General features: G+C 63.5%; 99 protein-coding genes, 1 pseudogene and 1 riboswitch (2 of these 101 only partly in view). Of the genes and pseudogenes, 59 read left to right on the forward strand and 41 right to left on the reverse strand.

Annotated elements, in window-relative coordinates; all coding sequences use genetic code 11:
* Together B5525_RS20980 and B5525_RS20985 are read right to left on the reverse strand one after the other, a co-directional pair.
* On the reverse strand, window positions 1-221 hold the 5' portion of the coding sequence (locus tag B5525_RS20980; RefSeq protein ID WP_079567695.1) for a (2Fe-2S)-binding protein. The gene continues 229 nt to the left of window position 1, outside the view; 221 of the gene's 450 nt are visible here — the first part of the coding sequence; it begins with the start codon at window positions 219-221; its stop codon lies off the left edge, out of view.
* Window positions 222-297: 76 nt separating this feature from the next.
* Window positions 298-624, reverse strand: a complete 327-nt coding sequence (locus B5525_RS20985) for an IS110 family transposase (protein ID WP_244567982.1) — start codon at window positions 622-624, stop codon at window positions 298-300.
* Between the two features lie 756 nt (window positions 625-1,380).
* A riboswitch (ZMP/ZTP riboswitch) is annotated at window positions 1,381-1,462 on the forward strand.
* A 36-nt stretch (window positions 1,463-1,498) separates the two neighbouring features.
* Between B5525_RS20985 and folB the strand changes: the two genes are divergently transcribed.
* The 3 genes from folB to B5525_RS21000 all read left to right on the forward strand — a co-directional run bounded on the left by folB (window position 1,499) and on the right by B5525_RS21000 (window position 3,766).
* Window positions 1,499-2,002 carry a dihydroneopterin aldolase gene (gene folB, locus B5525_RS20990; RefSeq protein WP_079573625.1) on the forward strand — a complete coding sequence of 168 codons (504 nt, stop codon included), beginning with the start codon at window positions 1,499-1,501 and terminating at the stop codon, window positions 2,000-2,002.
* Window positions 1,993-2,520, forward strand: a complete 528-nt coding sequence (locus B5525_RS20995; RefSeq protein ID WP_079567696.1) for a GNAT family N-acetyltransferase — start codon at window positions 1,993-1,995, stop codon at window positions 2,518-2,520. The genes folB and B5525_RS20995 overlap by 10 nt, the downstream gene beginning before the upstream one ends.
* A gap of 214 nt (window positions 2,521-2,734) precedes the next feature.
* Window positions 2,735-3,766 carry an adenylate/guanylate cyclase domain-containing protein gene (locus B5525_RS21000; protein ID WP_079567697.1) on the forward strand — a complete coding sequence of 344 codons (1,032 nt, stop codon included), beginning with the start codon at window positions 2,735-2,737 and terminating at the stop codon, window positions 3,764-3,766.
* A 231-nt stretch (window positions 3,767-3,997) separates the two neighbouring features.
* On the opposite strand, the gene B5525_RS21005 is transcribed toward B5525_RS21000, so the two are convergent.
* Window positions 3,998-5,650, reverse strand: a complete 1,653-nt coding sequence (locus B5525_RS21005; protein WP_079567698.1) for an amidohydrolase family protein — start codon at window positions 5,648-5,650, stop codon at window positions 3,998-4,000.
* A 332-nt stretch (window positions 5,651-5,982) separates the two neighbouring features.
* Between B5525_RS21005 and B5525_RS21010 the strand changes: the two genes are divergently transcribed.
* Window positions 5,983-7,071 carry an isocitrate/isopropylmalate dehydrogenase family protein gene (locus B5525_RS21010; protein ID WP_079567699.1) on the forward strand — a complete coding sequence of 363 codons (1,089 nt, stop codon included), beginning with the start codon at window positions 5,983-5,985 and terminating at the stop codon, window positions 7,069-7,071.
* A 193-nt stretch (window positions 7,072-7,264) separates the two neighbouring features.
* Here the strand turns inward: B5525_RS21010 and B5525_RS21015 are convergent, their stop codons facing one another.
* Window positions 7,265-8,014: an SDR family NAD(P)-dependent oxidoreductase gene (locus B5525_RS21015; RefSeq protein ID WP_079567700.1), complete on the reverse strand. Its 750-nt coding sequence runs from the start codon at window positions 8,012-8,014 to the stop codon at window positions 7,265-7,267.
* 100 nt (window positions 8,015-8,114) lie between these two features.
* On the opposite strand from B5525_RS21015, the gene B5525_RS21020 reads away from it, so the two are divergent.
* From B5525_RS21020 to B5525_RS47220, 3 genes are all read left to right on the forward strand, one after another.
* Complete coding sequence (locus B5525_RS21020) at window positions 8,115-8,885, forward strand: methyltransferase domain-containing protein (RefSeq protein ID WP_079567701.1); 771 nt, start codon at window positions 8,115-8,117, stop codon at window positions 8,883-8,885.
* Between the two features lie 228 nt (window positions 8,886-9,113).
* Window positions 9,114-10,127, forward strand: coding sequence for a DctP family TRAP transporter solute-binding subunit (locus B5525_RS21025; RefSeq protein ID WP_079567702.1), 1,014 nt, complete (start codon window positions 9,114-9,116; stop codon window positions 10,125-10,127).
* Between the two features lie 85 nt (window positions 10,128-10,212).
* Window positions 10,213-12,252 carry a TRAP transporter large permease subunit gene (locus B5525_RS47220; RefSeq protein ID WP_079567703.1) on the forward strand — a complete coding sequence of 680 codons (2,040 nt, stop codon included), beginning with the start codon at window positions 10,213-10,215 and terminating at the stop codon, window positions 12,250-12,252.
* A gap of 152 nt (window positions 12,253-12,404) precedes the next feature.
* Here the strand turns inward: B5525_RS47220 and B5525_RS21035 are convergent, their stop codons facing one another.
* Window positions 12,405-13,373 carry a Bug family tripartite tricarboxylate transporter substrate binding protein gene (locus B5525_RS21035; protein ID WP_079567704.1) on the reverse strand — a complete coding sequence of 323 codons (969 nt, stop codon included), beginning with the start codon at window positions 13,371-13,373 and terminating at the stop codon, window positions 12,405-12,407.
* A 28-nt stretch (window positions 13,374-13,401) separates the two neighbouring features.
* Window positions 13,402-14,772, reverse strand: a complete 1,371-nt coding sequence (locus tag B5525_RS21040) for a PLP-dependent aminotransferase family protein (protein ID WP_079567705.1) — start codon at window positions 14,770-14,772, stop codon at window positions 13,402-13,404.
* Window positions 14,773-15,101: 329 nt separating this feature from the next.
* On the opposite strand from B5525_RS21040, the gene B5525_RS21045 reads away from it, so the two are divergent.
* From B5525_RS21045 to B5525_RS21080, 8 genes are read left to right on the forward strand one after another with little or no spacing between them, the layout of a single operon-like run.
* Window positions 15,102-15,428: an NIPSNAP family protein gene (locus tag B5525_RS21045; protein WP_154073348.1), complete on the forward strand. Its 327-nt coding sequence runs from the start codon at window positions 15,102-15,104 to the stop codon at window positions 15,426-15,428.
* Window positions 15,429-15,437: 9 nt separating this feature from the next.
* Window positions 15,438-16,322, forward strand: a complete 885-nt coding sequence (locus tag B5525_RS21050) for an FAD binding domain-containing protein (protein ID WP_079567707.1) — start codon at window positions 15,438-15,440, stop codon at window positions 16,320-16,322.
* Window positions 16,319-16,840 carry a (2Fe-2S)-binding protein gene (locus B5525_RS21055; RefSeq protein WP_079567708.1) on the forward strand — a complete coding sequence of 174 codons (522 nt, stop codon included), beginning with the start codon at window positions 16,319-16,321 and terminating at the stop codon, window positions 16,838-16,840. The genes B5525_RS21050 and B5525_RS21055 overlap by 4 nt, the downstream gene beginning before the upstream one ends.
* Window positions 16,837-19,248, forward strand: coding sequence for a xanthine dehydrogenase family protein molybdopterin-binding subunit (locus B5525_RS21060; RefSeq protein ID WP_079567709.1), 2,412 nt, complete (start codon window positions 16,837-16,839; stop codon window positions 19,246-19,248). Before B5525_RS21055 ends, B5525_RS21060 begins: the two co-directional genes overlap by 4 nt.
* Window positions 19,245-20,222, forward strand: a complete 978-nt coding sequence (locus B5525_RS21065; protein ID WP_079567710.1) for an amidohydrolase family protein — start codon at window positions 19,245-19,247, stop codon at window positions 20,220-20,222. The genes B5525_RS21060 and B5525_RS21065 overlap by 4 nt, the downstream gene beginning before the upstream one ends.
* A 43-nt stretch (window positions 20,223-20,265) precedes the next feature.
* Complete coding sequence (locus B5525_RS21070; protein ID WP_079567711.1) at window positions 20,266-21,237, forward strand: ABC transporter substrate-binding protein; 972 nt, start codon at window positions 20,266-20,268, stop codon at window positions 21,235-21,237.
* Window positions 21,234-22,049, forward strand: a complete 816-nt coding sequence (locus B5525_RS21075; RefSeq protein ID WP_079567712.1) for an ABC transporter permease — start codon at window positions 21,234-21,236, stop codon at window positions 22,047-22,049. The genes B5525_RS21070 and B5525_RS21075 overlap by 4 nt, the downstream gene beginning before the upstream one ends.
* Window positions 22,046-22,810 (forward strand): ABC transporter ATP-binding protein, encoded by a 765-nt coding sequence (locus B5525_RS21080; protein WP_079567713.1) that lies wholly within the window; start codon window positions 22,046-22,048, stop codon window positions 22,808-22,810. Before B5525_RS21075 ends, B5525_RS21080 begins: the two co-directional genes overlap by 4 nt.
* A 106-nt stretch (window positions 22,811-22,916) precedes the next feature.
* Here B5525_RS21080 and B5525_RS21085 read toward each other — a convergent pair whose 3' ends face one another.
* From B5525_RS21085 to B5525_RS21110, 6 genes are all read right to left on the reverse strand, one after another.
* Window positions 22,917-23,876 carry a sugar ABC transporter substrate-binding protein gene (locus B5525_RS21085; protein WP_079567714.1) on the reverse strand — a complete coding sequence of 320 codons (960 nt, stop codon included), beginning with the start codon at window positions 23,874-23,876 and terminating at the stop codon, window positions 22,917-22,919.
* A 212-nt stretch (window positions 23,877-24,088) separates the two neighbouring features.
* Complete coding sequence (locus tag B5525_RS21090; RefSeq protein WP_079567715.1) at window positions 24,089-26,629, reverse strand: branched-chain amino acid ABC transporter ATP-binding protein/permease; 2,541 nt, start codon at window positions 26,627-26,629, stop codon at window positions 24,089-24,091.
* On the reverse strand, window positions 26,626-27,501 hold the full coding sequence (locus tag B5525_RS21095) for a branched-chain amino acid ABC transporter permease (protein ID WP_079567716.1): 876 nt from the start codon (window positions 27,499-27,501) through the stop codon (window positions 26,626-26,628). Before B5525_RS21095 ends, B5525_RS21090 begins: the two co-directional genes overlap by 4 nt.
* 106 nt (window positions 27,502-27,607) lie before the next feature.
* Complete coding sequence (locus B5525_RS21100) at window positions 27,608-28,846, reverse strand: ABC transporter substrate-binding protein (RefSeq protein WP_079567717.1); 1,239 nt, start codon at window positions 28,844-28,846, stop codon at window positions 27,608-27,610.
* Window positions 28,847-28,995: 149 nt separating this feature from the next.
* Entirely contained in the window at window positions 28,996-29,889 is an 894-nt protein-coding gene (locus tag B5525_RS21105) for an IclR family transcriptional regulator (protein WP_079567718.1), read from the reverse strand.
* 84 nt (window positions 29,890-29,973) lie between these two features.
* Window positions 29,974-31,431 carry an aldehyde dehydrogenase family protein gene (locus B5525_RS21110; protein WP_079567719.1) on the reverse strand — a complete coding sequence of 486 codons (1,458 nt, stop codon included), beginning with the start codon at window positions 31,429-31,431 and terminating at the stop codon, window positions 29,974-29,976.
* 206 nt (window positions 31,432-31,637) lie between these two features.
* On the opposite strand from B5525_RS21110, the gene B5525_RS21115 reads away from it, so the two are divergent.
* The 11 genes from B5525_RS21115 (at window position 31,638) to B5525_RS21165 (ending at window position 46,936) form a co-directional block, all read left to right on the forward strand.
* Complete coding sequence (locus tag B5525_RS21115; RefSeq protein WP_079567720.1) at window positions 31,638-33,440, forward strand: thiamine pyrophosphate-binding protein; 1,803 nt, start codon at window positions 31,638-31,640, stop codon at window positions 33,438-33,440.
* 50 nt (window positions 33,441-33,490) lie between these two features.
* Window positions 33,491-34,195: an SDR family oxidoreductase gene (locus B5525_RS21120; protein ID WP_079567721.1), complete on the forward strand. Its 705-nt coding sequence runs from the start codon at window positions 33,491-33,493 to the stop codon at window positions 34,193-34,195.
* 29 nt (window positions 34,196-34,224) lie between these two features.
* A complete protein-coding gene (locus tag B5525_RS21125; protein WP_079567722.1) occupies window positions 34,225-35,631 on the forward strand; it encodes an FAD-binding protein in 1,407 nt (468 codons plus the stop codon).
* Between the two features lie 39 nt (window positions 35,632-35,670).
* A complete protein-coding gene (locus B5525_RS21130) occupies window positions 35,671-36,054 on the forward strand; it encodes a cupin domain-containing protein (protein ID WP_079567723.1) in 384 nt (127 codons plus the stop codon).
* Window positions 36,055-36,077: 23 nt separating this feature from the next.
* A complete protein-coding gene (locus B5525_RS21135; protein WP_079567724.1) occupies window positions 36,078-37,775 on the forward strand; it encodes an FAD-dependent oxidoreductase in 1,698 nt (565 codons plus the stop codon).
* On the forward strand, window positions 37,772-38,590 hold the full coding sequence (locus B5525_RS21140; protein WP_079567725.1) for a sugar phosphate isomerase/epimerase family protein: 819 nt from the start codon (window positions 37,772-37,774) through the stop codon (window positions 38,588-38,590). Before B5525_RS21135 ends, B5525_RS21140 begins: the two co-directional genes overlap by 4 nt.
* A 129-nt stretch (window positions 38,591-38,719) precedes the next feature.
* On the forward strand, window positions 38,720-40,885 hold the full coding sequence (locus tag B5525_RS21145) for a carboxypeptidase-like regulatory domain-containing protein (RefSeq protein ID WP_079567726.1): 2,166 nt from the start codon (window positions 38,720-38,722) through the stop codon (window positions 40,883-40,885).
* A 102-nt stretch (window positions 40,886-40,987) separates the two neighbouring features.
* Window positions 40,988-42,628, forward strand: a complete 1,641-nt coding sequence (locus tag B5525_RS21150) for a long-chain fatty acid--CoA ligase (protein ID WP_079567727.1) — start codon at window positions 40,988-40,990, stop codon at window positions 42,626-42,628.
* Between the two features lie 153 nt (window positions 42,629-42,781).
* Window positions 42,782-43,945, forward strand: a complete 1,164-nt coding sequence (locus B5525_RS21155) for a GGDEF domain-containing protein (RefSeq protein WP_244567983.1) — start codon at window positions 42,782-42,784, stop codon at window positions 43,943-43,945.
* 200 nt (window positions 43,946-44,145) lie between these two features.
* Window positions 44,146-45,720 carry a DUF1800 domain-containing protein gene (locus B5525_RS21160; protein ID WP_425305282.1) on the forward strand — a complete coding sequence of 525 codons (1,575 nt, stop codon included), beginning with the start codon at window positions 44,146-44,148 and terminating at the stop codon, window positions 45,718-45,720.
* 22 nt (window positions 45,721-45,742) lie between these two features.
* Window positions 45,743-46,936 (forward strand): DUF1501 domain-containing protein, encoded by a 1,194-nt coding sequence (locus B5525_RS21165; protein WP_079573627.1) that lies wholly within the window; start codon window positions 45,743-45,745, stop codon window positions 46,934-46,936.
* A 34-nt stretch (window positions 46,937-46,970) separates the two neighbouring features.
* Here B5525_RS21165 and B5525_RS21170 read toward each other — a convergent pair whose 3' ends face one another.
* The 6 genes from B5525_RS21170 to B5525_RS21195 form a co-directional block, all read right to left on the reverse strand.
* Window positions 46,971-47,762, reverse strand: a complete 792-nt coding sequence (locus B5525_RS21170; protein WP_079567730.1) for an ABC transporter ATP-binding protein — start codon at window positions 47,760-47,762, stop codon at window positions 46,971-46,973.
* Window positions 47,750-48,805 (reverse strand): dihydrodipicolinate synthase family protein, encoded by a 1,056-nt coding sequence (locus B5525_RS21175; protein WP_079573629.1) that lies wholly within the window; start codon window positions 48,803-48,805, stop codon window positions 47,750-47,752. Before B5525_RS21175 ends, B5525_RS21170 begins: the two co-directional genes overlap by 13 nt.
* Before the next feature lie 11 nt (window positions 48,806-48,816).
* Window positions 48,817-49,644 carry a GNAT family N-acetyltransferase gene (locus B5525_RS21180; RefSeq protein WP_079567731.1) on the reverse strand — a complete coding sequence of 276 codons (828 nt, stop codon included), beginning with the start codon at window positions 49,642-49,644 and terminating at the stop codon, window positions 48,817-48,819.
* On the reverse strand, window positions 49,631-50,668 hold the full coding sequence (locus B5525_RS21185) for an NAD-dependent epimerase/dehydratase family protein (RefSeq protein WP_079567732.1): 1,038 nt from the start codon (window positions 50,666-50,668) through the stop codon (window positions 49,631-49,633). Before B5525_RS21185 ends, B5525_RS21180 begins: the two co-directional genes overlap by 14 nt.
* 12 nt (window positions 50,669-50,680) lie before the next feature.
* Window positions 50,681-51,436 carry an ABC transporter permease gene (locus tag B5525_RS21190; protein WP_079567733.1) on the reverse strand — a complete coding sequence of 252 codons (756 nt, stop codon included), beginning with the start codon at window positions 51,434-51,436 and terminating at the stop codon, window positions 50,681-50,683.
* 226 nt (window positions 51,437-51,662) lie between these two features.
* A complete protein-coding gene (locus B5525_RS21195; RefSeq protein ID WP_079567734.1) occupies window positions 51,663-52,310 on the reverse strand; it encodes a TetR/AcrR family transcriptional regulator in 648 nt (215 codons plus the stop codon).
* Between the two features lie 122 nt (window positions 52,311-52,432).
* Here B5525_RS21195 and B5525_RS21200 point away from each other — a divergent pair, with 122 nt between their 5' ends.
* The 3 genes and pseudogenes from B5525_RS21200 (at window position 52,433) to B5525_RS21210 (ending at window position 56,192) form a co-directional block, all read left to right on the forward strand.
* Window positions 52,433-53,437, forward strand: coding sequence for an ABC transporter substrate-binding protein (locus B5525_RS21200; RefSeq protein WP_079567735.1), 1,005 nt, complete (start codon window positions 52,433-52,435; stop codon window positions 53,435-53,437).
* Window positions 53,438-53,663: 226 nt separating this feature from the next.
* Window positions 53,664-55,598 (forward strand): alkyl/aryl-sulfatase, encoded by a 1,935-nt coding sequence (locus tag B5525_RS21205; protein ID WP_079567736.1) that lies wholly within the window; start codon window positions 53,664-53,666, stop codon window positions 55,596-55,598.
* 215 nt (window positions 55,599-55,813) lie between these two features.
* Window positions 55,814-56,192, forward strand: a pseudogene (locus B5525_RS21210) (VOC family protein).
* Between the two features lie 35 nt (window positions 56,193-56,227).
* Here B5525_RS21210 and B5525_RS44170 read toward each other — a convergent pair.
* The 7 genes from B5525_RS44170 to B5525_RS21240 all read right to left on the reverse strand — a co-directional run bounded on the left by B5525_RS44170 (window position 56,228) and on the right by B5525_RS21240 (window position 62,471).
* The gene (locus tag B5525_RS44170; RefSeq protein WP_154073349.1) at window positions 56,228-56,494 is read right to left on the reverse strand and encodes a hypothetical protein; all 267 of its coding nucleotides are present in this window, start codon (window positions 56,492-56,494) and stop codon (window positions 56,228-56,230) included.
* 41 nt (window positions 56,495-56,535) lie between these two features.
* Window positions 56,536-57,240, reverse strand: a complete 705-nt coding sequence (locus B5525_RS21215; protein ID WP_079567737.1) for an ABC transporter ATP-binding protein — start codon at window positions 57,238-57,240, stop codon at window positions 56,536-56,538.
* Window positions 57,240-57,983 (reverse strand): ABC transporter ATP-binding protein, encoded by a 744-nt coding sequence (locus B5525_RS21220; RefSeq protein WP_079567738.1) that lies wholly within the window; start codon window positions 57,981-57,983, stop codon window positions 57,240-57,242. Before B5525_RS21220 ends, B5525_RS21215 begins: the two co-directional genes overlap by 1 nt.
* 10 nt (window positions 57,984-57,993) lie before the next feature.
* On the reverse strand, window positions 57,994-58,980 hold the full coding sequence (locus tag B5525_RS21225) for a branched-chain amino acid ABC transporter permease (RefSeq protein WP_079567739.1): 987 nt from the start codon (window positions 58,978-58,980) through the stop codon (window positions 57,994-57,996).
* Window positions 58,977-59,846 (reverse strand): branched-chain amino acid ABC transporter permease, encoded by an 870-nt coding sequence (locus B5525_RS21230; RefSeq protein ID WP_079567740.1) that lies wholly within the window; start codon window positions 59,844-59,846, stop codon window positions 58,977-58,979. The genes B5525_RS21225 and B5525_RS21230 overlap by 4 nt, the downstream gene beginning before the upstream one ends.
* A gap of 15 nt (window positions 59,847-59,861) precedes the next feature.
* Window positions 59,862-61,115 (reverse strand): ABC transporter substrate-binding protein, encoded by a 1,254-nt coding sequence (locus tag B5525_RS21235; protein ID WP_079567741.1) that lies wholly within the window; start codon window positions 61,113-61,115, stop codon window positions 59,862-59,864.
* Between the two features lie 288 nt (window positions 61,116-61,403).
* Window positions 61,404-62,471, reverse strand: a complete 1,068-nt coding sequence (locus B5525_RS21240) for a glycosyltransferase family 4 protein (protein ID WP_079567742.1) — start codon at window positions 62,469-62,471, stop codon at window positions 61,404-61,406.
* A 292-nt stretch (window positions 62,472-62,763) separates the two neighbouring features.
* Between B5525_RS21240 and B5525_RS21245 the strand changes: the two genes are divergently transcribed.
* The 4 genes from B5525_RS21245 (at window position 62,764) to B5525_RS21260 (ending at window position 68,688) form a co-directional block, all read left to right on the forward strand.
* The gene (locus B5525_RS21245) at window positions 62,764-64,539 is read left to right on the forward strand and encodes an ABC transporter ATP-binding protein (RefSeq protein ID WP_079567743.1); all 1,776 of its coding nucleotides are present in this window, start codon (window positions 62,764-62,766) and stop codon (window positions 64,537-64,539) included.
* Window positions 64,540-64,605: 66 nt separating this feature from the next.
* Complete coding sequence (locus B5525_RS21250) at window positions 64,606-66,807, forward strand: amylo-alpha-1,6-glucosidase (protein WP_079567744.1); 2,202 nt, start codon at window positions 64,606-64,608, stop codon at window positions 66,805-66,807.
* A gap of 27 nt (window positions 66,808-66,834) precedes the next feature.
* Entirely contained in the window at window positions 66,835-67,341 is a 507-nt protein-coding gene (locus B5525_RS21255) for a PRC-barrel domain-containing protein (RefSeq protein ID WP_079567745.1), read from the forward strand.
* 12 nt (window positions 67,342-67,353) lie between these two features.
* On the forward strand, window positions 67,354-68,688 hold the full coding sequence (locus B5525_RS21260; RefSeq protein ID WP_079567746.1) for an MFS transporter: 1,335 nt from the start codon (window positions 67,354-67,356) through the stop codon (window positions 68,686-68,688).
* 65 nt (window positions 68,689-68,753) lie between these two features.
* Here the strand turns inward: B5525_RS21260 and B5525_RS21265 are convergent, their stop codons facing one another.
* The 4 genes from B5525_RS21265 to fixL form a co-directional block, all read right to left on the reverse strand.
* Window positions 68,754-69,449: a helix-turn-helix domain-containing protein gene (locus B5525_RS21265; protein ID WP_079567747.1), complete on the reverse strand. Its 696-nt coding sequence runs from the start codon at window positions 69,447-69,449 to the stop codon at window positions 68,754-68,756.
* Window positions 69,450-69,571: 122 nt separating this feature from the next.
* The gene (locus tag B5525_RS21270) at window positions 69,572-69,964 is read right to left on the reverse strand and encodes a response regulator (RefSeq protein ID WP_244567985.1); all 393 of its coding nucleotides are present in this window, start codon (window positions 69,962-69,964) and stop codon (window positions 69,572-69,574) included.
* Window positions 69,965-70,050: 86 nt separating this feature from the next.
* Window positions 70,051-70,668 (reverse strand): response regulator FixJ, encoded by a 618-nt coding sequence (gene fixJ / locus B5525_RS21275; RefSeq protein ID WP_079567749.1) that lies wholly within the window; start codon window positions 70,666-70,668, stop codon window positions 70,051-70,053.
* A gap of 3 nt (window positions 70,669-70,671) precedes the next feature.
* A complete protein-coding gene (gene fixL, locus B5525_RS21280) occupies window positions 70,672-72,129 on the reverse strand; it encodes a sensor protein FixL (RefSeq protein ID WP_154073859.1) in 1,458 nt (485 codons plus the stop codon).
* Between the two features lie 381 nt (window positions 72,130-72,510).
* Between fixL and B5525_RS21285 the strand changes: the two genes are divergently transcribed.
* The 3 genes from B5525_RS21285 (at window position 72,511) to ccoS (ending at window position 74,066) form a co-directional block, all read left to right on the forward strand.
* Entirely contained in the window at window positions 72,511-73,344 is an 834-nt protein-coding gene (locus tag B5525_RS21285; RefSeq protein WP_079567751.1) for a universal stress protein, read from the forward strand.
* Between the two features lie 46 nt (window positions 73,345-73,390).
* Entirely contained in the window at window positions 73,391-73,816 is a 426-nt protein-coding gene (locus B5525_RS21290) for a CBS domain-containing protein (protein WP_079573631.1), read from the forward strand.
* Between the two features lie 91 nt (window positions 73,817-73,907).
* A complete protein-coding gene (ccoS, locus tag B5525_RS21295; protein ID WP_079567752.1) occupies window positions 73,908-74,066 on the forward strand; it encodes a cbb3-type cytochrome oxidase assembly protein CcoS in 159 nt (52 codons plus the stop codon).
* 16 nt (window positions 74,067-74,082) lie between these two features.
* On the opposite strand, the gene glgA is transcribed toward ccoS, so the two are convergent.
* A complete protein-coding gene (gene glgA, locus B5525_RS21300) occupies window positions 74,083-75,471 on the reverse strand; it encodes a glycogen synthase GlgA (protein ID WP_425305318.1) in 1,389 nt (462 codons plus the stop codon).
* A gap of 225 nt (window positions 75,472-75,696) precedes the next feature.
* On the opposite strand from glgA, the gene B5525_RS21305 reads away from it, so the two are divergent.
* The 8 genes from B5525_RS21305 to B5525_RS21340 all read left to right on the forward strand — a co-directional run bounded on the left by B5525_RS21305 (window position 75,697) and on the right by B5525_RS21340 (window position 84,782).
* Window positions 75,697-76,902: a CaiB/BaiF CoA transferase family protein gene (locus B5525_RS21305; RefSeq protein WP_079567754.1), complete on the forward strand. Its 1,206-nt coding sequence runs from the start codon at window positions 75,697-75,699 to the stop codon at window positions 76,900-76,902.
* A 141-nt stretch (window positions 76,903-77,043) separates the two neighbouring features.
* Window positions 77,044-78,585 carry an ABC transporter substrate-binding protein gene (locus B5525_RS21310; protein ID WP_079567755.1) on the forward strand — a complete coding sequence of 514 codons (1,542 nt, stop codon included), beginning with the start codon at window positions 77,044-77,046 and terminating at the stop codon, window positions 78,583-78,585.
* A 6-nt stretch (window positions 78,586-78,591) separates the two neighbouring features.
* Window positions 78,592-79,542 (forward strand): ABC transporter permease, encoded by a 951-nt coding sequence (locus B5525_RS21315; protein WP_079567756.1) that lies wholly within the window; start codon window positions 78,592-78,594, stop codon window positions 79,540-79,542.
* A complete protein-coding gene (locus B5525_RS21320) occupies window positions 79,529-80,401 on the forward strand; it encodes an ABC transporter permease (RefSeq protein WP_079567757.1) in 873 nt (290 codons plus the stop codon). The genes B5525_RS21315 and B5525_RS21320 overlap by 14 nt, the downstream gene beginning before the upstream one ends.
* Complete coding sequence (locus tag B5525_RS21325) at window positions 80,398-81,393, forward strand: ABC transporter ATP-binding protein (RefSeq protein ID WP_079567758.1); 996 nt, start codon at window positions 80,398-80,400, stop codon at window positions 81,391-81,393. Before B5525_RS21320 ends, B5525_RS21325 begins: the two co-directional genes overlap by 4 nt.
* On the forward strand, window positions 81,390-82,379 hold the full coding sequence (locus tag B5525_RS21330; protein ID WP_079567759.1) for an ABC transporter ATP-binding protein: 990 nt from the start codon (window positions 81,390-81,392) through the stop codon (window positions 82,377-82,379). Before B5525_RS21325 ends, B5525_RS21330 begins: the two co-directional genes overlap by 4 nt.
* Before the next feature lie 69 nt (window positions 82,380-82,448).
* Window positions 82,449-83,516, forward strand: coding sequence for an alcohol dehydrogenase (locus tag B5525_RS21335; protein ID WP_079567760.1), 1,068 nt, complete (start codon window positions 82,449-82,451; stop codon window positions 83,514-83,516).
* Window positions 83,517-83,699: 183 nt separating this feature from the next.
* Window positions 83,700-84,782 (forward strand): isocitrate/isopropylmalate dehydrogenase family protein, encoded by a 1,083-nt coding sequence (locus B5525_RS21340; protein WP_079567761.1) that lies wholly within the window; start codon window positions 83,700-83,702, stop codon window positions 84,780-84,782.
* A 93-nt stretch (window positions 84,783-84,875) separates the two neighbouring features.
* On the opposite strand, the gene B5525_RS21345 is transcribed toward B5525_RS21340, so the two are convergent.
* Entirely contained in the window at window positions 84,876-86,348 is a 1,473-nt protein-coding gene (locus B5525_RS21345) for a winged helix-turn-helix domain-containing tetratricopeptide repeat protein (protein ID WP_079567762.1), read from the reverse strand.
* A 150-nt stretch (window positions 86,349-86,498) separates the two neighbouring features.
* Between B5525_RS21345 and B5525_RS21350 the strand changes: the two genes are divergently transcribed.
* Complete coding sequence (locus B5525_RS21350) at window positions 86,499-86,735, forward strand: DUF1127 domain-containing protein (RefSeq protein WP_079567763.1); 237 nt, start codon at window positions 86,499-86,501, stop codon at window positions 86,733-86,735.
* A gap of 389 nt (window positions 86,736-87,124) precedes the next feature.
* Here the strand turns inward: B5525_RS21350 and B5525_RS21355 are convergent, their stop codons facing one another.
* The 4 genes from B5525_RS21355 to B5525_RS21375 form a co-directional block, all read right to left on the reverse strand.
* On the reverse strand, window positions 87,125-87,412 hold the full coding sequence (locus B5525_RS21355; RefSeq protein WP_079567764.1) for a hypothetical protein: 288 nt from the start codon (window positions 87,410-87,412) through the stop codon (window positions 87,125-87,127).
* 1,288 nt (window positions 87,413-88,700) lie between these two features.
* Window positions 88,701-90,056, reverse strand: a complete 1,356-nt coding sequence (locus B5525_RS21360) for a L,D-transpeptidase family protein (RefSeq protein ID WP_244567532.1) — start codon at window positions 90,054-90,056, stop codon at window positions 88,701-88,703.
* Window positions 90,057-90,767: 711 nt separating this feature from the next.
* Window positions 90,768-91,163 (reverse strand): helix-turn-helix domain-containing protein, encoded by a 396-nt coding sequence (locus tag B5525_RS21370; RefSeq protein ID WP_154073350.1) that lies wholly within the window; start codon window positions 91,161-91,163, stop codon window positions 90,768-90,770.
* A 7-nt stretch (window positions 91,164-91,170) separates the two neighbouring features.
* Window positions 91,171-92,217 carry a LysR family transcriptional regulator gene (locus tag B5525_RS21375; protein WP_079567767.1) on the reverse strand — a complete coding sequence of 349 codons (1,047 nt, stop codon included), beginning with the start codon at window positions 92,215-92,217 and terminating at the stop codon, window positions 91,171-91,173.
* A gap of 168 nt (window positions 92,218-92,385) precedes the next feature.
* On the opposite strand from B5525_RS21375, the gene B5525_RS44180 reads away from it, so the two are divergent.
* From B5525_RS44180 to B5525_RS21385, 3 genes are all read left to right on the forward strand, one after another.
* Window positions 92,386-92,856, forward strand: a complete 471-nt coding sequence (locus tag B5525_RS44180; protein ID WP_154073351.1) for a hypothetical protein — start codon at window positions 92,386-92,388, stop codon at window positions 92,854-92,856.
* Entirely contained in the window at window positions 92,834-93,112 is a 279-nt protein-coding gene (locus B5525_RS21380; RefSeq protein ID WP_079567768.1) for a hypothetical protein, read from the forward strand. The genes B5525_RS44180 and B5525_RS21380 overlap by 23 nt, the downstream gene beginning before the upstream one ends.
* A gap of 260 nt (window positions 93,113-93,372) precedes the next feature.
* Window positions 93,373-94,107, forward strand: a complete 735-nt coding sequence (locus B5525_RS21385) for a cytochrome c biogenesis CcdA family protein (protein ID WP_079567769.1) — start codon at window positions 93,373-93,375, stop codon at window positions 94,105-94,107.
* A 2-nt stretch (window positions 94,108-94,109) separates the two neighbouring features.
* On the opposite strand, the gene B5525_RS21390 is transcribed toward B5525_RS21385, so the two are convergent.
* Together B5525_RS21390 and B5525_RS21395 are read right to left on the reverse strand one after the other, a co-directional pair.
* Window positions 94,110-95,618, reverse strand: a complete 1,509-nt coding sequence (locus B5525_RS21390; protein WP_079567770.1) for a sensor histidine kinase — start codon at window positions 95,616-95,618, stop codon at window positions 94,110-94,112.
* Window positions 95,619-95,747: 129 nt separating this feature from the next.
* Complete coding sequence (locus tag B5525_RS21395; RefSeq protein ID WP_079567771.1) at window positions 95,748-97,022, reverse strand: serine hydrolase domain-containing protein; 1,275 nt, start codon at window positions 97,020-97,022, stop codon at window positions 95,748-95,750.
* 139 nt (window positions 97,023-97,161) lie between these two features.
* On the opposite strand from B5525_RS21395, the gene B5525_RS21400 reads away from it, so the two are divergent.
* The 6 genes from B5525_RS21400 (at window position 97,162) to B5525_RS21425 (ending at window position 105,141) form a co-directional block, all read left to right on the forward strand.
* Window positions 97,162-98,073, forward strand: coding sequence for a dioxygenase (locus B5525_RS21400; protein WP_079567772.1), 912 nt, complete (start codon window positions 97,162-97,164; stop codon window positions 98,071-98,073).
* 305 nt (window positions 98,074-98,378) lie between these two features.
* Window positions 98,379-99,761 (forward strand): MFS transporter, encoded by a 1,383-nt coding sequence (locus B5525_RS21405; protein ID WP_079567773.1) that lies wholly within the window; start codon window positions 98,379-98,381, stop codon window positions 99,759-99,761.
* Between the two features lie 74 nt (window positions 99,762-99,835).
* Complete coding sequence (locus B5525_RS21410) at window positions 99,836-100,261, forward strand: globin family protein (protein WP_079567774.1); 426 nt, start codon at window positions 99,836-99,838, stop codon at window positions 100,259-100,261.
* A 9-nt stretch (window positions 100,262-100,270) separates the two neighbouring features.
* Entirely contained in the window at window positions 100,271-101,488 is a 1,218-nt protein-coding gene (locus B5525_RS21415) for an NAD(P)/FAD-dependent oxidoreductase (RefSeq protein WP_079567775.1), read from the forward strand.
* A gap of 21 nt (window positions 101,489-101,509) precedes the next feature.
* Window positions 101,510-104,218 (forward strand): nitrate reductase, encoded by a 2,709-nt coding sequence (locus B5525_RS21420; RefSeq protein ID WP_079567776.1) that lies wholly within the window; start codon window positions 101,510-101,512, stop codon window positions 104,216-104,218.
* Window positions 104,219-104,460: 242 nt separating this feature from the next.
* Window positions 104,461-105,141: an HAD hydrolase-like protein gene (locus B5525_RS21425; protein WP_079567777.1), complete on the forward strand. Its 681-nt coding sequence runs from the start codon at window positions 104,461-104,463 to the stop codon at window positions 105,139-105,141.
* 148 nt (window positions 105,142-105,289) lie between these two features.
* Here the strand turns inward: B5525_RS21425 and B5525_RS21430 are convergent, their stop codons facing one another.
* The 3 genes from B5525_RS21430 to B5525_RS21440 are packed head-to-tail and all read right to left on the reverse strand — an operon-like array spanning window position 105,290 to window position 108,380.
* Window positions 105,290-106,117, reverse strand: coding sequence for a carbohydrate ABC transporter permease (locus tag B5525_RS21430; RefSeq protein ID WP_079567778.1), 828 nt, complete (start codon window positions 106,115-106,117; stop codon window positions 105,290-105,292).
* Complete coding sequence (locus B5525_RS21435; RefSeq protein ID WP_172900109.1) at window positions 106,114-106,998, reverse strand: carbohydrate ABC transporter permease; 885 nt, start codon at window positions 106,996-106,998, stop codon at window positions 106,114-106,116. The genes B5525_RS21430 and B5525_RS21435 overlap by 4 nt, the downstream gene beginning before the upstream one ends.
* Before the next feature lie 56 nt (window positions 106,999-107,054).
* Window positions 107,055-108,380, reverse strand: coding sequence for an ABC transporter substrate-binding protein (locus tag B5525_RS21440; protein WP_079567780.1), 1,326 nt, complete (start codon window positions 108,378-108,380; stop codon window positions 107,055-107,057).
* Window positions 108,381-108,619: 239 nt separating this feature from the next.
* Here B5525_RS21440 and B5525_RS21445 point away from each other — a divergent pair, with 239 nt between their 5' ends.
* The 3 genes from B5525_RS21445 (at window position 108,620) to B5525_RS21455 (ending at window position 111,598) form a co-directional block, all read left to right on the forward strand.
* Window positions 108,620-109,516, forward strand: coding sequence for an SMP-30/gluconolactonase/LRE family protein (locus B5525_RS21445; RefSeq protein WP_079573635.1), 897 nt, complete (start codon window positions 108,620-108,622; stop codon window positions 109,514-109,516).
* 78 nt (window positions 109,517-109,594) lie between these two features.
* Window positions 109,595-110,434 carry an aldo/keto reductase gene (locus tag B5525_RS21450; RefSeq protein ID WP_079573637.1) on the forward strand — a complete coding sequence of 280 codons (840 nt, stop codon included), beginning with the start codon at window positions 109,595-109,597 and terminating at the stop codon, window positions 110,432-110,434.
* 225 nt (window positions 110,435-110,659) lie between these two features.
* Window positions 110,660-111,598 carry a DMT family transporter gene (locus B5525_RS21455; protein ID WP_425305319.1) on the forward strand — a complete coding sequence of 313 codons (939 nt, stop codon included), beginning with the start codon at window positions 110,660-110,662 and terminating at the stop codon, window positions 111,596-111,598.
* Window positions 111,599-111,747: 149 nt separating this feature from the next.
* Here B5525_RS21455 and B5525_RS21460 read toward each other — a convergent pair whose 3' ends face one another.
* Window positions 111,748-112,209 (reverse strand): Lrp/AsnC family transcriptional regulator, encoded by a 462-nt coding sequence (locus B5525_RS21460; protein ID WP_079567782.1) that lies wholly within the window; start codon window positions 112,207-112,209, stop codon window positions 111,748-111,750.
* A gap of 142 nt (window positions 112,210-112,351) precedes the next feature.
* Between B5525_RS21460 and B5525_RS21465 the strand changes: the two genes are divergently transcribed.
* Complete coding sequence (locus B5525_RS21465) at window positions 112,352-114,718, forward strand: transketolase (RefSeq protein ID WP_079567783.1); 2,367 nt, start codon at window positions 112,352-112,354, stop codon at window positions 114,716-114,718.
* Between the two features lie 291 nt (window positions 114,719-115,009).
* Window positions 115,010-115,343 carry the 5' end (the start) of an aldehyde dehydrogenase family protein gene (locus B5525_RS21470; protein WP_079567784.1) on the forward strand. The gene runs 1,097 nt beyond the window's last position, so only the first 334 of its 1,431 coding nucleotides appear in the window; its start codon is at window positions 115,010-115,012; the stop codon falls past the right edge of the window.

Here is a 115,343-nt window from a genome sequence, read left to right on the forward strand (position 1 = left end):
TCGATGGTGGTGATCTGTTTGCCGATGGCTTCGCTGACCGATACGCCGCAGGAGCGCATCGCGACGCCGTCGACATGGACGGTGCAGGCGCCGCATAGTGCAATGCCGCAACCGTATTTGGTGCCGGTGAGCCCGATATTTTCCCGGATTGCCCACAGCAGAGGCGTATCCGGCTCGACATCCACGTCGAAAGTTTTGCCGTTGATAGTGAGGTTTGCCATCGCGATCCCCTTTTTTGGTCCAACCCATCGATTGGACTTTGGCTGGATGCTGGACTGGAAACTGGAATCGTTCAAATCAAGAATCTGCGTTTGTAATGCGGAACAATTGATTTGCTCCGGCGTTACGCGCTGACAGCGCGAAGCTGCGGACCCGCTTGGGGTCGACGATCCGAACCTCAATACCGGCCTCGCGCAGCACCTTGGCCCAGACCCGCTCGTAACCGCCACTTGCCTCCATCACCGCCTTGTTCACCTTGTGCTTGCGAAGCCAGCCAACCAGCTTGCGGTGGCCCTGTGCGGTGTTCGGAAACGTCTGCCGCAATGCAAGCGCGCGAATGCACGCATCCACCTTGTCCTTTGCTACATCGATGCCGACGACAACCAGATCATTTTGTGCCATCATCCACTCCCTTCCTTGCTCGGTTCGGGCTCGAAGCCCTTGCAACTGTTCGGGTTGAGGAAGACACCGGAGCTGTCCCTCGCTCTGATACAGGCTCTGTCGCCTTTGGGCGCAACGGGCTCAGTTCCAGCAACGGGCGGTTGGTCGGCAACCGGCCGTTCGCACATTCTGACAGATTTTCTGGACACAAGGGCGCAGGGAATGCCGGGCGTCCGATGCGCCCGATAGCCGCGTGTGCAATGGTAGTGATAGAACGCACACGCGTTAGTCAGGTCACACCGGCAAACACCCGGCATTCCCCGCGCAATGGTTTTACGGCTTATGTCGTACTCTCCCCGGTGATCGGGCTTTTTTGTCACCGTCGCTTGCGGAAATTGCTCCCCGCAAACTTGACGCCAGCGTCGAGGCGTCAGGACCACACGATTTTGCCGTCCGCGAGTTAAGCGCCCTCGTCTTTGGCGCCGCTCGCGTCCATCGCATCCTGTCCCGCGTCCGTGACGATCTCGAGCCGCCCCTCTGTGGGACAGGACGGGCAAGGTTATACAGGTGATTTGCTTCTTCGGAAAATCAGAATATTTTTGCAAAGGGGGCTGGACAGGTTTTTGCTGATTTGCCCGTCGGGTCAGGCGAACATGTCGCAGGGATGCAGTTGAGTGCTTCGCGAACCCATGGCGGAAAAAACTGTCAAGCGCATGTGGCCAGCCTGGACGGCGAGGCGTATCTCCTGATTGTCGGCGTCGCCGAAAGCTGCTAACCGTTTATCACTCGCGTGACTGGCGACCTCGGATGGAGCACCATCGGGAAGCGCGAGAAGAACCCGCCGTTCGCCTGGGCAATCGGGAATGACCCCGATCAAACGCTTCTTTGGGAGCTGCCCATGCGTACATCCATCAACATTGCCGGGCTTCAAACGTACGGTTATCACGGGCTGTTCGAGGAAGAGCGGACGCTCGGTCAAAAATTCATTTTTGATATTTCGGCAACATTTCGGGATGTCCGGACCCACCGTGGCGACAATCTCGACTCCTCCGTCAGATACGACGCCGTCGTCGATGAAGCCGTACGGATCGCCGCGTCGGGCAAATTCTGGACTCTCGAGGCGCTGGCTGAGACGATCGCCGTGGGCCTGCTTCGGCGCTTCGCCCTCATGGACGACGTGACAGTCGCTGTCGCGAAATCCAGCCCGCCGATCGCCCACTCGATAGAACAGGTCAGCGTTCAGGTCGGACTGCGGCGCGCGGACCTTGCGCTGGACCAAGGTGAGTGCTCCGATGCATCCGGCTTCTCCCAAACATTTTCGGCGTCGACTTCGGTCGCCGCAGATGCAAAGGCCGTCCGGCTTCACGATAGCCGCACCTTGCAAGGTTCTGGATGCCGATGAGGGACCGGTCGCGCCTCGAACCGGATTGGAAGATCCGGCCGTTCCTTCCCGGTGACGCGCCGGCGGCCCGACGGCTCGTCGAATCCGTTTGGCATGAGCATTTTGATCAACACCCGGATCCGTTCGTACGGGAATTCATCTATACGCGTCTGTCGGATGTCGACAGCGCACAAATCGCATACGGCGATCGGGCTCTCTTTCTGTGCGCGGTGAGCGAAGGCGAGATCGTCGGCACCGGCGCCATAAAGAGCCTCGACCATCGAGAATGTGAAATGGCCCGCATGTTTGTCGCTTCAGGCTACCGTAATCGCGGCATCGGCCGGGCAATTGCAGATGAGTTGATCAGGTTTGCCCGCACGGCGGGATACGATCGCATCCGCTTGTCCAGCAATAACTCCTTGGCAGCCTCGCACCGTCTCTACGAAAGATTGGGCTTCCAATCCGTGCCGGCCTGGGACCCGGGCGGCGAGACGTACTCGCGTTACTATGCCCTTCGGATATCAAACCCGCGGCGTTGACGGGTCTGCATCCTCCGTCACCACGCATCCCGGGGCACGCCGCACGGCGGGCAAATTTCTTGTGGCGCTTGCGCCATAAGACCGCGCCCGACGACTTTTTACTCACAGATCGTCGCAGCACAGCGTCAGCACGAACCCGCCACCGAGCGCACGCCCGTCTGCTCGCGCGCTTTGAAGCATTGGCCATTCAAAGTGGTTTCTGTACATATACCTCATGGTTGTCGACGAGCGGATACGCCTCCTGTTCCCAAGAATCCTGGGCTTCGTCGTGATCGGCGCGGCGATCGGGGCCGGCTACGGATATGAAACGTCAATTGCCGCTGCCGCCGGGCTGCGCGGCCTGACCCGCGGCGCCCTGACGGGCGTGCTGATCGGCGCCGCCGTGAGTTCTCTCGGCGCCTTTGTCCTGCAAGCGCCCGGTACACGACTTGCCCGGGCATCGTTTATGGTGACCGTCGCCGTGCGCTCTCTCGTCTATCTCGTCGTCTTCCTGGCGGCCATCGCCGTCGGGCAGCTGCTCGTGCCCAACCATCCGCCGGCCCGGCCCGTGAGCATCTCGCGCGACGATGTGCTGTTCTGCTTCGGCGCCACCTTCGTGGTTAGCTTTCTGTTCGAGGTGAACAGTCTTCTGGGCCAGAACGTGCTGCTGTCCTTCATGACCGGACGCTATCACCGGCCCCAGGTCGAACAGCGCGTATTCCTGATCATGGACATGAAGAATTCGACCGAGGCTGCCGAGCGACTGGGCGAAGTTGATTTTCATCGGCTGCTCAACCGCCTGGTGACCGATCTCACCGGGCCGATCGTGCTGCGCGACGGGCAAATCCACAAGTTTGTCGGCGACGAGTTGATCGCCACCTGGCCGCTTGCCCGGGGGCTGAAGGATGCGACCTGCGTGCGCGCCTGCTTCGCCGCGCTCGCTCGGCTGGCCGCGCACGGTGCGGACTACGAGCGCGAGTTCGGCACGACGGCGCAAGTTCGCGCCAGCCTGCATTGCGGACCGGTGGTGGTGGGCGAAATGGGATCCGTCAAGAAGGAGATCGCGCTGTTGGGGGATACGCTCAACACCGCGGCGCGCCTGGTCGATGTCTGCCGCGAGAGGGGCGAATCGGTCATCGCGTCGGCCGACCTTCTCGACCGGCTCGTGCTTCCTCCAGGCGTTGCAGCGCGATCACTGGGCCTGATCCGGCTGCGCGGCAAGGGACAGGCCATCGGGCTTTGCGCGCTGGCCCAGGGCGACGCCTGATACACGCCTCGCGGCGTTATCAGAGATGTTTGCTGCAACGGATAGGGCAAGGATGTTCAGAGCGCAAAACGGACCAGCCGCGCCGCGCCCGCCATCAGGCCGGGGTCGAGACCCCGGTCGCCCTTCCGCGCGAAGGCTTGTGGGCGGATCGTGACACCGGACCATCGTCTTACGATTGGAAGCCGGAAAGGGCGGCCGGAGCCGCCCCGTATCCCGTTGATGCACGCTTAGTTACTGACTGCTGAACAGGTTTTGCGGAATACCCGCGGCAGAGAAGATGTAGTCGCGCGAGGCCTCGAGCTGCTGACGCAGCCGGTTCAGATCGACGTCGAGCAGCTGCCCCTTCCATTTGCGAACCTTGCCGGCGACGATCACGGTCTCGACGTTGGTGCGATCCATCAGGGACACGACCGCGCCGGGCACCTGATTCAGCGGCGCCACGTTGAGCCTGGTGGCGTCGAGGATGATGATGTCGGCCTCTTTGCCGGGCGTAAGCGAGCCGGTCTTGCCATCGAGCCGCAGGGCCTTCGCGCCGTTCATGGTGGCATAGCGCAGCACATCGCGCGTCGTGAGCGGGGCCGGTATACCGGCGGGCGGCGTCGGCCACGCATTGCCCGCCGCGCCTGGCGGAAGTCCCCAATCGACGGGGTTTGGCGGAAGCCCCTGATCGAGGATCATCTGGTTCACGAGCGCGCGCTGCAGATTCATGCAGACACGCATCTGGGTGAAGAAGTCCGCCGTCATCGTGCACTCGACATCGACACTCAGGGATGGCTGCATACCCAGGCTCTGCAGCTTCAGGATGGGCGGCATGCCGTGGCGCATGTTCATCTCGATCGGGAAGGCAATCGAGACCTGCGCGCCGGCGTCATGGACCGCCTGCCAGCCCTGGTCGGACATCCCGGTCATGTGGATGAACAGGTTGTCGGGTCCGACCTTGAGGCTGCCGGGCGGTTGGCCGGTCGGGCCGACGCCCCCCTGGCCCTGGGCAAGTTGGTCCAGGATCGGGCGGATCCCGAACGGAGACAGGATGTGCGCCGCGATCTGCAGCCCGAGCGTGCGCCCGATTGTCCAGGACTGTTGGTAGATCTGCGCCCCAAGGTAGACCTCGCCGCCCATGATCATGGAGACGAGCTGGTCGCTCGAGGAGAACCATTTCTTGTTGATGCGGAACGCGTCCTGCGGATAGGCATAGTTCGAGGGGTTGCTTCCCGCGCCCTCGAAATAGCCGAAGGCGGAGCGGCGTCCCGAATCGAACAGGGCCTGGATGGCGGCGTCCGAATGCTGCGGCGTGTGATGAATCTGCGACACGTCGTGCACGGTCGTGACGCCGTCATCGAGCTGGCTGAGGGCACCGAACAGCTCGTTGATGTATACGTCCTGCGGACGGTACACGGGGGCGAATTTGTTGAGAATAAACTCGAAGTAAGTCGTGCTCCCGCTCGGCGTGCCGGAGCCATCGTTGATCAGAACCCCGTCGGCGAGGAAGCTGCGAAGCGCCGTCTCGAACTGGTGGTGGTGCGTATCGATGAAGCCGGGCATGACGATGCGCCCGCGCGCCTCGATCACGTCGGCAGTGCCGGCCGCCAAATTCGGTCCGACGGCGAGGATGGTCTTGCCCTGGACCAGGACGTCGGCCTCGGGAAAGTCGCCCACTTTCGGGTCCATCGACATCACCGAACCGCCGCGAATGACGTAACGCCGGTTCGGTCTGCCGGTGTCCTGGGGCGCGTCCCCCGCATTCGCGAATTGCGCCGCGGCGGGACGCGATGCGAACAGATTGAGACCTGCCGCGGCAACCCCGGCCGCCGCCGCTCCCTTGAGGAAATTGCGTCGCGAGCGGAAATGGTTTTGCAGTATTCCTTGGTTGCAAAGTTTGCACATACTTGCGTCTCCCCTCTCGAGCCATTCGGAATGATGGCTCTGAAGGCATTCTGATCCGCGCAGGTGTCTGCTTCAATCGGCAACTAAAGATATATCCAGCCGGAAATGGCACGCGCCGCGCGGGGCATGTTCCCACCCCGACACCCCACTCTCGGCTTGCCGGAGTTTCGTGGGACCAAGCCAATCATTCCTCAACATGACTGCATTCGCTCGCTCGTCCTCCCGCAGCCGGACGGGGCGAGACCTCGGTTGCCCTTTCGTGCGAGAGCTGCCGGGCGTATCGTCAGGACGTTACGATCAACAACCGGCAATGGCGGCCAGAGGAAATCATCATGCGTATTGTCGTTCTGCCGGGTGACGGCATCGGGCCGGAGATCACAGCGGCGACATCAAACGTGCTGCGCGTCGCTGCGGCGCGTTTCGATCTCAAGCTCCAACTGGAAGAGCACGCGGTCGGACACGCCAGCCTGGAACAGTTCGGGACGACCGTGCGGCCGGGTCTGCTGGAGATCGTGCGATCCGCCGATGGGCTGATCCTCGGCCCCACCGCGACGGCCGACTTCAAAGACGAGCACAGCGGCGAAGTCAATCCATCGAAATATTTTCGTAAGAGTTTTGATCTGTTCGCGAACTTGCGGCCGGCAAAAACCTATCCGGGTCTGCGCAACCGCTTCGGCGCGTTCGATCTGGTCGTGGTGCGCGAGAATACCGAGGGGTTTTATGCCGACCGCAACATGGAGCAGGGCAACAGCGAGCTTCTGGTCACGCCGGATGTCGTGATCTCGCTCCGCCGCATCACGCGGCATTGCTGCGAGCGGATCGCGCACGCCGCATGCAAATTGGCGATGAATCGGCGCCGGCATCTCACCATCGTGCACAAATCCAACGTGCTGAAGCTCGGCGACGGCATGTTTCTCGATATCTGTCGCGAGGTCGCGCGCGGCTATCCCGGCCTTGCCGTCGACGACATCCTGGTCGACGCCATGATGGCGCATGTCGTGCGCCGGCCGGACCGCTTCGATGTCATCGTCGCCACCAACATGTTCGGCGATATTCTCTCCGACCTCACGGCCGAGCTGTCGGGCAGCCTCGGGCTCGGCGGCTCGCTCAATGTCGGCGCCGACTTTGCGATGGCGCAGGCCGCGCATGGATCGGCGCCGGATATTGCCGGACGTGACGTCGCCAACCCGACCTCGCTGATCCTGTCGGCGGCGTTGCTGCTGGCCTGGCATGGCGAGCGCCGGGGCGACGCGCGATACGCTGCCGCGGGCCGCGCGATCGAGGACGCCGTTGCGGCGGTTATGCGAGAGGGCCGCGCGACGCGGGATGTCGGCGGCGATCTCGGCACGGCGGCAATGGGGCAGGCGATTGCGGAGATATTGCAGTCCGATCGGGCGTCCGCCGCGGCGGCGGCGCGTTAAAGCAAGATGTCCGGGATTGACGACACGTCGTTGCACCGATTCGTTTTTCACCTCGCCCGCTTGCGGGGAGCGCCGGGTGAGGGGGACTCTCCGCGAGTCTAGTCTGTCGAGAGAGCCCCTCACCCCAACCCTCCAAGAGCGAGCTTCGGTCGTCTCGACCCCGCGACGAGCGGGGAGAGGGAGAAGAGATTTTCTAAAACTGATAGCGCCGCAGTCCGCCGTCGACGGGGATGACCGTGCCGGTGATGTAGCGCGCCATTGGCGAGGCGAGGAAAACGGCCAGTGCGGCGAGGTCTTCGGGTTCGCCCCAATAGCGCACCGGGATTTCTTCCTCGGCAAAATGCTTGCGGTAATCTTCCGGGTAATTGCGCCGGATCTGCTCGCTCATGATGCGGCCGGGCGGAATGCTGTTGACGGTGATGCCGTGCTGCCCGATCTCGCGCGAAAGACCCTTCGCCCAGGCGTGCACCGCGGCCTTGGCGGCGAACGCGGCATTCAGTCCCTCCGGTTCGGACTTGCCGGTGATGTTGATGATGCGTCCCCATTTCCGTTCGATCATCTGCGGCAGCAGCGTGTGCGTGACCTGACGGTAGCGGGTGAAGTTCAGCGAGAGGGCTTCGTCCCAGGCGCTGTCGGGCGCGTCGATCGGCAGCGGCCGGCTGCCGCCGGCATTGTTGACGAGGATATCGACGTGGCCAAGTTCGGCGATCGCCGCCGAAGCGATTTTCCGGGCGGCGTCTTCCTGCATGATGTCCTGCGTGACGGGAATCATGACGCCGCCCGCCGCCTTGACCTCCTGCGCCAGGGTATCGAGCAGCTCGCGGCGCCGGGCGACGCCGACGACGCGGACGCCTTCCAGCGCGAGCCCTTTTGCAATCGCGCGGCCAATCCCGGTTGATGCGCCGCTCACGACGGCGGTCCTGGACTTGAGATCGAGGTCCATGTCTGCTCTTCTTTCTGTTAACCTGTATCAGGATCGATTTGGCGAGCCGGGCCCGCAACTCTAATACCCATGCCGCCGCTCAAAGGAAGAAGAAAAAACGATGGTATGGAATCCGCAGCAATATCTGAAATTTTCCGGTCACAGGTTGAGGCCGGCCGTCGATCTCCTGATGCGGATTCCGGATTTCGAGGTCAAGACCGTCGCCGATCTCGGCGCCGGCGCCGGCAACGTCACCAAGCTGATCAAGGAGCGATGGCCGGATGCCAGTGTGGTCGGCGTCGAAGGCTCCGCCGAAATGGTCGCCGCCGGCAGGAAGGCCGCGCCCGAGGTCGAATGGCTGCAGCAGGATCTGGGCGCGTGGCGGCCTGCGAATAAGTATAATGTGATCTACTCCAATGCTGCGCTGCACTGGCTGCCCGATCATGAAAGATTGTTTCCCGCACTGATGGAGAAGGTCGCGCCCGGCGGCATCCTCGCGGTGCAGATGCCGCGCAATTTCGAGGCGCCTTCGCACCTGTTGATCGCGGAAACCGCGCTGAATGGTCCGTGGCGCAGCCGGGTGGAGCATCTCGTCACGCCGCCGCCGGTCCGGGAGCCCGGATTTTATCACGGCCTGCTGGCGTCGCAGGCCGCCAATATCGACATCTGGGAGACCGAGTATCTGCAGGTCCTGGAAGGCGAGAACCCGGTCAAGGAATGGACCAAGGGCACCTGGCTAACGCGATATATGGACGTCCTCGACGGTCCGGATCGGGCGGCCTTCGAGGCCGCCTATGGCGAGCGCGTCGCGAAAGCCTATCCGCGCAATGCGCAGGGTCAAACGCTCTTTCCCTTCCGGCGCCTGTTCATCGTGGCGCAGCGCAAGGCCTGACGATAGACCGCGCGACGGGTGCGACATCTCAGCCGGGCGGGCGGGCTGGAGCGGAAGCGAAATCTGCCTATACAATCGCCACTCTGATCGTCGCTTGGCCTGATCTTCGGCCTCGCCAATTCGGCTTAGGTCTAGTTGTTCGAGCTGTCGTTTACTGCCAGTACTGACATGATTGAAAACCGGAAAAACCAAAAATAACCGGTTCCGGCGCCATTGGGAGGAAAGTCTATGCGCAAGCTCATTCAGGCCGTCGCTGCGGCCACCATTTCGGCCGCCATGTTCTTGGCTCCGGCCGCAGCGTTGGCCCAGAGCCCGATCATCATCAAGTTCAGCCATGTTGTCGCCAACGACACGCCGAAGGGCAAGGGCGCCCTGAAGTTCAAGGAACTCGCCGAGAAATACACCGACGGCAAGGTCAAGATCGAAGTCTATCCGAACTCGTCGCTGTACAAGGACAAGGAAGAGATCGAGGCGCTGCAGCTCGGCTCGGTGCAGATGCTGGCGCCGTCGACGGCGAAATTTGCTCCCCTCGGTATCAAGGAGTTCGAGGCGCTCGACCTGCCGTGGCTGTTCAAGGACGAGGAGACCTACGACAAGGCCATGAAGGGGCCGGTCGGCAAATGGCTGTTCCAGAAACTGGAGGCCAAGGGCATCAGCGGCCTTGGCTATTGGACCAATGGTTTTCACATGGCCTCGGCCAACCGTCCGCTAATCACGCCGGCGGATTTCCAGGGCCTCAAGGTCCGCATCTCCGGCTCCAAGATCGCCGACCGCTATTTCCGCGACATCGGCTCGATCCCCCAGATCATGGCGTTCTCCGAAGTCTATCAGGCGCTGCAGACCGGCGTCGTCGACGGCTGCGAGAATACGCCGTCGAACTACCTGACGCAGAAATTCTATGAAGTGCAGAAGGACATCACGGTGTCCTATCACGCCCATCTGCAATACGCCGTCATCGTCGATTCGAAGTTCTGGAGCGGACTGCCGCCGGATATCCGCGCCCAGCTCGAAAAGGCGATGGACGAGGCGACCGAATATACCAACTCGATCGCTGTCAAGGAAAACGAGGACGCGCTGGCCGAGATCAAGAAGTCGGGCAAGACCACGCTGCACTACCTGACGGAGGACCAGAAGAAGGCCTGGCAGGACGCGATGCGCCCGACCTATGCCTGGGCCAAGGGCCGCGTCGGGCAGGAGGTGCTCGACCTCGTGGCCAAGCAACTCGACGTCAAGATGAACTGACGGCCGGCCTTCATCACAACAACAAGAAAACGGTCGGGGGTGATCGCACTCCCGGCCGTTTCGGCGCAAGGCGGGGGGATTTCGCGTGTCCAAGGTGCTCAACCGAGCGCTCGACCATCTGGAAGAGTGGATTATCGCCACGCTGATCGCGGCGGCGACGGCGCTGATCTTCTTCGCCGTGCTGCATCGTTACGGCACCGGCGTCTCGATCGACCTGTCGAAATGGACGGCCGCGCGCGGCATTCCGATCCTGCCCGCGATCTTCAAGGACATTTTCCTGTGGCTGGCCGCGGTCGATGTCTCGTGGGCGCAGGAACTGTGCATCTACATGTTCATCTGGATGGCCAAGTTCGGCGCCGCCTATGGCGTGCGCACCGGCATCCATGTCGGCGTCGACATTCTCGTCAACCGGGTGCCGGCCCGCTCGCGCAAACAGGTCATCCTGTTCAGCCTGCTGTGCGGCGCGTTCTTCACCGGCATGATCGCGAGCTTCGGCGCCTCGTTCGTATGGGAGATGTTCAAAACCGGCCAGCAGTCCAACGATCTGGAAGCGCCGATGTGGATCGTCTATCTCGCGATCCCGCTCGGCTCCGGCCTGATGTGCTTCCGCTTCCTGCAGGTGTCGTGGTTCTACTACTGGACCGGCGAACTGCCGCACCACAACGAGGCGCAGGTCGAGGGCGTCGAGATCACCGCGCCCGGGCTGCACCCCGAGGCCGCCGATCCCGCCAAAGACACACGCAGGACAAGCCCGCTGGGCACGATCCTGATCCTGGCGCCGATCCTGATCCTGATGGTGTGCCTGGCTGAGAAGGCCGGCATCATCGCGATGCCGCAGGCGCTGCGCGCGGGCACCATCTTCGCGCTCTTGATCGCACTGATGCTGACGGGCATCCCGATCTCGATCGCGCTCGGGCTTACCGTGATGACGTTCCTGTTCACGCTGACCCGGGTTCCGATCGAAGCGGTGTCGATGAAGCTGTTTACCGGCATCGAGAATTTCGAGATCATGGCGATCCCGTTCTTCATCCTGGCCGGCAATTTCCTCACCCATGGCGGCGTCGCGCGCCGAATGATCAACTTCGCGATCTCGCTGATCGGGCATCTGCACGGTGGACTGGGACTGGCCGGCATCGTCGCCTGCTCGATGTTCGCGCTGGTGTGCGGATCGAGCGTCGCCACCGTCGCCGCGGTCGGGGCGATCGTGCTGCCGGAAATGGTGCGAAACGGCTATCCGATGCGCTTCGGCGCCGGCATCATCACGGTCGCGGGCTCGCTCGGCATCCTGATGCTGCCGTCGATCCCGAAGATCATCTACGCGATTTCCACGGGAACATCGATCGGCGCGCTGTTCGTTGCGGGTTTGCTGCCCGGCATCCTCTTGACCATCATGCTGTGCATCGTGACCTGGTATCTGGCGAGGCAGCGCAACTATCCGCGCATGACCAAGGCGACCTGGCTCGAGACCGTGCATGCGTTCCGGGAAAGCATCTGGGGCCTGATGCTGGTCGTCATCATCATCGGCGGCATCTATAGCGGTCTGTTCACCGCGACCGAAGCCGCCGCCATGGCCGCGGTCTATTCGTTCTTCATCTCGGTCTTCGTCTACAAGGCGCTCAAGTTCAAGGATGTGCCGCGGGTATTGCTGCGCGCCGCCAACACTAGCGCCATGCTGCTCTACATCGTGACCAACGCGGTGTTGTTTTCGTTCGTGCTCAGCAACGAGAACATTCCGGCCGCGCTGGCCGACTGGATCATCACGCAGGATCTGGGCTGGGTCGGCTTCCTGCTGCTTGTCAACGTCCTGCTGCTGATGGCCGGCAATTTCATGGAGCCGACCTCGATCATCCTGATCATGGCGCCGATCCTGGCGCCGGCCGCGAAACGGCTCGGCATCGATCTGGTGCATTTCGGCATCGTGATCGACGTCAACATGGAGGTCGGCCTGTGCCACCCGCCGGTCGGGCTCAACCTCTACGTCGCATCGATGATCGCCGGCATGCGCATCACCGATCTCGCCATGGCGGTGATGCCGTGGCTGCTCACCATGCTGGTGTTCCTTGTGATCGTGACCTATTGGCCGGCGCTGACGCTGTTTCTCCCGCATCTGCTCGGGATGCATTAGCGATTCCTGAGCGCGCTTGTGTGGCCTCGTGGTTCGAGACGCGCGGCGTCGCCGCGCTCCTCACCATGAGGGTCTAAGACCTCATCCTGAGGAGGCGCGAAAGCGCCGTCTCGAAGGATGAAGCCACCGAACTGGAATGCCTGGCTTCGAGTCTAATCCACGCTGATATTTCCAGCCTTGATCGGCGCCGCCCATTTGACGATCTCGCTTTGCACGAATTCGGCGAGGTATTCCGGCGTGGTGCGGTCGTCGGACACGAAGACGAGGCCGGCGCTTTCGAGTTTCTCGCGCACCGCCGGCGTCTTCATGGCTTCGACGGTGGCGCGGTTGAGCTCTTGCACGATCGGCTCGGGCGTTCCCTTCGGCAGGAAGAACGCGTTCCAGGTATAGGCCTCGACGTCGAATCCCTGCTCGATGGCGGTGGGCACGTCCGGCAGCACCTTTGAGCGCTCCCTGGTCAGGATGGCGATCGGCTTCACCGTGCCGGCGTCGATCTGCGGCTTTGCCGTGGTGATGATGTCGCAGAGGTAATCGACCCGGCCGCCCATCAAGTCCTGCATCGCCGGGTTCGCGCCGCGATAGGGCACATGGACGATGTCGAGCCCGGTGACCATGTTGACCAGCGCGCAGCCGAGATGGATCGCCGATCCGGTGCCGGCGGAGGCGAACTGCATCTTGTCCTTGTTGGCTTTGCCGTAGGCGACGAATTCCTTCATGTCCCTGACCGGCAGGTCCCTGCGCGCCACCAGCACCAGCGGCGCCTCGACCATCAGCGCGACCGGCGCAAAATCCGTCACGGAATTGTAGGCCGGCTTTTTGAACAGGCTCTGGTTCTGCGCCTGGGTGCCGACGGTGCCGAGCAGAAAGGTATAGCCGTCGGGCGCGGCCTTGGCGACGCGGTCGGCGCCGTTCATGCCGCCGGCGCCGCCGACGTTTTCGATGATAACGGATTGCCCGAGGATTTCGCCCATGCGCTGCGCGAACAGCCGCGCGACCACGTCGTTCGGCCCGCCCGCCGCGAACGGATTGATCATGGTGATGGTTCGCGTCGGCCAATCCGCGGCGTGGGCGGCGCTGCTCAACGCCAAGGCGACAACGAGCGCGCTGACGACTTTCCGCATGGTTTCCTCCCGTTTTTTTGTTTGGTCTTCAGACGAAGGAGATCGCTTCGGCCATCTCCAGGATTCTGCGGATTTCGGTCAGCGCGCGCTCGAGATCCGCTTCGGTCGCGGGCGCGCCGAGGCAAAGCCGGACGCCGAGGCTTTCGTTCTCCACGCGCCGCAGCGCGCCGGGAGGGGCGAGCGTGATCCCGGCTTGCGCCGCCTGCGCGATCAGCGCCGCCAGCGTGCGGCCGGCAGGCAACGGAAGCCAGAGATGAAAGCCGGGCGCGCCGGTCGCGGGCGGCAGCCATTCCCCGAGAATCCGGCGCGCGATGCCGTCGCGAATGGCGGCCTTGTCGCGCTTGAGCTTGGCCTGGCGGGCGAGGCCGCCATTGCCGATCAGCCGCGCCACCACTTCGGCCATCACCGGCACGGCCATCCACCCCGTCGCGCGCAGCGCGTTGATCGACCGATCGCGAAACGCCTCCGGCGCGACCATCGCGGCGATGCGCAAGCCCGGCGCCAGGCATTTTGCGAAACTGACGATGTAGAAGCTGCGCTCGGGAATGAGTTTTGCGATCGGCGCCAGCGGCGGCGACAGCAAATAGCCGTAGGCGTCGTCTTCGAGCAGATAGGCGTCGTGCCTGCGCACGATCTCGGCGATCGCCTGCCGACGTTTGGCCGGCATCACCGATCCCATCGGCGTCTGCAGCGTCGGCATGCAATAGAGCACGCGCGCCTTGGTCTCGGCAAAGGCGCGGTCGAGCTGTTCGGGAACGAGACCTTGGGCATCGGTCGCGACGCCGTGCAGCCGGTAGCCCGATTGCGCCGAGAGCGCCAGCATGCCGGAATAAGTGTAGCTTTCGGTCAGCACGGCATCCTCAGGCGAGGCCACCATCGGAAGCGCGATCGATAGCGCGTGCTGTCCGCCATGGGTGATGAAGAGATGATCGGGCTCCGCGGTGACGCCGAGCGCCGAAAGCCAGGTGACCATCGCCTCGCGATGCTGGCGCAGGCCCTGATGCGGCAGATAGCCGAGCAGGTTCGACATCTCGCCGTCGGCGACGATCTCCGCCAGCGCCGCCGCAATGATGTCGTCTTCGCCGGTATAGGGCGGTACGTTCAGCGCGAGGTTGATCGTTGCCTCCGAAGCGCCGAGGCCGCGCGCCTCGCCGCGTCGCCTTTGCACGAAGGTGCCGCGTCCGACTTCGCCCGAGATCAACCCGCGTTGCTCGGCCTCCGCATAGGCTTTCGAGATCGTGCCGACGCTGAGATCGAGCCGCTGCGCCATGTCGCGCTGGGGCAATAGCCGCATCCCCGGCTTGACACGGCCCGCAGCGAGGTCGGCTTCCAGCGCGGATACGAAGGCGAGATAACGCGGCCCGGGAAACGAAGCGAGAGCGGGTACCCAGTCGGTCATTTCCTGCTATCCGCGTGATGCCTTGGCGCTGATGGTCGGCATTTCGCCGAGTAGTACAATTTCGAAATTGTTTCAATAGTTGACACAAGGTCGGACCTCAATATCGCCGAATCCAGCGCTTTGTAAAGTAGCGATCTCAGAAAGTGCCATTTCAAAGGGTTTGTCGCCGGAGACGCATCGTTCCAATTTGACAATTGAACCAATTCAATCCCAGATAATCCATCGGATTGCTTCAGTTTGTGTTTGACAATTTCGGTCGCCGGCTTCTATCGTCGCTTCCAAGGCAGCGGGCTTTCGACAAGCTGACCGCCAAAAACCGGGAGCACGTTTTGATCTACGAAATCCGGATCTACGAAGCCGCCGAAGGCCGCGCCGAGGCGATGCGTCGCCGCTTTAGCGATCACGTCGCGACCAGGTTCTTTCCGCGTCATGGCATCGACCTGCTCGGCGCGTTCACCGCGCCAGTCGAAGACGGCCGCCTCACTTATATGACGCGCTTCGCCGACGAGGAATCGCGCAAGAAGGCCTGGGCCTCGTTCGCCACGGATCCGGAATGGGCGGCGCTGAAAGCCGCGACCGAAACCGGCGGGCCGCTGCTGAAGAACCAGACCGTTTCGGTGCTGTCGCCGGCGGTCGCCGGTCTCTTGCTCGGCTAGCGGCCCCCGATGAAACCCGCACCCTTCGACTATGTCCGGCCGGCGTCGCTCGCAGAGGCCTGCGAAATTCTGGCCGGCGACGATGACGCGCGCGTCATCGCGGGCGGGCAAACGCTGGTGCCGATGCTGGCGATGCGACTGGCGCGCCCCGCAAGGCTGATCGATATCCTGCGCTTGCCGGAGCTTACCGGAATTCGCGAAGAGAAGGATGCGATCGTCGTCGGCGCCACCACGCGGCAGGCGCAGGCCGAGCGCGATCCCGTCATCCGCGCGTCAGTGCCGATGCTGGCGCGCGTGCTGCCATGGGTCGGGCATCCGCCGACCCGCAATCGCGGCACCGTCGGCGGCTCGATCGCCAATGGCGATCCGTCGGCCGAAATCCCGCTGGTCGCGGTGACGCTGGGCGCCGAAATCATGCTTGCGTCGAAGGATGGTTCGACCTCGATGTCGGCGGAGGAGTTCTTCATCGGGCCGATGGTGACGTCGATCGAGCAGGGCCAGTGCGTGCGCGCGATCCGGTTTCCGGTCTGGTCGCACCAGCGCATCGGGACGGGCTTCTTCGAGGTCAGCTCGCGGCGCTCGGACTTTGCATTCGTCTCGGCCGCGGCGCAGATCGGGCTCGACGAGGAGGGGCGCTGTCTCGACATCGCGCTCGGCCTTGGCGGCGTCGCCGACCGACCGTTGCGGCTCGATATGTCCTCACTCGTCGGAACCAGTCTCGATGACGCGCTGGCGACGGACGCGATCGACGCCGCCTGTGCCGATATCGAGGCGATGAGCGACCTGCACGCCAGCGCGACCTATCGCCGCCGCGTCGCCGGCGTGCTGTGCCTGCGCGCGCTGCAACAGGCGCGCGACAACGCCGCCGCCAGGCCAGCGAAAGGCGTGCGATGAAAGTCGACTTGCGTATCAACGGCGTCAGCCGCACCGCCGATATCGAGCCGCGCAAGACGCTGCTCGACGTGCTGCGCGAGAATTTCCTGCTCAACGGCGCCCATGCCGGCTGCGAGCACGGCGTCTGCGGCGCCTGCACGGTGCTGGTCGATGGCGAGCCGGTGCGGTCTTGCCTGATGTTCGCGGTGCAGGCGGACGGCTACGAGATCACCACCATCGAGGGGCTTGCACCGGCGCCGGGCGAACTCAGCGTGATCCAGGACGCGTTCTGCGAAACCCACGGCCTGCAATGCGGCTATTGCACGCCGGGCATGATCCTGTCGGCGCATGCGCTCCTGCAGCGCAACGTGACCCCGACGCGCGAGGAAATCGTCGAGGCGATCTCCGCCAATATTTGCCGCTGCACCGGCTACGGCCAGATCATCGAGGCTGTGCAGTTCGCCGCCGAGCGTTTGCGCCTCGCCAACACGCCGCATCCGGCCGCGCAGGCAGGCAAATCCGTCGCGGAGGCGAAATGAGCGCCGATCCCGCGAGCTTCCGCTTCGTCTCGACCAATCGCCGGGTTCGCGAGGACCGTCGGTTCGTCGCGGGCCGCGGTCATTACGTCGCCGACGTCGCCCTCGAAGGCATGCTGCATGTCGCGGTGCTGCCGTCGCAGCATCCGGCCGCGCGCATCGTCTCGATCGATGCCTCCGAGGCGCTGGCGATGCCGGGCGTGCATTATGTGCTCACCGGCGACGAACTCGCGGCCGCAACCGATCCCTTGATGAACGGCCTCGATACGCCGCTCGTAAAACGTCATCCGCTCGCGGTCGGCCAAACCCGTTATGCCGGCGAATGGGTCGTGGCGGTGGTTGCCGACAGCCGCGCGCTCGCCGAAGACGCCGCCGAAAAAATTGTCGTCGATTACGAGCCGCTGGCTTTCGTGATCAACGCGGAAGAAGCGCTGCAGCCGGGCAGCCCGCCGGTGCATCCGGCGCACGGCTCCAACGTGCTGCTCGACCGCACCTTCGTCTGGGGCGAGGTGGAAAAGCATTTTGCCGAAAGTCCGCGACATTTGTCGTTCCGTGTCACCTGGGGGCGCAGCTCCACGGTTCCGATAGAGACTTTCGGCGTGTTGGCGTCCTGGGATCCCTGGCGCGACATGCTCGACGTCTGGGCTTCGATCCAGATGCCCAAATATCCCGACCAGATCGCGCGGGCGCTGCGGATCCCGGCGAACGGCGTCCGGGTGCATCAGGATGTCGACGTCGGCGGCAGCTACGGCGTCAAGCGCGGCATCAAGCAGACCGTGCTGGTGGCGCATCTGGCGCGGCGGCTCGGCCGGCCGGTGCGTCTGATCGAGGACCGGCTGGACAATATGGGCGGCGGCGACGCGCACGGTCCCGACCGCATTTTCGATGTCGAGGTCGCCTTCAATGATGACGGCATCGTCAAGTCGATGAAGATCCGCGCGCTGGACAATGCCGGCGCCTATGCCGGCCGCGCGCCGTTCCAGCTCGGCAAGCCGATCGGCGCCATCGTCGGTCCCTACCAAATCCAAAGCGTGCAGTACCGCGCGCAATCGGTGACGTCGAACAAGGCGGTGCAGGAAGCCGTGCGCGGCTTCGGGCAGTCGCCGACCAATTATGCGATCGAAACCGCGATCGACAAGGTCGCGGCTGCCACAGGCCTCGATCGCATCGAGGTTCGCCGCCGCAATTTCATCCGCAAGGATCAGTTCCCCTATCTGATCCCGAGCGGCAGCACCTATGACAGCGGCGATTATCACACTGTGGTCGACAAGGTGCTTACCCATATCGATTTTACGGCCATGGAAAAGGAGCGCGATCGTTTGCGCGGCGCCGGACTGCTGGCCGGCATCGGCATTGCCGCCTGCCTGGAGCCGAGCGGCGGCAACTCCTCGTTCGAGCCGCTGCTCAACGAGAAGAACACCACCACGACCTGGATGGATTCCTGCCGCATCAATGTCGACGGTCTCGGCTTCGTCACGGTGACGATCCACAACACCTCGTCGGGGCAGGGCCACGAAACCCTTGTTTCGACCGTGGTCGGCGAAGTCCTGCAGGTCGATCCGGACCTGATCCGCGTGGTGCGGCCGGATTCGCTGGCCTGCCTTCCGTCCAACTCGCCGGTCGGCAGCCGGATGGCGATCATGCTCGGAGGTGCTGCGTTTCATGCCGCGCAGAAACTGAAGACAAAGATAACGCGGATCGGCGCGCATCAATTCGGCCTCGACGAGGACAAGGTGGTCTACGCTTCGGGCGGCGTCAGCGATCCCACAGGCGGCAAGCAGCTCGGCTGGCTCGAACTCGTCACTATCGCCCATCGCAACTATCATCTGTTGCCGGAGGGCATGGAGCCCGGCCTAGAGGCCACGCATGTGATGCAGGTTCCGACCGGCACCCAGCTGCCGAAGGACGGCCGGGTCCAGATGTACCCGTGTCACTCCTTCGAGTTTCACGTGGTGCTGATCGCGATCGATCCGGCAATCGGCAAGCCGGAGATCAAGCGCTACGTCATCGGCCATGACTGCGGCACGGTCATCAACCCGCATATCGTCAAGGGCATGACGCTGGGCGGCATCGCGCACGGCCTCGGCGCGGCGCTCTTGGAGGAGTTCGTCTATAATGACGAGGGCCAGCTGATCACCCAGGGTTTCATGGATTACCTGCTGCCATCCGCCCACGAGGTGCCGGAAGTCGAGATCGTGCATCACTGCACGCCGTCGCCTTTCACCGTATTCGGCCAGAAGGGGTCCGGCGAAAGCGGCTATCTCGGCGCGCCGGCCGCGATTTCGTCCGCCATCAACGACTGCGTCGCGGCGCTGGGCATTTCCTTCAACAAGCTTCCGATCCGCATTTCCGCCGTCGGCGATGCGATCGCGGAAGCCCAACACGCCAAATCAAGCGAGCAAACCAAATGATCATCGACTGCCACGCCCATCTGGTGCCGCCGAGTCTGCTGGAGGCCATCCGCGCGCAGGCCATGAGCTTTCCCTCGATCCGCCTGATCGAGGACGGCGGCAGCCTCGGCTTCTCCTTTGCCGGGGGCAAGCCGACCCGGCCGGTCTCAAAACCGCTGAGCGATCTGCCCGGCCGGTTGAAATGGATGGACGAGCAGAAGATCGAGCGGCAGGTGGTCGGTGGCTGGCTCGATATGTTCGCCTATGAAGTGCCGGCGGAGGAGGGTGCTGCCTGGTCGCGCCTGATCAACACCCATCTGGCGCAGACCGCGATGCGCGAGCCGCGCTTCGTGCCGCTCGCCACCGTTCCCCTGCAGGACGGCGCGCGCGCCGCCGAAGTGCTGCGCGAGGCGCACGCGGCCGGCTTCAAGGGCGCGATGATCGGCACCCAGCCAAAGGGCAAGGGCGGCGTGCTCGACGATCCCGCGCTGAAGCCGTTCTGGGAAGCCGCCAACGAACTCGGCTCCGTGGTGTTCATCCATCCGGTGTTCGAAAGCGGTGACGACCGCGTGCACGATTACGGCATGGCGAACGCGGTCGGGCGCATCACCGATACGCTGATCGCGATGTCGCGGCTGATCTATGCCGGCCACGTCACCCGCTACGCCAATGCCAGGATCGTCGCCGGCATCGGCGGCGCCGCCCTGCCTTATGTGATCGGCCGGCTGCGCCGCAATTACTCGCTCGACAAGGACAAGCTCGGCGATCCCGACGCGGCGCTGGCGGCGATGTATTACGACACCATTGTCCAGGATCCGCGCGCGCTACGCTACCTCGCCGACATCGTCGGCCCGGGGCGGATCATGATGGGCTCGGACATGCCGTTCCCGATCGGCGATCTCGCACCCACCAGGATCGTCGCCGAGACCAAATTCTCCGATACCGAGCGCGCCGCCATCAACGGCGGTTTGGCGGCCAAGCTTTTCGGCCTGTGAGGAAATTGCGGACGGTAGCGAATAGAATGCGGGAAACGAGGTCATGAACAGGGTTTTGACTTGTCTTGCATGCGCGGGCTTTCTGCTCTGGTCGGGCCTGGCGCGGGCGCAGGCGCCCGAGCCGATCACCATCGTCGTGTTCGGGACTCCCTCGCTCGGCGCGTTCCTGCCGCCGGTGATCAAGGCGCAGAAGCTCGATGAAAGGAACGGGCTTGCGATCAAGTTCGAGGAACGCACGCCCGACGCCTATACCGCGCAATTCAACTCCGGCGAATTCCAGCTCGGCGGCAGCGCGTCGCTGTTGACGGTGGGGCTGGCCGACATCCGCGGCGTCAAGGTGACGTATCTCTTCAACCTGTTCGACTACTGGGGCGCGGTCGTCACCTCGCGGCCTGAGGTCAAGACCTTGAAAGATCTCGAAGGCAAGGAGCTCGCCGCGGCCAAGGGCACCACCAATTATGTGATGTTCGACTGGTTCGCCCGGCAGCTCGGCGCCGATACCGCGAAGTTCTCCGTGATCAACACCGCGACCCCCGGGCTGATCGGCTACGCGCTCGCCGATCGCGCCGCCGCGGTGCAGCTCTGGGAGCCGGCCTATACGACGCTATTGTCGAAGAAGCCCGGCATGCGGACCATCGATCTTGCAATTGCCGAGAGCTGGAAGAAATTCACCGGCAGCCGCAACATTCCCTATCTCGGCGTCGCCGCGCACCTCGATTGGGTTGAAAAGAATCCGAAGCTGGTTCCGAAACTCTATGCGACCTACCAGGAAGCCGCCGACTGGGTGATGGCGCATCCGGACGAGGCCTCGAAGCTGATCGCGGCCAAGGGAACGGCAGACGACCAGAAGGCGATCGCCGACCTCATTCGCGCCAATGACCGGCTCGGCATGAACGTGAAGTGGGCTTCCGACGTCGCCAGGGAAATCAACTCGGTCTATGCCGCCGGCAAGTCGATCGCCTTCCTGCCCTCGGACCCGGCGGCCTCGACCATCTACCAGGCGCCGGGCAAATGAGCGATGCCGCGCCACACATCGTGACCTCGCCGCCTGAAAACAGGCTGCGCGCGGCGGCGAAACGGCTGGGGACGTCGGTGCTGCCGTTCGTCGTGGTGATCCTGGTCTGGCAATTCGCCTCGCTGTTCTTTCCGCGCTTCCTGTTTCCCTCGCTGATCGACGTGTTCTGGCGCTGCATCGATATCTTCTCCAGCGGCGCGATGTTCGGCGATGTGCTGGCGACCATCCTGCGCATCCTGGCGGGGCTTGCCGGCGCCTTCATCGTCGGCGGGGGGCTTGCGTTGTTGATGGTGCGATCGCGCGCGGTCGATAATTTCCTGTCGCCGATCCTGACCCTGTTCCAGGGCATTCCGGCGCTGTCCTGGGTGGTATTCGCCATCATCTGGTTTCACGGCGTCGAGTTCCGCATCTTTTTCATCATGGTGATGACGACGCTGCCGGCCTTCACCTTTCAGGTCTTGGGCGCATTGCGGGCGATGTCCAGGGATTTGATGGAGATGGTGTTCAGCTTCCGTCCCACCCGCGCCAAACTGTTCCGGGTGATGATCGCGCCTGCGATACTGCCTGACATTCTCACCGCCTGGAAAGTCAATCTCGGCAATGCCTCGCGCGTGGTCGTGGTCGCCGAACTGGTCGGCGCGACCGGCGGCGTCGGCTATCAATTGCTGCAGCAACAGCAGCTGTTCGACATGGCCGGCGCGCTGGCCTGGACGCTGCAACTGGTGTTTTTCGTGCTGATCGTGCAGGGGGCGCTGACGCTGATCGAGAACGTGGCGTTCCGTTATCGCGCGGTGTCGGAGCGGGCGATATGAGGGATACCGTCACGCCCGCTGAGTCTGCCATCCATCTCGGCCATGTCTCGAAAGTGTTCGGCAAGGCCGATACCACTTACCGGGCGGTGGACGGTCTCGATCTCGATGTTCGCGCCGGCCAGATGCTGGCGCTGCTCGGCAAGACCGGCTGCGGCAAGTCGACCATCTTCAACATGATCGCGGGGCTGACCGAGCCGACCAGCGGCACCGTGCGCGTCAGCGGCCGCGATCCGTTCCGGGATTTCGACTCCTTCCGCGGCAAGATGGCGATCGTGTTCCAGAGCGACCGGCTATTGCCCTGGCGCACGGCGATCCAGAACGTCGAACTGGGGTTGGAGATGCTGGAGGTGCCGGCGGCAAAGCGGCGGGCCGCGGCGCAAACCTGGCTGACCAAACTCGGCCTCGGCGGGCACGAGAACGACTATCCGCATGCTCTGTCCGGCGGCATGCGCCAGCGCGTCTCGATCGCGCGCGCCTTTGCCACCAACGCCAACATCCTGTTGTGCGACGAGCCGTTCTCGGCGCTGGACGAATCCACCGCCGGACGGCTGCGCGCGGAGTTCGTTCGCCTGGTGAAGGAAAACGGCAAGACCGCCGTCTTCATCACCCACTCGATCAGCGAGGCGCTGGAAATCGGCGACCGCATCGTGGTGCTCAAGCGCCCGGCGAAGATAGCCTACGACGTCAGCTTCGATGCCGACACCGGGCGGGAGGAGCGCGAGCTGATCCGAAGCCGGATCGGCGAGGTGTTGGCGGTGTGACAACCTCAGTCGCTGCAGGGTAGGCAAGGCGCAGCGTGCCCACCATGTCCAGCATCTTTGGAAATGGTGGGCACGGCGCAAGCGCGCCTTTGCCCACCCTACAACCTCACTTCACCACATCCCTCCATTGCGGGCAGCTCTGCTGCTCGACCGGCACCAGCCATGCCCTGTAATTGCTCTTGTCGATGATCTCGGCCGGCAGCATCACTTTTTCCGGCAGCGGTTCGTGCCTGACATAGCGCACTGCCGCGCGGGTCGCGGTGCAGCCGATCTTGAACATGTTGAAATCGACGGACGCCAGGATCGCACCCGATTCGATCTGCCTGACCGCCGGCAGGATGCCGTTGATGCCGATCACGATCGCTGTGCGGCCCGCTTCCTTCAGCGCTTCCAGCGCGCCGAGCGCCATGCCGTCATTGGCCGACAGCACGGCGTCGATCTGCGGATAGTCGGACAGGAATTTTGTCATTACCCGCCTGGCGCCGGGCTGCTGGTAGTTGCCGATGCCGGAGCCCAGCACCTCGATGCCGGGAAATTCGCCAAGTGCGCGCGTGTAGCCGCGAACGCGCTCGCGGTTGGTGGGCGCGGCCGGCGTGCCCTCGATGATCACGATCCTACCCTTGCCGCCGAGGTGTTCGAACAGATAGCGCGCCTCGCGGTAGCCGATCTCGTTGTCGTCGGCGCCGACATAGGTGACAAAACTTCCCGGTAGCGGATTGGAGACGAGCACGACCGGGATTTTCGCCTCGTTGAGCTTCTTCACCGAATCGATCATCGCGACGTCGTCGACGGGGATGAAGATGACGGCGTCCGGCCGGTCCTTCAGCACCTGCTCAACCATCTCCTTCTGCTCGTCGACATTGTCGGGCTTTTTGGGAACGTAATGCACGATCCGCGCCTCCGCCGCGCGTCCGATCTGGTCGGCGGCGATGCGGAACGCCTGATAGGCGGGATTGGTCGAGTTCTTGGTGAAGACGGCGATGGTCATTTTTTCGTCGGCGGCGTTGGCGCAAGGCGCGAACAGGAGCAATGAGCCGGCCAGCAACGCCATCGCTATATTTCGCATCGTCGCCTCCCAGCCTTTGGCTCGAAACTCAAACGCGTCATTGCGAGGAGCCAGCGGGTCGCGCGAACGCGCACCCGATGACAGGCTCCGCGACGAAGCAATCCATTTTTTCTTTGCGCGGCACGATGGATTGCTTCGCTTCGCTCGCAATGATGGGTTTGATAGCGGTGCTCGCAATGACGCTCCCTGGCATCGCCGCTTTGCAGCAACCGTCACAGCCACAAAATCTTCTTGCGGTACTCCAGATCGGTCAGCAGCGGCGCGGCGGGTCCCTGGTGAAACACCGCGCCGCGTTCCAGTGCGAAGACACGGTCGGCGAGCGCCAGCACCAGATCGAGATTGTGCTCGACGATCACGATCGAGGTGTGGCGGCGCAACAGGTCGAACACCTTGAACAGTTCGAGGATCACGGTCGGCGCCAGGCCCTCGAACGGCTCATCCAGCAGCAGCAGCCGAACGTTGCCCGACATCGCGCGGGCGACCGCCACCATCTGCTGTTCGCCGCCGGAGAGATAATCGGCCGCGACATTGATGCGCTCCTTCAGGCGCGGGAAATAGTCGAGGATCTGCTCCTCGCTCCACACCACGCCATGGCTGCCGTCGGTCTTGCGCGCCAGCCGTCCGAGCGAGAGATTTTCCCGCACCGTCATGCCCGCGAACAGGCCGCGACCCTGCGGCACGTAGCCGATGCCGGCGCGCGCGATATCCGGGGCGGGGAGGCCGGCGATATCGCGGCCTTCATATGCGATGGTGCCGGAGGCCAGCGGCACCAGCCCCGCCAGCGTCTTCAGCAGTGTGGACTTGCCGGCGCCGTTGCGGCCCAACAGCGCCACGATCTCGCCTTCGCGCACGTCGAGCGTCGCGTCGTGGAGGATGTGGCTCTTGCCGTAGAAGGTATTGACGCCCTCGAACCGCAGGATTTGCGCGGCTTGCCGCTGCACTTCGTCGCTGCGGCTGTGTTCGACTTCGGGAATGCCGGTGCCGGTATAGATCTCCTGCACCCGCCGGTCGGCGCGCACCGCCTTGGGCGGACCCGTCATCAGCACCTCGCCCTGGTTCATGACGGTGACTTGTTGCGAGAAGCCGAGCACGCGATCGATGTCGTGCTCGACGATCAGCACGGGAATGTTGGCGGCGACATTCTTGACCAGGTTGGAAACGCGCTCGCGCTCGGCGGCGGCGAGGCCCGCCAGCGGCTCGTCGAGCAGCAGCACCTGCGGCTTGGAGCCGAGCGCGATGCCGAGATCCACCAGCCGCTGGCCGCCATAGGACAGTTCGCCGCCCTCGATCTCCTCGATGCCTTCGAGGCCGAGGAATTTTATCAGTTCGGCGGTCTCGCGGTGGATTTCGGGATAGCCGTCGATATCGCGCCAGAGGTTGAAGCGCATCGAGCTTCGCGCCTGCAGCGACAGCCGCAGGTTTTCGTAGATCGATAGGCCGCGGAACAGGTTGGTGATCTGAAACGAACGCGCCAATCCGCGATGGCAGATCTGGTCGGACGGCACGCCCTGAATCTCGCGGCCGCCGAGCCTGATGGTCCCGGCATCGGTCGGGTAGAGCCCCGAGATCAGGTTGAACAGCGTGGTTTTTCCGGCGCCGTTCGGGCCGATCAGCGCATGGATCTCGCCGGCGCCGATCTTGAGGCTGGCATTGTTGACCGCGCGGATGCCGCCGAAATGCTTGGCGATGGCACTGACCTCCAGCACCGTGCCCGTGAGGCCTTCCGGCCTCAGGAAGGCGGGCAGCGGCAGGCCTTCATAGATCCTGCGTTTGCTCATGGCCGCACCTTCTTCCGGCGCGGGGCGGAAGCGGCGCATCAGCGTGCTCCAGATGCCGATCAATCCGTCGGGCGAGTACATCACGAAAGCGACGAAGATCAGCCCGAACCAGAGCAGCCAGTTCGCGGTCCAGATCGAAAACAATTCGCGGAACAGGATGAAGAACAGTGCGCCGAGCGCCGGTCCCAGCATACTGCGCATGCCGCCGATCACCACCATCGCCAGGAGCTCGCCGGAAAACGGCACCGAAACCGCTTCGGCGGAAACGAGATAGGTCTGGAACGCGAGCAGCGCGCCGGCAAGCCCGGTCACCACGGCCGAGATCACGAAGACGGCCAGCTTGTAGCGCTCGACCGGATAACCCTGGAAGGTGGCGCGCAGCTGGTTTTCGCGGATCGCCACCAGCACATGGCCGAACGGCGATCGCGACAGGCGCAGCAGCGCATAGAGTACGGCAAGGCCGATCAGCGCGACCGTGATGTAATAGGTCAGCGCGTTGTCGAGGCTGAGCGGGCCGACGGCGCCCCGCTTCAGGCCGGGCAGGCCGTCTTCGCCGCCGGTAACCTCGCTCCAGCGGAACGCGATGGTGTAGGTGAGGGCCGCGAGCGCCAGCGTCAGGAGCGAGAAATAGACGCCGCGGCGCCGCAGCACGATGACGCCCACGGCCGCCGACAGAAGTGCAACCGACACCATCGACAGCAGCAGCGGCAACCAGATTTCGCCGCCGAACCAGTGCAACTGGATCAGCCCCGCGGCATAGGCGCCGATGCCGAACCAGGTGCCGTGGCCGAACGAGACGAGGCCCGTGTAACCGACGCACAGATTGAGACCCATGGCGGCGATCGCGAGGATCACCACCATGGTTCCGGTGTTGAGCGAAAGTCCGAGCGGCGGCAGGATGAATGGCAGCACCACCAGCGCGAGGCTCGCCAGCAGCAACGGCCGGTATTTCTGGGCGGGTGAGGCGGGTGTCATTCGAATTTCTCGATACGCTCGCCGAGCAGCCCGCGCGGCCGCATCAGCAGGACCAGGAACATCAGCACATAGATCGACGCTTCACCGGCGGCGGGCGCGAAATGAATGGTGATGCCGCGCACCACGCCGACCAGCAATGCCGCGATCACGACGCCCCAGAAACTTCCCAGGCCGCCGATGACAACCACGACAAAGGCGACGGTGATGATCTCGGCCCCCATGGCCGGATGCACGATGGTGATTGGCGCGAAGAATGCGCCGCCCATCGCGGCCATGCCGACGCCGAGCATGACGATCGCGGTCATGTAGGGCTGCAAGCGGATGCCGAGTGCCGCCACCATGTCCGGGCGCTGGATCCCGGCGCGCACGACACGGCCGAACGAGGTCTTGTTAAGCAGCAGCCAGACGGCGAGCAGCACGATGGCGACCACCGCCAGCAGCATCACGCGGTAGCGCGAAAACAGGAAGTCGCCGACGATCACCGAGCCGCGAAACGCCGGCGGGATCGAGGCCGACAAGGGTGCCGCGCCCCAGATGATGCGGATCGCCTGCTCGGCGACCATCGCAAGGCCGAAGGTCACGAGCAGGCTCAGGATCGGATCGGCGGTGTAGAAGCGGCGCAGGATGTAGCGCTCGAACAGGATGCCCAGCATCGCGACCGCAAGCGGCGAGATCACGACGGCCGCTCCGAAGCCGAGATATCTGGTGATTTCGACCGAGATATAGGCGCCGAGCGCGTAGAACGCGCCATGCGCCAGATTGACCACGCCGCCGACGCTGAAGATCAGCGACAGCCCGAGTGCGATCAGGAGATAATAGCCCCCGAGCACGAGGCCATTCACCACCTGTTCCAGCAAGAAGCCGAATTGCATTGCAAATACCGGAAGTCACAAGGTGTCGGCGGCGAGCGCGCCGGAAAACGCCTTCACCCGGCGCCCATCCCGAAGCGGGACGGACGCCGGGTGAAAAACGCAGCGGTTACATCGAGCAGGGGTTCTGTTCCTTGGTTAGCGCAATGACCTCGAGCGACTCGTTCGGTCCCGGGATCGCCCCGCCCAATTCGAGCATGTCCCACTTGTCCTTGGCCTGGCCCTTGGCTTTGACGGTGAAGGGATAGGCTTCCTGCATCAGCTGGTGATCCCAACTGCGGAAATATCCCTTGCGGCCCTTGAGGACGTCGAACTGCGTTTCCTTCTCGAAATAGGCGATCAGCTTGTCGGTCTCGGTCGACTTGGTTTCGTTCATGGCCTGCGCCATCATCTTCAGCGAGACATATTCGATCCAGGCATGGTTTTCCGGCGGCTTGCCATTCTTCTTGATGAAGTTGGTCACGAAGCTCTTGGACGCGGGAACGTCGAGGGTGTGATACCAGACCGTCGGCCAGGTGCCACTCAGATTGCCTTCGCCGGCCGCCCAGGCGTCTGCGGTGTTGAGGTTGAAGCCGACGATCGGATAGGGCAGGTCGAATTCGGCGTATTGCTTGATCAGGTTGGTGACCTGGTTGCCGGCGAGGTTGGAGCAGACGATGTCCGGCCTGGCCTGGCGGATCTTCAGGAGATACGGACTGAAGTCGGTGACGTCGGTGGCCACCAGTTCGTCGCCGATCAGCTTGCCGCCGTTGGCGTCGAAGAACGACTTGGCGGCGCGCGCCAAATCGTGGCCGAAGATGTAGTCGGCGGTCAGCGTGTAGAACTTTTTGTCCTTCATCATATTGTCGCGCACCAGCGCCTTGCCGACCGCGTTCACCATCACCGTAGAGGGGATATCGACGTGGAAGGTGTATTTGTTGCAGTTCTTGCCGCGCAGCCCGTCGGAGCGGGCGCCGATCTGCATGAACAGGCGCTTGTTGCGGTCGGCCACCTGCATGATGGTTGCTGCCGAAGCCGAATTGATCTCGCCCATCAGCACGGCGACGCCGTCCTGGTCGAGCATGCGCTGGGCCTTGGTCGCGGCGGTGGCGGGGTTGACGGAATCTTCCGAGGTGATGTCGAGCTGCCGGCCCATGACGCCACCGGCCTGGTTGATTTCCGCCTCCGCCATGCGAATGCCGAGCTGGGCATAGGCGCCGAGCGCGCCGAGAAAGCCGGTCAGCGGCGTGAGGTGGCCGATCTTTATCTTCTCGGTCTGGCCGTGGACGATCGACGGAAATCCGAGCGTCGACGCGCCGGCAAAGGCGGCGCCGGCTTTCAACAGGGCTCGTCGGCTGGTGCGGGTCATCGTTGGTCTCCTCCCAAAGGGCGCGTTCCGCGATGTCCCCCTTCAAACCCGGCTTATGCGAGAATGTGAGAGACGTTTTTCTATTGTTGGATGATATTTCCGGACGCAGCTGTCCCTGTCAACGTCAAAAGCGCCGTGGCGCCTCCTGCTTAAGACGAATCAGCCGTGCTCTTGGCGCCGAATTCCCGCGACAGCCTGTTGGCGGCGGCCTCGACGATCTCGGCGCTGTTATGCAGCGCCTGGTTGGACAGCCGCCAGATCGGACCGGAAATACCGAGCGCGCCGATCACCTGGCCGGTGAAATCCGTCACCGGCACGGCGACGCAGCGCACTTCCGGGTTGAATTCGCCGTCGTCGAAGGCAATGCCGGTGCGCCTGATCTCGGCGATTTCACGCAGCAGCACGGCTGCGTCGGTGATCGACTTGTCGGTCGATGGTTTCATCTCGACGCGTTCGAGAAACCGTTTCAACTGGTCGGCGCGCAGCGAAGCCAGGATGATCTTGCCGAGCGCGGTGCAATGGGCGGGGCGCACCACGCCGACGCGGTCGGTGAGCTGAAACGCGCCGGGGCCGCTAGTGCGCGCGATCACCACGACCGCGTCGCCCATCCGCACCGCATAATGGGCGCTTTCGCCGGTCTCGCGCGACAATTCCTCCAGAATGGGGGTCGCGACATTCACCATCTCGATTTCGTCGAGTGCGCTCGCGGCCAGCGCGAACAGCGGCCGGCCGACGCGGTAGCGTTTTGTCTCTTTCTCCTGACGGAGATAACCCAGCGAGACCATGGTTTTCGCCAGATGGAAGGTGGTGGAATTGTGCAGGCCGACCAGCTTGCTCAGTTCGGCAAGCCCGATGCCGTCGCGGTGACGCGCGACCTCTTCGAGGATCGCGAAGGCGCGGCCGAGCGACTGGACGCCGACCCGCTGCCGGTCGTCGGCATCGTCATCGATATCGTGCTGCGGCGGCGGCACCAGCTTGGCGACGGCAGCCTTGCGCGGACTGGCCGGCTTTTCGGGGGTCTTTTGGCTGGTTCGCGCTCTCACGTTTCTAAGTCTCCATGCGACGGGGCGAAAATGATGCCATCATTGTCCGCTGCGGCGCGTTGATACAAGTCCTCGCGCGGCTGCCTAGTAGTTGAACAGCACCATGCGCTCCTCGGTCATGTCGCGGATCGAATAGCGCGGGCCCTCACGGCCGATGCCGGAATCCTTCACCCCGCCATAGGCGAGCTGGTCGGTGCGCCAGGTCGAGCTGCCGTTGATGATGACGCCGCCGGTGCGCAGGCTGCGTACGGCGCGAATGGCGAGTTCGGTCGACTTGGTAAAAATGCCGGTTTGCAGGCCGAACCGGCTTTCGCTGACGGTGCGGAACACGGCCTCGATATCGTCATAGGGGGCAAGGCTGATGACCGGCCCGAACACTTCGTCGCACACGACCTTCATCTCCGGCTTCGCGCCTGATATCACGGTCGGCTCGATCTGGGCGCCGTGGCGCTTTCCGCCGGCAAGAATTTTGGCGCCGCCGGCAGATGCTTCCTTGATCCAGGATTCCACGCGCAGGGCGGCCGCTTCGTCGATCAGGGTGCCGACATCGGTTGCGGGATCGAGGGGGTCGCCGAGTTTTAATTTCTTCACCTCGGCCACAACGAGTTCGACGAACCTGTCGTAAAGGCTGCGGTGGACATAGACGGTCTGCACCGAGATGCAGCTTTGGCCGGCCAGCCGCATCGAGTTGCGGGCGCAGACGGGGGCCGCCTCGGCGATATCGGCGTCTTCGTGGACGATGGTGACGCCGTTGCCGCCCAGTTCGAGCGCGACCCGGCGCAGCCCCGATGCCGCCTTGATCTGCGCGCCAGCGCGCGGCGAACCGGTGAAGGTGATGAAATCGACTCTGACATCGCTGACCAGCGCCGGGCCGACGACGTCGCCATAGAGCACGTTGAGCACGCCGGCGGGCGTGCCGGCCTCGACAAAGATCTGCGCCAGTTCGTGGATCACGCCAGGCGACTGCGGCGGCGCCTTCAAAACAAGCGTATTTCCGGCAGCAATCGACGGCGCGATCTTGTGGCAGGCCAGATTGACCGGCGCATTGAATGGTGTGATCCCGGCCACCACGCCGACAGGAAAGCGCAGCATGAAGCAGATTTTTCCGGCGCCCATGGCGCTCGCATCGAGCGGAACGTGCTCGCCCTCGATCCTCACGGCCTCTTCGGCCGACAGAGAGAGCGTGTCCTGGGAACGGATGATTTCGGCCCTGGCATCCCTGATCGCCTTGCCGGTCTCCCGCGACATGACGTCGGCGATCCGGTCGGCCCGTTCGACCAATAGTTTTGCGGCGCGGCGCAGCAGCGCGGCGCGCTCATACGCCGGCGTCGCCGCGGCTTGCGCCTTGGCCTTGACAGCCGCATCGAGCGCGTCATTGAGGTCGGCCAGCGACGAGCGCGGGGCATTGGCGACGACGACATTGCGATAGGGATCGCGCACCGGATAGGTCTCGGCGGCCATGCGCCACTCGCCGCCGATCAGCATCGGAATCTCGGCTGGCGCTGCCTCGGCAGCGTGTTTTGCGGCGGAAACTGAGCTCATAATCAGGCCTCCCGGGCGGCAAACTGGCTCTTAATACTCTTTTCGAGCGTCGTTGAAAGCGGCGTTCCCTGGAGGCAGTCTACCACAATATAAATTGACGTACAGTATTATGAGAAATAGGGTGCCGCGCGCCTGGGCAGTTTCGGCTGAAGACGTCAGTCCGCCGATCTCCTGAGAAGCAGTCGAACGGGTGAGGGAGAGAAGCGATGTCGCCGCGCAATGCGCTCAACGGGGCCCAGGTCATCGTCGATTACCTGATCCAGGAAAAAGTGCCGCAGGTGTTCGGCCTGTGCGGCCACGGCAACATCCAGTTCATCGACGCGCTGTATGAGCGTTCCGACGAGCTGAAAACCATCTCGGTGCACCATGAGAGCGTCGCCGGCTTCATGGCGGATGTCTATTACCGGGTGTCGGGACGGCCGACCGCGACCTTCACCTCCTGCGGGCCGGGCTCGGCAAACCTGCCGATCTCGCTCGGCAATGCGTTTCTCGATTCGGTGCCGTTCCTGGCGGTGACCGGCAATGTGCCGACCAGCCAGTTCAATCGCGGCGCGTTCCAGGAATTGTATCGGCATTATCAGGCCGATTTTCCCTCCACCGTACGCGCCTATTGCAAGAAGGTGTTCCAGCCGACGCGCGGCGAGATGGTGCCGCTCGCGATCAGGCAGGCCTGGAAGACCATGACCACGGGCCGGCCGGGCCCGGTGGTGCTCGATGTCCCCTTCGACGTATTCATGGAAACCGCCGCCGAGGAAGCGCCGAACGCGAAGGCCTGGAACGGCAATATTTCCAGCCGCTGCGGCGCCGATCCCGAAGGCGTCGTCAAGGCGGTCGATATGCTGCTCGGCGCCGAGCGGCCGGTGATGCTGGTCGGCCAGGGCGTGCGCTATGGCGGCGCCGCCGAGGAACTGTTGAAGCTCGCCGAACGCCTGCAGATTCCGGTCGCGTCGTCGGCATCAGGCCTCGGCGCCATCGACTGCGACCATCCGCTGGCGCTGGGTCTGGTCGCGCGCGCCGGTCACTACCAGGCCAACCACGCCACGCGCCAGGCCGACGTGCTGCTGGCGCTCGGCGTCCGCTTCGACGACCGCACCTCGAGCTCGTGGATATCAGGCTATTCCTTCACCATTCCGCCGACGCGCCTCATTCACGTCGACATCGATCCGGACGAAATCGGCCGCAACTATCCGGTCGCACTCGGCCTGATGGCGGACGTGCGCACCTTCCTGCGCCAGATCCACGCCGAACTCGACCGCCGTGCCGACCTGACCAAGCGCGCGGACGCGCGCAAGAAATGGCTGGCGCAGATCGATACCTATCGCAAGGAATGGGACAAGTTCGTCGCGCCAGGCTTTTCCGACGACACCACGCCGATCAATCCGCAGCGTGCCGCGCTCGAGATCGACAAGGCATTGCCGGAAAATGCGATCCTGGTCAGCGATATCGGCGTGCACCACAATTGGCTGCTGAGCTTCTGCAAGCCGAAGCGGCCGGACTCGCTGATCGGCTCGATGGGGTTCGGGCCGATGGGCTTTGGCGTCGCCGGCGTGATGGGCGCGAAATTCGCCGCCCCCGACCGGCCCTGCGTGTCGGTATGCGGCGATGGCGCCTTCTTCATGCACGCCAACGTGCTGGGAACGGCGGTCGAATATAATCTGCCCGTGGTCTGGGTGGTCTGGAACAACTACGCCTATGCCTCGATCCGCGGCCTGCAGCGCGGCTATCTCGGCGGCCGCGAGCTCGCCACCGACTTCCACGATCCCGTCAGCGGCCAGCGTTACAATCCGGATTTCGCCGCGATGGCGCGTTCCTGCGGCGTCGAAGGCGTGCGCGTCGATCGCGCCGGCGATCTCGGCGAGGCCATTCGCAAGGGCATTGCCGCCAACAAGCCCTATCTGATCGACGTCGACATCGCCGCCGATATCAATCCCTCCGGCGCCGGCATCTGGGAGCTTCCCGGCCTCGGCCGGAGCAAGCCGGGGATTGGCACGCAATTCGAGCCGACCTGACCAAAGTTCATGACGGCAAACCAGTATCAACAAGAAATCGAGGGAACGTCATGATGCTCAAGGGCAAGAAAATCGTCGTTGTCGGCGGCTCGTCCGGTATCGGTCTCTCCACCGCCGAACTCGCCACGTGCGAAGGCGCCGAAGTCATCATTGCCTCGCGCAATGCCGAGCGGCTGAATGCCGCCGCCGGCACGATCGGCGCCAAGGCGATTGCGGCGGATGTCACCAGTGACAAGAGCATCGAAGATCTGTTCGGTGCCTGCGGTCCGGTGGACCATGTCGTGGTCACCGCGGCGCAATTGAAGACCGGCCCGTTCAAGACGGTTGCGATGGAAGACGTGCGCGCCACGATGGAAGGAAAACTCTGGGGCGCCTGGCGCGTCGCGCGCTTCGCCGACATCCGTCCCGGCGGCTCGCTGACGCTGGTCTCGGGTTACCTGAGCATCCGGCCACGGCCCAATTCGGCGATCATCAGTGTGGCCAACGGCGCGCTCGAATCGCTGACGCGGGCGCTCGCGCTCGAACTCGCGCCGGTGCGCGTCAATTGCGTTTCGCCGGGGATTATCGACACGCCGATCCGGGCGGCGATGCCGGAGGCGGCGCGCCGCGAGATGCTCGCCAAGACGGCGGCGGGCCTGCCAGTGGGGCGCGTCGGCGTCGGCGAAGACATCGCCCGCCAGATTTTTGCTTTCATGACCATCGGCTTTGCGACGGGGTCGATCGTCTATCTCGACGGGGGCGGGCTGGTCACCTGAACCACCCGGCCTCAAGCCCGCGAGCTGACATGCCGCAAGACCCTGCAAAACTGGTGGTTGTCGGACACGGGGCGGCCGGACTTGCCGCCGCGCTCGCGGGGGCCGAACAGGCGCGCAGGTGCGGTCTTCCGATCGACATTACCGTGCTGGAAAAAGCACGCGAAGACGAAGCCGGCGGCAACACGCGCTGGTCGCCCTCGAACATGCGGCTCGATGCGCCCGATCGAATCGATCCCGGTTTTGCCGACGACATGCTGAAGGCCTGCGGTGGGCGAGGCGACGCCAGCTATTTTCGAACGCTGGCAGACCGCGCGACTGCAACGGTCGGATGGCTGCAAGGTCACGGCGTCGAATTCGTCACGCCGCTGTATTATCTCAGCGCCGGTCCGGCGCGCATCCAGCCGGTCGGCGGCGGCGGCGTCATCGTCGAAAAACTGCTGGCGGCCGTGAAGAGGGCGGGCGCAAAAGTTCGCCACCAGTGCGAGGCGAGCCGGCTGGTGATGGCCGACGGCCATCGCATCGGCGGCATCGAGATTCAAATCGGTGATGGCGCCGCGACAACGCTCGACGCCGATGCCGTCATCCTCGCCAGCGGCGGCTTCCAGGGTAACCCCTCGATGATGAGCGCACATTTCGGTTCCGGTGCCGAGATGATAAGACTGATTTCGCCGGGAACGCGCTTCGACACCGGCGACGGCATCCGCATGGCGACCGAGCAGGCCGCTCGTCTTTCCGGCGACTGGACCGGCATGCATATTGAGCCGGTCGATCCGCGCAGCACCCATTCCGCCCCCGTCGTGCTGGTCTACCCTTACGGCATCGTGGTCGATCAACACGGCCACCGCTTTTTCGATGAAAGCGCCGGCCTGATGCATGAGACCTGGGAAGCCCTTGCCCGCGACATCCATTTTGTCAGATCGAAGCGCATTGCCTATGCTCTCCTCGACTCCCGGCTGTTTGAAATCGACGGCTATGAACGCGCGATCCGGTCGGAGGTGCCGCCGTATCAAGCCGAGTCGCTCGAAGCGCTTGCGGGGCAGATCGGCATTCCCCCCGGCAATTTGCGAAGCACGGTCGATGCGTTCAACGCGGCGGCGACCGGCGACCCCGCGCGGTTCGATGCGGCGCGCTGCGATGGGCTGGCGGCGGCCGCCACCTTGCAGCCGCCGAAATCGAACTGGGCGCGCGCGATCGCAAAGCCGCCATATCTGGCGTACCCGCTGGTCGGCGCCATCGCCTACACCTTCGGCGGTCTCGCCACCAACGCGAAAGCGGAAGTGCTGGGCGAGCAGGGGCCGATACCGGGCCTCTACGCCGCCGGCGAAACCACCGGGCATTTTTACGGCACCGCGCCGAACGCGGTGGCGGTGCTGCGGGCGCTGGTGTTCGGAAAAATCGCGGGCGAACAGGCTGTGGAGTTCCTGCGCGGGCGGTAACATCGTCCACGCTGGACAAGAAATGGAAGAGGAAACACGATGACTGCAGAAACCAACGGCGCCTTCATCCGCAACATCGCCGAAGTGCCCTGGCGCGAATTTCCCAACCATTTTGGCGGCGCGCTGTCGAAGCCCCTGGTGATGCCGGAGACGGCGGGCAGCCGCCATATCGATTACCGGATTTCGATGTACCAGCCGATGGCGCGTGTTATCAGCCACAAGCATCAGGTTCAGGAGCAGATCTACCACGTGCTCGAAGGCGAGGGCCTGATGGAGATCGCCGGCAAGAACCATCTGGTGCGCAAGCACGATTTTATTTTTCTGCCGCCCGGGGTGGAACACGCGATTTCGAATTCGGGTCTGGTCGACCTGGTGTTCCTGGTGATCACCTCGCCGGTGACCGACGACGCCACGATCGTGTGAGCGTAACCGCGCGGGGCGCACCCATGCCGGCTTCCGAGGCATACGATGTCGTCGTGATTGGCGCGGGCGCCGGTGGCATGACGGCTGCTGCGGTTGCCGCCGCGGAAGGCCTGAGCGTTCTCGTCATCGAGAAGACGGAATTCGTCGGCGGCACGACGGCTTGGTCGGGTGGCATGGTCTGGATTCCCGGCAACGCACAGATGAAGCAGGCGGGCCTCAATGACAGCCCGTCGGAAGCCGCGAGCTATCTCGCCAGCACCGTTCCGGAAGCCGAAAACGCCGATTTGCGGGAGACGTTTCTGGCGCGCGGGCCGGAGGCAATGGATTTTCTCGAAGCCAATACCGAGGTCCGGCTGCAGCCAGTGAAGACCTATCCCGATTATTATCCGGAACAGCCGGGCGCGACCGCCGGCGGCCGTGTGCTCGAGCCCGTCAGTTTTGATGGCGTCACGCTGGGTGCGAATTTTGCGCGGCTGCGCGCGCCGCTGCCGGAATTCACATTGTTCGGCGGTATGATGGTGAACCGGCTCGACATCCCGCATCTGCGCAAGGTCGGCCGCTCGCTGCACTCGACGCTGCGGGCGATGCGACTGGTGTCACAATACGCACTGCAGCGGCTTCGCGCGCCGCGGGGAACGACGCTGCATCTGGGCAACGCGCTGGCGGGAAGGCTCTACGCCTCGCTGCTCAACCGCAACGTCGATATCCTGTTTGACGCCAGCGTCGAGCAGCTCGTGATCGAAGGCGACACCGTCAAAGGCGTGGCGATCGGGGATTCATCCGGATCACGAAACATCGTCGCGCGCAGAGGCGTGGTGTTGGCGACCGGCGGTTTCTCTCACGATGCAACGCTTCGCGAAAAGTTGTTTCCCGCTGGCGTGGGTCTCGTTTCCGCCACGGCGCCCGCCGGAACCGGCGACGGTTTGCATGTCGCACTCGCCGTCGGCGCCAGCCTCAACACCCGCGTGGCGAGCCCCGCTTATTGGGTGCCGGCCTCGCGCTTCACGCGCGCGGACGGCAGCCCGGGCATTTTCCCGCATACCGTGACCGACCGCGCAAAACCTGGAGTCATCGCGGTCAACGCGGCGGGCAAGCGTTGTGTCAATGAAGCCTTGTCCTACCACGAGTTCGTGCTCGCCATGCTGCGTGACGGCAACGCCGCGGCCGATCGTTGCTTCTACCTCGTCTGTGACCGCCGTTTCCTCTGGAGGTATGGACTGGGCCGAATTCAGCCCTTTACCGTGCGCCTGAGGCGATACGTCCGAAGCGGCGAACTGATCGAGGCGCCCAGCATCGATGCGCTCGCCGAGGCCGCCGGCCTCGAAAAATCGGCGCTCGCGAATACCCTGGAGAAATACAACGTCTCCGCCCGGATCGGGCTCGACCCGGAATTCGGGCGCGGCACCACCATCTACCAGCGCCACCTTGGCGACCCCGGCCATTCGCCCAACCCCTGTGTCGCGCCGATCGAGCAGCCGCCCTTTTACGCACTGCGGATTTATCCAGCGGATCTCGGTACGGCGATCGGCCTCCAGACCGACAGGCATGCGCGCGTTCTGCGCAAGGACGGCAGCGTCATCCCGGGGCTCTATGCCTGCGGCAACGACATGGGTTCGATCATGAACGGAAATTATCCGGGGCCCGGCATCACGCTCGGGCCGGCGCTGACGTTCGGCTACATCGCCGGCCGGCATCTCGCACAGGAGAGGGGACTGGCATGACCAACCCGGCCGCGAGCTTTGGCGTCAACACCTACTCCTACATTTTCGATGGCAGCGCCGCCGACACCGTGGCGCGGCTCGCAGACCAGGGCTATGGCGGTGTCGAGCTGATGTTCTTTCCCGGCCACCTCTGGCCGGCCGAGCTTGACGCCGCAAAACGCCGGAGCTTGCGCGATCTATGCGAACAGAGGTTGCGGCTGGTCGCCGTCAACATGCCCAATGTCGACATCAATGTCGCTGCCGCCGCTGCGGAAATGCGCGCCTACACGCTCGACCTCCTGACAAAATTCGTTCGCTGCGCCGGTGAATTGGGCGCGGGCGGGATCATCGTCGGCCCCGGAAAACCCAATCCGCTGTTTCCGATGCCCAGGGATCGCATGGTCGCCCATTTCTACCGCGCGTTCGATGTGCTGGCGCCGCTGGCGCGCGAGGTCGGCACAAAACTGTTCATCGAGAACATGCCATTTGCCTTTCTCCCCGACGCGGAGTCGCTGATGCAGATCGTCGACGGCTATGGCGACGCCGGCATTCGCGTGATCTACGACGTTGCCAACGCCCACTTCATCGGCGAGGCCCCGGTGGAAGGATTGCGCCGCGTCCGCGACCGGCTCTCGCTGGTGCATTTCTCCGACACGACGCGGCAGAGCTACAAGCACGATCCGCTGGGTCGTGGCGACGTGCCGCTCGCCGGGATTGCATCTGCGATGAAGGAGGTCGGATACCGTGAACTGCCGATGCTGGAAGTGATTTCGCACCATCCGGACGCCGACATCGCCGACAGCTGCAGGCGTCTCCAGGAAGCAGGATTTGGCTGACATGCCGGACAGGATCGCACGCGAGGCGAAGCTGTTGCCGCCCTGAGCACGGTCTGGCGTCGACGGTAGATTGGTGTAGGCTTATTCAAAACGACGGGCGGCAAGCCCGGGATCTCAGGGGAAGAAACGATGAACTTGAAGAGACAATTCCGGTCTTATTTTGCCTTCACGGCGACCTGCATTGCGCTGGCTGGTCTGCTTCCGCTGGTCTCCCTGCCGGCCAGAGCACAGCAGGCGGCGGTCGCCATCGACAATGACGACATCGGCGGCGTGGTATCGGGTCCCAACGGGCCGGAGGCGGGCGTCTGGGTGATCGCGGAGACCACCGAGCTGCCGACGAAATTCGCCAAGATCGTCGTCACCGACGACCAGGGCCGGTTCGTGATCCCCGATTTGCCACCGCGCGTGAACTACGAGGTCTGGGTCCGCGGCTACGGCCTGGTGGATTCCCCGAAACTGCGCGCGAAGCCCGGCCAGCAGCTCAGGCTTGCGGCAGTGCCTGCGCCGGACGAGGCGGCGGCGGCGCATTATTACCCCGCGATCTACTGGTTCACGCTGTTGAAGATTCCGCCGGCCAAGGATTTCGGCGGCAGCACCGATATTCCGAAAGACATCACGCAGGACATCTGGCGCCAGCGCATGAACAATGTCGATTGCATCGGCTGCCATCAGTTGGGCCAGGAGGCCACGCGGACGGTCCCGGCCGCGTTCGGCGAATTCAAGTCCGGCGAAGAGGCGTGGATGCGCCGCGTGTCTTCGGGGCAAACCGGCGAATGGATGGTGAACCGGCTTGCCGGGCAACTCGGCGGCGTCCCCTTCAAGTATTTCGGCGACTGGACCGACCGCATCGCCAAGGGCGAACTGCCCAAGACCCGGCCGCCGCGGCCCACGGGCATCGAGCGCAATGTGGTGATTTCCTCCTGGGAATGGGCGACCGAAAAACATTTCGTGCACGATCTGATTTCTTCGGACCGGCGCAATCCGACCGTCAACGCCTACGGTCCGCTGTATGGTTCGAACGAATATTCGTCCGACGACATGCCGATCCTCGATCCGAAGACCAGCACGGTGACCTTCTTCAAGATGCCGGTCGCCGATCCCAACATGCCGGAAATGTTCGGACCGCCGCTGCACCCCAATGCCACGCTTAAGCCGATCGGCGCTTCGGCGTATTGGGGCGAGGAACAGATCTGGAGCCAGCGCGCCAACAACCATAACGGCATGTTCGACGGCAAGGGGCGCGTATGGTTCGCGGCCGCCGTGCGCGGCATCGAAAATCCGGCCTGGTGCAAGAGGGGCTCGGATCTGCCATCCGCCAAGGCGTTTCCGCTCGATCGCTCCGGGCGGCAAGTATCGATGCTCGATCCCAAGACGATGAAGTACAGTTTCATCGATACCTGCTTCGGCACCCATCATCCGCAGTTCGGCTACGACACCGACAATACGCTGTGGTTCTCCGGAACCGGTCCGGTGGCCGGCTGGGTCAATACCAGAATATGGGACGAGACCGGCGATGCCGTGAAGGCGCAGGGCTGGGCGCCGTGGGTGCTCGACACCAACGGCAACGGCAAGCTTGACGACTATACCGAGCCCGGCGCGCCGGTGCAGCCGGAAAGGGATGCGCGGGTGGCGGGCTCAGGCCCCTATGCGGTGATGCCGCATCCGACCGATGGTTCGATCTGGTACGCCGTCAACGTGTTCGCTGGCACGCCCGGCTTCATGCGGTTCGACCCCAAAACAAAACTCTCGGAGTTTTACGCGATTCCGAAAGAAGGCATCGGCGTGCGCGGCGGCGACATCGACAAGAACGGCGTGGTCTGGGGTTCGGGTTCGAACGGGTCCCTGATCAGCTTCGACCGCAGCAAATGCAAGGGACCCCTGAATGGGCCGAACGCGACAGGCAATCACTGTCCCGAAGGCTTCGCGTTCCACAAATATCCCGGGCCCGGCTTTGAGGGTTTCGAGAACAGCAGCGCCGAAGCCAGCTATTACACCTGGGTCGACCACTACAACACCGTCGGCCTCGGCGAAAACATCCCGATCTCCACCGCCAACCTCAATGACGGCTTCGTGGCCTTCAAGGACGGGCAGATGGTGATGCTGCGCATTCCCTATCCGATCGGCTTCTTTGCCAAGGGTCTCGACGGCCGCATCGATGATGTCAATGCCGGCTGGAAAGGCCGGGGGTTGTGGAGCACCAGCGGCGATCGCGTGCCGTGGATGATGGAGGGCGGCAAGGGCTCGAGGCCGCGCGCCGTCCATATCCAGATCCGTCCCGATCCGCTGGCGAAGTGAGGCGCGACGGAAAAACCGGCGTGAGCCCGCGACATCGACAGATGGCGGGTTCTCGCAAGCGGGACTATTTTTCGAAGGATCGTTGTCAACCCGGGAGTATTCATGTTCGGATTAATGCAACAGCGGCCGCTGCTGATCTCGAACCTGGTCGACTATGTCGCGACCTGGCACGCGGAGACCGAGATCGTCTCGCGCGATCCGGCGGGCGTCATGCACCGGTCCAATTACGGAAACGTGGCGGCGCGCGCCAAGCGGGTCGCCAATGCGCTCGCAGCAATCGGCGTCGGCGAGGGCGACCGCGTCGCGACCCTGGCCTGGAATTCGTGGCGGCACCTCGAACTTTATTACGGCGTGACCTGCTCCGGCCGCGTGCTGCACACGGTCAATCCACGCCTGTTCGCCGAGCAACTCGTGTACATCATCAACCATGCCGAAAACGGCTACGTCTTTTTCGATCCCGATTTCACCTCGCTGGTCGAGCAGCTCGCGCCCCATCTGCCGCTGGTGCGCGGCTGGATCGCGCTGTGCGAGGAAAAGGACATGCCGGCCGTCAAGGTCGGCAATCTCCTGTGCTACGAGACGCTGCTGGCCAAAGCCTCGCCCGATTACGCCTGGCCGCAGCTCGACGAGAATACCGCCTGCACGCTCTGCTACACGTCGGGCACGACGGGTAACCCCAAGGGCGTTTTGTACAGCCATCGCTCGACCATCCTGCACGCCTTCGCCGCCTGCGCGGCAGACGGCTTTGCACTCTCGGCGAAGGACTCGATCCTCGTGATCGTGCCGCTGTTCCACGCCAATGCGTGGAGTCTGCCGTTTTCGGCGGCGATGTGCGGCGCCAAGCTCGTGCTGCCCGGGCCGCGGCTCGATCCCGAAAGCATCTACATGCTGCTCGAGCAGGAGGGCTGCACCAAGGCGGGCGGCATTCCGACGATCTGGCTCAACTTTCTTGCCTATATCGAGAACAATCGCAGCAAGCTCGATCTAACGAAGCTGAAATTGAAGCTCGTCTTCAGCGGCGGCACCGCCGCGCCGCGGGCGACGATCGAGAAATTCCGGGACCAGCTTGGCATATTCCTGCTGCACGCCTGGGGTATGACGGAAACCAGCCCGCTCGTTACGCTCGGCTCGCCGCTTGCTATGCACGACGGCGCGACGCCGGCGGAAATCGTCGACATGCAGGTCAAGCAGGGACGTCAGATTTTCGGCGTCGAACTGCGCCTGGTTGACGACGATGGCACGATCGTTCCGCATGACGGCAAGTCGGTCGGCCAGTTGCAAGTACGCGGCAACTGGGTGATCTCGGGCTATTTCAAGAGCGAAGGCGGCAAGGTCGTCGCTGACGACGGCTGGTTCGGCACCGGCGACGTCGCGACCATCAATCCCGATGGCTATGTGCAGCTGACGGACCGCCTGAAGGACGTCATCAAATCCGGCGGCGAGTGGATATCCTCGATCGAGATCGAGAATCTCGCGGTCTCGCATCCCGACGTGTTCGAGGCTGCCGTCATCGCCATCCCGCATCCGAAATGGCAGGAGCGGCCGCTGCTGCTGGTGCATCCCCGGCCCGGCGCAAATCCGACCAAGGAGGCGATCCTGGAATTCCTGTCGACGCGCATCGCCAAATGGTGGATGCCGGAAGATGTGATCTTCGTGGAATCGCTGCCGCATACCGCGACCGGCAAGCTGCTCAAGACCGAGCTTCGCGCCAGATATGGCGGTGAATTCGCGGTCAGCGGGTGAAGCCCTGGCCGGAACGATCGTTCTCGCGCGCGCGGTTAACACTCGTTTAATGGCCGATCGTTCAAATTCTACCGAACCGGGGGGCCGTAATTTTACGGACGGCCTCTAGCGTGGAGCCCTGCACTGGGGGTGACCATGTCGTCGGCGGACAAAATGCATTCTCGGACGGGCGCTGTCCCCGATGCCGTCTACATGGAGATCATTGCCGCGCTTTACGGGACGCTTGTCCCCATTGTGTCCATGGGCATCGGCCAGCTTATCGTCGGCACCATCACCGTCCGGGAAACCGGGGATATGGTCACGGCTGTGACCGCTTTGGGCGTCGCGGTCGCCTTCGTGCGTGCTTTTCAGGTCCTTGCCTACCGCCGCCGGGTCGCCGGCAAGTCGCCGCTAGATCGGTCCGAGGCCGCCCGCTGGGAGTTGCCCTACGTGGCTGGTACCGCAATGACGGCCTTGATCCTCGGTCTGTTCGCCGCGCGCAGCCTCATGCTCAATGACGCGATTTGTTCGGTCATGGCGATCGGCATCGGATTCGGGTTCGGCGCCGGGGTTATCGTGCGGCTGTCGCTTCGACCGGTCATTGCGGTCGTCAATCTGCTTGCGACCAGTCTGCCCGCCATTGTCGTGACCTTCATGCAGCCTGACGCCCCGCATATCGGGCTTGCGTTGATGCTGACCATTTACGTGATCGGCAGCCTCGAAATGGTCCGTCACACCTACAACGCCACGATGAATCAGATGACCCTCAAGCAGCAGTTCGAACAGCTTGCGCGGCTCGATCCGTTGACCGGCATCTTCAACCGCTCGATCCTCGATACCGACCTGATGCAGATGATGACCGACAGCAAAGCCGCGGCGGTCGCCATTCATGCCATCGACCTTGATCATTTCAAGGCTGCCAACGACCGGTTCGGTCATCCCGTCGGGGACGGCCTGCTGAAGCAGGTCGCGGCAAGGTTGAAGTCGATTGCCGGTCCGGACGATCTCATCGTTCGAATGGGCGGCGACGAGTTCATCCTGGTCCAGAAATCCGCCCCAGGCAGCGATGCGCAATTGATGGCGCAGCCGATAGTCGAACAGGTCAGCGCGCCCTATCGGGTGGCAGGCCATGATGTCGTGATCGGCCTCAGCATCGGGGTCGCGATATCGCCCGACGATGGCCAGTCCGTCGACGCGCTGCTGTCGAGTTCGGACAAAGCGCTCTATCGGGCCAAGAAAAGCCGCGGCGGATATGTCCTTGCTCGCGAAGTGCCGGCGCAGATCCCGGCAGAAACTCCGCCGGCCGACGCGGCGGCGGCGGCCCAAATGGCCGCCTGAACGCAATCAGCTCGAGCGGCGTTACGGTGAAGTGGTGCGGTTCCCCGGCCATGCGGTCCGATGGGAACAATGAATACGTCACAGTTTATTTGCTTTTCGTTCAGAACGGGTTCATTCGCTCCGAGGCAAACTAAACTTAAGGCCAGGTTCGAAAGATTCCCGACGGCTTCGGATCGAGCCTGCTTGGTTGGACTGGTCGGATGATGAGCGGAGCATACACCCCGGAAAAAACCCGTTGGACGGGCCGCAGCCATCGGTCGATGCTGGCCGGATTGTTGGCACTGGTTCCCGCTTTTGCCATTTTCACCGTCGCATCGCATGCGGCAGAATTAAATTCCCGGGACATGATCCTGCTCGACCGGCTGACATGGGGAATAAACGCCTCCAGCGCGGCTCATTTGCAGGCGGTCGGCTGGGAACGCTGGCTCGGGGAACAATTGCATCCGCCTTCGGCCGCGGCCTTGCCCGAGGCGGTTCGCGCGCAGATCGAGGCCATGCCTGACGTCCACAAGCTTCCGTTCGACATCGCGGTTGCCTTCGACGCGCAGGCGAAAAGCGCCAATCAGGTCGCCGATCCCGAGCAGAAGAAGGCCGCGCAGCAGGTCTATCAGCAGGCCATGAACGACCGGGCGAAACAGGCGGCGGCGCGCACCATCCTGCGCGCGCTCTATGCGCCCGATCAGCTGCGCGAGCGCATGACCTGGTTCTGGTTCAACCATTTCAACGTACATCAATACAAGGCGAACATTCGCATCCTGGTTGGCGACTATGAGGATCGTACGATCCGGCCCCATGCCCTGGGCAAGTTCCGCGATCTTCTCGCCGCCACCCTGCATCATCCGGCGATGCTGCGTTATCTCGACAATGCCGACAACGCCGCGGGGCATCTGAACGAAAACTACGCCCGCGAGATCATGGAACTGCACACCATGGGCGTCGGCTCCGGCTACGCGCAATCGGATGTGGAGGCCCTTGCCCGTATCCTGACGGGGGTTGGCATCGACCTGAAGCCGGAGGATCCAAAACTCAAACCGGAACTGCAGTCTCAATTATTTCGCGACGGCGCCTTCGAGTTCAATCCGGCGCGGCATGATTACAGCGACAAGATGTTTCTCGGCCATTCGATCAAGGGACGCGGTCTCGCCGAAGTCGACGAGGCGCTCGACATCCTGTGCCGCCATCCAGCGACCGCGCGGCATCTTTCACGGCAGATCGCCACCTATTTTGTATCGGACAATCCGCCGGAATCCCTGGTGCAGAAGATGGCGCAGGTGTTCCAGGTGACCGACGGCGATATCGCCGCGGTGCTTACGGCGATGGTGCATGCACCGGAGTTTACCGCATCGCTGAAGCCGGGCGCCAAGTTCAAGGATCCGGTGCAATACATCTTCTCGGCCGTGCGGCTGGCGTATGACGACAAGGTGATCCTGAATACCTTGCCGGTCCAGTCCTGGCTCAATCGGCTCAGCGAAGGATTGTTCAATCACGATACGCCCGACGGCTATGCGATGACCTCGGCGTCCTGGAACGGGCCGGGGCAAATGATGCTGCGCTTTGAAATCGCGCGGCAAATCGGGTCGGGCTCTTCCGGCCTGTTCAAGCCCGACGTCCCGAATGCGGCGGATCAACCCGCATTCCCGTTGATCGAGAACGCGCTCTACTTCAACGGGCTGCGGCAGACCCTGGGGCCGGGCACGCTTGCGGCGCTCGATCAGGCGATCTCGCCGCAGGATTGGAACACGCTCTTTCTGTCATCGCCCGAGTTCATGCGGTGACCGCAGTGGAGGAATCCCCATGATGAATCGCCGTGATCTGATCAAGGCATTTGCCGCGGCAGCCCCGCTGACGGTCGCCGGCCGGGTCTGGGCCGCACCTGCCACCGATGCGCGGCTCCTGGTGGTGTTTCTGCGCGGCGCCTACGATGCCGCCAATGTGGTCGTGCCGGTGTCGAGCGACTTCTACCATAATTCGCGGCCCACGCTCGGCATTGCCAGGCCCGACGGCGGCAATCCCAATGCGGCGCTGTCGCTTACCGCGGACTGGGGGTTGCACCCGGCGCTGCGGGACAGCCTCTATCCGCTCTGGGCGAAGCGAGAAATCGCCTTCATTCCCTTTGCCGGCACCTCCGACGATCTGACGCGCAGCCACTTCGAAACCCAGGACACGATCGAGCTCGGCCAGTCCGTCGGCGGCTCCCGCGACTATCGTTCGGGCTTCATGAGCCGGCTCGCCGCGGAGCTTGCGCGCGCCAAGCCGATCTCCTTTACCGACCAGCTTCCGCTGATCTTCCGCGGCAAGTCCCAGATTCCGAATATCGGGATCAACAGCGTCGGCAAACCCGGCGTCGACGACCGGCAGGCCAGGCTCATCAAGAACATGTACGAGCAGAGCGACCTGGCGTCCTCGGTGTCGGAAGGCTTCAGGATTCGCGATGACGTCTACAAATCGGTATCGGAGGAAATGACGGCGGCCAATCGTGGCGCGGTTTCTCCGCGCGGCTTCGAACTGTCGGCGCGGCGTATCGGCCGGCTGATGCGCGAGCAGTTCAATCTCGGCTTTGTCGATGTCGGCGGGTGGGACACCCACGTCAATCAGGGAGCGGCCACCGGTTATCTGGCCGACCGCCTCGGCGAGCTCGGGCGCGCGCTCGCGGGATTTTCCGAGGAGATCGGCCCGGCGGGATGGAGGGATACGGTGGTCGTGGTGATTTCCGAGTTCGGACGCACCTTCCGCGAGAACGGCAATCGCGGCACCGATCACGGCCACGGCAGTGTCTATTGGGTGATGGGCGGCGGCATCAATGGCGGCCGCATGCTCGGCGAACAAGTCAAGGTCGAGCAGCCGGCGCTTTTTGAGAATCGCGACTATCCCGTCCTGACCGACTACCGGGCGATGTTCGCAGGCCTGTTCGAGCGCATGTTCGGGCTGGACAACGCCAGCGTTCATCGCATCTTCGCCGGCGTCCAGCCGGCGGAATTGGGACTGGTCTAGCCAGGCCGGTAGTCCCGATGAGGGGATGCGCTCGCTACGCGCCGGGGCCAAGCCCCAAACTCGCATAAATCCGCCGTGCATAGGCGCCGAACGCATCGGTGGTCTTGATCGGCAGCGCGCGCGGGAACGGCAGGTCGATCGGGAAATATTCGGCCATGCGCGCTGGCCCAGCGGTGAGTACGGCGCAATGCGAGGCGAGGAAGACGGCTTCCTGGATGCTGTGGGTGACGAAGATGATGGTCTTGCCGCTCTCGCGCCAGATCCGCAGCATCTCCAGGTTCATCTGCTCGCGCGTCAGCGCGTCGAGCGCGCCGAACGGCTCGTCCATCAGGATCAGTTTGGGGTCGTGGACGAAGGCGCGCGCGATCGCGGTGCGCTGCTGCATGCCGCCGGACAATTGCTGCGGATATTTTTCCTCGTAGCCGGAAAGCCCGACCAGATTGAGCAGGTCGCGCGCGCGGGATCGCGCGGCCTTCATCGGCAGGCCGACGATCTCGGCGGGCAGCAGCACATTGTCGAGGATGGTCCGCCATTTCAACAGCAGCGCCTGCTGGAACACCATCCCGATGTCGCGCGCGGGATCGAAGGAGTTGCGAGAATTGCCGATCTGGATGGTGCCGCCGTCGGCGTCGTGGAGCCCGGCCAGAATCTTCAGCACCGTGGTCTTGCCGCAGCCGGACGGGCCGACCAGCGAGATCAGCTCGCCCTCGCTGACGTCCATGGTGACGTCGGAGACGGCCAGAAATTCCTGGCCGCGCGCGCGATAGACCTTGCGCACATTGCGCAGGCGGATGAACAGCTCCCGCGGCTCGCTCATGCGAGCCATCTTTCCAGATTGGCCCCGACAAAATCGTCGTCGGAAAGATCGGCATGCTCGTTGCAGACGCGATCGATCTCCTCGATCTGGCCGGGGCTGAGGCCCTCAGCGGGATCGAGGCACCAGAGTCCCTGCATCAGGCCCTGGCGCCGCAGGATCTCGTGGCAGCCGGCGATGCAGCCGTGGAAGTTGTTGGCGACGTCGAAGAACGCACTGTTGCAGTCGGTGACGCGGGCATCGAGCGCCAGGAGATCGGCCGGCACCGCCGCCTTGCCGCGCGCGGCCTTGCACATCTCGAACTGTTTGATCGCACTCGCGGTCCATACCGACCAGTGGCCGAGCAGGCCGCCCCGGAAATAAGCGCGCGTGGTGACGCCCTTGTCGCGCAGGTCGAACGGCAGCGAGAGGTCGAGCAGGATGTGGTCGTCATTGCCGGTATAGAGCGCGATGCGGTCGAGCGCGCCTGCGGCGGCGACGCCGCGCAGCACGTCGAGCGTGCGATAACGGTTGAACGGCGCGACCTTGATGGCGATGACGTTGTCGATTCCGGCAAAGCGCCGCCAGAAATCCGCGCTGAGGACGACGCCGCCGACGGCCGGCTGCAGATAGAACCCGACCAGCGGAATCTCGCGCGCCACCGCCTCGCAATGGGCGATGATTTCGTGTTCGCTGGCGGATTTCATCGCGGCCAAACTAAGCAGCCCCGCGTGATAGCCGATGCCGCGCGCGACTTCCGCCTCGGCGACGGCCTGTTTGGTCGGGCCCGCAAGCCCCGCGACCAGCGCCAGCGGCCGCTTGGTCCAGCCCACCGCCGTCTCGGCGGCGAGCTCCAGCACTGGGCGATAAAGGCCGACGTCGCGGATCGCGAACTGCGTGGTATGGACGCCGACCGCCAGCCCGCCGGCGCCGGCGTCGATATAATAGCGGGTGAGCGCGCGCTGATGCATACGATCGAGGTTGCGATCGGCGTTCAGCGCCAGCGGATGCGCGGGGATCACCGTGCCGTCGGCGATCAGGCGCCGCACCTCGGATTCGATTTGGCTATGGTGCATGGCTGACATCCCTATCCATATTCCGGGCCGGCGACGGCGAACGGCAATTCGGTGCGCAGCGCGGCGACAGCGCTGAAGCGCATGCGCTGAAACGGCCGCTCGATGTTCCACCCGGAATCGGTCAGGCCGTTCAGGAATGGCTGCTGTTCGTAGACAGCGTCGATCAGCAGCGGCCCGCTTTCGGAGGACACGATCTCATTGACCAAGGCCAGCGCCTGTTCCGGGCCGTTCGCGAGCAACGGGCCGATGTGCCGCGCCTTCCGGCCATCACGGACGAGCGCGAACGCGTCGCCGTTTGACAGCAGCCGGGAGCCGGGACGTCCGCTGAGCTCGGTCAGCAGAGCAACGCGGTCGAATCCCATCGCGCCGCGGTCGAGCGCGGTTAATTTCTCGATACCGATCGCCGACAGCGATGCTTCGGCTTTGGTCGACCCCGCCTGCTCGAACCGCAACCGTCGCAGCTGCAGCGTCGGCCTGAATCCGAGGGGACCATAGACCATGGCGCCCGCCGGCGTCGCGTCGAGCCACGTCGTCAACCCTCGTTCGGCCGCGGCAGCGAGGCAGGCGTCGACCAGTCTGGTGGCGAGGCCGCGGCGGCGCCAGCTCTCGGTCACCAGCACCATGCTGATCCAGCCGTTGCCGGACGAGTAGGGCAGCAGCGCCGCGCTGGCGACGAGACGACCGTCATTGTCGCGAACGCCGAACACAGTTCCCTGGTCAAGGAAAAAACGCCAGTCGGCCTCGTTCTGATCCCAGTGCGCTTCCGTTGAAAGCAGAAGTCCGGCGGGCGCGTCGCCCGGCCCGAGCCGGACGACGGCCGCCCGATCAGTATCGGCCATCGCGCACCTCGTATTTGGTGGGTTTTCCAAAACTCGGCATTGCGCGCGCGACCCAGTCCGCGGTCCATTTTATTAGCTGTTCGGTGTCGACGATCGGCGGGCCGAACAATTTCACTGCCTGAGAGGTGTCGGTGAGCCACGCCGTCGGCTCCTCCTTGCCGACGATGATGGGCTCGCGGCCGAGCCGCACGCCGAGCTTGGCGGCGAGATCACGCACGGCGAGGATTTCGTGGCCGCTGACATTGATCAGCGAGGTCGGCGTGTCGCAATGCGCGAGGCAGCGCAGTGCCTGTGAGGACGCATCGCCCTGCCAGATGAAATTGACATGGCCGAGGCTGACATCGATCGGCTTGCGGTTGAGGATCTTGCTTGCGATGTCGTGCAGCACGCCGTAACGCATGTCGATGGCGTAATTCAGCCGGAACAGCCGGCCCGGGGTCGAGAACTTCCGCGAGAAATATTCGAACATGCGCTCGCGACCAACGCAGGATTGCGCATATTCGCCGGGCGGATTGGGCGCCATGCTCTCGTTCGAACCCTTGCCGTCGACCGGTACGAACGGGTAGACGCAGCCGGTCGAGAACGCCACGATGCGCGAATGACAAAAAGCCTGCGCGACCAGCGCGGGCACATGCGCGTTCATCGCCCAGGTCAGCGACAAATCGCCTTCCGCGCCGAATTTGCGCCCGGCCATGAACACGATGTTTCTGACATTCGGCAGCGCCTTGATGGCGGTCTCGTCGAGCAGGTCGCACGCGATGGTTTCGACGCCGCGGGCCTCCAGCCACGCTTTGGCGCCGGCTTCGCTGAAGCGCGCCACGCCGATAACGCGGCGGCCGGGCAGGGCGCCTTTTGCAAGGCCCGCCAGCGTCGGTCCCATCTTGCCGGCCACGCCGAGGATCATGAGGTCGCCGTCGATCTTTGAGAGGTCGTCGATCAGCGCCTGGCTCGGCCGGCACAGGAGATCGTCGAGGGTGGCGATATCGGGAATGGTTTCCGGCAGCGTGTCGCGCGTCAGCAGCATGTCTCTTCCTTCTTATCGCAGCCGCACGTCCCGGACCACGAACAGCCGTTCGAGGCCGAGCACCAGGCCGTAGAGCGCGACCCCGAGCAATGTCAGCAGCACCACCGCCATCACCATCGCCGGCGTATCGAGCGAGGACTGCACCTGGATCATGAGATAGCCGAGCCCGCGTTCGCTTGCGATGAACTCGCCAACGATGGCGCCGGCGACCGCGAGAATAGCGCCGACCTTCATGCCGGAGAACACATAAGGCAGCGCGCCCGGCAGCTGGATCTTGCGGAACAGCGTCCAGCGCGAGCCGCGCAGCGATTTGACGAGGTCGAGCAGGTCCGGCTCGACTTCGCTCAAGCCCCGCGCGGTGGTCAAAAGGATCGGGAAGAAGCAGATGCTGAATGCGATCAGGATGTTCGGAAAGATGCCATAGCTGAACCAGACGATGAACAGCGGACCCAGTGCCACTTTCGGGATCATGTTCAGCGTCACGAACAGCGGCAGCAGCAACAGGCTCACCAGCGGCGACCAGCAGAACACGACCGCCAGCGCCACGCCGACCAGAGCGCCCAGCGCAAAGCCGCCGAGGATTTCGACCGCCGTCACGGCGAGGTTGGAGAGCCAGGCATATTTCGTCGACCCCAGCGTCGCGACCGTCGCCAGCGGTGAGGGCAGGATGAATTTCGGCACGTGGAAGGCGTCGACCAGCAGCTGCCACAGCACGATCACGGCGAGATGCACGATCAGGATGATCGCGAACGTCCGGGCCGGTCGCATGCCGTCTGGGAACACCAAAATACTCCTGTCGCGCCCCGCCGGGGTAAGGGCGGCTCAGCCTATCCCTTTACGTGACGTCTTTCAACTATATGGTTGATTAAGACCACGGTACCTTTGCCGTCATTGCGAGCGAAGCGAAGCAATCCATATCTCAGTGCGGCCGCTCGATGGATTGCTTCGTCGCTACGCTCCTCGCAATGACGGGAGTAAACTGGCGGCCAATCCGTCACGGCCTCAACGCCTGCATCACCAGATCAACCACATGCTTGCGGCGGGCGCGGCGGGCGGCGGGGCTGGACAGGTCCTTGCCGAAGATCGCCGACAGCGTCGGCGTGTTGGAGAAGAAGAAATAGCTCAAGCCCGCGATCGAGATGTAGAGATGCACGGGGTCTACCCCCTTGCGAAAAGTTCCGTCCCGCACGCCCTGCTTGAGGATCTTCGAGACCATGCTGACCAGTGGCGAATGCATGTCTTCGATCCGCGGCGAGGCGCGGACGTGCCGGGCGCCGTTGCGGTTTTCATCGTTGAGCAGCACGATGAAATCCGGATGCAGCGCGAGGTGATCGAACGAACTCTCGATCAGCTTGCGAATGGCGCGTTCGGGCGGCACCCCCTCGAGGTTGAGCGTGCGCTCCTGGGCGCGGATTTCCTCGTAGACCCATTCGAGTACCGCCAGATACAGCGCGTCCTTGTCGCCGAAATAGTGATAGACCAGCTGCTTGTTGACGCCGGCGCGTGCTGCGATCTCGTCCACCCGCGCGCCGGCCAGGCCGCTTCTGGCGAATTCGCGCCGCGCCGCCGTCAGCAGTTTCTGGCGGGTGGCGACGGGGTTGCGGCGCTGCGGCTTCGTGGCGGTTGATCGTCGTTTGGGCATTTCCAACCAGACAGTTGACAATTCGATCCGTCCCTTGTTGCATTGGTAAACCGGCGGGGCTGCGACGACAAGGCCGTCAGGTCTCGGCCGCAGGCGATCCACCGCAGAGCGAGGAGAGGTCCATGAAGCGTTTCGGGATGGCAGGACTGGCGCTCGCGCTGCTGGCGCACGCCGCTCCAGCGGCTGCCGGCGAATCTGTCAACCTGATCCTGAACTGGACGCCGACCGCAGATCACTCGCCGTTCTATTACGCCAGGGCGCAGGGCTGGTACGAGAAGGCCGGCATCGATCTCACCATCGAGACCGGCAAGGGCTCCGGCGTCTCGGCACTGAAGGTCGGCTCCGGCGGCTCTCCGTTTGGAATTGCCGATCTCGCCACCATGCTGGTGGCGCGCAGCAAAGGCGCCGACGACGTGGCGCTGATGAGCATCTACGCCAACACCGGGCAGACCTTCTACTGGCTGAAGAGTTATGGCGTGAACGGGGTGAAGGATTTTCCGACCCACAAAATAGGCAATCCGCCGGGCGACGCGTCGCGCGTGATGTGGCCGGCCTTTGCGAAAGCGGCGGGGATCGCGCCGGACTCGGTGAATTTCGTCAATGTCGGGCCGACCGCCAAGATCGCGGCGCTGAAGAGCCACACCGTCGATATCATCAGCGATTTCTACAACGAGCACGACCTGAAGGTGATCGAGTTCGGCGCCGATCTCGGCTATGTCAACTGGAAGGACATCGGGCTCAATCCCTACGGCAATTCGCTGATCGTCAACGGCGCTTACCTGCAGAAACATCCGAAACTGGTCGAGGATTTCGTCAGGATCAGCCAGAAGGCGTTTTCAGCCTGCGTCGCCGATGTCACGCCCTGCCTGAAGGCACTGCTCGACCAGGTGTCGGGTCTCGACCAGGAAAACCAGCAGCGCCAGTGGGAGCGAATAAAGTTCCTGATGACCGACGATTTCACCACCACCAAGGCGCTGGGCTGGATCGACGGCGAACGGATGAAGAAGGACTACGAGCTGGTGCAGACCTATCTCGGCATGGAGAAGCCGTTCAACGTCGAGGACGCGTTTACGACGAAACTGCTGGACCCGTCGGTCAAGATGGACGCCAGCAAGGTGAAGAAGTGAGCTTTCGTTGTTTTCTCGCCCGCTCGCCGTATGGAGGTAGCGCCGTAGCGCACGATCGCCGACTCATCCTGCCTCGCGGCGCATCTGGCGTGTGCGTACCAAGATGGCTGAAAATCGTACCCGGCCCGCGCGAAGTGTTATACCTCTCGCCGCGCGCGGGGAGAGGGAGAAGGTGTCAACGCTCCGCGTCCTAAAAATAAAACATACCTCCAGGGAGGACCGCACTATGACCGCAGCAGCTGCCGCCGAAACCCCCAAGGATGCCTCCGCCTCCGTCATTGCGCAGCAAGCGGCGATGCTAAACGCGCTCCCGTTCTCCGACACCGCCGATTTCGATGACGCCGCGCGCGGTTTCATGGGCACGCTGGACCATGCGCGGATCGAGACTGCGCAAGGGCGCGTGGTCTGGAGTCTCGAGCCCTACGGTTTCCTGTCGGACGAGAAGGCGCCCTTAACCGTCAACCCGAGCCTCTGGCGGCAGTCACGGCTGAACATGCAGCACGGACTGTTCGAAGTGGTGCCCGGCGTCTACCAGATCCGCGGACTCGACATTGCCAACATGACGCTGATCGAGGGCGACACCGGCGTGATCGTGGTGGACACACTGACCTCGATCGAAGGCGCGCGCGCCGCGATGGAGCTTTACTTCAAGCACCGCGGCTTGCGTCCCGTCGCGGCGGTGATTTTCACCCACACCCATACCGATCATTGGGGCGGCGCGCGCGGCGTGCTGGAAGAGGACGCGCTGGCGAGCGGCCGCGTGCCGATCATCGCGCCCAATCTGTTCATGGAGCACGCGGTGTCCGAAAACATCATCGCCGGGCCCGCGATGCTGCGACGCGCGCAATACCAGTTCGGGCCGTTCCTGGCAAAAGGGCCGCGCGGGCAGGTCGATTGCGGCCTCGGCAAGTCGATGGCCGCGGGCTCGGTGGCGCTGTTGCGCCCTTCCGACCTCATCATGGAGACCGGCGACAGGCGCATCATCGACGGGCTCGAATTCGAATTCCAAATGGCGCCGAACTCCGAGGCGCCGGCGGAGATGCACTTTTATGTGTCGCGCTACAAGCTCGTGAACCTCGCCGAAAACTCCACGCATAATTTCCATAATCTGCTGCCGTTCCGCGGCGCCGATGTGCGCGACGCGCTGGCCTGGTCGAAATATCTCGGCGAAGCCCTTTCGATGTGGGGCGGCAAGGCCGAGGCGATGTGCGGCCAGCATCATTGGCCGGTGTGGGGCCAGGCGCGCATCGACACCATGATCCGCCAGCAGCGCGATCTTTATAAGTTTGCGCACGACCAGACCATCCGCCTGATGAACCACGGCCTGACGGCGACCGAGATCGCCGAAACGATAAAACTGCCGGCGAGTCTCGAAGGCGCCTGGCACACGCACGGCTATTACGGCCACATCCGGCACAATGTGAAGGCGATCTACCAGAAATATCTCGGCTGGTACGACGCCAATCCCGTGCATCTCGATCCCTTGCCGCCGGTCGAAGCCGGCAAAAAATATGTCGAATACATGGGCGGCGCGGCGATGATCCTCGATCGCGCGCTCGCGGATTTTGCCAAGGGCGAATTCCGCTTCGTGGCGCAGGCGGTCAGCCATCTGGTGTTCGCCGATCCCGACAATGCGGCTGCCCGCGCGCTGCTCGCCGACACCTTCGAGCAGCTCGGCTATGCCGCCGAGAGCGCGACCTGGCGCAACGCTTATCTGTTCGGTGCGCAGGAATTGCGCCAGGGCATGCCGAACGCGCCGCCGCGCCCGCCGATGCCGCGCGAGACGCTCGCCGCGCTGCGCACCGGGCAGCTCTGGGACGTGCTCGGCGTCCGCCTCAACGGCCCGAAGGCCGAGGGCAAGCACATCGTGCTAAACTGGAGTTTCAGCGACACCGGCGAGACGTTTATGCTGACACTCGAAAACTGCGCACTGACCTATCTCGAGGGCGCCCAGGCCGCGACTGCCGACGCCAGCTTTACGCTGGCGCGCGCGACGCTCGATGAGGTCATTGCCAAACAGACGTCGTTTCCTGAAGCCGTCGCCGCCGGCAAGATCACCTTCACCGGCAACGCGATGCGGCTGGCGGAACTGATGGCCCTGATGGACGAATTCCCGCGCATGTTCGAGATCGTCGAGCCGAAGCGCACGGCGGTGATCTGAGGGGATCGCGCGCGTCCGTCGTTCCGGACGAAACCGCAAGGACATTCACGAGCTTACAACGGGTTATGAGCACAGAGCCTGTCGGCGAACGGGTACCGAATGGCCTCGGCCTTGCGCAACGGGTATCCCTCTGGCACCGTCGGCGGTCCTTGCGTAAAAATGGGGGACACCGGGCCGCTTCAACGCCCGGCAAAAATTGGGGAGGAGATGACCGCATGTTTTCGCACGTGATGATCGGTACCAACGATCTGGAAAAGGCCAAGTCATTCTATGACGCGTTGCTCGGAACGCTCGGCGTTCCCCCGGGACGGGTCGACCGCCATCGCATTTTCTACATGACCAAGACCGGCGTGTTCTCGGTATCGAAGCCGATCGACGGCAAGCCCGCGACATCCGCCAATGGCGGCACCATCGGCTTTTGCCGCCAGCTCGCCCGAGCAGGCCGACGCCTGGCACACCACCGGCATCGCCAACGGCGCCAAGACCTGCGAAGACCCGCCGGGCGTGCGCGAAGGCCCCGCGGGCAAATTCTATCTCGCTTACCTGCGCGATCCCGACGGCAACAAGCTCTGCGCGATGCACCGGATGGTGTGAGGGCGTTTCGCGGAGGCGGTGGGCGATTGGGCGGATTAGCGAAAGCGTAATCCGCCGTTCGAGCGGCTGGTTTGGCGGGCGGACCGGCGGCCCGTCACCCCATCTACGCAATCAGATTTATGCGCATGTTCGGAGACCGTCATTGCGAGCGAAGCGAAGCAATCCAGCTTTCTTTCTTGCTGCACGATGGATTGCTTCGCTTCGCTCGCAATGGCGGCTTTAGAATCTTCACCCTTGGTCGTTGAAGGTTTGAATCGGGAATTACGCCAGCCCCAAGACCCAATAGCCTCATGGTTCGTCATGCCTGGACCAGCCCGGCCATGACGAGAGAGTGTGCCCCGCCTCAAATCCCCAGATACGCCGCCTGCACCTGCTTGTTGCCGGCAAGTTCAGCGCTGGTGCCGTGCATGATGACGTTGCCGCTTTCAAGCACATAGGCGCGCTGCACCAGCGACAGCGCGCGGCTGACGTTCTGCTCGACCAACAGGATCGCGGTGCCCATCTTGTGGATCTCGCCGATCTTCTCGAAGGTCACGTCGGTCATGACGGGCGCAAGGCCGAGCGAGGGTTCGTCGAGCATCAGCAGTTTCGGCTTCAGCATCAACCCGCGGCCGACGGCGAGCATCTGCTGCTCGCCGCCGCTCATGGTGCCGGCGAGCTGGGTGCGGCGCTCGGCGAGCCGCGGGAAGATGCTGTAGACGAGCTCCAGCGTGCGGCTGCGCTCGGCCTTGGCCTTCGGCACATAGGCGCCGATCTCGAGATTCTCGTGCACCGTCATGTCGGGAAATACCTGGCGTCCCTCCGGCACATGCGCGATGCCGAGTTCCGGGATTCGATATGGCGGAAACGACGCCAGATCGGTGCCGTCGAAGGTGATGATGCCGGCCTTCAGTTTTACCAGGCCCGAAATGGCGCGCAGCGTCGTGCTCTTGCCGGCGCCGTTGGCGCCGAGCAAGCCGACGGCCTCGCCTGCGCCGATCTCGATGGCGACGCCGGAGATCGCGGGCACCGAGCCGTAACTGGCGCTGACGCCTTGCAGCTTGAGCATCAGGCCTCTCCCGCCGCTTGTGGGTGCACATAGGAGCCGAGATAGGCGCGGATCACCTCCGGATTTTCCACGATCTCCTTCGGCGTTCCCTCGGCGATCTTCTGGCCGTGATCGAGCACCACGATGTGACGGGCGACCGCCATGATGGCGCGCATCACGTGCTCAACGATGACGATGGTGAGGCCGCGCTGCGAAAGCTTGCCGATCAGGGCCACAGCCTGGTCGATCTCGGACGGATTGAGTCCGGCCATGACTTCGTCGAGCAGCAGGAGCCGGGGCTGCGTCGCCAGCGCGCGGGCCATCTCCAGCCGGCGCTGATCGATGGTGGTGAGATCCTTGGCCGCGGTCTGCGCGCGCGCCGAGAGGCCGGTGAATTCGATCGCCTCGCGCGCCATGTCGCGCGCCACGGCGACATGCCTGTCGCGCAGGAAGGCGCCGGTCATGACGTTGTCCAGCACGGTCATGGCGCCAAACGGCTTTGCGACCTGGAAGGTGCGGGCGAGGCCCAGGGCGCAGATGTCGTGCGGTTTCAAGCCGACGATCTCGCGGCCGAACGCCAGCACCGAACCCTGGTCGGGCCGGTGGAAGCCGGTGATGAGATGAAAGCTCGTGGTCTTGCCGGCGCCGTTGGGGCCGATCAAGGCGACGGTCTCGTTTTCCTTCACGGTGAAGGAGACGTCCTGCACGGCGCGCAGGCCGCCGAACTTCTTGCTGAGGTTACGAATGACGAGAGCGTCTGCCATGCAAATGCCCTTACGCCCGCGCCGGTTTGCGGTGGCGCCGCCAGACTTCGCCGATCATCCCCATCAACCCGGTCGGCCGCCACAGGATCACCGCCATCAGGATCAGGCTGTAGACGGTAAGCTGCACGCCGCCGATCGAACTGCCGAGCCAGCTCTGCAGCAGCGTCGAGGTGGTCTCCAGCAGCACCGTGCCGATCACCGGACCCCACAGCGTGCCGATGCCGCCGACGATCGAGACCAGGGCGGCTTCAATCGAGATGTTGAAGGAGAATGCCGTCGCGGGATCGATGAAGTAGATGTACTGCGTGTAGAAGGTGCCGGCGAGCGCGGTGAGGAACGAGGAGATCATGTAGATGTCGCGCTTCATCCTGGGCGCGTTGACGCCGATCGCTTCGGCCGCGTCCTCGTCCTCGCCGATGGCGACGAGGTAATAGCCCATCCAGGAGCGCTCGATCAGGTAGGTGATGACGAGGCCGGTGATCAGCAGGCCGAGTACGACGTAATAATACGCCGCCTTGCTCTCGAACTGCATCATCAGCGGCGCATTGCCCAGGTTCGGAATGGTGGTGCCCTCGGCGCCCCAGGCGAAATCGCGGAACTTCAGGAAGATCAGCATCAAGGCCTGCGCGGTCGCGATGGTGGCGATGGTGAAATAGGGGCCGCGCAGGCGGAAACACAGCCAGCCGATCGGCAGGCTCGCCAGCATCGCCACCACGCCGCCGGCGATCATGCCGATCCACGGCGAGATGCCGAAATCGATCTGCAGGATGGTCGAGGTGTAGGCGCCGAGCCCGAAATAGGCGGCGTGTCCCAGCGACAGCTGCTTGGCGTAACCGCCCATCAGGTTCCAGGCGGTGCCGATGAAGGAGAACAGGAGGATGCGGATGAAGATGTCGATCGCAAACGAGCTCTTCACCACCAGCGGCAGCGCGATCAGGATCGCGATCCCGAGCGCGAGCAGGCCGAGGATCCGCGCGTTGAGGCCATGGGTGATCATCGCGCCCTTCCTCCGCCGAGCCCGGTCGGTTTGAACGCGAGCGTGAACAGCAGCATGGCGAACACCACGATCAGCCCGGAATCGGCGCCGACATATTGGACGCCCAGCGACTCGGCGACGCCCATCATCAGGCTCGCCACCAGCGCGCCGGGCACGTTGCCGAGCGTGCCCAGCACCACGGCGACGAAGGCCATCAAGACAAACACCTGGCCCACGAAAGGATAGGCCGAATAGAACGGCATCAACAGCGAGCCGGCGGCGCCGGCCAAAGCAAGCGCAATTCCGAGCGCGACGCAGAACACGCGGTTGGGGTTGATGCCCATCAGCATCGCCACGTCGCGATTCTGCGCCGCCGCGCGCATCGCCTTGCCGAGATCGGTGGTGTGCAGGAACACCCAGAGCGCGCCGCTCAGCGCCATCGCCACCACGAAGGCGATCAGTTTGGCGACAGGGATATAAAGCCCGCCGAGATGGAAGGCTTCATCGGAGTAAGACGTATGGACGGTGCGGTAATTCGCGCTGAACAGCATCAGCGCGAGGTTCAAGAGCAGCAGCGACAGCGCAAAAGTCAAGAAGATCTGCGGCATGTCGTTGGGGCCGAGCACCCGGCGGATCAGGAAGTGCTGGATCAGCACGCCGACCACGAACAGCGCCGGCATGGTCACGAACAGCGAGAGCAGGGGGTCGACGCCGAGGTAGGTGAAGAGGAAGAAGGAGAGATACATGCCCAGCATCACGAATTCGCCCTGGGCGAAATTGACGATCTTGACCACGCCGAAGATCAGCGTGACGCCGATGCTGACGAGCGCGTAGATGCCGCCGATAAGCAGGCCGTTGATGACGGCCTGGGCCACTGTCTCCCACATCTGACTTGACCGATTTCAGGTTTTCATCAGCGGCTTGCGGGCGTCTTCCTTGGGGAAGACGCTGACGAGATCGCCGTTCTGCCACTGCACGCCGACCGGATGGCCGTAGATGTTCTTGCCGTCGGGTCCGAACTTCACCTTGCCGCCGGGCACCATCGCCGCGTAGCCGGATGAGACATCGAGCGTCGACAAGGCTTCGCGGACTTTTTGCGGATCGGCGGACGCAGCGCGTTCCAGCGCATCGGCCAGCATGAAGGTCTGCGCCACCAGGCCGCCGGCATATTCGAACAGGAATTCGCCGCTGCGCTTCTTGTATTCGGCGTTTACCTTCTCGCAGTTGGCATCCATGTCGTGGTTCCAGTGCGCCACGCCTTGCAGACCATCCGCCAGCTTGCCGACGTTCTTATAGAAATCCGGAATGACAAAACCGCCTGAGCCGCCGTTGATCGCGATATTGAGGCCGAATTGCTTGATGGTCCGAACGATCAGGATCAGGTCGTTCAGATAGGAGACCGAGAACAGTGCGTTGGCGCCTGACGATTTGACCTTGTTGATCAGCGGGCTCGCGTCGGTGAAGCCGGCCGAATAGGGCTCGAACATCACGATCTCGACGCCTTCCTTCGGCGCCAGTTCCTTCAGGCCGTTCGAGGTCGAGGTGCCGAACGCGGTGTTCTCGAAGATCACCGCGACCTTCGGGGTGTCGCTGACGAGCTTCGCCATCTGCAACTGCGCCTGGGCGAACTGCGAGGCACGCGCGAACGGGGTAAAGGTATAGGTGCGTCCCTTGTTGAGTTGGTCCGAGCTCGAGCCCGTGATCAGCGGCACCTTGGCGCGTTCCGCCACTTCGCTGGCGATCAGGGTCAGCGCGCTGGCGTAGCAGCCGTGGATCGCCGACAACTTGTTGCCGGTGATGAGGCGGTCGGTTTCGGTGCGCGTCACCGTGGTGTCGCTTTGCACGTCGGAAATGATCAGATTGAGCTTGGCGCCGCCGAGCGACTTGATGCCGCCGGCCTCGTTGACCATCTCGACCGCGAGCTTGGCGGCGGCGACGCAGCCGACGCCGATCTGCGCCATGCTGCCGGTGGTCGGATAGAGCGCGCCGATATTGATGGCGTCGGCGGCCCAGCCCCGCAGCGGAACCGCGCCGAAGGCGGTAGCGGCAAGGATGCCGCCGGTCTTTTGCAGGAATTGGCGACGGCTTTGTCCCTTGGAACGGGTCCGGCCGGAGCCCGCATTATTAATGACGGATTTCTGACGGTCTTTTTTCATGGCTTCCCCCCGCGCGCTGCCGGTCCAGGCCTCTGGCCGGTCGTTTTGTTATTTGGCTGAGCTTGCGAGCATAAGAACACGTAATTCGCCAAGTTAAAAGCGGAGATCGGCAAAGTTTTCGCGCCGCCAACCGGCGATGAATGTGCGCTGCAACATGGGTTGGGCGGATCCTGAGCTGCAATTCCGACTGCGCACACCCGTGGAAGGCCATCCCCGCCCACGGCACATTATTGGCAATCCGGCCGCACCTCCGCACCCCCGGCGGGCGCGGAGCGGAAAAGCGAGCAGCTATTCGGCGCTGCTCACCAGCTTGATGCGCGGCGCGGCGGCCTCCATCAGGCTGCGATAGGCGGCAAGATAGTCGAGCGCCATGCGGCGCGCGGTGAAGCGCGCCTCGAACTGTTTTCGGATCGCGGGCCGGCTCAGGCCCGACAGGCGATCGACCGCGGCGACCGCGCTGGTTTCATCTTCGACCACGAAGCCGGTCAGCCCGTCATCGATAATCTCCGCCACCGAGCCGCGGTTGTAGGCGATGACAGGTGTGCCGCACGCCATCGCCTCGATCATGACGAGACCGAACGGCTCCGGCCAGTCGATCGGAACCAGCAGCCCGATAGCGCCGCTCAAAAACTCCGGCTTCTCGGTGTCGCCGATCTCGCCAATGAAGTCGACCAGCGGATTGTTCTCGATCAGCGGACGAATGAGTTCATCGTAATAATCCTGATCGGCGCGATCGACCTTTGCCGCGATCTTCAGCGGAATCCCGCAGCGCATGGCGATCTTGATGGCGCGATCGACCCCTTTTTCCGGTGCGATGCGGCCGAGCACGGCGAGGTAGTCTTGCCGCGCCGGTTGCGGCGTCAACAGGTTTTCCGGCAGGCCGTGATGGATGGTGTTCACCCAGTTGGCCTGTGGTACCGGCCGGCGCTGCGCGTTCGAGATCGAAATAACCGGCATTTTGAAAGTCGTGAACACCGGCTGGTGCTCCGGCAGATCGAGGCGGCCGTGCAGGGTCGTCAGAAACGGGGTCGGCTGACGGGAGAACAGCGAGAACGGGTAGTAGTCGAGGTGGAAATGCAGGAAGTCGAATTCCTCGTCGTCGCATTTCTGTCGGACGCGCTCCAGCATCACCATGTGCAGCGCGTTGGGATCGCGCACCGCGCCGTCGAGGCGCAGCGCCTTCGGCCAGGTCGCATCGAGTTTCGCCGAGGTGTGGGAATCGCCGCTAGCGAATAGCGTGACGTCGTGTCCCAAAGTCACCAGTTCCTCGGTCAGCCAATGCACGACCCGTTCGGTGCCGCCATAAAGTTTAGGGGGAACGGCCTCCGTCAACGGGGCAACCTGCGCGATGCGCATCTTACCGTCTCCTTGTGATCATGAGTGAATAACAGCCCGCTTTGCGATGGCACCGGCATGCCGCGAAAGGAACGTTTTTGCATCTGCGAAGTTCCCCTCGAGACACCCAGTTCTTCCGCATCGTGGTCTTGCTGATGCCATCTCGCCTACTCAGAGTCCTGTCAGCGGCAGCGTCGTTGCCAACGGATTGTTGCATCGTGATGGCAGCAGGACGGGAACCGAAAGCCGGCTCCGGCATTCGATGGTAGTGAACCGGTCCGGTTAGGGTTTCTTCCAGGGGTTTTTACAATACATGGACAATCTTTCAGGTTACGCCCATCGTCCGTTCGCCTTCGTGCTGCGCTACTTGCGCCAGCGTCTTTCCTCGCACATCGTCATCCTGCTGTCGGTCGTTGCGGCGGTTGCATGTTCGGTAGGCACGCAATACGGCGTGAAGGCCCTGGTCGACGGATTGTCGGCGGGAACTTCCCACGCCGGCAGCGTATGGCTGGCATTCATTTTCCTCATGTCGCTGATCGCGGCGGATAATTTCCTGTGGCGGATCGCGAGTTGGACCGCGAGCTTCACATTCGTGGGGGTGACCGGCGATCTGCGCCGCGACATCTTCCGTCATCTGACCGGCCACGCGCCGAGCTATTTTTCCGACCGGTTGCCGGGCATGCTGACCAGCCGCATTACCGCGACGTCGAACGCGGTCTACACGGTAGAGAACATGTTCGTGTGGAACGTGCTGCCGCCGTGCATGGCGACGATCGCGGCGATTGCCCTGATTGGAACCGTCAGCCTGCCGATGGCGGCCGGGCTGATCGTCATCGCCGGCGCCATGGTGGTGGCGATGTTCCGCCTGGCGGCCGCGGGCAAGCCGTTGCACGACGATTTCGCCAACAAGGCCGCTGCCGTCGACGGCGAAATGGTCGACGTCATCAACAACATGCCGCTGGTGCGCGCGTTCTGCGGATTGCGGTATGAGCATGACCGGTTCGATGCGACCGTCGACAGGGAACTCACGGCGCGGGGACGCAGCCTGCGCTATCTGGAGAAACTCCGGCTGCTTCACGCCGGCATCACCGTTCTGCTGACCATTGCGCTGCTGGCCTGGGCCATCATGCTGTGGCAGCGCGGTGGCGCCACCACCGGCGACGTCGTGCTGGTCTGCACGCTCGGGCTTTCCATCCTGAGCGCGACGCGCGATCTCGCGGTGGCCCTGGTCGACGTCACCCAGCATGTCGCCCGCCTGACCGAAGCGATCGCCACGCTGCTGCTGCCGCACGAACTGCGCGACCACCCCGAAGCCGAACCTCTGGTCAGGAGCGGTGCTGCGATTGCCTTCAACAATATTTCCTTCCGCTATCCCGGCGGGATCAAAGTGTTCGAGAAATTCAGCCTGCGTCTGCAGCCCGGGCAGCGGGTCGGGCTGGTCGGTCATTCCGGGGGTGGTAAATCCAGCCTGTTCGTGCTGCTGCAGCGGTTCTATGACGTTCAGCAGGGCAGCATCACGATCGACGGCCAGGACATCGCCAAGGTCACGCAAGAGAGTTTGCGCGAGGCGATCTCGGTGGTGCCGCAGGACATCTCGCTGTTCCAGCGATCGATCCTGGAGAATATCCGCTATGGCCGACCGAACGCGACCGACGACGAGGTGCTGCGCGCGGCGATCGCGGCGCGCTGCGATTTCGTCGAAACCCTGCCCGAAGGGCTCGCCACCATGGTCGGCGATCGCGGCGTCAAGCTGTCGGGCGGCCAGCGCCAGCGTATCGCGATCGCGCGCGCCTTCCTGAAGGACTCGCCGATCCTGCTGCTGGATGAAGCGACCGCAGCACTCGACAGCGAATCCGAGGAAGCGATCCGTGAGGCGCTCGGCCGCCTGATGCGCGGGCGCACCGTGATCGCGATCGCCCACCGGCTGGCGACGTTACGCAATTTTGACCGCGTGGTGGTGCTGAAGGGGGGTAAGATCATCGAAGACGGGCCGCCTGATCGCCTGATGCAGGGGCAGGGGCCCTACCGGGAGCTGGTAACTCAGGAAATGAGCCGGCTCGCCACAGTTACAACCCCAGCCGCGGCCTGATCACGGCCACCTATCCATTCGAGTTGCGTAAACCGAAGGGCTCGCGGGGGAGCCGATCGAGGTCACATGGCAGCCGAAGTCGTTACCCAGATCATGACCGCCCGGATCGTCGAAGAGGTCCAGGAATCGCCATTCTACATTCCGATGACCGGGCCCGCGGCACGGCCGCGGCGTTCGCTCAAGCATGATGACACCTTCATCGTACTCGACAGCCATGGCGACATCGGCGCTTCCGCCGGCGGGCCGGATGGGCTGTTCAACGCCGACACCCGCTATCTCGCCCGACTGGAACTCGTGCTGGACGAGGTCCAGCCGCTGCTGCTCGGCTCGAACATGCGCGACGACAATTCGGCATTGACGGTCGATCTCACCAACCCGGACGTCTATCGCAATGGCCGGATCGTGCTGCAGAAGGACATGCTGCACATCGTGCGCACCCTCTTCCTGTGGCGCGGAACGGCGTACCAGCGGATCGGCGTGCAGAACCATGGCGACCGCCCGGCGAGCTTCGATTTGACGCTATTGTTCGACAATGACTTTGCTGATCTGTTCGAGGTGCGCGGCGAAAAGCGCCCGCGCCGGGGCATCGGCTCCAGCAAATTGCTGGGCCCGACCGACGTCGTGTTCGAATACAGGGGACTGGACGATAAAGCGCGCGGTACCGCGCTGCATTTCGATCCCAGGCCGACGCGGCTTGCGGTGAACGCCGCGACCTATCATCTCGAGCTGTCGCAGCATGAGGTCGCCTCATTGTTCGTCGCCGTATCCTGCAACAAGCCGGTCGGCTTCAGGCCGGCGCCGTTCTTTCGCGGATTGCTGGCGCATCGCCGCGAAATGCGCCGCCATACGGCCGGCGCCGCCAGTATCGAAACCTCCAACAACATCTTCAACGAGGTGCTGTGCCAGTCGATGGCCGACCTCAACATTTTGACGACCGATACGCCGCAGGGGCGATATCCCTATGCGGGCATACCCTGGTATTCGACGACCTTCGGCCGCGATGGCATCATCACCGCGCTGCAAATGCTGTGGATCGACCCACGGGTCGCGCGCGGCGTGCTGCGCCGGCTCGCCTTCTACCAGGCGAAGTCGACCGATCCGCTCGCCGACGCCGAACCCGGAAAAATCCTGCATGAGATGCGCGGCGGCGAGATGGCGGCGCTGCGCGAGGTGCCGTTCGCGCAATATTACGGCAGCGTCGATGCGACGCCGCTGTTCGTGCTGCTGGCTGGCCTCTATGTCGAGCGTACCGGCGACGACGAGACGCTGATCGAATTGTGGCCGTCGATCGAAGCGGCGCTGGGCTGGATGGACGGGCCGGGCGATCCCGACCGTGACGGTTTCGTCGAGTATCAGCGCGCGTCGGAGCAGGGCCTTGCCAATCAGGGCTGGAAGGATTCCTACGACGCGATCTTCCATGCCGATGGCCGGCTGGCCGAAGGCTATATCGCGCTGGCGGAAGTGCAGGGTTACGTATTCGCCGCCAAGCGGCGGGCGGCGCGCTGTGCCCTGCGGCTCGGCAAGGCCGAGAGGGCGCAAGCGCTGGAGGTCGAGGCGGAGCAGCTCGCCGCGCGTTTCGAAGAAGCCTTCTGGTGTGAGGAACTCGGCACCTATGCGCTCGCGCTCGATGGCGAAAAGCAGCCGTGCAAGGTGCGGACCTCGAATGCCGGGCAATTGCTGTTCACCGGCATCGTCAGCGCGAATCGCGCCCGCATGGTCGCGGCCGACGTGATGCGTCCGCATTTCTTCACGGGCTGGGGCATCCGCACCGTGGCGCATGGCGAGGCGCGCTACAATCCGATGTCCTATCATAATGGCTCGATCTGGCCGCATGACAACGCGCTGATCGCGCTGGGGCTCGCGCGTTACGGTCTCAAGCATTCAGTCGCACATCTGTTCAGGGCGCTGTTCGACGCCGCCACCTACATGGATTTGCGGCGGTTGCCCGAGCTGTTCTGCGGTTTTCGGCGCGAGAAGCGGCGTGGACCGACACTCTATCCGGTCGCCTGTGCCCCGCAGGCATGGGCGAGTGCGACGCCGTTCACGCTGCTGGAAGCGGCGCTCGGGCTCGAATTCGACGCAGGCCGCGGCGAAATCCGGCTCCGCAACCCGCGTCTGCCGGCTTTTCTCAACGAGGTGGTGCTGCGCGATCTGCGATTGGGACCTTCAAGCGTCGATCTTCGGGTCAGTCGCCATGGCGACGACGTGTCGCTGGAGGTCCTGCGCACGCGCGGCCAGATCCAGGTGTCGATCGTACTGGCGCATTGAAGGCGGTGCTTGACCGGAGGAGGCCGTATGCGCGCAAGATATTTGATCAGTTTCGCCGCCGCTTTTGCCGTTTTGGCGGCAACCGCGTGGGCGCAAAATCAGCCGGCGCCACCGCAAGGCGAGGGCAACCCGCCGTCGTCGCCGAAGCAAAATACGGCGGCGCCGAAAACGCCGGCACCGCCGCCCTCCGTCACCATCATCGGGGCCAAGGAGGCGCACGGCGTGCTCGGCCGCGACGTCCGCAGCCCGACGGACGAGGACATGGGACATATCGTTGACGTCATCGTCGATCGCGCCGGCGTGGTGCGCGCGGCCGTCATCGATTTCGGCGGCTTTCTCGGCGTCGGCAGCCGGAAGATCGTCGTCGACTGGAACGCGCTGCACTTCGGGCACGTCGCGGACAAGGGCGACAGCATCACGCTGGAATTGACCAAGGAGCAGGTAAACGCAGCACCCGAATACAAGGAGGATCAGCCGATCGTGGTGCTTGGCGCAGCCGGCAGCCTGAAGCCGCTGCAGTTCGATTCGCAGTGAAGCTGAACGAACATGCGGTTTGCGCGCTCCTCCCATTCGATGGACCGGATTGATGATGACCGCCGTGTGCAAGCGACCGGCAGCAACGGCGGTTCGCCCCGGGTATCGGGACCGGTGACGCCCGAGCCAGCCGGCCCGTCGCGCCAGAGCTTGCGCGGCCTCGACTGGTTCATTTTCTTTCTCGCCGACGTGCAGACCGGCTTCGGCCCGTTCATCGCGGTCTACCTGACGACCCAGAAATGGACCCAAGCCGAAATCGGCCTGGTACTGTCGATCGGCGGCCTGGTGGCGCTGGTCGGGCAGATGCCGGGCGGCGCCATCGTTGATGCGGCCCGCTCGGAGCGGCTGATGGCGGGCCTTGCGGTCGCGACGATCGGGTTCAGCGCGCTCGGATATGCGGTATGGCCGATCTTTCCGGTCGTGGCGGCCGCGGCAACGCTGCACGCTGCCGCAAGCTGCGTCCTCGGCCCTGCGATCGCCGCGATCAGCCTTGGCCTGGTCGGGCCGTACAGGATGGGCGAGCGGCTCGGGCGCAACGCCCGCTTTGCTTCGCTGGGCAACGGAACCGCCGCGGCCGTGATGGGTACGGCGGGCTATCTGCTGTCGAGCCGTTCGGTGTTTGTCGTTACCTTCATCCTGGCTTTTCCGACCCTGCTCGCGCTCTCGCGTATTCGCGAGCGCGAGATCAATATCGTCCAGGCGCATGGCGCGGTGCTGCGCGAGGTGCCCGATGCCAAGGCGACGAGCGTGCTCAGCCTGGTGCGCCAGCGTCCATTGCTGATCTTCGCCGCCGCCGTGCTGCTGCTGCAACTCGCCAATTCGGCGATGCTGCCGCTGATGGCGGGCGTGGTGACGACCCGGTCGAGCCAGTGGGCGCCGGTGCTGATCGCCGCCTGTATCATCGTTCCGCAGGCGATCGTCGCGCTGGTGTCGCCGTCGGTCGGGGGCCTCGCGCAGGAGTGGGGGCGGCGGCCGCTGCTATTGATGGGGTTTGCCGCGCTGGCGGTGCGCGGCCTGTTGTTTGCGACCGTGCACGATCCTTATCTGCTGGTTGCCGTGCAGGTGTTCGACGGCGTCACCGCGGCCGTTTTCAGCGTGATGATACCGCTGATCGTCGCTGACGTTGCCTTCGGGAGCGGCCATTTCAATCTGGCGCAGGGCATCGTCGGCACGGCTACCGGCATCGGGGCATCGCTCTCCACCGTGCTGGCCGGCTACGTCAGCGACAGGTTCGGCAGCAGTACTGCCTTCACCGGCCTTGCAGGCGTGGCCACACTCGGCCTCGTCATGATCTGGTTCGTGATGCCTGAGACGCGGCGCAGCCCGCAGGGACAGGGGAGGGATTGATACGCAAAACGCCGGCCCAAGCGGCCGGCGTTCGAATGGGATTTCATGCGGAGGGGCTTGCCGGCTCACGCATCCAGGTTGCGCAGCTTCTGGCGGTTGCGCAGCACGATCTGGCGCGCACCGGAGAACCCGAGAATGCCCTGCGCCTGGAGCTGCGAGAGCGCCCGCGAGACGGTCTCCAGCGTCAGGCCGAGATAGTCGCCGATATCCCTGCGGCACATCGGCAGCGCCATCATTCCGGCAACCGCGAGCCGGCCGTCCATTTCCAGAAGGAAGGTGGCGACCCGCTCCATCGCCGTCTTGCGTCCGAGCAGCAGCATATGGTCTTCCGCGTGCCGGAGGTCGCCCGCGGTCATCGCCCAGAGCTTGCGGGCAACCTGGACATCGACGCCGGCCGCCTGCTCGAGGCTGCGGCGCTTCACCAGCCGCACCGTGGTATCGATGATGGCTTCCGCGGCCAGCCGGTGCATCGTTCCGGATTCGAGGCCGAAAACATCGCCCGGAAGATGGAAGGCGCCGATCTGGCGGCGCCCGTCCGACAGCAGCTTGTAGCTGCGAACCGCGCCCGTGATCACCTGGTAAACGTATTCCGCAGGCTCATCCTCGCCGTAGATTTCCTCGTCCTTCCTGTAGGAAAATTCGGTCGCAACCAGACCCGCATGCCCGGTGACTGCGCCGAACTGGTCGAGCGTGGGGGCGGGGTAGGCGACGGGGCTGACCTTGTGGCCGATAACCGAGGTATTGAGCGATTGGGTGAGCATTTGCCATCTCCTGTGCAGCGGATGGCCAATGGGTACCGGGGATTTTCGGGGCTGAAAATTTCGCGTGATATCTTAAGGTGAACTACCTACGTATATTATCGGAGGTCCCCCGTTTCCTCACCTCAGCCGCCGACCGGACCGCCTTCCAGAATGGCGCCCCGGATTCGCGTGACAAGGCTCTCATCCAGCAGGGGTTTCATCAGGACGTGGCGAACGCCCGCCGCCTCGGCCTTGGCCGAGATATTCTCGTCAGGATAGCCCGTGATCAGAATGACCGGCGCGGCGATATCGCGGTTGCGCAGGCGGCCGGCCAGATCGATGCCGTTCATATCGGGCATCTTGTAATCGATCACAAAACAGTCGACGTCGGTCGAGCGCACGGCGTTCAGCAGCGACGCTCCGTTCCGGAACGTGCGGACGTCAAAGCCGTCCGTTTCCAGAAGGAATCGCAGGGATCCAAGGACATCCGCGTCGTCGTCGACCACATAAACCGTTGGTTTGGCGGATGACGACATCGCGAAAGGCCGCACTTCTCTCGAGCTGGTCTGCATCATAATCGAGCCAGACTAGCAGCGAAGAAGCGGGTGGGGCTTGATTTAGCTCAATCGTTCAAAAGGCCCGCGCGCATCGCAAGCCGCACCAGCTCCGAGAGGCTGTTGGCCTGCATCTTTGTCATGACGTTGGCCCGGTAAACCTCGATGGTGCGGGGGCTGATGTCGTAGTCGCGGGCGATCAGCTTGTTGGAAAGTCCGGCGATCAGCCCATTCATGACCTGGCGCTCGCGCGGGCTGAGCGAAGCGACCCGGGCCGCGATGTCCTGGGTCAGCGCCTCGCTCCTTGCGGCCGGCTCCGCCTGCTGGATGGCCGTTGCGATCATGCCGATCAGGCGCTCATCCTCGAACGGCTTTTCCAGGAAATCGACCGCGCCCAGTTTCATGGCCTCGACGGCAAGCGCGACGTCGCCGTGTCCGGTCATGATCACGATCGGAAATGTACAATGGTCCGCCTTCATGCGCTTCAAAAGCTCGATTCCGTCGAGGCCGGGCATGCGCACGTCGGAAACGACGCAGCCGAACGCGAGGCCCGGCAGAGCATCCAGAAATTTCAGGGTGCTATCGAACAGCGCGACCTCGTAGCCTGCGGAATCGAGCAGGAAATTCAGTGAATCCCGCATCGCCTCGTCGTCGTCGATGACGTAGACCTTTCCCCTGTCCGGCATGAATCAACTCTCGTTCGCGGCTGACGGCAGGGTGAAGCGAAAAGTCGCACCCCCCGCAGCGTTGCTTTCGGCCCACATCCGTCCGCCATGGGCTTCGATGATCGACCGGCTGATGGAAAGCCCTACCCCCATCCCGGTCTCCTTTGTCGTAAAGAAGGTTTGAAACAGATTGGCCTTGACGTCGTCGTGGAAACCGGACCCGGTATCCGACACTTCAATCTCGATCATGTCGTCCCCGACCTTGGAATTGGAGGCAACAAGCTCTCGTCGCGGCGACTGCGCCATCGCCTCGAGCGCATTGCGGAACAGATTGACCAGCACCTGCTGGATCTGGACCCGATCCGCCAGGACCAGATCGAACTCCGGATTCAGATTGAAGCGCAGCTGGATGTTCTGCTCGCGGGCGCCCGTGAGGCCTAGCGCGCCAGCTTCCTCGATCAGTTTCGAGAGGCTTTCGACGCGCTTTTCGGATTCGCCGCGTGAAACGAAGTCGCGAAGCCGGCGGATAATCTGGCCGGCGCGAAGTGCCTGTTCGGCGGCGCGGTCCATGGCATTTTCGATCTTGGCCGCATTGGGGTCGGTGCTGCCCGAAAGCAGCCGGCGCGAACCCTTCATGTAGTTGCTGATGGCGGCGAGCGGCTGATTGAGCTCGTGGGCAAGCGCGGACGCCATCTCGCCCATCGCGCTCAACCGCGAAATGTGGACCAGTTCGGATTGCAATTCCTGGAGCCGCGCCTGGGTTTGCTGATGCTCGGTCAGATCGCGCACGAACCCGGTGAAATAAGGCTCGCCGCCCGATTGCATCTCGCCGATCGACAGGTGCATCGGAAACGTCGTCCCATCCCTGCGCTTGCCGGTCACGATCCGTCCGATGCCGATGATGTGCCGTTCGCCGGTCGATCGGTAGCGTGCCAGATAGCCGTCGTGGCGTGCCTGGTCCGGCATCGGCATCAGCTCGCTCACGTTCCTGCCGATCGCTTCCTGTTCGGAGTAACCAAACAGCCGTTCGGCCGCCATGCTGAAGAATTGTATGACGCCATAGCCATTGATCACGATCATGGCGTCCGGCACCGTGTCGAGGATCGAGCGCAGATGGCTCTCGCGCGTTCTCAGCGCATCCTCGATGTGCTTTTCCTCGTCGATATCGAGAACGATGCCGCTGAGATGGCGTGGCACCCCAGCTTCGTCCCTGATCAGGCCGCCGCGGGCGCGAATCCATTGTCCCGGTTTGTGCCTCGCGCCAACCCTGAAGGAGACGTCGAGATTGCCGCCGGTCTCGGCGACTTTACGGATGGCCAGGTCCGTCCCCCGGCGATCCTCCGATTCGAGCAGGGACAGAAACAGTTCGTAGGATACCGGCTGTTCGCGGGTGATGCCAAACAGGCTTCGCGTGGTAGCCGACCACTCCAGCTCTCGCGTGGAAAGATCGAGATCCCAGGTTCCGACGCCGAATCCCTCCATCTGGAGTTGAAAATGCTCTTTTGACGACGATTGGGTGATGCCGGTCACGCCTAAGCTTTCAATTCCCTTTCCCGGCGTCCGCCAGAGCGGCTCCGGCGAACTGCAGGCCAATCGATCCTACACCAGATTGCCGTCCGAAAAGCCCCATGGAGCCCAAACTTTGGTGCTGGATTCACAATTTCGTTGCACTTAGGCATGGACAGAAACATATGGACCGGAAACGCTTGGCCTGGATGGAGTGTCCCCGGCTCGATTTGCGGCCTCGCGCCAGCCGGGCAGTGGCCTTGCGAATTGCGCAGAGAGTTGCCGCCACTTTGATCTATCTCATCCTGCCCTTCGATTCCGTGCCTAAAAATAGCTCCATGCAATGGAGATTTTCAGATGACATACGCGACCGTCATGGTCAGCCTGGCGCTTGATCAGTCGAACGCGGCGCGTCTCGAAGCGGCGGGGGAACTCGCCGAACGGTTTGATGCCGCCATCGTCGGCATCGCGGCGTCGCAGTTCAGCCCACCCCTTTATTTCACGTCGGGCGAACTGGCCCAGGACCCGATCGACGAGGGACGGGCCTCGATCAAAAAGCGCATCGGGGAGTTGGAAGTCCAGTTTCGTCAAACCGTAAAAAATCGGGCCACGCATGTCGAATGGCGGAGCGCCATCGATTTCCCGGCACGCTATATCCTGCCCGAAGCGCGTTGCGCCGACATTATCGTCAGCGGCGCGGACCCGCGCGCGCTGTCGGACCCTCTGGCGCAGGCGAGCTCGAAGGATCTGGTGATGCAGGCCGGTCGGCCGCTGCTCATCGTTCCCGATTCTGCCAATTGGCTCGACTTGCGAAGCGTGCTGGTGGCCTGGAAGGACACGACGGAGGCGAGACGGGCGGTCGCCGATGCGTTGCCCATGCTGCGCAAGGCCAAGAACGTCACCATCGCCGAAATCCTCGAGAATGAAGACAGCCGATCGGCCGCCGCATCGCGGGTGCGCGATGTCGCGGCGTGGCTGTCGCGTCACGGCGTTTCCGCCTCCGAGCTCCTCGCGGAGAAGGATGAGGACCGCGGCGCTACCGCGCAGCTGGACGGAATTGCGGCCGACCTCGGGGCCGGACTCATTGTCGCCGGCGCCTATGGTCATTCGCGCTTCCGCGAATTGATACTCGGCGGCATGACGCAGCATCTCATCACGCAACCCGCGCGCTGCGTGTTGCTGTCGCACTAGAAGCTAACGCCTTCAACCTCGGAATCGATCGGATCGCGCCTTGGCCCTGTACAAATTCCTCGAACAGACCGTTGCCGGCTATATGACGCGCGCAGCCAAGACTGTGACGCGCGAACGAACGGTCCGCGAGCTCAGCGACATGTTCGAACGGGACGATTTCAACTCGTATCCGGTCGAAGAAGACGGGCAGGTGATCGGAATCGTCACCAAGTTCGACATCCTGAAGTGCTTCATCTTTACGCCGAGCCAGATGGTTCCGCCCTACGAGCAGTTGATGAGCCGGACCGTCGGCGACGTCATGACCTCGGAATTCATCTATGTCCGGACCGACACGAAACTGACCCGGGTGCTGCAGCTCATGGTCGATCACCGCATCAGGAGCGTGCCGGCAATCGACGATGAGCATCGGCTGGCCGGGATCATCGCGCGCAGGGATGTGCTCAAGGCGCTCGCGGATTGTTCCGGCGGCTGAAGCTCCCGCAGATCCAGGGCCGTGGTTTTTTCAGTTCAGCATCGTTCTCGAACGCGCTTCGCGCCCGCCGCGTCGCGCACAGGAGAGCGTGATGGAAGTGATGGTCATTCTGGTGCCGCTGGCGCTCGGACTGGGGCTCGTCGGCCTGCTCGGATTCCTCTGGTCGCTCAACAGCGGGCAGTATGACCATCTCGAGGGCGCGGCCTGGCGCGCCATTGCCGATGACGAGCAGAAGAAGCCGGCGGAGTGAGGCGGTGTACCGCCGCTCAAAGAGATAGCGCCTTGCGGTAGAGCGCGTTGTAGCAGGCCGCCGAAATGTCCCAGCTGAACGATCGCGACATCGCGCTGCGGCGCATGGAGTAGAGGCGATCCTTCGCCATGAAGGTCGCGAAGGCGCGCCTGACCCCGCCGAGGAAGGATTCGGTCGACGGCCGGTCGAACAGGAAGCCGGTTTCGCCGTCGGTGATGGTTTCCGCCAGTCCGCCGGTCTGGTGACCGATCGGCAGCGAACCGAACTTCTGTGCATACATCTGGCTCAGCCCGCAAGGCTCGAAGCGCGACGGCATCAGGGTAAAGTCGCTGCCGGCGAAAATCCGCCGCGCCTGACCGTCATGGAAACCGATGGCCACCCCGATCGCATCCGGCCGGCGGCGATGCGCGTCGACCAGCGCCTGCTCGATGTCGGGTTCGCCGCTGCCGGTCACGATGATCTGTCCTCCGGACTCAATGATCTCGTCGGCGGCGGCCAGGACCAGATCGACGCCCTTCTGGTGAACCAGGCGCGCCACCAGGCCAAAGATCGGACCGCGCGACAGCGCCAGCCCGAACTGCTGGCGGACATAATCGGAGTTCGCCTGCTTGCCTTCCCAGTCGCCCGGCGCGAACGGCTGCGCCAGTTGCGCGCAGAGCCGCGGATCCCAACTCTCGTCGATGCCGTTCAGTATCCCCGTCAACTGAGCTGCATCGGAGCGGCGGCGGAGCAGGCCCTCCAGGCCGCAGCCGAGTTCGGGCGTGGTGATCTCCCTGGCGTAGGTCTCGCTGACCGTGGTCAGATGCGAGGCGTAGATCAGGCCGCCTTTGAGGAAGGATAATTTATCGTAAAACTCGAGGCCCTCGATATGGAAGGAGTCCTCCGGCGCGCCGATCCGCCGCAGCGACTCCTTGGGAAACAGGCCCTGATAGGCGAGGTTGTGGATGGTCAGGATGGTGGGAATCCTGATCTTGTTCCAGGCGAGATAGGCCGGCACGAGCGCGGCCTGCCAATCATTGACGTGAACCAGGTCCGCTGCCCAGTTCTTGTCCAGACTGCCTGCGGCAAGCTCAGCCGCGACCGAGGCAAATCGTCCGAAGCGGATATCGTTGTCCGGCCAGTCGCGGCCGGACGTGTCGCCATAGGGGTTGCCTGGGCGATCATAGAGCTGCGGACAGAGAAGAACGTAGACGGGCAGGCCGTCTTTGGTCGCCGCCAATCCAAGCGTGCAGGCGGGCATTTCCGCCATCGCCGGGCACCGGCCAACGATTTGAATATGCGTGAATTGTTCGACGACGTCGCGATAGCCCGGCAGCAGGATCCTGACGTCGGCCCAGAGCCGCAGTGCCCGGGGCAAGGCCGCCGAAACGGCAGCGAGCCCGCCCACGCGGACAAAGTCGTCCATCTCGGTTGTGACGAACAGAACTCTCAAACAGCCCTCTCGTGGCCCGCTCTGACGTAAATTAATGCAAGAACGATTCCAGTTTCTCTTCTGGGTTGAAGTTGGGATCGGGCCTGGCCTTCGCCAGAGTCTTCAAGGTTCGTTGGGAAACGCTTCCCCCGTCGAGCCGCGCCATTTAGGGTCTTGCCGCGGCCCGAGGCGTGCGCGGCCGGAGGGAGTTCTCGATCGATGACGATAGCGGCAAACGATGAGGCTAATTTGACAAAGAGCTTCGCGGGTCTTCGCGTGTTGGATTTTTCAACCACGATCGCCGGTCCGCATTGTACCCGGATGCTCGCGGACATGGGCGCGGAGGTGATCAAGATCGAACAGGCCGAAGGCGAGACGATGCGGACCCGCCCGCCGGTCCGTAACGGCTGCTCCACCGTGTTCGGTCAGCTCAATGTCGGCAAGAAGAGCTTCGTTCTCGATCTGAAATCGCCAAACGCGATCGAAATCGTCCGCCGGCTGGTCGCAACCGCCGATGTCCTGGTCGAGAATTTCCGCCCCGGCGTGATGCGCCGGTTGAAGCTGGACTATGGATCGCTCAACGAGCTCAATCCGAAACTGATCTATTGTTCGATCTCCGGCTACGGCCAGACCGGGCCGTCGGCGGAGCTGCCGGCCTATGCGCCGGTCATCCATGCCGCTTCCGGCTACGAGATGGCGCATCTGGCCTATCAGCCCGGGCGATCCCGCCCGGATTACTGCGGCATCTATCACGCCGACGTTCTCACCGGCGTCTATGCGTTCGGCGCCATTTCGGCGGCGCTGTATCAGCGTCACGGCACCCGGAAAGGCCAGCACATCGACGTCTCGATGCTGGAATCGATGCTCAGCCTGACCTTGAACGAATTGCAGTGGTCGCAATTCGAAGTGAAGCCGAGCCAGCGGCCGCTGTTCGGCCCCGTCGAGACCGCAGACGGATATGTGATGCTGGCGGTCGCCAGCGAGAAGACGTTCCAGAGCCTGACCTTGGTGGTCGGTCATCCCGAATGGGTCTCCGATCCGCGCTTTGCCAAATATTCCGACCGCCGCGATCACTGGGGAGATCTGATGAGCGGCGTCGAGGCGTGGTCGCGCACGCTGACGACGGAAAAATGCCTCACCGCGTTGAACGGTCATGGCGTTCCCTGTTCCGCCTATCGCACGGTAGCCGAAGCACTGAACGATCCGCAGATCGTCCATCGCGGCGCGTTGTCCGAGGTCAGGGATGGCGGCGGCACGTTCAAGGTCTTGAACCTGCCGTTCCGCATGTCCGGCACCACCGTGTCCGCGGCAAAGCGGATGTCGACCTTGGGCGAGCACACCGTTGCGCTGCTGAGGGAGGCCGGCCTTTCGGAGGACGAAATCGCCGCCTTCTCCGGCAAGCCGCTGGCGGCGGAACTGCGCTGACGGCAAGCGCGCGTCGCATCCTCTGCGGCTTTTCATCCGGCATACGCTTCTCGGCCTTGCGGCGGTCAATGTTTCCGGCCAAGCTCGCCAACAGTTAGAGCGATCCGGAATACCGGACGTAGCGCTCTGGGAGGAGATGGCATGACCGCGGCGATCGGTGCGCGCAAGCTCGCGCAAATATTCCTTGGTGCGGCATTTGGCGCGGCCATGTTGGCAGGTGCGGCGCACGCGCAGAAGCCGGGCGGCAGCATCACCGTCGGCCTCGAGTTCGATATTCCCGGTTTCGATCCCTTGAAGGTCGGCGTTTACGACACCTCGACCGAAACCGCCGCGGCGGCGATTTTCGACACGCTCACAACCCTCGACGACAAGGGAGACGCGCAACCGAAGCTTGCGCTGTCCTGGGCGCATTCCGATGATTTCAAGACCTGGACCTTCAAGCTGCGGCCCGGCGTCAAGTTCCAGGACGGCACGCCGTTCAACGCCGAAGCGGTGAAAGCCAATTTCGACCGCCAAAAGGATCCGGCCAATAAATGCCGCTGCGCCTTCTACATCGCCTACATCCACGACGTGCAGGCGCCGGACGAACTGACGGCGGTCTACAATCTGAGCGATCCAGCGGCGAACTTGCCGGCGGTATTCACCCTGCAGAGTTCGAACAATGTCATTCATTCGCCGACGGCGTGGAAGACCAAGGGCGACGACTACAATCGCAATCCCGTCGGTACCGGACCGTATGTCCTCAAATCCTGGACCGCGGGCGACCGTATGGTTCTCGAAAAGAATCCGGACTACTGGGACAAGGGACATGTTTATCTCGACCGGATCGTTCTGAAGCCGCTGCCGGACGCGCAGTCGCGCTTCGCCAGCCTGCAATCGGGCGAGGCGGATATCATCTGGGACGACGAGGTCGACGCCGACAATATCCAGAAGGCGCAAAAGGACCCCAAGATGACGGTCCACACCTATGCGGGCTCCGGCGCTGCGGTCTATGCCTTCAACACCAAGGCCGCGCCGTTCGACGATGTGCGGGTGCGCCAGGCGCTGGTGATGGCGATCGACCGCAACAAGATGTCGCAGGCCCTGACCAATGGGCTCAGCCGGCCGGCCTCCAACCCCTACGGCGAGGGCTCCTGGGTCAAATGCAAGGACGACGGTGCGCTTCCCAGCGACGTCGAGAAGGCCAAGGCGCTGATCAAGGATTACGGCAAGCCGGTGGACTTCAAGATGATCGTCACCGCGACACCGCGCGGACGTAACACCGGCCAGATCCTGCAGCAGTTCTGGAAGCGGGTCGGCGCCAACATGGAGATCGAGCAGATCGACCAGGCCACCGTCGTGCCGCGCGCCTTCATGCGGCAGTTCCAGCTGACGCCGTGGCGGATCGTCGATCTCGCCGACCCGGATCCGCAGATGTATGCGAATTTCCACACCGGCAGCCCGGTCGCGCTCGCCAATTATTCGAGCCCGGAGCTCGATCACCTGCTCGAGCATGCGCGCACCACCGCCGACATCGCCGCGCGTACCGAGGATTATTGTGCGATCAGCCGGCTGATCAATCAGGAGGCGATCTGGTTCTGGACCTTCCAGAATACCTACTACGCGATATCGAGCGCCAAGCTGAAGGACCTGCCGAAGATCTACGGCGGCGTGATCGACGTTTCCAACGTCTGGATGGAATAGCGGCCGATGCTGGGCTTCGTCGCTCGCAGGCTGCTGTACCTTCTGCCGGTTCTGGTTGCGGTATCGCTGCTGACATTCCTGATCGCTTCGCTGTTGCCGGGCGATCTCGCTCACGTGATCCTGGGCGATCAGGCGACACCGGAGAAGGTGGCGGCGCTGCGCCATGACATGGGGCTCGATCAGCCGATCTGGTGGCGTTATCTGAGCTGGCTCGGCCATGTCCTGGAAGGCGATTTCGGCCGCTCGTTCCGCACCGGACAGACCGTACTGCAGGCCGTGTCCGAGCGGCTGCCGGTGTCGCTCGAACTGATGTTCTTTGCCGAGTTCTTTGGTCTTGCCATCGGCGTACCCGTCGCGATCGCCTGCGCGGTGCGCAGCGGCAGTGCCTTCGACCGCTTCATGACCGGCAGCGCGTTCGGCATGCTGTCGGTGCCGACTTTCCTGTCCGCGATTCTCCTGATCTATCTGTTCGCGGTCGAGCTGCGCTGGCTGCCGGCGACCGGCTACGTGCCGTTCGGCGAAGACCCGGTTGCGAATTTGCGTTTCATCGTACTGCCGGCGCTGACGCTGGCGCTCGCGGAATGGCCGGGGATCATGCGCGTGCTGCGGTCCGACATGATCGCGACCTTGCAGGAAGACTACATCGCGCTCGCCAAGGCCAAGGGATTGAAGGCCTCGCGCATCCTGTTCGTGCATGCCCTGAAACCCTCGTCGCTGACGCTGATCACCATCACCGGGATCAACATCGGCCGTCTGATCGGCGGCACGCTGATCGTGGAGACGATTTTCGCGCTGCCGGGGATCGGCCGGCTTCTGGTTGCTGCGATCTACACCCGCGACCTCATCATTTTGCAGGGCGTGGTGCTGGTCGTGGCCGGCGGGTTCGTCATGATGAATTTCGTCGTCGACATGCTCTATGCCGTTCTCGATCCCAGGATCCGCCATGGCCACGCTTGAACTTGGCATCAACGAGGGCGGCGTCGTCAGCCCGGCAGGGCGGACGCGCCGGCTGGGGCCGCTGTTCTGGGCGGCGGTCGGCTGGACGGTTGTCATTCTGGCCGCCGCCGCGCTCGCCGACGTTTTGCCGCTGCCCAGTCCGACCGACATGGATATGCTTGAGCGCCGGGCGCCGATGTCATGGGAGCACTGGCTCGGCACCGATGGCCTCGGACGGGACGAACTGGCGCGACTGATCCAAGGGGCGCGGGTCTCGCTGACGGTGGGCCTTTGCGCGCCGGTGATCGGGGTCGCGATCGGCGGCGCGCTCGGCATGCTGGCCGGCTACTTCCGAGGCCGGTTCGAATCCCTTGTCGTGGGCAGCATGGACGTATTGCTGGCGTTTCCGCCGCTGATCCTGGCGCTGGCGGTGACCGCCTATCTCGGACAGTCATTGTTGAATCTCACCTGCATTCTCGGCGTGCTCGGCATTCCCGCGTTCATGCGCGTCGCGCGCGCGGCAACGCTGACGCTGGCGCGGCGCGAATTCGTGATCGCTGCGCAGGCGCTGGGCGCCACTCATGCCCGCATCCTGCTGCGCGAACTGCTGCCCAATGTGTTGCTGCCGCTGCTTGCCTTCTTTCTGCTGGGGGTTGCCGTCACCATCGTCGCCGAAGGCGCGCTGTCGTTCCTGGGGCTCGGGGTGCCGCCGCCGGTATCGAGCTGGGGCAGCATGATCGGGGAGGGCCGCGAGAGCCTGGAAATTGCCCCTCGGCTCGCCTTCATTCCCGCGATCGCGATGTTCCTGACCGTGCTTTCGTTCAATTTGATAGGCGACAGCTTGAGGGCGCTCACCGATCCGAGGCAGGGCGCGCTGTGACCGGACCGGCATTGCTTTCCGTCGAGGATGTCTCGGTTGATCTGCCGACCCCGCGGGGCAATCTCCGCGCAGTCGATCATGTCGACCTGACCGTCGGCGCCGGCCGCACCCTGGGCATCGTCGGCGAATCCGGCTGCGGCAAGACCATGCTCTCGCGCGCGGTCCTGCAGCTGCTGCCGAAAAAGGCAAAATTGTCGGGGCGGGTGATGTTCGACGGGCAGGATCTCGTGCGGCTCGATCGCGAACGCCTGCGCAGGCTGCGCGGCCGCTCGCTCGCGGTCGTGTTCCAGGATCCGATGACCTCGCTCAATCCGGTGCTGACCATCGGCACCCAGTTGATTGAAACGCTGCAGGAGCATCTCGAGCTCGACGGTGCGTCGGCGAAGCGGCGCAGCACGGAATTGCTGGCGGCGGTAGGCATTCCCGCGCCCGAGCAGCGGCTCGCGCAATATCCGCATCAACTGTCGGGCGGCATGCGACAGCGGGTGGCGATCGCGATTGCGCTGTCCTGCGAACCGAAACTGCTGATCGCCGACGAGCCGACCACGGCGCTCGACGTCACCATTCAGGCCCAGATCCTCGATCTCCTGGCGCGAGAGCAGCGCCGGCGTCATATGGCAATGATCATCATCACCCATGATCTCGGCGTCGTCGCCGGCCGCACCGACGAAGCCGCGGTGATGTATGCCGGCCGCCTCGTGGAACGGGCGCCGACGCCGTTGCTGTTCAAGAACATGCATATGCCCTATACGCAAGCGCTGCTGGCGGCGATCCCCAGGATTGACGCCGCCCCGCATACGCCGCTGCCGGCGATCTCCGGTCGCCCGCCCGATCCGACCCGGCCGCTGCAAGGCTGCTCGTTTGCGCCGCGCTGCCGCTTTGCGGCCGGGCTGTGTCATCGCGAAAAGCCCCTGCTGACGGCGGCGGAATCCCCCGTGCACCAATTTGCCTGCTTCCATCCGATTCTGGCGCCGGTCAGGGTGGGCGGATGAAGCAGGATGTTCGTCCATCCCCTTCGCGCGATCCGTTCCTGAGCGTGCAAAACCTCGTCGTCGAGTATGCCGTCGGCGGCAAGACCATCCACGCGGTGTCCGACGTCAGCCTCGAGGTGGCGCGCGGCGAGACGCTGGGTCTGGTCGGCGAGTCCGGCTGCGGCAAGTCCACGCTCGGCCGCGCGGTGCTGCAATTGCGCCGGGCGGAATCGGGGCGGGTGCTGTTCGACGGCCACGACCTCACGGCGATGCGCGGCGACGCCTTGCGGAAGATGCGCCAGCGCGTCCAGCTGATCTTCCAGGACCCGATCGCCTCGCTCAATCCGCGGCGGCGGATCGGCGATATCGTCGCCGAGCCGCTGGTCATCGCCGGCGTCGGCGATGCCGGGAAACGCCAGGAACTGGTCCGCGAGGTCTTGAGCGCCGTCGGTCTCGACCCCTCGCTGGTGATGGGGCGGCTGGCGCATGAATTTTCCGGTGGTCAATGCCAGCGTATCTGCATTGCGCGCGCGCTGGTCCTCAACCCCGAATTTGTCATCTGCGACGAGCCGGTGTCGGCGCTCGACGTTTCGATCCGGGCGCAAATTCTCAATCTCTTGGAGGACATGAAGGCGCGCTTCGGGCTGACGCTGCTGTTCATTGCCCACGATCTCGCGGTCGTGAAGGCGGTGAGCGACCGGGTCGCGGTAATGTATCTCGGCCGGCTGTGCGAGGTCGGCCCGTCCGGGCAGGTGTTTGCCCATCCCGCGCATCCCTATACCGCGCTGCTGATCGAGGCGATTCCGGTGCCGGATCCGGACGTGCGGCCCGCCGAAAGCGTGGCAGTCGGCGAGCCGCCGTCGCCGATGTCGCCGCCGTCGGGCTGCCGCTTCCGCACCCGCTGCCCCCGCGCCGACCAGCGCTGCAGCGACGAAGTGCCGGAACTGCGCGAGGTGGCGCCCGGCCAGTTCGCCGCCTGCCATCATCCATTGATCGCAGCCGGCTAACCCTCTAACAACTGACCCGGATTTGCGTGGCAGGGTCTGCCCAAGAGCAAGAACGACGGGAGAGAAGCGATGAAGAGTTTTATGGTTGCCGAGTTCAACGCCCCCTTGAAGGAGGTCGATCAGCCGACCCCGCAGCCGACGGGAAGCCAGGTGCTGATCAAGGTGAAGGCGGCCGGCGTCTGCCACAGCGACCTGCACATCTGGGAAGGCGGCTACGATCTCGGCCATGGCCGCAAGCCGCTCTCTTTGAAGGATCGCGGCGTATCGCTGCCGCGGACCATGGGCCATGAGTCGGTCGGCGAAATCGTGGCGTTCGGACCCGACGTCAAGGCTTCCGACACGGGCGACCTCAAGATCGGCGACGTCGCGCTGGTCTATCCCTGGATCGGCTGCGGCAAGTGCGCCACCTGCCTGGCCGGCGACGAGAACATGTGCCTGAAGCCGGCCTCGCTCGGCGTCTACTGCGACGGCGGTTATGCCGACCACATGACGGTGCCGAATCCCAGATATCTCCTGAACCTCAGGGGTCTCGATCCCGTCACCGCGGCGCCTTACGCCTGCTCGGGGGTCACCACCTACAGCGCGCTGAAGAAGGTCGAGGCCGACTTCGGCAGCCCGATCGTGATCATCGGCGCCGGCGGCCTCGGCCTGATGGCGCTGTCGCTGTTGAAGGCGATGGGCGGCAAGGGCGCCATCGTGGTCGATATCGACGCGCGCAAGCGCGAAGCCGCCGAGCAGGCCGGCGCGCTTGCGACCGTCGACGGCGGCGCCGCCGACGCGCTCGAGCAGCTGGCCCAGAAAGCCGGCGGGCCGATCCGCGCGGTGATCGATCTGGTCGGCAACGCCAAGACCACGCAGCTCGGCTTCGACTGCCTCAGCAAGGGCGGCAAGCTCGTCATCGTCGGCCTGTTCGGCGGCGGCGCGACCTTCGCGCTGCCGCTGATCCCGATCAAGGCCCTCACCATCCAGGGCAGCTATGTCGGCAACCTGCGGGAGACGGAGGAACTGCTCGACCTCGTCCGCTCCAAGAAGATCGCGCCGATCCCGGTGACGCCGATGCCGCTGGCAAAAGCCAACGTGGCGCTGGTCGAGCTGCAGAAGGGCCGGCTGGTCGGCCGCGCGGTGTTGACGCCGTAGGCGTCTGTCATTCCGGGATGGTGCGTTAGCACCAGACCTCAGATGCGCAATTGCGCATCGGGGAATCTCGAGATTCCGGGTTCGATGCTTCGCTTCGCCCCGGAATGAAAGCTTCCGATGCTTCGTTCGCAATGACGTTGCACTTCATCGACTATCTCGTTGCTGCCATGAGGAAAGATTCCAATGTCCGCTAACAACGCGCTTCACATCGCCGTGCTGGCCGGGGACGGTATCGGCCCTGAAGTGATGGCTCCGGCACTTGAAGTGCTACGCAAGATCGAGGCGACCACGGACTTGAAGTTTCGCTTCACCGAGGCGCCCGCCGGCGCCAACGAATATCTCGCAACCGGCAAGTCGATGCCGGACTCCACCGTGCGGCTGTGCGACGAGGCCGATGCGATCCTGCTCGGCGCCTGCGGCCTGCCGTCGGTGCGCTACCCCGACAACACCGAGATCATGCCGCAGGTCGAATTGCGCTTCCATTTCGACCTCTATGCCGGCGTGCGGCCGGCGCGGCTCATTCCCGGTGTCCCCAGCCCGATCGTCGGTGCCGACCAGCGCGGCATCGATCTGGTCGTGATCCGGGAATCCACCGAGGGCCTGTTCGCCTCGATGGGCAAGGGCGTCGTCACCGATACCGAGGCGCGCGAAACGCTGGTCATCACGCGAAAAACCTCGGAGCGGCTGTTCGAGTTTTCCTTTCGCCTCGCCGAACGCCGCAAGGCGCGCGGACGCCTCAATGGCGGTTTAACCTGCGTCGACAAGGCCAATGTGTTCAAGGCCTTTGCGTTCTTTCGTGAGATGTTCGACGAAGCCGCCCAACGTCACCCGGATGTCAGGGCCGACCGGCTCTACGTCGATGCCTGCTCGGCGCTTCTGGTCAAACGCCCCTGGGATTTCGACGTGATGGTGATGGAGAACATGTTCGGCGACATCCTCTCCGATATGACCGCGGGGTTGATCGGCGGCATGGGCATGGCGCCGTCGGCCGATATCGGCGACACCCACGCGGTGTTCCAGCCCTGCCATGGCACCGCGCCCGACATCATGGGGCAGGGCAAGGCCAATCCGACCGGGATGATCCTGTCGGCCGCGATGATGCTGGACTGGCTCGCCGACAGGCACGGGCTGGAGCAGGCCGCCGAGGCCGGCGAGCGCATCGAGCGGGCGGTCGACAAGGCCTATGCCGAGGGGACCAAGCCGATGGAATTCGGCGGCAAGAACGGCACCGCGGATATCGCCAGGGCGGTGCTCGCAGCGCTGTAGGGGGCGGCGCTTTTTCAGGCTTCATGTACGCGGCGCGCTCCATAATCAGTCGTCATCGCCCGCGAAAGCGGGCGAACCAGTATTCTACCGGCGTCAGCGATTGAACCGCAAAGGCCGCGGCGTCTTCGCAGCGCCCTTTGCTTCATCGAGTGCGCCAAGCAGCGCTAGTACGGCGGCAAGCCCAAAATGCGCAAAGGAATTCCGGTTTGCCTCAATACTGCGGCGGAACCAGTCGAGTGCTTCGACATCGGCGTTGAGCTGCAGCTTGGCGAAGCCGATCATCATCATCCAGCGGTAAGCGTGAATATCGCGCGGAGACAGGCGAAAAGCTTCATTTACATGCGCCTCCGTCTCCGCGCTTCGGCCCATAAAATACTTGGCCCAGCCGATTTCCGCATGCGCCTCAGCCAGATTGCTATCCAGCGCCAACGCGCGCTCGAACTCGTGGATACCCTCAGCACCCCGGTTTGTAGCATTCAGCAAGGCACCCAGCGCCAGATGGCCCCAGGTATGGTTCGGCGCGAGGGATAGCGCCTTGAACAGGTTTGCCTCGGCGGCTGCGACTCGCCAGACCTTTTCGTCCGACATGTAGCTGGATCCAACGATCAAATGGATGGCCGCTGTCCAAACCATCGCGTCGACATTGTCGGGATCGAGGACCAACGCCCGTTCAAAACTCTCGTTCGCTTGCGCCAGGTAATCAGGTGTCCAACCCTTGTACAGCAGAGCTCTACCCTGGAAATACAAGTCCATTGAATTGGGGTGCGGGGATCGTTCTGATCGCGTTGCCTCTTGCACGGTGAGCTGCGCATGTAGCGTGTTGGCGAGCCGCGATACGATTTCGTCCTGCATATCGAACAAGTCGGCGATAGGTTTGTCAAAACGGTCAGCCCACAGGTGCGCGCAGGTTTCGGCGTCGATCAATTGTACATTGATCCGGAGGCGGTTGCCACCACGCTGCACCGAGCCTTCGAGCACATAGCGGACGTTCAGCTCACGTCCCAACTTCTTTACATCGACTGCCTTGCCCTTGAACGTGAAGGCGGTGTTGTGCGCAATCACGAACGCACCATTGATGCGTGACAGGTCCGTGGTCAGGCTCTCGGTCACACCATCAATGAAGTAGTCTTGCTCCGGATCGCCGCCGATATTTGCGAAGGGCAGCACCACGATGGAAAGACGCGGCGCTGAAGGGTGGATCGGCGTCACGGCGCCGCTATGCACCACTGAGCCAGGCGGCGCAACTGTGCGGCCCTCGTCTTCCTGCACTGCACCAACGAAGCGGAAACCTTTGCGCGGCAATGTTTTGATTAAGCGCTGTTTCTCGCCCGTGTCGCCGATTGCGCTCCGGAGAGCATTCAGGCGGGTCGTCAGCGCTGCATCTGAGACGATGCGACCGTTCCAAACGGCGTTGATGAGGTCGTCTTTGCTGACGACGCGCTCCCTATTTCGGATCAGGTAATCAAGCAGATCGAACACCTGGGGTGTGACAACAATCACGTCCGTTGCGCGGTGCAGTTCGCGCCTGTCGGTATCCAATGCGTAATCCTCAAAGAGAAAACGCAAGCTGCCATTCCTTCTCGGGGGGCACCTCTGAAGCCCCTGGAGCGCTGAGAATAAGCTGTCGGTGAGGAAAATGTAAGCCAGCTGTTAAGCGCGCCAACGGATGTGCTGGCAACTTCGTTTGGTGAAATAGCCCAACCTGGACACACCGCAATGAGCATGATCCACGGGACCACTGAGTTTGGACCGGCAACGGCAAGGCGGCAGTATTACAGCCCCCTCGATGCATATTGGGATGCGTTTCGTGAGTGGCGCAAACGCGAGAGGCTGCGAACCAAGCTGTGCCGGCTGACGGACGGCGAGTTAATGGACATCGGCATCGCGCGTGGTGAGATCGACTACGTCGTCTCGAACCTGACTGTCGACCCCACTGGTTTTCGATCCTCTTAACTCGGTAAATATCAGCGATAGGCGCGCTCACCGATCACTACGATAGACGGTCCGTGTAAGCGGGCCACTTCCGCTTTTGGCACTTTTCGGACATGCCGGGACAGCCTGACGATGTCCGCTCACCGGGTGCCGGCTCAACCGGCCGACCAATCTGAATTGGGTTCGCGCGATGTGACGGACCCATACTCCGCCAACTCCGTTCAAATGATTCATGACTTTCTGTCGCTCGCCAAGGCGATCTACCATTAGGTGTTAAGGACGCTTCCCTGCCATTGCGCCTCTGGATTGCCGAGGTGATTTGCCCGTCCGGGTCAAAATCGGTGACCCATGGTAAACCGCTTGATCCTGTATTCGGTCGCAATGACGGTCTGCCGTTCGGTGCGCGACCCTCACTGCGCCAGATGCGCCGTCAGCGGATGATTGGTGGCCTGGTTGAAGAATGCCGCTTCCTCGGCGGTCGCTTCCAGAAGCTGCTCGTCCAGGTCGTAGACGTCGTTGCGGAACTGGATGGTCTGGTCTTTTGTCATCCACGCCGTCAAATAGATCCAGGCCACCGGGACCTTCTTCGGTAGCGGGATATCGAGACGCTCGCCGGTCGCGATCGCCGCATCGATCGCGGCGCGATTCCATTTTCGCCATTTCCTCCTGCAACAGCCACGCGGCGAGGTCGCGGACATTGTCGATGCGCGAGGCGGCGCATGACACTCAATCGGTCACCCGCATGTACTGCTAGCTGTCCTCACCGCGACACAGCTGACTGCTCGCGTCATAGGCGAACAGATAGGGACGGGCCGCGGGGCTGATTACGGGTCCCCTTTGGGGCCTGAAATCCCCACGTTTCGGCACAATGTGAAGGCGGACAGCCTGTTGCATGCCGTTCACGAGATCGCGAGGGAGCAACGTTCTGCCGCTTTCGCATAGACACAAGACGACCACTTCATAGTCTTCTGTGGAGCACGCAACAGTGTTCACGGTCATTGTAGCGCGGCGCGGCTTGACCCAACAGAAAGGAACCAAACAGAAGGAGACGACCATGAAAATCGCAACTATGGCAGTCGCTATGACGTTCTTGCTCTCGGGAACATGGGCTTTTGCTCAAGGCACGGCGGGCGGTCCCACGTCACTGAGTGGCACCGGACCTTCCAACATCGGGGGCCAAGAACCTTGGAACGTCGGCAATAGGGCTCCCCCCGCGAGGGTTGCGGGCCGGCAGACGCGGCGGGCTGTTTACGGCGCCGGTGTAGTCGGCGCAGGCGCCGCAGCGGTCGGCACGGCTGGCGCGGTCGCGGCCACCTCACCTAACTGGGGATGGGGAGGCAACCCCTACCGCACAGGTTACTACGCAGGTGGTCCTTACTACGGTGAAAGTGTTCGGGGCGCCAGGGCGGCCTACTACGGCGGTTACCCATCCCCAGCTTGGGGCGGTGTGAGTAACAGCGACCGCGAGATGTATATCAAAAATCTGCACGACTCAGGATATAATGTGAAGAACAACTTCAACGCGGCCGGGAACGTCAGCGTACCATGACCAAGCTTGACGACGGACAGATGTACGCCTGCCAGTGAGCATACGAGAGATGAAACGAGGCGGCTCCAAAGCCGCCTCGGAGCGCGTCGTCAGACCGAGGTCGCCGTCAACACATAAGTCCGCTGTTGCACTTTTCGGAAGTGCCCTAATGCGCGACTTAAGTCCGGAATGCGAAACCAAAGCGGAAACCGGCCGACCATCTGAATTGGGTTCGCGCGATGTGACGGGCCCATACTCTGCCAACTCCGTTCAAATGATTCATGATTTTCTGTCGCTCACCAAAGCGATCTACCATTAGGTGTTAAGGACGCTTCCCTGCCATTGCGCCTCCAGATTGCCGAGGTGATTTGCCCGTCGGGTCAAAATCGGTGACCCATGGTAAACTGCTTGATCCTGTATTCGTTCGCAATGAAGGTCTGCCGTTCAGTGCGCGCCGCTCACTGCGCCAGATGCGCCGTCAGCGGATGATTGGCGGCCTGGTTGAAGAACGCCGCTTCCTCGGCGGTGGCTTCCAGAAGCTGCTCGTCCTGGTCGTAGATGTCGTTGCGGAACTGGACGGTCTGGTCTTTTGTCATCCACGCCGTCAAATAGATCCAGGCCACCGGGACCTTCTTCGGCAGCGGGATATCCAGCCGCTCGCCGGTCGCGATCGCCGCATCGATCGCGGCGCGATTCCATTTTGGCATCTCCTCCTGCAACAGCCACGCGGCGAGGTCGCGGACATTGTCGACGCGCGAGCAGCCGTGCGAGTCGAAGCGGTAGTCGTCGCTGAACAGATTGCGCTGGTTGGTGTCGTGCATGTAGACCGAATAGGGGTTCGGCATGTCGATCTTGACGGCTCCCAGCGCATTCCACGCGCCGTTCTGCTGGCGCACCGTGAAGTTCGGCGTGTGGGTGCCGGACCAGTCCACCGAATGCGGATCGATCGGCGCGTCGTGCGAATCCAGCACCTCCATGTGCAGGCGCGCGAGATAGGTCGGGTCCTTGCGCATATGCGCGGAGATTTCGGTCTTCGCGATCGAGGACGGGACGGTCCAGGTCGGGTTGAGATTGACGCTAGTGATTTCGGCGGTCAGCGTCGGCGACGGCTTTTCGGTCTTGCCGACGATCACCCGATAACGCCGCACCACGTGATCGTTTTCGACGGCCTCGGCGAAGGTCGCGGGAAGGTTGACGACGACGTAACGCTGCCCGAATGCGAAATTCATGTTCTGCAGGCGCTCCAGCGACGCCTCGAGCTGCTTGATCCGCTTCTGCACGGGAACGTTGAGGGCGGCAAGCGTTCGCGGCGTCACTGTTCCCGTCGCGGCCAGGCCGTGGCGCACCTGGAAACGTTTTACGGCCTCGGCGACGGCGTCGTCATAGGGACCGGTGGCCTTGTCGGCGGCGAGATCGCCGGTGATGAGAAGACGCCGGCGCAGCAGATCGTCATTGGGCCCCTGGACGCCCACGGCGAATTTGCCGTCGGCGGGAATCGCCGGCCATCCGCCGCGCACCGCCAGATCCGAATAACTCAGCGCCGCTTCCCTGATTCGCTGTGCGGTACCTTCGTCGTAGGTCGGCTCATGCGAGAGCGCCAGGGCCGCCGCCGAACGCAATTCGGGGGTGGACGCGGCAGCAGCCGGTTTTGCCTGCGGTGCGGCGTGCGCGGGGACGGCAGCGGCGGTCGATGGCGCCGCCGGCACCTGCTTGGCCGGGGCCGGCGCGGAAGCGGGGCCTTGCCCCGCGGTGCCAGTGTTTTGGCCATACGCCGAGGCCGTTGCGAGCATCGTGGCAACGGCAATGATCGTCATTCTTCGCATTTTGATGCCCTCGGGAATGCGCCGCGCCGACGGAAGTCGCCGTGGGGACGCTGGATGAAATCAACAAGGCTCGGCCGTTGCGGCCGAACCAACGGAGCGGCATGCGGGTTCGAAAATCGCGTTTTTGCGAAAATAGCCCATGAGAGTCGCGTACTGATTAAGTCGATATTGGCTGCTGTGGCGCCGCCACAAAAGCCGCATTGGACTTTGGTGGTCTTTGATATGTCACAACTGCGGCTAATGTGGTTCGCTGACTGCGTTCGCCGAACCCAAAATATCCCCTGAGTGGGTCCATGCTGCTGGACGCGGAGGCGATCGTCAAGAAGTCGGGCATCGAACTGGACTGATGATCCGGAGCCTCTGGTCTAATCTAATGTGTCAGGTGAAGCCGGCGTCGCAAGGCGTTTTCGATGCTCGCGATGACTGAGTGCGATGGGCTGATTTGTCGGCGCAGGACCGGTCGGGCCGACGTTTGCGGGGGCCACCCGGTGCGGCTGCAAGACCTGCGACGGCCAAGGGCCGCCACTTCCTATGGCGGCAGACTGCTCTTGACGCGGCCGGACCAGCATATCGCCTGGCGCGGCGATGAAACGCCGGCGGACCAGATCGCGTTGATTGATCGCCGCGGTGCTGCAAGCCAAAGTAGCGAGAAGCAAGTGTAGCGAGAAGCCAGAGTAGCGAGGCCGCAAGCGGCCTCGCGGTCTAGTCTTCGTTCGCGGCGATCGATTCCATCAAGGATACCAGCTGACGCTGGACGGTCTGATCCTTGATCTTGCTGTAGGCCCGCAGCAAACGCAGGCTGAAAGCGCTGTCGAGAAACAGCAGGCTTTCGACCTCGCGCGCCTTGCCGTCGCCGTCGTAGAAGAACGTGACGGGCACGTCGAGCGCGGTGGCGATTTGCTGAAGGCGGGCGGCGCCGACGCGGTTGACACCCTTCTCGTATTTCTGGACCTGCTGGAAGCTGACGCCAAGCTTGTCGCCGAGCTCCGCCTGCGAGATCTTTTGTTCGACGCGCCGTAGCCGGATTCGCTTGCCCAGCTCAATGTCGGGTTTGCCGGCACTGCGTTGTTTCATCTTCTTTGCCGCTGATTTGTTCATTCTGGTTCTACCGTCCTTCGGTCGAAAAGTCCCCGAACTGATGGGTCAGGGATTCACCCTTATATACCGGTTTAAATTCCCGTGGATGGATGAATTCGTCTTTAAACCACGGGAATTTTGCAGGGTTAAAGGCTTCTATCAGCCAGTCGATCATGTGCCGTACCCGGGGAATCCGGCCGCTGCCGGGATGATAGGACAGCCAAATATCATACGGCCGGCGCAGTTCAACCTCAAGAGGTACTATCTTCCCGTCAAGCGCGCAGGCATAGGTCGGAAATACCCCGATTCCGGCGCCGTTGGCCACCGCCCAGTAATTGGCGCTGCTTACATTCGTTCTCATCACCAGCAAATCCCGCTGGGAGTAGCCGGGAAACAGGCTCGCGAAAGCCTCCTTGGCGGCGGTCTGATCGGCGACCTGCATCACCAGCCGGTGCTTCACCAGTTCGTCCGGCGTCCGCGGGGCGCCGTGGGTTTCGAGGTATTTCTCGCTGGCAAAGAACATCAAATGCATCCGGCCGAGCCGGACGAGCTTGACGTCCAGCGCCTCCGGCCGCGACAGGTGAATCGCGATGTCGGCCTCGTGCCGCGACACGTCGGCCGAACGCATCGCGCAGTGCAGGTCGACCAGAATGTTGGGGAAGGCCTGCTGGAATTCGACCAGGCGAGGGGCGAGCCAGAAGGTTCCAAGGCCTTCGGTAACGGCCACCCGGACTTCGCCCGAAAGCGTGTTGGCGACGGAATTGCCGGCGCGCAGCAGGTCGAACGACGCGGACTCCATGCGTTCGACGGCCGATACCACCAGCGAGCCTTCGTCGGTCAGGCGGGTGCCATGGACGTCGCGCGTGAACAGGGTGGCGCCGATCTGCCGCTCGAAATCGTCGATTCGGCGGCGAACGACGTTGATGGACAGGTTGAGCCGTTCAGCGGCGGACCGGAAACTCCCGCAACGGACCACTTCCAGGAAAATCCTGGCCGCGTCCCAATCGGTGAGACTGCCGAGAGCGGCTTTTCGGCGTTCCTCCTGAGGAACGCCCCTTTCCAGTACCAGACGCATACACAGCCCTTTCCGCGCGCTAAACTTGGCAGAAGACAAGGGAAATCACAACCATGCCGGGTTCGGGGCAGCGGATTTCGACATCTATTCTCACGGTCAGACCGGTTTCCCGGGAACGCGAGGGCGCGGCGGCCCTAAGACCATACCGTCGCCGGACAGGGGAGCTGCGTGCCTTCAATCGTAAGCTTGGGGATCTGCGCTAACGCAGCGAGCGTTCCGGTCGTCCTGTTTGCAAACACGCAGCAGGAAGATCCGGCGACGCCGCGCTCTTTTGTTATTTCCAAACCCACGATTTCCAACCACCCTGTTTTCAAGACCGATGGTGCGCTGGACAGTTGCGGAAAGGTTCTGGATCCTTCGCGCGGAACCGAACGTCCGGTTGCCTTCATCCGCATCATCGGCGAGTCCGCGTTTTTCAAGCGCACGGCGCTCTCCGTCGGCTGGGCTGAGGATGTTGAGCCTTGTCATTTTGAGCCTTGTCATTTTGAGTCATGTCGCGACGAAATGAGGTTCAAACGGAACAGCCTATCGTGCTATTCTGGCTTCACCGGAATTTCAGCAGAAGCATTTGAAACAGACGATTTGATTGAACCGACTTTACCTCGCAAGCTGGGCTATGGAAGAAACACTGGTGGCTAATTCAGAAGAACGATTGCGTGTGATTCTCGCGACACTCGAGCAGTGCCGGGCGGGTCTGATCGACAGCTCCAACCGGGAAACCGCCCAGTTGGTGTCGGTGGCGATTCTCGAGCTTCGGATGAAGCTCAATCGGATTACCGACCAGGAACTGAGGGCTTTGTGCGATGCGGTGGTGCAGGATGACACCGCCGCGGAACGGCTGCAGTACCCGAAACCGCCGCCACGTCGCCGCCCGCTGCTGAAACTGGTCAAGTAGCCGCGCGGTTCGGCTCCCGGCTCCCCCGGTTCCGCTCCCCTCACGATGGCGGCGAGGGGCAATGCCGCATTGTTGATCGGAAAAATCGCCGTCGGCGGCGGTGAAACCCTCCGCGCCGGCGCTGCTCGGTTGCGCATTCTCGGGCATCCGGTACATCAGACCGGGTCGGCCCGCGCTCCCGACCAGTGTCCCACCCTTGCACCCCCAGGCCCGGCGATGGGTCCACTAGCCGCAAAATTGTCAACGATGGCGACGACTGCATGATTCACGATGTCTCGATCCCCGCGGCGCTGATTGCCGGCCTGGTCAGCTTTCTGTCGCCCTGCGTGCTGCCGCTGGTGCCGCCGTATCTGATCTACCTCACGGGCGCGACCATCGAGCACCTCGAGAATGAGGAGACGGTGTCGTCCTCACAGCGTGCGGTGATGATATCGGCTGCCATGTTCGTGCTCGGGTTTTCCACCGTGTTCGTGGCGCTCGGCGCCAGCGCCTCGCTGATCGGCGCCTTGATCCGCGCCTGGTCGGCGGAGCTTTCGATCGTCGCCGGCATCGTGATCATCGTCATGGGCCTGCACTTCCTCGGGTTGACGCGGATCGGCTTTTTGATGCGGGAAGGGCGGTTGCCGATTCCAAAGCCGATGGGATTGTGGGGCGCCTATGTGATGGGGCTGGCGTTCGCGTTCGGCTGGACGCCCTGCATCGGCCCGATCCTCGCCGCCATCCTGTCGGTGGCCGCCGCCGAGGCGACGGTGACAAAAGGCGCCGGCCTGCTCGCGGTGTATTCCGCGGGTCTCGGCATCCCCTTTCTGATCGCGGCGCTGATGGTCGAACGGTTCTCCGCGCTGTTCTCGCGCATGAAGCGGCATCTCGCCAGTGTCGAGCGGGCGATGGGCGTGCTGATGGTGCTGACCGGCATCGCCTTTCTGACCGGCGCAATCTCCTCCGTCAGCATCTGGCTGCTGGAGGCGTTTCCGGGCCTGCAGAATTTCGGCTGAGGTTAGCCTTCATCCTCGAGCGAGCAGATCACCGTACAGACCACGCCGCGCGGCAGAAAGTCGATGGTGGCTTCGCCGCCGAGCTGGTCACGGGCGCTGCGTTCGATCAGGCGCGAACCGAAACCGCGCTGTACCGGCGCCGTGACGATGGGACCGCCGGACTCGACCCAGACCAGCCGCAGTTTCGGTTTGCCGTTCTCGGTAACGGCTTTCCAGTCGAGCCGGACAGTCCCGGTGTCGTTCGACAGCGCGCCATATTTGGCGGCATTGGTGGCGATCTCGTGGATGATCATCGACAGCACGACTGAAAGCCGCGGCGACAGCGGAACCCTCGGCCCGGACACGCGCACCCGTTCCGGGCTGTTGAGCACGTAAGGCTGCAGGACGCGGCCGACCAGATCCTGCAAATCCGAGCCCTGCCATTTCTGCTTGCTCAGTAGATTGTGCGCTTCCGCCAGTGCGCCGAGCCGGCCCTCGAATGTCTGGCGCTCGGTCTTGCTCGCGCCGCGGAACGTCTGCGTGGCGATCGACTGCAGGATGGCCAGCGTGTTCTTGACGCGATGGTTGAGTTCCTCGATCAGCAGGTCGTGCAGCATCTCGCCGCGGGCGATCGTGGTTGCCATCCGCACCGCAAACGCAAGCCCGGTCAGCAGCAGCGCGCCGCCGATCACGCTGGTGATCGCGAGCTTGCGCCACAATGGGCCGACCAGCGAGCCTTCCGCGATGCCGGCGGCGACCGTCCAGCCGGTGAGCGAGGATCGTACAAAACTCGTGATCAGCGGCTCGTCTTCCAGCGACACCGTCTGCAGGGTTGCCTCGGGCGTGCGAAAAATCTCGGCATACAGTGACGGCGAGGCGCGCTTGCCGATCGACGCCTGTGGGTTCGGCGCCCGCGCAAAATTGATGCCTTCGCGATCAAAGATCGAGATCGTCCAATCCTTGCCCGGGCGCTGTGTGTTGATGATGCCCTGGAAAACCTCGACCGGCGGGCTGAACGAGATGTCATAGACGACCTCGCCGTCGCGAAACACCGGGACCTCGACCGTCACGATTGGTTGCTTCTTCACCGCACCGGTGAACAGGTTCGAGTACTGCAGGTGTCTTGTCGCGAAGACTTTCTCCACGATGGCGCGGTTGTTCCGCGGTGGCAGGCTTGCGGTATCCGGGCTGACAGAGGAGAACAACTGGCGGCCTTCGCGGTCCGCCACCAGCACGACGCCACCGTCGCGGTACTGGTCAAGAAAGCCTTGGGCGATGCCGCGGAATCCCTCGAAATCGCCGTCCCGCAGCGGCTTGGTCAGCGCCAGCACCTGCAATGCACCCGTCATGCGCTGCATCTCGGCATCGAGCACCAGGCGGATGCTGCGTACGGTCTCGAGGACGCGCTGGGAAGCGTCCTTGCGGTCCTGCTCGTAGTCGTTGAAGACGAGCACGGTCGCGAAGACAATCAGTGGCAGGGTGGTCCCGGCGACCAGAAGGGCAAGGCGCACTGGTAGGGAGGGTTTTGGCACGCGGTTCCTGTGTCACTGCCTTCGGCGCGAGGAGAGTGCCGAATGCTCGCGAGCATAGGAGAGCCTCCCACATCCGCCAAGGATTTTGGCCGCGTCAGCCGGTTCCAGCTTCGCGAGTGCTACAGGTCCCTAGATGTTGCTGTCGGTGATCGCAGCGTAAACCATGGTGCGCAGTTCTCGCCGTATCGGGTACGCGCTCGACGGCAGCACCTGGGTCATGAAAATGGCGATCAGTTCTTCCGCGGGATCGATCCAGAACGACGTGGTGGCCGCACCGCCCCAGGAATATTCGCCGGCACTGCCGGGGATCAGCGTCTGGGCGGGGTTCATGGTGACGGAGAAGCCGAGACCGAAGCCGATGCCGTTATAGGTCGCCTCGGAGAACAGCGACCGCGACATCGCCGGCAGGTCGCGTCCGCCGGGCAGGTGGTTTGACGTCATCAAGGCCAGCGTCTTCGGGCCGATCAGCCTGACGCCGTCGAGTTCGCCGCCATTGAGCAGCGCGCGGCAGAAGGTAAGATAATCGGCCGTGGTCGAACACAGGCCGCCGCCGCCGGAAATGAACGAGGGCGACTTCAAGTACGAACTCGTGGTCGGGTCGTCCTGCAGCGTCAGGTCGCCCTTGCGGTCGGTGACATGGAACGTCATGCCGCCTTTCGGATCGGCCGAGTAGCAGGCCGCGAAACGATGCACCTTGTCGGCCGGCACGAAGAAGCCGGTGTCCCTCATGCCCAGCGGATCGAAGATCCGTTCCTTGAGAAATTGCTCGAACGGCATGCCGCTGATCTTGCCGATGAGATAGCCGATCACGTCGGTCGAAACCGAATAATTCCAGGCCTCGCCGGGCGAAAACTCCAGCGGAATTTTGGCGAGTCCATCGACCATCGATTGCAGCGTGCCGGATGTGACGACCTCGCCGATCTTCAGTTCGCGGTAGGCGGCGTCGACGTTGGAGCGCTGCTGGAAACCGTAGGTCAGGCCGGAGGTGTGCCGCAACAGGTCCACGATCAGCATCGGCCGCGATGGCGGTCTGGTCAGGAACGCCGGCGCGGTGCCGGCCTGAAACACGCCGAGGTTCTTCCATTCCGGGATATATTTGTGGACGGGCTCGTCGAGCGCGACGCGGCCTTCCTCGAACAGCATCATGAAGGCCGCGCTCGTGATCGGCTTGGTCATAGAATAGATGCGGAAGATCGTGTCGTCCTTCATCGGCGCCTTGCGCTCGATATCGGCAAAGCCCTGCACCGCGGAATGGACCACCTTGCCGCGGCGATAGACCAGGAGCTGGGCTCCCGGAAAGCGGCCGGCGTCGACGTAGCGGTTCTTGATATGGGCCTCGAGGCGGTCGAAGGCTTGCTTGGACATGCCGGCGGATTCGGGCGAGGCGGGGGTCGGGGCTAACATCGGCACATCTCCGGAGGCTTTCGGGGGCGATCCTTGATAGCCGAAAAGTGTGCAGGATTCCAATCACCGCCTGCTTACCCTGGCCCGGCCGCCGGTGTAGGCTTGCCGCGCAATCGCGTGAACCCGCAGGGACCCTGGCATGCCCCAATTCAACGACACCGAACTGACCGCCGCCGTCGTCAAGAGCTTCGAGGAGACGCCCGATCCGCGTGTCAAATTCCTGATGGAAGAGCTGGTGAAGGCGCTGCACGGCTTCGTCCGCAAAACCGATCTCAGTTTCGACGAATGGGCTTATGCGATCGATTTCCTGACCCGCGTCGGGCAGAAGTGCTCGGCAAGCCGGCAGGAATTCATCCTGCTGTCGGACGTGCTCGGGGTTTCGATGCTGGTCGATGCCGTCAACCACAGGGAGCGCGAGGGCGCGACCGAAACCACGGTGCTCGGTCCGTTTTATGTCGGCGAGCACAAGCCGATGCCGCACGGCACCGACATCTCCGCGAACCTGACCGGCGAGCGGATGTTCGTGCAGAGCCGAGTCACCGACCTCAAGGGCAAGCCGCTGGCCGGCGTCGCCGTCGACGTCTGGCACGCCGATGATGACGGCTATTACGACTCGCAGCGGCCGGATTACGAGACCGCAGGTCCGTCATCCCGGGCACGCTTTATCACCGACGCCGACGGCCGGTTCTTCTTTCGCACCATCCTGCCCTGCAGCTATCCGATCCCGACCGACGGCCCGGTCGGGCAGATGATCCTGCAGACGCGGCGCCACCCGAACCGGCCGGCGCATATTCATTTCCTGGTCGATGCGCCCGGCCATGAGCCGCTGGTCACCCATGTCTTCATCGAGGGTGACAAATATCTCGATTCCGACGTGGTGTTCGGGGTCAAGAACGACCTGGTTTCCAGGGTCGAGAAACGCACCGATCAGGTGATGCCCGACGGCAAGTCGGCGGAGGCGCCCTGGCATTTGATGACCTACGAATTCCGCATGAAACCGGGCCAGGGCGCCGCGCCGAAGCCGATGATGGCGGCGACCGAAGACGCCTGAAAAATCGCGGCCGAAAACGCCTGCTCAATTTTTGTGCGCCGCACAAGAAATGAGCGAATCGCAAATTTTCAATGCGTTGGGCGGGCGGCGGGCGATCCAAGCTCATCCGATAATTCATTGTAATATAAATAGTTTTTTTAGCGCGGCGGCTTGGCACGAAGCTTGAAAGGCTTCTGCCGACGCCATCGTTGCCGTCCTTCGAAAACCAATCATCCGAATTTGTGACACCGCCGAACCGGGGCCTCCCCGGAGCGCGCCGCTGTGTCTCCGAGCGATCCTGATGACAGTTGAAAGGAAACATCTTAATGAGCAGCCAAGACCCGACCTGGATCTCCGATTGGAACCCAGAGGATGAGACGTTCTGGAATTCCAAGGGCAAAGTCGTCGCCCGGCGCAACCTGATCTGGTCGATCGTTGCGGAGCATATCGGATTTTCGGTCTGGCTGATCTGGAGCATCGTCGCGACCAAGTTGCCGGCGGCTGGCTTCCACTACACGACCGACGAATTGTTCCAATTGGTGGCGGTGCCCGGGTTGATCGGCTCGCTGATGCGGTTTCCCTACACGTTCGCGGTGACGATGTTCGGCGGCCGCAACTGGACGATCTTCAGCGCGACGGTGCTGTTCATCCCGACACTCGCGCTCGCCTATTTCGTCAGCCATCCCGAAACGCCGTTCTGGATGATGTTGCTGGTGGCATCCACCGCGGGTCTCGGCGGCGGCAATTTCGCCTCCAGCATGGCCAATATCTCCTTCTTCTATCCCGACCGCATGAAGGGTTGGGCGCTCGGGCTGAATGCGGCCGGCGGCAATATCGGCGTCTCGAGCGCGCAATTGCTGACGCCCATTCTGATGGGCGTCGGCCTGTTCAATCTCTATCAGGCAACGCCGGTCGCCGGCGTCTACCTGCAGAACGCAGGCCTGATGTGGGTGTTGCCGATCGCGGTCGCTGTGGTCGGCGCCGTCTTCTTCATGAACAACCTGACCTCGGCCAAGTCCTCCTTCAAGGACCAGCTCGCGATCGTCGGCCGCAAGCACACCTGGATCATGGCGTTCATCTATATCGGGACGTTCGGCTCCTTCATCGGCTACTCCGCCGCGTTTCCGCTTCTGATCAAGACGCAGTTCCCGGCGGTCACGATTGCGATCGCGTTCCTCGGACCGCTGGTTGGCTCGCTGTCGCGTCCACTCGGCGGCCTGCTTGCCGACAAAGTCGGCGGCGCGATTGTGACGTTCTGGAACTTCATCGCGATGGGAGCGGCGACGATCGGCGTGCTGTACTTCGTAGGCATCAAGGACTTTACCGGCTTCCTGGTGATGTTCCTGATCCTGTTCGTCACCACCGGTATCGGCAACGGATCGACCTACCGGATGATTCCGTCGATCTTCCGCGAGGAGAATCTTCACAAGGCAAAGGGCAAGGGTGAAGCCGGCCGGGCGCTCGCCATGAAGGTCGCCAGCATCGAGAGCGGCGCCGCGCTCGGATTCATCGGCGCGATCGGCGCCTGCGGCGGCTATTTGATCCCGAGCGGCTTCGGCAAGTCGATCGCCATCACCGGTGGTCCGCAGCTGGCGCTGGAAATCTACCTGGCCTTCTACGCGGTCTGCCTCGCGCTCACCTGGTGGTTCTACCTGCGCAGGAGCCCTGCGACATCGAGCGCGACTAGCCTCGCCGAAGCGCGCATCTGATCTTGGATATCGACCCACCTCGTCCCGCTCGCGGGGCGGGGTGGCAACGAGGCAGGAGAAGCAGGAGCGAAAAAATGACACCCGATCAAGTCAAACTCGTGCAGCAGAGTTTTGCGAAAGTCGCACCGATTTCCGAAACGGCCGCGGTCTTGTTCTACGACCGGCTGTTCGAGATCGCGCCACAGGTCAGGGCGATGTTTCCGGCCGACATGACCGAGCAGCGTAAGAAGCTGATGATGACGCTGGCGGCGGTGGTCAACGGGCTCGCCAATCTCGACTCGATCCTGCCCGCCGCGAGCGCCTTGGCAAAGCGCCACGTCGCTTACGGCGCGAAGGCCGAGCACTATCCGGTCGTAGGCTCAGCATTGCTGTGGACCCTGGAAAAAGGACTTGGCGAAGCCTGGACGCTGGAACTCGCGGAAGCGTGGACGGCGGCTTACGGGACGCTGTCCGGCTTCATGATTGCCGAAGCCTATGGCCGCCCCCAGGCCGCGGAGTAAGGACACACCGTGAGTGAACCGCTGGTTATCGTCGGCAACGGAATGGCCGCCGCGCGACTGGTCGACGAACTGGCGAAGGTGGCGCTCGGACGTTACGCCATCGCCGTGATCGGCGAGGAGCCGCGGCTTGCGTATAATCGCGTGCTGCTGTCGTCGGTTCTCGCCGGCGAGACCGCCTCGCACGACATCGAACTGCGGCCGGCCCAATGGTGGCGCGACCGCGGCGTTACCCTGAAATACGGCTGCGTTGCCACCGAGATCGACGTCGGCCGCCGCGAGCTCAAGATCGCGGGCGAGGAGAGCATCGGCTTTTCCAAGCTCGTGCTGGCCACCGGCTCGACGCCGCTGCGGCTTGGCGTGCCCGGCGTCGATTTGGCGGGCGTGCATACCTTCCGCGACAGCCGGGACGTCGACCTGCTGCTGACGCTGGCGGCGCAAAAGAAGCGCGTCGTCGTGGTCGGTGGCGGATTGCTCGGCCTGGAAGCGGCTTACGGCCTCGCCAAGGCGGGCGCTGTGGTGACGCTCATTCATCTGATGGACCGGCTGATGGAGCGCCAGCTCGACGCACCGGCGGCGGAACTCTTGAAATCCCAGGTCGAGCGCAAGGGCATCAGGGTTCTGCTCAACGCCAATACCGCACGGCTCCATGGCGAGACGCACGTTGAAAGCGTCGAACTCGTGGACGGACGCCGGATCGATGCCGACGCGGTGATTTTCGCCGCCGGCATCCGGCCCAACGTTTCGCTGGCGAAGGACGCCGGCATTCCCGTCAATCGCGGCATCGTCGTCGACGACGTCTTGCAGACCGGCGTTCCCGGTATTTTCGCGCTCGGCGAATGCGCCGAGCATCGCGGCACCTGCTACGGGCTGGTCGAGCCGGCCTACGAGCAGGCGCGGGTGCTGGCGCGGCATCTCGCGGGCAACACCTCGAGCTACGGCGGCAGCGTGGTTGCGACCAACCTGAAAGTGTCGGGGGTCAGCGTGTTTTCCGCCGGCGACTTCATGGGCGCGGAAGGCTCGGAGGCCATCGTGCTCAGCGATGCCAGACGCGGCGCCTACAAGAAGCTGGTGATTTCCGGCGGCCGCCTCACCGGCGCGGTGCTGGTCGGCGATGTCGCGGATGCACTCTGGTATCTTGAACTGATCCGGACCCGCGAGCCGATCGCAGCGATCCGCCGCGACATGATGTTCGGCCGCTCGCTCGTGCTTCCGTCGAAGGCGGCATAGGCCAATGATGCGAAACCTGCAATGACCTCCGTCGATCCCACGCTGCGCGCCACGCGCACCACCTGTCCCTATTGCGGCGTCGGCTGCGGCGTGCTCGCGACGCCCGACGGCAGCGGTGGTGCCGCGATCTCGGGCGATCCCGAGCATCCAGCCAATTTCGGCCGGCTGTGCTCGAAAGGCTCGGCGCTCGGCGAGACGCTTGGCATTGAAGACCGGCTGCTCTATCCGATGATCCGTGTCAGCAAGGGCACCATGGAGCGGGTGGCCTGGAGCGATGCGCTCGACCATATCGCGCACCGGTTCGCCCATATCATCAAGCGCGACGGTCCGGGCGCGGTGGCGTTCTATCTCTCGGGCCAGCTTTTGACCGAGGATTATTACGTCGCCAACAAGCTGATGAAGGGGTTCATCGGCAGCGCCAATGTCGATACCAATTCGCGGCTCTGCATGTCGTCGTCGGTCGCCGGCCACCGCCGCGCCTTCGGCGCCGACACCGTGCCGGGCTGCTACGACGATCTCGACGAAGCCGACCTTCTGGTGCTGGTCGGGTCCAACGCGGCGTGGTGCCACCCCGTGTTGTTCCAGCGCATGCTCGCCAACAAGCAGGCGCGCGGCGCGCGCATCGTGGTGATCGATCCGCGCCGGACCGATACCGCCGGGGATGCCGACCTGTTTCTCGGATTGAAGCCGGGCACCGATACCGCGCTGTTCAGCGGCCTCTTGGTGCATCTCGCCGACACCGGCGCGCTCGATCGCGCCTATCTCGATTCCCACACCGCCGGATTCGAGGAGGCGCTGGCGCGCGGGCGCGGCATCGCCGGCAGCATCGGCGCGACCGCGCTTGCGACCGGGCTCTCCGAGCCCGATGTTGCCGAGTTCTTCCGGATGTTTGCCAACACGCCGCGTGTGGTCACGCTGTATTCGCAAGGGGTCAACCAGTCGGCGCAGGGCACCGACAAGGTCAATGCCATCATCAATTGCCACCTCGCGACGGGGCGGATCGGCAAGCCGGGCGCTTCGCCGTTTTCGCTGACCGGCCAACCCAACGCGATGGGCGGGCGGGAGGTCGGCGGGCTCGCCAACCAGCTCGCCGCGCATATGGGTTTCACGCCGCCGGATATCGACCGGGTGCGGCGGTTCTGGAAAGCACCGCGGATCGCGACCCATGAAGGGCTGAAGGCGGTCCAGATGTTCGAGGCGATCGGGCGCGGCGAGATCAAGGCGCTGTGGGTGATGGGCACCAATCCCGCGGTGTCGCTGCCGGACGCCGACGCCGCGCGCGCCGCGCTGAAGAAGCTCGAATTGTTCGTCGTGTCGGAAAACGTGCGTTCCAACGACACCGTCAAGGCGGGCGCGCATGTGCTGTTGCCGGCGCAGGCCTGGGGCGAAAAAACAGGAACCGTGACCAATTCGGAGCGGCGAATATCGCGCCAGCGCGCGTTCTTGGACGCGCCGGGGGAAGCAAAACCCGACTGGTGGATCGTCGGCGAGGTCGCCAGGCGGCTCGGCTTTTCCGCCGGGTTCGATTTTAATTCGGTGGCGGATATTTTTCGCGAACATGCCGCTCTGTCGTCGTTCGAGAACGAAGGCAGCCGCGATTTCGATATCGGCGCGTTGCAGACCGTGTCGGACGAGGGCTTCGACGCGATGGTGCCGTTGCAATGGCCGATGCAATGGGGCGACATCGAGCCGCGGCAGCGGTTCTTCGCCCGCGGCGGGTTCTTCACCAACGACGGCAAAGCCCGTTTCGTTGCGCCGGAAATCCCGGCGCTGCACACCGAGACCAGCGCCGGCCGGCCGCTGCGGCTGAATACCGGCCGCATCCGCGACCAATGGCACACCATGACCCGCACCGGGATGAGCCCGCGGCTCGGCCAGCACCTGCCGGAGCCGTTCGTCGAGGTGCATCCGGACGATGCCATCCGCTACGGCGTCGCCGACGGCGGTTTTGCGCGTGTCACCACCGATTACGGGCAATGCACGCTCAGGGTTGCCGTCAATGCAAGGCAGCAGCGCGGCATGCTGTTCGCGCCGATCCACTGGAACGAAGAGAACGCCTCCGCCGCGCGGGTCGGCGCGCTGGTGGCGCCTTTCACCGATCCCTATTCCGGCCAGCCCGAGAACAAGGCGACGCCGGCGTCGATCACGCCCTATGAATACGTCTTCCGCGGTTTTGCCCTGTCGCGGGTCAAGCTCAAGCTGCCCGATCATCTCTGGTGGACGCGGGTGACGGTCGCGGGCGGCTACGGCTATCTGTTCGCCGACAACGCCGATCTCGCCCGGTGGCAATTGTGGATGCGGTCGGCCGCCGGCAGCGATCTTGCCGAATACAAGGATTTCGGCGGCGGGGTGTTTCGCGCGGCTTCCTTCACCGGAGACCGAATCGAGACCTGTCTGTTCGTCGGTCCGGCGCGGGACGCGGGTGATTGGGAGGTGGTGAAGGGCTTGTTTGCCACTGAGGCCCTCGGCGAGGATCAGCGCCGGATGTTGCTGTCGGGCAAATCCACCGATGGGCTCGCCAGCGGCGGCCCGATCGTCTGCGCCTGCTTCGGCGTCGGCCGCAACACGCTTTGCGATGCCATCGCGGCCGGCGCCGGCAGCGCCGCCGAGATCGGCGCGCAACTGAAGGCGGGCACCAATTGCGGCTCCTGCATTCCGGAGCTGAAGCGGTTGATCGCGCAGGCGGGGACGGTTGCGGAGCAACCTAATCTGGCGGTGGCTGCAAGCTAGGTCTCCGGCAGGTCGTGCCATGGCCGACCCGACCGCAGGACCAGAAAGACCCATTGAGCACGCGATTGTCATCTACGCGCCGAACGCCGCGCGGTTGTCGGGCCGCATCGGCTTGATCGCGGTCCATTTCGGCGGCATAGCGGAAACCGCCGGACTTACTGCTGCCGCAACCCGGTCGCGCATAGCGGACTTCGAATCAGTCGAACATTTACTCGCTTGGCTGCGATCACTATGCTGAAGCCATGGCCCCGCCTTGCTCTGTTCTTCTCGATCTCGACGGCACCCTGATTGATTCGCAGCCCGGCATTTTGGCAAGTTGCCACGCGGCGCTCCGCACTCTTGGACACGAGCCGAGCGAAATCCTCGACATCAAGCGGGTCATCGGGCCGCCGCTCGAGGACGTGATGCAATTCTTGCTGCAGCCATATGGGGACGACAGGATTGCTGAGGCCGTATTGGCCTTTCGTCAGCACTACGGTGAAAGCGGCCTTCTCGGAAGCGAGCCCTACCCGGGAATAGGCAATTCTCTAAGAGAGATGCAGCAAGGAGGATTGCGATTATATTTGGCAACCTCGAAGCGGGAGGCATTCGCGCGTCGTATTCTGGAGCATTTGGAGCTTGCTGCGTATTTCGATGGCATCCACGGCTCGGTGCCGGGCGGCGAGCTGGACCACAAGCCTGAGCTACTCGCCCATATCTTGTCGGAGCATCATATTTCACCCGCGCGGAGTTTGATGGTCGGGGACCGCCGCTACGACATTTCTGGCGCCCATGCGGTTGGAATGCGCGGTCTTGGAGTACTCTGGGGCTATGGTACCCGAGATGAACTAGAAGGCGCTGGCGCAGATCAATTGGTGGAATCTTCTGTTGATCTCGCTTGTACAGTTCTCGCGATGGTTAGTGGAAAGCGGCCCTTGAGCTAGGCCTCCCAATTGCAATCGAGACGATGGCTGGACATCGCTTCGCTTCGCTTCGCTGCGAAATCCGATCGGTATCGGGGCATAGCGGACTCCAGCAAGCCGTTGGCCTGGCAGATCCACGGGTTTCACGGCCAGGGTCGCTACGGGAAATTCACCCGCCCTTGACGGCGCCCGCGGTCAGGCCGGCCACGATCTGGCGCTGCGCGAACACCGTCAAGAGCAGCACCGGCAGCGTCACGATCAGCGCGGCGGCGGCGAGCGGGCCCCAGCTCAGCTGGTCGAACGAAATCATGTTGTAGACGGCAACCGGCAGCGTGCGCGTCTCGCGTCCCGCCAGCACGATGCCGAAGACGAAATTGTTCCACGAAAAAATCACGGCGAGGATGAAGGCGACCGCGATGCCCGGCCGCGCGATCGGCAGTGCTACGTAGCGGAACACCTGCCAGCGGGTGGCGCCGTCGATCAGCGCGGATTCCTCCAGCTCCATCGGCGTCGTCTCGAAATAGCCGATCATGATCCAGATCACGATCGGCACCGTCACCACGAGATGGATGATGATCTGCGGCCACAGCGTGCCGAGCAGGCCGAGCCACTGGAACAGCAGGAACAGCGGAATGAGATAGGAGAGGCCGGGCGTGATGCGCGCGATCAGGATCACCACCGCCGCCTTGTGCGCGCGCATGCGGGCAAGCCCATAGCCCGCGGGCACGCCGACCACGAGCGCGAAGGCGGTTGCCGTCCCCGTCACGATCAGGCTGTTCATGAAGTAGGTGGAAAAACGGTTGGAGCGGAAGACGGCGGCGTAGTTGCCCCAGTTGAAATGCTCGGGGATGAATACCGGCGGATAGGACGCGTTGTCGACCTCGAATTTGACCGACAGCGACAGCATCCAGAGGAAGAACAACACGGCCGGCGACACGATCACGATCAGCGCGAAGCCGAGGCCGACGCGGCCGAGCCATTGCCGCAGCGGGCTCATGCCACGCCTCCGGCGTCGTTCCAGTGCGTACGCTGGCGCAGCCGAAGCAGCGCACCGGCGAGGGCAACGATCAGCGCGAAGAACACCACCACGATCGCGGAAGCGTAGCCGACGTCGTAATAGACGAAGGCGACGCTGTAGAGATAGAGGTTGATGGTTTCGGAAGCCGTGCCGGGGCCGCCCTGGGTAATGGCGAAGATGATGTCGAAGCTCTTCACCGCATCGATCATGCGGATCATCGACGCGATGAACAGGAACGGCATGATCAGCGGCAGCGAGATGTAGCGGAATGTCTGCCAGCGGGTGGCGCCATCGATCAGCGCGCTCTCATAAGGTTCGGCCGGGATGGCGGCAAGGCCCCCGAGCACGATCAGCATCACCAGCGGCGTCCATTGCCAGGTTTCGACCAGGACCAGCGAGGGAATCACGGTCGCGGGGTGAAACACCCAGAGCTGCGGCGGTATCCCGACCAGCGACAGCAGGTAATTGAGGATGCCCAGTTGCGGGTGGAACATCATGGTCCACACCAGGGCGATCGCGACCGGAGTCGCCATCATCGGAAGGATAAAGAGGCCGCGCAGAAAACCGCGCATCGGAAATTTGGCGTGAAACACCACCGCAGCGAGCGTCCCTAACAGCAACGGCAGCGCCACCGACAGCGCGGTATAGACCAGCGTGTGCCACACCGATTCGACAAAACGCGTGTCGGTCGGCAGGCGGATGTAATTCGCAAGGCCAACGAAGGTCGGCGGCGAGCCGACCTTCCATTCGTGCAGGCTCATCCAGATGGTGTAGGCCCAGGGGAAGATGATGACCGCGAGCACCACGATCAGCGCGGGAAGAACGAACGGCCAATAGGATGGCGGCTGCCAGCCTTTCATTTCGGGCGCGGCGGCGTCCGATCGCGCCGGCGCCGATTCGCTCGCGCTCAGGCCGCTCACGACTTTTCGCTGCGCTCCAGAATGGGGCGGAATTGCTCGTGCGCCTTTTTCAGTTCCGTCGCCGGATCCGCCCCCGACAATGTCGCGGTCAGCGCCGCGCCGACGATGTCACGGAATTCCGCGACGGGTACGATGACGGGGAGGCCCAGTTTTGAAATTTTGGCCGAACCGATCACGGAGTCCAGCCACTCGGCCGGCATCTTGACGCCCTTGCGCACGGTCTCGTCGTTGAGGATCGAGTTGCGGAACGGGACGCCGCCGCCGCTTTGCAGCAGCCGCGCGCCCATGGTCTTCGACACCGCCCATTGGCAATAGAGATAGGCGGCCTCCTTTTTGGTGCTGGCCTGGGGAATGCCGATGCCGTCGCCATAGGCGGCGGAATACTGGCCTTTCGGTCCGGCCGGCACCAGGGCATAGCCGATCTTTCCGACCACGCGCGACGCATTGGGGTCCTCGATCGGCGGGGCCCAGCCCACGCCGTCGATCCACATCGCCGCGCGGCCCTGGGTCAGCGAAGCCATCGACTCCATCCAGTTGAAACCGGCAACGCCGGGAGGCGCGGTCTTGGTCAACAGGCGCTGATACAATTTGGTGGCCTCGATCCCTTCCGGGCCGTCGGTGAGGATGTTGCCCTTGGCGTCGAGAAACTCGCCGCCATAGTCGAGGAAGAAATTGGTCCACAGCGTCATGTTCGCGTTGCGCAGACCGCGGCCGGTAAAGCCGTAGATGCCGTTGGCGGGGTCGTTGAGTTTTTCCGCGGCTATGGCCATCTCGTCCAGGGTTTTCGGCAGGGTCACTCCCTTTTTGGCGAACAGCTCCTTGTTCCAGTAAAGAATGAAATAGTCGACCGACCAGGGCAACGAATGCATTTCGCCTTTGTCGTTCTGGGCAAACTGCAGGCCGCCGGTGGAGAAATCGTCCACGGTCAGGTCGGGCGCGGTCAGGTTCGGATCCTTCATGAAGCCGGTGAGGTCCGCGAGCCAGCCCGCCTTTTCGAATTGCCGTTTCTGCACGTGATAGCTGACGTGAATGACGTCGAAGCTCGGCCTGCCGGAGGTGAGTTCGATCACGGCTTTTTGCCGTTGCTGCTGCTCGGGAATAACTTCTGATTCGACCTTGATGCCGGTAAGGTCGGTAAATTCGGATGCGTATTTCTGCAGCAGTTCGCCGCGCGGCCCTTTGATCAAATTGGCTTCGATCGTGGTGCCGGCATATTTCTTCCACTGTACGTCGGCGCGCGCGGGGAAACCGGTCAGGCTGAGTGCGGTGGTCGCGAGCGTGCCCTGCAATAGGGAACGCCGGGTCGGGCCGAAATGGGCCATGTCGTTATCCTCCCTGCCATCCGCCTTTATCGGCGGTGATTATCTTGTCGGCGCGTCGGCGGTGGCCGGGCGGCCGAAGTGCAGATTCATAGCACGCCACGGGATCGGAACAAGAATGTCATGACATGTCAAAGCATCTTTGCGTTCTGCGCAGGCTGCACCCGGCGCGCGCCGATATCGACGGCGCGGATGTGCCGATCTATGGTGCCGTCTTCCTGGGCAGGTGAAATCACGCGATGATGTATCTGGACGCGCCGCCGCGGCTGATCGAGACCAACGTTTTTTCGGCGATGCCGGAGGCATTCCGGCGCAAGGGCGTCGCGACCGAGTGGGCCGACGCCAACCGCCCGGGCCAGCCGACCGACTGCTTCATTGAAGGCCCGTCCTTCGACGCCCAGGGCAATCTCTACATCGTCGACATTCCCTTTGGACGCATCTTCAGGATCGCGCCCGACGGTACATGGTCGCTGGTGATCGAATATGACGGCTGGCCCAACGGCCTGAAGATCGGCGCCGACGGGCGGATCTTCGTCGCGGATTACCGGCGCGGCATCATGGAACTCGATGTCAAGGCAACGCGGATGCTGCCAGTCCTGACCACGCGCAATTCGGAATCCTTCAAGGGCTGCAACGATCTGCATCTGGCCTCGAATGGCGACATCTATTTCACCGACCAGGGACAGACCGGGCTGCACGATCCGACCGGGCGGGTTTTTCGGCTTTCGCCCGATGGCCGGCTCGCCTGCCTGATCGATACCGGCATCAACCCGAACGGACTGGTGCTCGATCCCGCCGAGAAAGTGCTGTTCGTGGCGATGACCCGCGACAACGCAGTGTGGCGCATGCCGTTGATGAAGGACGGCAACGTGGCGAAGGTCGGCCGCTTCTGCTCGACCTTCGGCGCCAGCGGTCCCGACGGGATGACCATGGACAGCGCGGGACGGCTGTTTGTGGCGCACGCCTCGCTCGGACATGTCTTCGTGTTTGCGCCCAATGGCGAACTGATCGCGCGGATCAAATCCTGCGCGGGCCCGAGTTGCACCAACGTCGCTATTGGTGGAAAGGACCGCAACCGCCTCTATATAACGGAGTCCGTGACCGGTTCGGTGCTGGTTGCGGATATCGCTGGTCTTTAACATGTCATTGCGAGCCAACGGGGCGCGCATTCGCGCGACCCGTTGGCTCGCAATGACGAGGAAACATCAGAGGTCATCTTGAAACAGCAACAATTCGGCAGCGGTGGCCCGCAAGTGTCCGTGATCGGGCAGGGCACCTGGTACATTGATCGCGGCGATCGCACGCGCGCGGTCGCGGCATTGCGGCGGGGCATCGATCTCGGCATGACCCATATCGACACCGCCGAGATGTACGGCGACGCCGAACTTGTGATTGCGGAGGCCATCGCCGGGCAGCGCGATGATGCCTTCCTGGTCTCGAAGGTGTTGCCGAGCAACGCCTCGCGGCGCGGCACCGTCACCGCCTGCGAGCGCTCGCTCAAGCGGCTGAACACCGACCGGCTCGATTGCTATCTGCTGCATTGGCGCGGATCGTATCCGCTAGCCGAAACCGTCGCCGCGTTCGAGCAGCTGGTTGGTGCCGGAAAGATCCGCTCCTGGGGCGTCAGCAATTTCGATGTTGAGGATCTCGACGAACTGCTCGTGGTCGCAGGCGAAGGCAAGATCGCCTGCAATCAGGTGCTCTATCATTTGAAGGAACGTGCGATCGAGCACGCGGTGATTCCATGGTGCAAGCAGCACGGCACGGCGGTGGTGGCCTATTCGCCGTTCGGCCACGATGATTTTCCTGGTCCGCAAAGCAAGGGCGGCGCGGTGCTGCAGACGGTTGCCAAGGCGCATGGCGCCTCGCCGCGCCAGGTCGCGCTGGCTTTCCTGACGCGCGAGCCCGAGCTGTTTGCGATTCCAAAAGCCTCAAGCGAGCAGCACGCCGCCGACAATGCGGCGGCCAGCAGGCTTGTGCTCGGCGCCGACGACATCGCGGCCCTCGACAAGGCCTTTCCGCGCGGACCTAAGCCGCGCGGCCTGCCGATACTGTAGCGCACACGGTCTCTGACGAATTGTTTCAGCATCGGCAGCGAGTTGCCGGTGCGGCGTGCCGTCGCGCCCGATCGCGCATATCGGCTGCCTGTTTTCGGGCCTTGTCTGTCCGGGCCGATTATCGTTTTTTAGCGGCTCGCCCGATTCGACTGATTTCATCGCCCGAGTTCCGCCGTGACCCCGCCACCCGCCGCAGCCGCCAGGCTGGACAGTGCCGCATCGCCTCTGCCTGAGAAGAAATCGGCCAAGCGTACCGCGCCGGCGCGCGCCGACCGGCCGTTTCGCGGCATCGCGCTGATCCTGGCGTCGACGGTGTTTCTCGGCGCGTCCGACGTCACCGCGAAATATCTGTCGGCGACGCTGCCCTCGATCGAGATCGCGTGGATCAGGTTTGTCGTGTTCGCGCTGATCATGTCGCCGGCGATGCTGCCGGGCTCGCCGCTGTTTGCACTGCACTCGCAGCGGCCGGGTTTTCAATTGATGCGCGGCGTCGCGCTGCTGGGTTCGTCGCTGTTCTTCATTTCGGGCTTGCGGTTTCTGCCCATCGCGGAAGCCTCCGCCACCGGTTTCGTCTCGCCGCTGTTCGTCACGGCGCTGTCGATCGTGTTTCTCGGCGAGCGCGTCGGCGCGCGCCGCTGGATCGCGACCGCGCTCGGCCTGATCGGCGTGCTGGTCATCCTGCGGCCGGGCTCGGGCGCGTTTCATCCCGCGGCGTTCTTCCCGATCGTCTCGGCGCTGGCCTGGGCCTGCACGCTGGTCATGACGCGGATGATGAGCGGCAAGGAACATGCGCTGACCACCATGACCTATTCGTCGATCGCGGGCGTTGGCGTGCTGTGCGTGCTGGTGCCGTTCGTCTGGGTCGCGCCGAGCTGGCACGATATCCTGTTCGGGATTGTCATCGGTGTCGCCTCGACCGCGGGGCAGTGGATCGTGGTGCTCGCGTTCCGCTATGCCGATGCTTCGGTGCTGGCGCCGTTTTCCTACACCCAATTGTTGTGGGTCTCGATCCTCGGTTTCGTCATTTTCGGCGAGGTGCCGGATATCTGGACCGTGACCGGCGCCGTCTTCATCGTCGGCAGCGGCCTCTACACCGCGCACCGCGAGCGTATCAGGCGCTCGCAGCTGTTGGCGCTGGACGGGGAATTGTCGCCCAATCCCTGAAGGCAGTTCGCTTTACTGATCGCGGAAGCTTTTCGTTGCCGCGAAATGGATTGCTTCGCGGAGCCTGTCATCGGGCGGCGCTTTGCGCCGACCCGTTGGCTCGCCATGACGATGGGTCCGAGGCAGCGACCGCGGCTACGCGCCAGTCTTCACACCGGCAGCGCGATCGAGTACTTTACCTGGCTGAGCGCAAAACTCGACTCGATCGAGGCGATGCCGTCGAGGCGGGTGAGCTTGTTCTTCAGGAACGCCTCATACGACGAGAGGTCGGCCGCCACGACGCGCAGGAGATAGTCACGATTGCCGGTCATCAGGTAGCATTCCAATACCTCGTCCCATTTCGAGATCGCCTTGGCGAAGCGGTTGAGGTCTTCCTCCTTCTGCCGCGCCAGCTTGATCGAGATGAACACGCTCACGTGGAGCCCCAACGATTTCTGGTCGACGGTGGCGATATAGCGGGCGATGACGCCGCGCTCTTCCATCAGCTTGACGCGGCGGTGGCACGGCGACACCGACAGCCCGACCTTGTCGGCGAGCTCCTGCATGGTGGTGCGGCTGTCGGTCTGCAGGATGCCGAGGATTTTGCGGTCGATAGCGTCCAGGCTGTGCATTGGGATGAACTCGGATTTCAGGGGAGACCATTGGTAATTTATCCCAAAAATCGCGGGTATGTCGCGATAATTTGAGATTTTTGCCGAAGCCCCAAGCGTTAACATCCGGTATCGTCCACCGTGCCCTCCGGGGAGTGCCGTCATGCCGATCGAGCCCGCACGCCTTGAAATGCTGTCCGCGCTGGCGCGCAAGGTCCTGTGGCTGTCGTCCTGGACCATCCATCACGCCAATCACATCCGCCCCAACAGCGACGGCCTCAAGGTCGGCGGGCACCAGGCCTCTTCGGCCTCGCTCGCCACCATCATGTCGGCACTGTATTTCTCGGTGCTGCGGCCCGAGGACCGCGTCGCGGTGAAGCCGCATGCGAGCCCGGTGTTCCACGCCATCCAGTATCTGTTCGGGCGGCAGACCCGCGACAAGCTGGAAAATTTCCGCGGCTACAAGGGCGCGCAATCCTATCCGTCACGCACCAAGGACACCGACGATGTCGATTTCTCCACCGGTTCGGTAGGTCTCGGCGTGGCGCAGACCTTGTTCGCCTCGCTGGTGCAGGACTACGTCAAGGCGCATGGCTGGATGAAGAACCGCCCCGAGGGGCGGATGATCGCGCTGGTCGGCGACGCCGAGATGGACGAGGGCAATATCTTCGAGGCGCTGCTGGAGGGCTGGAAACACGGCCTGCGCAACACCTGGTGGGTGGTCGACTACAACCGCCAGAGCCTCGACGCGGTGGTGCGCGAAGGGCTGTGGGAGAAGTTCGAATCCATGTTCCGCAATTTCGGCTGGGACGTGGTGATCGTGAAATATGGCCGGCTGATGCAGGCGGCGTTCGCCGAGCCCGGCGGCGAGGCGCTGAAACGCTGGATCGACGCCTGCCCGAACGCGATGTACGCGGCGCTGTGTTTCCAGGGCGGGGCCGCCTTCCGCAAGCATCTGCGCGACGAGATCGGCGACCAGGGCGCGGTGTCGCAACTGATCGACAAGCGCAGCGACGACGAACTGCTGGCGCTGATGTCCAATCTCGGCGGCCACGACATGGCCAGCATGATCGAAGCGTTTGAATCCATCGATCACGACCGCCCGGTCTGCTTCATCGCCTACACCATCAAGGGCATTGGCCTGCCGTTCCAGGGCCACAAGGACAACCATGCCGGATTGATGACGGTTGCGCAGATGGAAAAGTGGCGCAGCGCGCAGAACATCCGCCCCGGTCACGAGTGGGAAAAGTTCGAGGGGCTGTCGCAGCAGCCTGAGGTACTGGAGGCATTTCTCGGCGAAGTGCCGTTCAACCGCGACGATCGGCGCCGGCTGAGCGCGCCTGTCATCGAGGTGCCCGAGCGGCTTTCGTTCGCGCCCGCGCCTGTTATGGCGACCCAACAGGGTTTTGGGCTGGTGCTCAACGAACTGGCGCGCGGCGATAGCGAACTGGCCTCGCGCATCGTCACCGCCTCGCCCGACGTGACGGTGTCGACCAATCTCGGCGCCTGGGTCAACCGCCGCGGGCTGTTCGCGCGCGCCGAAAAGGCCGATCTGTTCCGCAGTGAAAAAATTCCTTCGACCTTCAACTGGGATTTTTCGCCCAAGGGACAGCACATCGAACTCGGCATCGCCGAGATGAACCTGTTCATCCTGATGTCGGCGTTGGGGCTGTCGCATCAGATCAACGGCGCGCGGCTGCTGCCGATCGCGACCCTGTACGATCCCTTCATCGAGCGCGGCCTGGATGCGCTGAACTACGCCTGTTACCAGGATGCGCGCTTCATGGTGGCGGCGACGCCGTCGGGCATCACGCTGTCGCCGGAGGGTGGGGCGCATCAGTCGATCGCGACGCCCCTGATCGGCATGGCGCAGGATGGGCTAAGCTCGTTCGAGCCCGCCTTTGTCGACGAACTCGCCATCATCATGGGCTGGGGATTTGCCCATATGCAGCGCGAAAGCGGCGAGGGCGGTTCGGTCTATTTGCGGCTGTCGACCCGCAGCATCGAACAGCCGCAGCGGATGATGACGCCTGACCTGCAGAAGGGCATCACCGACGGCGCTTATTGGTTGCGCAAACCCGGACCGAACGCCGAAGCCGTGATCGCCTATACCGGCGCGGTCGCGCCGGAAGCGATCGAGGCGGTCGGATTCATCGGCGAAAGCAGGCGGGACGTCGGCCTCTTGGCGATCACATCGGCCGACCGGCTGCATTCCGACTGGACCGCGGCACGCAAACTGCGCCGAGATCGCCGGGGACTGGCCCATCTCAGCCATATCGAAAAACTGCTGGCGCCGCTGCCGCGCGACTGCGGCATCGTCACCGTGATCGACGGCCATCCGGCAACGCTCGGCTGGCTCGGCAGCGTCCGCGGCCATCGCGTCGAGGCGCTCGGGGTCGAACATTTCGGCCAGACCGGCACGATTTCCGACCTCTACCGCCACCACGGCATCGACGCCAATGCCATCATCGATGCGGCCGAAAGCCTCACCGCCGGCGCCCCGGTAAGGCACCGGAAAATGGCGGTGTAGTTATCGACTCGTCGCCCCGGCGAAGGCCGGGGCCCATACCCGCGGCGGCCGTTGTCTCTCAACGGTGGCGGACACTTCCTTTAACAACCGACATCGGTGGTTATGGGCCCCGGCCTTCGCCGGGGCGACGAATTGATCGTCTTGCGCATCTCACCATATCAACTTTATATGTAGCGTTCGCCGCAATGCGGCATCCCGTATATGGCGGGTTCAATTATCAGGCGTTTCGTGCGAGGATGCTTGCCGAACGCCCGTTCCCACATCCATTACCCCCGAAATAAGAGGTTTACGATGGTCAACCGCATGCAATTCTACATCGATGGCGCCTGGGTCGATCCCGTCGTCAAGAAGTCCACGCCCGTCGTCAATCCCGCGACCGAAGAGGCGATGTATGAGATTGCGCTCGGCTCCAAGGCCGACGTCGACAAGGCGGTGGCCGCCGCGCGCCGCGCTTTCGAGACTTTTTCGCAGACCAGCCGCGAGGAGCGGGTGGCGCTGCTTGCGAAGATCATCGAGGTCTACAAGACCCGCATGAAGGACATCGGCGCCGCCGTCTCCGACGAGATGGGCGCGCCGCTGCCGATGGCGGAGAAGCTGCAGGCCGGCGCCGGCCTCGGCCACCTCG

It is taken from the genome of Bradyrhizobium erythrophlei, from assembly GCF_900129505.1.
Taxonomy (GTDB): domain Bacteria; phylum Pseudomonadota; class Alphaproteobacteria; order Rhizobiales; family Xanthobacteraceae; genus Bradyrhizobium; species Bradyrhizobium erythrophlei_D.

Excerpts from the sequence above, each read along its gene's own strand:
- B5525_RS20985 (WP_244567982.1), bottom strand. The coding sequence starts at position 624 with ATGATGGCACAAAATGATCTGGTTGTCGTCGGCATCGATGTAGCAAAG.
- folB (WP_079573625.1), top strand. The coding sequence starts at position 1,499 with ATGCGTACATCCATCAACATTGCCGGGCTTCAAACGTACGGTTATCAC.
- B5525_RS20995 (WP_079567696.1), top strand. The coding sequence starts at position 1,993 with ATGCCGATGAGGGACCGGTCGCGCCTCGAACCGGATTGGAAGATCCGG.
- B5525_RS21000 (WP_079567697.1), top strand. The coding sequence starts at position 2,735 with ATGGTTGTCGACGAGCGGATACGCCTCCTGTTCCCAAGAATCCTGGGC.
- B5525_RS21005 (WP_079567698.1), bottom strand. The coding sequence starts at position 5,650 with ATGTGCAAACTTTGCAACCAAGGAATACTGCAAAACCATTTCCGCTCG.
- B5525_RS21010 (WP_079567699.1), top strand. The coding sequence starts at position 5,983 with ATGCGTATTGTCGTTCTGCCGGGTGACGGCATCGGGCCGGAGATCACA.
- B5525_RS21015 (WP_079567700.1), bottom strand. The coding sequence starts at position 8,014 with ATGGACCTCGATCTCAAGTCCAGGACCGCCGTCGTGAGCGGCGCATCA.
- B5525_RS21020 (WP_079567701.1), top strand. The coding sequence starts at position 8,115 with ATGGTATGGAATCCGCAGCAATATCTGAAATTTTCCGGTCACAGGTTG.
- B5525_RS21025 (WP_079567702.1), top strand. The coding sequence starts at position 9,114 with ATGCGCAAGCTCATTCAGGCCGTCGCTGCGGCCACCATTTCGGCCGCC.
- B5525_RS21035 (WP_079567704.1), bottom strand. The coding sequence starts at position 13,373 with ATGCGGAAAGTCGTCAGCGCGCTCGTTGTCGCCTTGGCGTTGAGCAGC.
- B5525_RS21040 (WP_079567705.1), bottom strand. The coding sequence starts at position 14,772 with ATGACCGACTGGGTACCCGCTCTCGCTTCGTTTCCCGGGCCGCGTTAT.
- B5525_RS21050 (WP_079567707.1), top strand. The coding sequence starts at position 15,438 with ATGAAACCCGCACCCTTCGACTATGTCCGGCCGGCGTCGCTCGCAGAG.
- B5525_RS21055 (WP_079567708.1), top strand. The coding sequence starts at position 16,319 with ATGAAAGTCGACTTGCGTATCAACGGCGTCAGCCGCACCGCCGATATC.
- B5525_RS21060 (WP_079567709.1), top strand. The coding sequence starts at position 16,837 with ATGAGCGCCGATCCCGCGAGCTTCCGCTTCGTCTCGACCAATCGCCGG.
- B5525_RS21065 (WP_079567710.1), top strand. The coding sequence starts at position 19,245 with ATGATCATCGACTGCCACGCCCATCTGGTGCCGCCGAGTCTGCTGGAG.
- B5525_RS21070 (WP_079567711.1), top strand. The coding sequence starts at position 20,266 with ATGAACAGGGTTTTGACTTGTCTTGCATGCGCGGGCTTTCTGCTCTGG.
- B5525_RS21075 (WP_079567712.1), top strand. The coding sequence starts at position 21,234 with ATGAGCGATGCCGCGCCACACATCGTGACCTCGCCGCCTGAAAACAGG.
- B5525_RS21080 (WP_079567713.1), top strand. The coding sequence starts at position 22,046 with ATGAGGGATACCGTCACGCCCGCTGAGTCTGCCATCCATCTCGGCCAT.
- B5525_RS21085 (WP_079567714.1), bottom strand. The coding sequence starts at position 23,876 with ATGCGAAATATAGCGATGGCGTTGCTGGCCGGCTCATTGCTCCTGTTC.
- B5525_RS21090 (WP_079567715.1), bottom strand. The coding sequence starts at position 26,629 with ATGACACCCGCCTCACCCGCCCAGAAATACCGGCCGTTGCTGCTGGCG.
- B5525_RS21095 (WP_079567716.1), bottom strand. The coding sequence starts at position 27,501 with ATGCAATTCGGCTTCTTGCTGGAACAGGTGGTGAATGGCCTCGTGCTC.
- B5525_RS21100 (WP_079567717.1), bottom strand. The coding sequence starts at position 28,846 with ATGACCCGCACCAGCCGACGAGCCCTGTTGAAAGCCGGCGCCGCCTTT.
- B5525_RS21110 (WP_079567719.1), bottom strand. The coding sequence starts at position 31,431 with ATGAGCTCAGTTTCCGCCGCAAAACACGCTGCCGAGGCAGCGCCAGCC.
- B5525_RS21115 (WP_079567720.1), top strand. The coding sequence starts at position 31,638 with ATGTCGCCGCGCAATGCGCTCAACGGGGCCCAGGTCATCGTCGATTAC.
- B5525_RS21120 (WP_079567721.1), top strand. The coding sequence starts at position 33,491 with ATGATGCTCAAGGGCAAGAAAATCGTCGTTGTCGGCGGCTCGTCCGGT.
- B5525_RS21125 (WP_079567722.1), top strand. The coding sequence starts at position 34,225 with ATGCCGCAAGACCCTGCAAAACTGGTGGTTGTCGGACACGGGGCGGCC.
- B5525_RS21130 (WP_079567723.1), top strand. The coding sequence starts at position 35,671 with ATGACTGCAGAAACCAACGGCGCCTTCATCCGCAACATCGCCGAAGTG.
- B5525_RS21135 (WP_079567724.1), top strand. The coding sequence starts at position 36,078 with ATGCCGGCTTCCGAGGCATACGATGTCGTCGTGATTGGCGCGGGCGCC.
- B5525_RS21140 (WP_079567725.1), top strand. The coding sequence starts at position 37,772 with ATGACCAACCCGGCCGCGAGCTTTGGCGTCAACACCTACTCCTACATT.
- B5525_RS21145 (WP_079567726.1), top strand. The coding sequence starts at position 38,720 with ATGAACTTGAAGAGACAATTCCGGTCTTATTTTGCCTTCACGGCGACC.
- B5525_RS21150 (WP_079567727.1), top strand. The coding sequence starts at position 40,988 with ATGTTCGGATTAATGCAACAGCGGCCGCTGCTGATCTCGAACCTGGTC.
- B5525_RS21155 (WP_244567983.1), top strand. The coding sequence starts at position 42,782 with ATGCATTCTCGGACGGGCGCTGTCCCCGATGCCGTCTACATGGAGATC.
- B5525_RS21160 (WP_425305282.1), top strand. The coding sequence starts at position 44,146 with ATGATGAGCGGAGCATACACCCCGGAAAAAACCCGTTGGACGGGCCGC.
- B5525_RS21165 (WP_079573627.1), top strand. The coding sequence starts at position 45,743 with ATGAATCGCCGTGATCTGATCAAGGCATTTGCCGCGGCAGCCCCGCTG.
- B5525_RS21170 (WP_079567730.1), bottom strand. The coding sequence starts at position 47,762 with ATGGCTCGCATGAGCGAGCCGCGGGAGCTGTTCATCCGCCTGCGCAAT.
- B5525_RS21175 (WP_079573629.1), bottom strand. The coding sequence starts at position 48,805 with ATGCACCATAGCCAAATCGAATCCGAGGTGCGGCGCCTGATCGCCGAC.
- B5525_RS21180 (WP_079567731.1), bottom strand. The coding sequence starts at position 49,644 with ATGGCCGATACTGATCGGGCGGCCGTCGTCCGGCTCGGGCCGGGCGAC.
- B5525_RS21185 (WP_079567732.1), bottom strand. The coding sequence starts at position 50,668 with ATGCTGCTGACGCGCGACACGCTGCCGGAAACCATTCCCGATATCGCC.
- B5525_RS21190 (WP_079567733.1), bottom strand. The coding sequence starts at position 51,436 with ATGCGACCGGCCCGGACGTTCGCGATCATCCTGATCGTGCATCTCGCC.
- B5525_RS21195 (WP_079567734.1), bottom strand. The coding sequence starts at position 52,310 with ATGCCCAAACGACGATCAACCGCCACGAAGCCGCAGCGCCGCAACCCC.
- B5525_RS21200 (WP_079567735.1), top strand. The coding sequence starts at position 52,433 with ATGAAGCGTTTCGGGATGGCAGGACTGGCGCTCGCGCTGCTGGCGCAC.
- B5525_RS21205 (WP_079567736.1), top strand. The coding sequence starts at position 53,664 with ATGACCGCAGCAGCTGCCGCCGAAACCCCCAAGGATGCCTCCGCCTCC.
- B5525_RS44170 (WP_154073349.1), bottom strand. The coding sequence starts at position 56,494 with ATGACGAACCATGAGGCTATTGGGTCTTGGGGCTGGCGTAATTCCCGA.
- B5525_RS21215 (WP_079567737.1), bottom strand. The coding sequence starts at position 57,240 with ATGCTCAAGCTGCAAGGCGTCAGCGCCAGTTACGGCTCGGTGCCCGCG.
- B5525_RS21220 (WP_079567738.1), bottom strand. The coding sequence starts at position 57,983 with ATGGCAGACGCTCTCGTCATTCGTAACCTCAGCAAGAAGTTCGGCGGC.
- B5525_RS21225 (WP_079567739.1), bottom strand. The coding sequence starts at position 58,980 with ATGATCACCCATGGCCTCAACGCGCGGATCCTCGGCCTGCTCGCGCTC.
- B5525_RS21230 (WP_079567740.1), bottom strand. The coding sequence starts at position 59,846 with ATGTGGGAGACAGTGGCCCAGGCCGTCATCAACGGCCTGCTTATCGGC.
- B5525_RS21235 (WP_079567741.1), bottom strand. The coding sequence starts at position 61,115 with ATGAAAAAAGACCGTCAGAAATCCGTCATTAATAATGCGGGCTCCGGC.
- B5525_RS21240 (WP_079567742.1), bottom strand. The coding sequence starts at position 62,471 with ATGCGCATCGCGCAGGTTGCCCCGTTGACGGAGGCCGTTCCCCCTAAA.
- B5525_RS21245 (WP_079567743.1), top strand. The coding sequence starts at position 62,764 with ATGGACAATCTTTCAGGTTACGCCCATCGTCCGTTCGCCTTCGTGCTG.
- B5525_RS21250 (WP_079567744.1), top strand. The coding sequence starts at position 64,606 with ATGGCAGCCGAAGTCGTTACCCAGATCATGACCGCCCGGATCGTCGAA.
- B5525_RS21255 (WP_079567745.1), top strand. The coding sequence starts at position 66,835 with ATGCGCGCAAGATATTTGATCAGTTTCGCCGCCGCTTTTGCCGTTTTG.
- B5525_RS21260 (WP_079567746.1), top strand. The coding sequence starts at position 67,354 with ATGCGGTTTGCGCGCTCCTCCCATTCGATGGACCGGATTGATGATGAC.
- B5525_RS21265 (WP_079567747.1), bottom strand. The coding sequence starts at position 69,449 with ATGCTCACCCAATCGCTCAATACCTCGGTTATCGGCCACAAGGTCAGC.
- B5525_RS21270 (WP_244567985.1), bottom strand. The coding sequence starts at position 69,964 with ATGTCGTCATCCGCCAAACCAACGGTTTATGTGGTCGACGACGACGCG.
- fixJ (WP_079567749.1), bottom strand. The coding sequence starts at position 70,668 with ATGCCGGACAGGGGAAAGGTCTACGTCATCGACGACGACGAGGCGATG.
- fixL (WP_154073859.1), bottom strand. The coding sequence starts at position 72,129 with ATGGAGGGATTCGGCGTCGGAACCTGGGATCTCGATCTTTCCACGCGA.
- B5525_RS21285 (WP_079567751.1), top strand. The coding sequence starts at position 72,511 with ATGACATACGCGACCGTCATGGTCAGCCTGGCGCTTGATCAGTCGAAC.
- ccoS (WP_079567752.1), top strand. The coding sequence starts at position 73,908 with ATGGAAGTGATGGTCATTCTGGTGCCGCTGGCGCTCGGACTGGGGCTC.
- glgA (WP_425305318.1), bottom strand. The coding sequence starts at position 75,471 with ATGGACGACTTTGTCCGCGTGGGCGGGCTCGCTGCCGTTTCGGCGGCC.
- B5525_RS21305 (WP_079567754.1), top strand. The coding sequence starts at position 75,697 with ATGACGATAGCGGCAAACGATGAGGCTAATTTGACAAAGAGCTTCGCG.
- B5525_RS21310 (WP_079567755.1), top strand. The coding sequence starts at position 77,044 with ATGACCGCGGCGATCGGTGCGCGCAAGCTCGCGCAAATATTCCTTGGT.
- B5525_RS21315 (WP_079567756.1), top strand. The coding sequence starts at position 78,592 with ATGCTGGGCTTCGTCGCTCGCAGGCTGCTGTACCTTCTGCCGGTTCTG.
- B5525_RS21320 (WP_079567757.1), top strand. The coding sequence starts at position 79,529 with ATGGCCACGCTTGAACTTGGCATCAACGAGGGCGGCGTCGTCAGCCCG.
- B5525_RS21330 (WP_079567759.1), top strand. The coding sequence starts at position 81,390 with ATGAAGCAGGATGTTCGTCCATCCCCTTCGCGCGATCCGTTCCTGAGC.
- B5525_RS21335 (WP_079567760.1), top strand. The coding sequence starts at position 82,449 with ATGAAGAGTTTTATGGTTGCCGAGTTCAACGCCCCCTTGAAGGAGGTC.
- B5525_RS21340 (WP_079567761.1), top strand. The coding sequence starts at position 83,700 with ATGTCCGCTAACAACGCGCTTCACATCGCCGTGCTGGCCGGGGACGGT.
- B5525_RS21350 (WP_079567763.1), top strand. The coding sequence starts at position 86,499 with ATGAGCATGATCCACGGGACCACTGAGTTTGGACCGGCAACGGCAAGG.
- B5525_RS21355 (WP_079567764.1), bottom strand. The coding sequence starts at position 87,412 with ATGTCCGCGACCTCGCCGCGTGGCTGTTGCAGGAGGAAATGGCGAAAA.
- B5525_RS21360 (WP_244567532.1), bottom strand. The coding sequence starts at position 90,056 with ATGACGATCATTGCCGTTGCCACGATGCTCGCAACGGCCTCGGCGTAT.
- B5525_RS21370 (WP_154073350.1), bottom strand. The coding sequence starts at position 91,163 with ATGAACAAATCAGCGGCAAAGAAGATGAAACAACGCAGTGCCGGCAAA.
- B5525_RS21375 (WP_079567767.1), bottom strand. The coding sequence starts at position 92,217 with ATGCGTCTGGTACTGGAAAGGGGCGTTCCTCAGGAGGAACGCCGAAAA.
- B5525_RS21380 (WP_079567768.1), top strand. The coding sequence starts at position 92,834 with ATGGAAGAAACACTGGTGGCTAATTCAGAAGAACGATTGCGTGTGATT.
- B5525_RS21385 (WP_079567769.1), top strand. The coding sequence starts at position 93,373 with ATGATTCACGATGTCTCGATCCCCGCGGCGCTGATTGCCGGCCTGGTC.
- B5525_RS21395 (WP_079567771.1), bottom strand. The coding sequence starts at position 97,022 with ATGTTAGCCCCGACCCCCGCCTCGCCCGAATCCGCCGGCATGTCCAAG.
- B5525_RS21400 (WP_079567772.1), top strand. The coding sequence starts at position 97,162 with ATGCCCCAATTCAACGACACCGAACTGACCGCCGCCGTCGTCAAGAGC.
- B5525_RS21405 (WP_079567773.1), top strand. The coding sequence starts at position 98,379 with ATGAGCAGCCAAGACCCGACCTGGATCTCCGATTGGAACCCAGAGGAT.
- B5525_RS21410 (WP_079567774.1), top strand. The coding sequence starts at position 99,836 with ATGACACCCGATCAAGTCAAACTCGTGCAGCAGAGTTTTGCGAAAGTC.
- B5525_RS21420 (WP_079567776.1), top strand. The coding sequence starts at position 101,510 with ATGACCTCCGTCGATCCCACGCTGCGCGCCACGCGCACCACCTGTCCC.
- B5525_RS21425 (WP_079567777.1), top strand. The coding sequence starts at position 104,461 with ATGGCCCCGCCTTGCTCTGTTCTTCTCGATCTCGACGGCACCCTGATT.
- B5525_RS21430 (WP_079567778.1), bottom strand. The coding sequence starts at position 106,117 with ATGAGCCCGCTGCGGCAATGGCTCGGCCGCGTCGGCCTCGGCTTCGCG.
- B5525_RS21435 (WP_172900109.1), bottom strand. The coding sequence starts at position 106,998 with ATGAAAGGCTGGCAGCCGCCATCCTATTGGCCGTTCGTTCTTCCCGCG.
- B5525_RS21440 (WP_079567780.1), bottom strand. The coding sequence starts at position 108,380 with ATGGCCCATTTCGGCCCGACCCGGCGTTCCCTATTGCAGGGCACGCTC.
- B5525_RS21445 (WP_079573635.1), top strand. The coding sequence starts at position 108,620 with ATGTATCTGGACGCGCCGCCGCGGCTGATCGAGACCAACGTTTTTTCG.
- B5525_RS21460 (WP_079567782.1), bottom strand. The coding sequence starts at position 112,209 with ATGCACAGCCTGGACGCTATCGACCGCAAAATCCTCGGCATCCTGCAG.
- B5525_RS21465 (WP_079567783.1), top strand. The coding sequence starts at position 112,352 with ATGCCGATCGAGCCCGCACGCCTTGAAATGCTGTCCGCGCTGGCGCGC.